Annotated in this window: 93 protein-coding genes, 11 tRNA genes, 2 other RNA genes and 3 pseudogenes (2 of these 109 cut by a window edge); 23 read left to right on the forward strand and 86 right to left on the reverse strand. The window is 63.1% G+C overall.

Features of this window, described 5'->3' with window-relative positions; genetic code table 11:
- Positions 1-1,088: the 3' portion of a serine/threonine protein kinase gene (gene xopAU / locus XpruCFBP8353_RS12535; RefSeq protein ID WP_101363524.1), read on the forward strand. Its footprint begins 505 nt before the window's first position; the window shows 1,088 of its 1,593 coding nt (coding positions 506-1,593); its start codon lies beyond the left edge, outside the window; its stop codon occupies positions 1,086-1,088.
- A gap of 193 nt (positions 1,089-1,281) precedes the next feature.
- Here the strand turns inward: xopAU and XpruCFBP8353_RS12540 are convergent, their stop codons facing one another.
- From XpruCFBP8353_RS12540 to XpruCFBP8353_RS12605, 13 genes are all read right to left on the reverse strand, one after another.
- On the reverse strand, positions 1,282-1,548 hold the full coding sequence (locus XpruCFBP8353_RS12540) for an XAC0095 family protein (protein WP_101363525.1): 267 nt from the start codon (positions 1,546-1,548) through the stop codon (positions 1,282-1,284).
- 368 nt (positions 1,549-1,916) lie between these two features.
- The gene (locus XpruCFBP8353_RS12545; protein WP_014506943.1) at positions 1,917-2,621 is read right to left on the reverse strand and encodes a M48 family metallopeptidase; all 705 of its coding nucleotides are present in this window, start codon (positions 2,619-2,621) and stop codon (positions 1,917-1,919) included.
- Positions 2,621-5,743 carry a type I restriction endonuclease subunit R gene (locus XpruCFBP8353_RS12550; protein ID WP_101363526.1) on the reverse strand — a complete coding sequence of 1,041 codons (3,123 nt, stop codon included), beginning with the start codon at positions 5,741-5,743 and terminating at the stop codon, positions 2,621-2,623. Before XpruCFBP8353_RS12550 ends, XpruCFBP8353_RS12545 begins: the two co-directional genes overlap by 1 nt.
- Positions 5,744-5,747: 4 nt before the next feature.
- The gene (locus tag XpruCFBP8353_RS12555) at positions 5,748-6,803 is read right to left on the reverse strand and encodes a PDDEXK nuclease domain-containing protein (protein WP_101363527.1); all 1,056 of its coding nucleotides are present in this window, start codon (positions 6,801-6,803) and stop codon (positions 5,748-5,750) included.
- 66 nt (positions 6,804-6,869) lie between these two features.
- Complete coding sequence (locus XpruCFBP8353_RS23420) at positions 6,870-8,048, reverse strand: restriction endonuclease subunit S (RefSeq protein ID WP_101378146.1); 1,179 nt, start codon at positions 8,046-8,048, stop codon at positions 6,870-6,872.
- The gene (locus tag XpruCFBP8353_RS12565; RefSeq protein WP_207759633.1) at positions 8,039-10,783 is read right to left on the reverse strand and encodes an N-6 DNA methylase; all 2,745 of its coding nucleotides are present in this window, start codon (positions 10,781-10,783) and stop codon (positions 8,039-8,041) included. Before XpruCFBP8353_RS12565 ends, XpruCFBP8353_RS23420 begins: the two co-directional genes overlap by 10 nt.
- A 140-nt stretch (positions 10,784-10,923) precedes the next feature.
- Positions 10,924-11,814 carry a restriction endonuclease gene (locus XpruCFBP8353_RS12570; protein ID WP_101363528.1) on the reverse strand — a complete coding sequence of 297 codons (891 nt, stop codon included), beginning with the start codon at positions 11,812-11,814 and terminating at the stop codon, positions 10,924-10,926.
- A 40-nt stretch (positions 11,815-11,854) separates the two neighbouring features.
- Positions 11,855-12,163, reverse strand: a complete 309-nt coding sequence (locus tag XpruCFBP8353_RS12575) for a type II toxin-antitoxin system RelE/ParE family toxin (protein ID WP_101363529.1) — start codon at positions 12,161-12,163, stop codon at positions 11,855-11,857.
- 6 nt (positions 12,164-12,169) lie between these two features.
- Positions 12,170-12,433, reverse strand: coding sequence for a YlcI/YnfO family protein (locus XpruCFBP8353_RS12580; protein ID WP_101363530.1), 264 nt, complete (start codon positions 12,431-12,433; stop codon positions 12,170-12,172).
- A 419-nt stretch (positions 12,434-12,852) separates the two neighbouring features.
- Positions 12,853-14,523, reverse strand: coding sequence for an XVIPCD domain-containing protein (locus tag XpruCFBP8353_RS12590; RefSeq protein ID WP_341475814.1), 1,671 nt, complete (start codon positions 14,521-14,523; stop codon positions 12,853-12,855).
- Between the two features lie 20 nt (positions 14,524-14,543).
- Positions 14,544-15,164 carry a hypothetical protein gene (locus XpruCFBP8353_RS12595; RefSeq protein WP_243391103.1) on the reverse strand — a complete coding sequence of 207 codons (621 nt, stop codon included), beginning with the start codon at positions 15,162-15,164 and terminating at the stop codon, positions 14,544-14,546.
- A 465-nt stretch (positions 15,165-15,629) separates the two neighbouring features.
- Entirely contained in the window at positions 15,630-16,547 is a 918-nt protein-coding gene (locus XpruCFBP8353_RS12600) for a hypothetical protein (protein WP_243391104.1), read from the reverse strand.
- 489 nt (positions 16,548-17,036) lie between these two features.
- The gene (locus tag XpruCFBP8353_RS12605) at positions 17,037-17,627 is read right to left on the reverse strand and encodes a TetR/AcrR family transcriptional regulator (protein ID WP_101363534.1); all 591 of its coding nucleotides are present in this window, start codon (positions 17,625-17,627) and stop codon (positions 17,037-17,039) included.
- Positions 17,628-17,697: 70 nt separating this feature from the next.
- On the opposite strand from XpruCFBP8353_RS12605, the gene bdcA reads away from it, so the two are divergent.
- The 3 genes from bdcA to XpruCFBP8353_RS12620 all read left to right on the forward strand — a co-directional run bounded on the left by bdcA (position 17,698) and on the right by XpruCFBP8353_RS12620 (position 20,881).
- A complete protein-coding gene (gene bdcA / locus XpruCFBP8353_RS12610; protein WP_101363535.1) occupies positions 17,698-18,411 on the forward strand; it encodes an SDR family oxidoreductase in 714 nt (237 codons plus the stop codon).
- 255 nt (positions 18,412-18,666) lie between these two features.
- Entirely contained in the window at positions 18,667-19,530 is an 864-nt protein-coding gene (locus XpruCFBP8353_RS12615) for a Smlt3025 familytype IV secretion system inhibitor (RefSeq protein ID WP_101363536.1), read from the forward strand.
- Positions 19,531-19,555: 25 nt separating this feature from the next.
- Positions 19,556-20,881: a Smlt3024 family type IV secretion system effector gene (locus tag XpruCFBP8353_RS12620; protein ID WP_165786162.1), complete on the forward strand. Its 1,326-nt coding sequence runs from the start codon at positions 19,556-19,558 to the stop codon at positions 20,879-20,881.
- A gap of 290 nt (positions 20,882-21,171) precedes the next feature.
- On the opposite strand, the gene XpruCFBP8353_RS24615 is transcribed toward XpruCFBP8353_RS12620, so the two are convergent.
- The 4 genes from XpruCFBP8353_RS24615 to XpruCFBP8353_RS12640 all read right to left on the reverse strand — a co-directional run bounded on the left by XpruCFBP8353_RS24615 (position 21,172) and on the right by XpruCFBP8353_RS12640 (position 26,324).
- Entirely contained in the window at positions 21,172-21,351 is a 180-nt protein-coding gene (locus tag XpruCFBP8353_RS24615; protein WP_407071311.1) for a type II toxin-antitoxin system RelE/ParE family toxin, read from the reverse strand.
- A 226-nt stretch (positions 21,352-21,577) separates the two neighbouring features.
- Positions 21,578-24,241 carry a M1 family metallopeptidase gene (locus tag XpruCFBP8353_RS12630; protein WP_101363537.1) on the reverse strand — a complete coding sequence of 888 codons (2,664 nt, stop codon included), beginning with the start codon at positions 24,239-24,241 and terminating at the stop codon, positions 21,578-21,580.
- A 175-nt stretch (positions 24,242-24,416) separates the two neighbouring features.
- A complete protein-coding gene (locus XpruCFBP8353_RS12635) occupies positions 24,417-25,709 on the reverse strand; it encodes an adenylosuccinate synthase (RefSeq protein ID WP_101363538.1) in 1,293 nt (430 codons plus the stop codon).
- 429 nt (positions 25,710-26,138) lie between these two features.
- Positions 26,139-26,324: a DUF2065 domain-containing protein gene (locus tag XpruCFBP8353_RS12640; protein ID WP_101363539.1), complete on the reverse strand. Its 186-nt coding sequence runs from the start codon at positions 26,322-26,324 to the stop codon at positions 26,139-26,141.
- Between the two features lie 164 nt (positions 26,325-26,488).
- Between XpruCFBP8353_RS12640 and XpruCFBP8353_RS12645 the strand changes: the two genes are divergently transcribed.
- Positions 26,489-27,595, forward strand: coding sequence for an acyltransferase family protein (locus XpruCFBP8353_RS12645; protein ID WP_101363540.1), 1,107 nt, complete (start codon positions 26,489-26,491; stop codon positions 27,593-27,595).
- Positions 27,596-27,720: 125 nt separating this feature from the next.
- On the opposite strand, the gene hflC is transcribed toward XpruCFBP8353_RS12645, so the two are convergent.
- The 5 genes from hflC to XpruCFBP8353_RS12670 form a co-directional block, all read right to left on the reverse strand.
- Positions 27,721-28,584, reverse strand: coding sequence for a protease modulator HflC (gene hflC / locus XpruCFBP8353_RS12650; protein ID WP_101363541.1), 864 nt, complete (start codon positions 28,582-28,584; stop codon positions 27,721-27,723).
- Complete coding sequence (gene hflK, locus XpruCFBP8353_RS12655) at positions 28,584-29,720, reverse strand: FtsH protease activity modulator HflK (protein ID WP_101363542.1); 1,137 nt, start codon at positions 29,718-29,720, stop codon at positions 28,584-28,586. Before hflK ends, hflC begins: the two co-directional genes overlap by 1 nt.
- A 648-nt stretch (positions 29,721-30,368) precedes the next feature.
- Positions 30,369-30,755, reverse strand: coding sequence for a twitching motility response regulator PilH (gene pilH, locus XpruCFBP8353_RS12660; protein ID WP_008578169.1), 387 nt, complete (start codon positions 30,753-30,755; stop codon positions 30,369-30,371).
- A 420-nt stretch (positions 30,756-31,175) separates the two neighbouring features.
- Positions 31,176-32,075: a DnaJ C-terminal domain-containing protein gene (locus XpruCFBP8353_RS12665; protein ID WP_101363543.1), complete on the reverse strand. Its 900-nt coding sequence runs from the start codon at positions 32,073-32,075 to the stop codon at positions 31,176-31,178.
- Positions 32,076-32,475: 400 nt separating this feature from the next.
- A complete protein-coding gene (locus XpruCFBP8353_RS12670; protein WP_101363544.1) occupies positions 32,476-32,952 on the reverse strand; it encodes an Hsp20/alpha crystallin family protein in 477 nt (158 codons plus the stop codon).
- Positions 32,953-33,116: 164 nt separating this feature from the next.
- Between XpruCFBP8353_RS12670 and XpruCFBP8353_RS12675 the strand changes: the two genes are divergently transcribed.
- Positions 33,117-33,599, forward strand: coding sequence for a peroxiredoxin (locus tag XpruCFBP8353_RS12675; RefSeq protein WP_101363545.1), 483 nt, complete (start codon positions 33,117-33,119; stop codon positions 33,597-33,599).
- A gap of 41 nt (positions 33,600-33,640) precedes the next feature.
- Entirely contained in the window at positions 33,641-34,201 is a 561-nt protein-coding gene (locus tag XpruCFBP8353_RS12680; RefSeq protein ID WP_101363546.1) for a ferritin-like domain-containing protein, read from the forward strand.
- A 449-nt stretch (positions 34,202-34,650) separates the two neighbouring features.
- Here the strand turns inward: XpruCFBP8353_RS12680 and pbpC are convergent, their stop codons facing one another.
- The 12 genes from pbpC to prpB all read right to left on the reverse strand — a co-directional run bounded on the left by pbpC (position 34,651) and on the right by prpB (position 58,619).
- Positions 34,651-37,041 carry a penicillin-binding protein 1C gene (gene pbpC, locus XpruCFBP8353_RS12690; protein WP_162301036.1) on the reverse strand — a complete coding sequence of 797 codons (2,391 nt, stop codon included), beginning with the start codon at positions 37,039-37,041 and terminating at the stop codon, positions 34,651-34,653.
- Positions 37,042-37,689: 648 nt separating this feature from the next.
- Complete coding sequence (locus XpruCFBP8353_RS12700; RefSeq protein WP_101363549.1) at positions 37,690-38,637, reverse strand: glycerophosphodiester phosphodiesterase family protein; 948 nt, start codon at positions 38,635-38,637, stop codon at positions 37,690-37,692.
- A gap of 146 nt (positions 38,638-38,783) precedes the next feature.
- Positions 38,784-41,771: a TonB-dependent receptor gene (locus XpruCFBP8353_RS12705; protein WP_101363550.1), complete on the reverse strand. Its 2,988-nt coding sequence runs from the start codon at positions 41,769-41,771 to the stop codon at positions 38,784-38,786.
- Positions 41,772-42,161: 390 nt separating this feature from the next.
- Positions 42,162-47,084 carry an alpha-2-macroglobulin family protein gene (locus XpruCFBP8353_RS12710; protein ID WP_101363551.1) on the reverse strand — a complete coding sequence of 1,641 codons (4,923 nt, stop codon included), beginning with the start codon at positions 47,082-47,084 and terminating at the stop codon, positions 42,162-42,164.
- Between the two features lie 484 nt (positions 47,085-47,568).
- Positions 47,569-48,561: a nucleoside hydrolase gene (locus XpruCFBP8353_RS12715; protein ID WP_101363552.1), complete on the reverse strand. Its 993-nt coding sequence runs from the start codon at positions 48,559-48,561 to the stop codon at positions 47,569-47,571.
- A 77-nt stretch (positions 48,562-48,638) separates the two neighbouring features.
- A complete protein-coding gene (locus XpruCFBP8353_RS12720; protein WP_101363553.1) occupies positions 48,639-50,855 on the reverse strand; it encodes a TonB-dependent receptor in 2,217 nt (738 codons plus the stop codon).
- Positions 50,856-51,359: 504 nt separating this feature from the next.
- Positions 51,360-52,559, reverse strand: a complete 1,200-nt coding sequence (gene prpF / locus XpruCFBP8353_RS12725) for a 2-methylaconitate cis-trans isomerase PrpF (protein ID WP_101363688.1) — start codon at positions 52,557-52,559, stop codon at positions 51,360-51,362.
- Between the two features lie 86 nt (positions 52,560-52,645).
- Positions 52,646-52,942 carry a hypothetical protein gene (locus tag XpruCFBP8353_RS12730; protein WP_101363554.1) on the reverse strand — a complete coding sequence of 99 codons (297 nt, stop codon included), beginning with the start codon at positions 52,940-52,942 and terminating at the stop codon, positions 52,646-52,648.
- Between the two features lie 23 nt (positions 52,943-52,965).
- Complete coding sequence (locus XpruCFBP8353_RS23435; protein WP_133125648.1) at positions 52,966-53,337, reverse strand: hypothetical protein; 372 nt, start codon at positions 53,335-53,337, stop codon at positions 52,966-52,968.
- A gap of 426 nt (positions 53,338-53,763) precedes the next feature.
- On the reverse strand, positions 53,764-56,358 hold the full coding sequence (gene acnD / locus XpruCFBP8353_RS12735) for a Fe/S-dependent 2-methylisocitrate dehydratase AcnD (protein ID WP_101363555.1): 2,595 nt from the start codon (positions 56,356-56,358) through the stop codon (positions 53,764-53,766).
- Positions 56,359-56,495: 137 nt separating this feature from the next.
- Positions 56,496-57,650: a bifunctional 2-methylcitrate synthase/citrate synthase gene (gene prpC, locus XpruCFBP8353_RS12740; protein ID WP_101363556.1), complete on the reverse strand. Its 1,155-nt coding sequence runs from the start codon at positions 57,648-57,650 to the stop codon at positions 56,496-56,498.
- 72 nt (positions 57,651-57,722) lie between these two features.
- The gene (gene prpB / locus XpruCFBP8353_RS12745) at positions 57,723-58,619 is read right to left on the reverse strand and encodes a methylisocitrate lyase (protein ID WP_101363557.1); all 897 of its coding nucleotides are present in this window, start codon (positions 58,617-58,619) and stop codon (positions 57,723-57,725) included.
- A 144-nt stretch (positions 58,620-58,763) separates the two neighbouring features.
- Between prpB and prpR the strand changes: the two genes are divergently transcribed.
- Positions 58,764-60,362 (forward strand): propionate catabolism operon regulatory protein PrpR, encoded by a 1,599-nt coding sequence (gene prpR, locus XpruCFBP8353_RS12750; RefSeq protein ID WP_101363558.1) that lies wholly within the window; start codon positions 58,764-58,766, stop codon positions 60,360-60,362.
- 235 nt (positions 60,363-60,597) lie between these two features.
- On the opposite strand, the gene XpruCFBP8353_RS12755 is transcribed toward prpR, so the two are convergent.
- The 15 genes from XpruCFBP8353_RS12755 to XpruCFBP8353_RS12825 all read right to left on the reverse strand — a co-directional run bounded on the left by XpruCFBP8353_RS12755 (position 60,598) and on the right by XpruCFBP8353_RS12825 (position 71,706).
- Positions 60,598-60,924 (reverse strand): hypothetical protein, encoded by a 327-nt coding sequence (locus XpruCFBP8353_RS12755; RefSeq protein ID WP_101363559.1) that lies wholly within the window; start codon positions 60,922-60,924, stop codon positions 60,598-60,600.
- 216 nt (positions 60,925-61,140) lie between these two features.
- Positions 61,141-61,215: transfer RNA gene (locus tag XpruCFBP8353_RS12760), tRNA-Val, on the reverse strand.
- 160 nt (positions 61,216-61,375) lie between these two features.
- Positions 61,376-61,729 carry a PilZ domain-containing protein gene (locus XpruCFBP8353_RS12765; protein ID WP_003483889.1) on the reverse strand — a complete coding sequence of 118 codons (354 nt, stop codon included), beginning with the start codon at positions 61,727-61,729 and terminating at the stop codon, positions 61,376-61,378.
- Positions 61,726-62,685, reverse strand: coding sequence for a DNA polymerase III subunit delta' (locus tag XpruCFBP8353_RS12770; RefSeq protein WP_101363560.1), 960 nt, complete (start codon positions 62,683-62,685; stop codon positions 61,726-61,728). Before XpruCFBP8353_RS12770 ends, XpruCFBP8353_RS12765 begins: the two co-directional genes overlap by 4 nt.
- A complete protein-coding gene (gene mltG, locus XpruCFBP8353_RS12775; protein WP_207759634.1) occupies positions 62,682-63,743 on the reverse strand; it encodes an endolytic transglycosylase MltG in 1,062 nt (353 codons plus the stop codon). The genes XpruCFBP8353_RS12770 and mltG overlap by 4 nt, the downstream gene beginning before the upstream one ends.
- A gap of 72 nt (positions 63,744-63,815) precedes the next feature.
- Positions 63,816-65,171 (reverse strand): aminodeoxychorismate synthase component I, encoded by a 1,356-nt coding sequence (locus XpruCFBP8353_RS12780; protein WP_101363562.1) that lies wholly within the window; start codon positions 65,169-65,171, stop codon positions 63,816-63,818.
- Between the two features lie 175 nt (positions 65,172-65,346).
- A complete protein-coding gene (gene fabF, locus XpruCFBP8353_RS12785) occupies positions 65,347-66,582 on the reverse strand; it encodes a beta-ketoacyl-ACP synthase II (RefSeq protein WP_101363563.1) in 1,236 nt (411 codons plus the stop codon).
- An 11-nt stretch (positions 66,583-66,593) separates the two neighbouring features.
- Positions 66,594-66,719 (reverse strand): hypothetical protein, encoded by a 126-nt coding sequence (locus XpruCFBP8353_RS24465; protein WP_282956970.1) that lies wholly within the window; start codon positions 66,717-66,719, stop codon positions 66,594-66,596.
- A gap of 4 nt (positions 66,720-66,723) precedes the next feature.
- The gene (gene acpP / locus XpruCFBP8353_RS12790) at positions 66,724-66,963 is read right to left on the reverse strand and encodes an acyl carrier protein (protein ID WP_010368407.1); all 240 of its coding nucleotides are present in this window, start codon (positions 66,961-66,963) and stop codon (positions 66,724-66,726) included.
- Positions 66,964-67,119: 156 nt separating this feature from the next.
- A complete protein-coding gene (gene fabG, locus XpruCFBP8353_RS12795; protein ID WP_101363564.1) occupies positions 67,120-67,863 on the reverse strand; it encodes a 3-oxoacyl-ACP reductase FabG in 744 nt (247 codons plus the stop codon).
- Between the two features lie 82 nt (positions 67,864-67,945).
- A complete protein-coding gene (gene fabD, locus XpruCFBP8353_RS12800; RefSeq protein ID WP_101363565.1) occupies positions 67,946-68,890 on the reverse strand; it encodes an ACP S-malonyltransferase in 945 nt (314 codons plus the stop codon).
- 276 nt (positions 68,891-69,166) lie between these two features.
- Complete coding sequence (locus XpruCFBP8353_RS12810; protein WP_101363567.1) at positions 69,167-69,607, reverse strand: MEKHLA domain-containing protein; 441 nt, start codon at positions 69,605-69,607, stop codon at positions 69,167-69,169.
- A 229-nt stretch (positions 69,608-69,836) separates the two neighbouring features.
- The gene (locus XpruCFBP8353_RS12815; protein ID WP_005995227.1) at positions 69,837-70,814 is read right to left on the reverse strand and encodes a beta-ketoacyl-ACP synthase III; all 978 of its coding nucleotides are present in this window, start codon (positions 70,812-70,814) and stop codon (positions 69,837-69,839) included.
- Between the two features lie 90 nt (positions 70,815-70,904).
- Positions 70,905-71,099, reverse strand: a complete 195-nt coding sequence (rpmF, locus tag XpruCFBP8353_RS12820; protein WP_003483870.1) for a 50S ribosomal protein L32 — start codon at positions 71,097-71,099, stop codon at positions 70,905-70,907.
- A gap of 97 nt (positions 71,100-71,196) precedes the next feature.
- Complete coding sequence (locus XpruCFBP8353_RS12825; protein WP_101363568.1) at positions 71,197-71,706, reverse strand: YceD family protein; 510 nt, start codon at positions 71,704-71,706, stop codon at positions 71,197-71,199.
- A 112-nt stretch (positions 71,707-71,818) separates the two neighbouring features.
- Here XpruCFBP8353_RS12825 and XpruCFBP8353_RS12830 point away from each other — a divergent pair, with 112 nt between their 5' ends.
- Positions 71,819-72,394: a Maf family protein gene (locus tag XpruCFBP8353_RS12830; protein ID WP_101363569.1), complete on the forward strand. Its 576-nt coding sequence runs from the start codon at positions 71,819-71,821 to the stop codon at positions 72,392-72,394.
- Positions 72,395-72,555: 161 nt separating this feature from the next.
- Here the strand turns inward: XpruCFBP8353_RS12830 and XpruCFBP8353_RS12835 are convergent.
- Both XpruCFBP8353_RS12835 and XpruCFBP8353_RS12840 read right to left on the reverse strand, forming a co-directional pair.
- Positions 72,556-72,896, reverse strand: a pseudogene (locus tag XpruCFBP8353_RS12835) (hypothetical protein); the annotation flags it as partial.
- Positions 72,897-73,161: 265 nt separating this feature from the next.
- Positions 73,162-75,012, reverse strand: a complete 1,851-nt coding sequence (locus XpruCFBP8353_RS12840; protein ID WP_101363570.1) for a glycosyltransferase family 39 protein — start codon at positions 75,010-75,012, stop codon at positions 73,162-73,164.
- A 36-nt stretch (positions 75,013-75,048) separates the two neighbouring features.
- Here XpruCFBP8353_RS12840 and XpruCFBP8353_RS12845 point away from each other — a divergent pair, with 36 nt between their 5' ends.
- The 4 genes from XpruCFBP8353_RS12845 to XpruCFBP8353_RS12860 are packed head-to-tail and all read left to right on the forward strand — an operon-like array spanning position 75,049 to position 79,439.
- Complete coding sequence (locus tag XpruCFBP8353_RS12845) at positions 75,049-76,002, forward strand: AAA family ATPase (protein WP_101363571.1); 954 nt, start codon at positions 75,049-75,051, stop codon at positions 76,000-76,002.
- Positions 76,003-76,007: 5 nt separating this feature from the next.
- The gene (locus XpruCFBP8353_RS12850) at positions 76,008-76,964 is read left to right on the forward strand and encodes a DUF58 domain-containing protein (RefSeq protein ID WP_101363572.1); all 957 of its coding nucleotides are present in this window, start codon (positions 76,008-76,010) and stop codon (positions 76,962-76,964) included.
- Positions 76,957-78,909, forward strand: a complete 1,953-nt coding sequence (locus XpruCFBP8353_RS12855; RefSeq protein WP_101363573.1) for a transglutaminase TgpA family protein — start codon at positions 76,957-76,959, stop codon at positions 78,907-78,909. The genes XpruCFBP8353_RS12850 and XpruCFBP8353_RS12855 overlap by 8 nt, the downstream gene beginning before the upstream one ends.
- On the forward strand, positions 78,906-79,439 hold the full coding sequence (locus XpruCFBP8353_RS12860; RefSeq protein ID WP_054320576.1) for a Slp family lipoprotein: 534 nt from the start codon (positions 78,906-78,908) through the stop codon (positions 79,437-79,439). Before XpruCFBP8353_RS12855 ends, XpruCFBP8353_RS12860 begins: the two co-directional genes overlap by 4 nt.
- Positions 79,440-79,563: 124 nt before the next feature.
- Here XpruCFBP8353_RS12860 and XpruCFBP8353_RS12865 read toward each other — a convergent pair whose 3' ends face one another.
- From XpruCFBP8353_RS12865 to dnaX, 4 genes are all read right to left on the reverse strand, one after another.
- The gene (locus tag XpruCFBP8353_RS12865) at positions 79,564-79,914 is read right to left on the reverse strand and encodes a histidine triad nucleotide-binding protein (RefSeq protein ID WP_101363574.1); all 351 of its coding nucleotides are present in this window, start codon (positions 79,912-79,914) and stop codon (positions 79,564-79,566) included.
- Positions 79,915-80,015: 101 nt separating this feature from the next.
- Complete coding sequence (gene recR / locus XpruCFBP8353_RS12870; protein ID WP_101363575.1) at positions 80,016-80,609, reverse strand: recombination mediator RecR; 594 nt, start codon at positions 80,607-80,609, stop codon at positions 80,016-80,018.
- A gap of 97 nt (positions 80,610-80,706) precedes the next feature.
- Positions 80,707-81,027 carry a YbaB/EbfC family nucleoid-associated protein gene (locus XpruCFBP8353_RS12875; RefSeq protein WP_005913896.1) on the reverse strand — a complete coding sequence of 107 codons (321 nt, stop codon included), beginning with the start codon at positions 81,025-81,027 and terminating at the stop codon, positions 80,707-80,709.
- A gap of 6 nt (positions 81,028-81,033) precedes the next feature.
- Positions 81,034-83,106, reverse strand: coding sequence for a DNA polymerase III subunit gamma/tau (gene dnaX / locus XpruCFBP8353_RS12880; RefSeq protein ID WP_101363576.1), 2,073 nt, complete (start codon positions 83,104-83,106; stop codon positions 81,034-81,036).
- A 135-nt stretch (positions 83,107-83,241) separates the two neighbouring features.
- Here dnaX and XpruCFBP8353_RS12885 point away from each other — a divergent pair.
- Both XpruCFBP8353_RS12885 and ffs read left to right on the forward strand, forming a co-directional pair.
- A tRNA-Ser gene (locus XpruCFBP8353_RS12885) sits at positions 83,242-83,334 on the forward strand.
- Positions 83,335-83,409: 75 nt separating this feature from the next.
- Positions 83,410-83,506, forward strand: an RNA gene (gene ffs / locus XpruCFBP8353_RS12890) — signal recognition particle sRNA small type.
- A 272-nt stretch (positions 83,507-83,778) separates the two neighbouring features.
- Here the strand turns inward: ffs and XpruCFBP8353_RS12895 are convergent.
- From XpruCFBP8353_RS12895 to XpruCFBP8353_RS12925, 7 genes and pseudogenes are all read right to left on the reverse strand, one after another.
- Positions 83,779-84,228 (reverse strand): molybdenum cofactor biosynthesis protein MoaE, encoded by a 450-nt coding sequence (locus tag XpruCFBP8353_RS12895; protein WP_101363577.1) that lies wholly within the window; start codon positions 84,226-84,228, stop codon positions 83,779-83,781.
- On the reverse strand, positions 84,225-84,470 hold the full coding sequence (locus XpruCFBP8353_RS12900; protein WP_101363578.1) for a MoaD/ThiS family protein: 246 nt from the start codon (positions 84,468-84,470) through the stop codon (positions 84,225-84,227). Before XpruCFBP8353_RS12900 ends, XpruCFBP8353_RS12895 begins: the two co-directional genes overlap by 4 nt.
- Entirely contained in the window at positions 84,467-84,964 is a 498-nt protein-coding gene (moaC, locus tag XpruCFBP8353_RS12905; RefSeq protein ID WP_101363579.1) for a cyclic pyranopterin monophosphate synthase MoaC, read from the reverse strand. The genes XpruCFBP8353_RS12900 and moaC overlap by 4 nt, the downstream gene beginning before the upstream one ends.
- Before the next feature lie 24 nt (positions 84,965-84,988).
- Positions 84,989-85,287: pseudogene (locus XpruCFBP8353_RS12910) on the reverse strand (nuclear transport factor 2 family protein).
- A 77-nt stretch (positions 85,288-85,364) separates the two neighbouring features.
- A complete protein-coding gene (gene moaA / locus XpruCFBP8353_RS12915; RefSeq protein WP_101363580.1) occupies positions 85,365-86,396 on the reverse strand; it encodes a GTP 3',8-cyclase MoaA in 1,032 nt (343 codons plus the stop codon).
- Positions 86,396-87,145, reverse strand: coding sequence for an MBL fold metallo-hydrolase (locus tag XpruCFBP8353_RS12920; RefSeq protein ID WP_101363581.1), 750 nt, complete (start codon positions 87,143-87,145; stop codon positions 86,396-86,398). Before XpruCFBP8353_RS12920 ends, moaA begins: the two co-directional genes overlap by 1 nt.
- Positions 87,145-87,894 (reverse strand): 3-deoxy-D-manno-octulosonic acid kinase, encoded by a 750-nt coding sequence (locus XpruCFBP8353_RS12925; RefSeq protein ID WP_101363582.1) that lies wholly within the window; start codon positions 87,892-87,894, stop codon positions 87,145-87,147. The genes XpruCFBP8353_RS12920 and XpruCFBP8353_RS12925 overlap by 1 nt, the downstream gene beginning before the upstream one ends.
- 20 nt (positions 87,895-87,914) lie before the next feature.
- On the opposite strand from XpruCFBP8353_RS12925, the pseudogene XpruCFBP8353_RS12930 reads away from it, so the two are divergent.
- Positions 87,915-88,990, forward strand: a pseudogene (locus tag XpruCFBP8353_RS12930) (glycosyltransferase family 9 protein).
- Between the two features lie 179 nt (positions 88,991-89,169).
- On the opposite strand, the gene XpruCFBP8353_RS12935 reads toward XpruCFBP8353_RS12930, so the two are convergent.
- Positions 89,170-89,574 carry a DUF6165 family protein gene (locus tag XpruCFBP8353_RS12935; protein ID WP_101363583.1) on the reverse strand — a complete coding sequence of 135 codons (405 nt, stop codon included), beginning with the start codon at positions 89,572-89,574 and terminating at the stop codon, positions 89,170-89,172.
- Positions 89,575-89,871: 297 nt separating this feature from the next.
- Between XpruCFBP8353_RS12935 and XpruCFBP8353_RS12940 the strand changes: the two genes are divergently transcribed.
- Together XpruCFBP8353_RS12940 and XpruCFBP8353_RS23440 are read left to right on the forward strand one after the other, a co-directional pair.
- Positions 89,872-90,294: a hypothetical protein gene (locus XpruCFBP8353_RS12940; protein ID WP_101363584.1), complete on the forward strand. Its 423-nt coding sequence runs from the start codon at positions 89,872-89,874 to the stop codon at positions 90,292-90,294.
- A gap of 19 nt (positions 90,295-90,313) precedes the next feature.
- Positions 90,314-90,538, forward strand: coding sequence for a hypothetical protein (locus XpruCFBP8353_RS23440; RefSeq protein ID WP_133125649.1), 225 nt, complete (start codon positions 90,314-90,316; stop codon positions 90,536-90,538).
- A 71-nt stretch (positions 90,539-90,609) separates the two neighbouring features.
- Here the strand turns inward: XpruCFBP8353_RS23440 and XpruCFBP8353_RS12945 are convergent, their stop codons facing one another.
- The 4 genes from XpruCFBP8353_RS12945 to XpruCFBP8353_RS12960 form a co-directional block, all read right to left on the reverse strand.
- On the reverse strand, positions 90,610-91,104 hold the full coding sequence (locus tag XpruCFBP8353_RS12945; RefSeq protein ID WP_076738310.1) for a hypothetical protein: 495 nt from the start codon (positions 91,102-91,104) through the stop codon (positions 90,610-90,612).
- Between the two features lie 27 nt (positions 91,105-91,131).
- Positions 91,132-92,331 carry a site-specific integrase gene (locus XpruCFBP8353_RS12950; RefSeq protein ID WP_101363585.1) on the reverse strand — a complete coding sequence of 400 codons (1,200 nt, stop codon included), beginning with the start codon at positions 92,329-92,331 and terminating at the stop codon, positions 91,132-91,134.
- Positions 92,332-93,954: 1,623 nt separating this feature from the next.
- Positions 93,955-95,406: a site-specific integrase gene (locus XpruCFBP8353_RS12955; RefSeq protein WP_101378142.1), complete on the reverse strand. Its 1,452-nt coding sequence runs from the start codon at positions 95,404-95,406 to the stop codon at positions 93,955-93,957.
- 80 nt (positions 95,407-95,486) lie between these two features.
- Positions 95,487-95,577 (reverse strand) — tRNA-Ser (locus tag XpruCFBP8353_RS12960).
- 195 nt (positions 95,578-95,772) lie between these two features.
- Here XpruCFBP8353_RS12960 and XpruCFBP8353_RS12965 point away from each other — a divergent pair.
- Positions 95,773-96,477: a PP2C family protein-serine/threonine phosphatase gene (locus XpruCFBP8353_RS12965; protein ID WP_101363587.1), complete on the forward strand. Its 705-nt coding sequence runs from the start codon at positions 95,773-95,775 to the stop codon at positions 96,475-96,477.
- 301 nt (positions 96,478-96,778) lie between these two features.
- Here the strand turns inward: XpruCFBP8353_RS12965 and XpruCFBP8353_RS12970 are convergent.
- The 4 genes from XpruCFBP8353_RS12970 to XpruCFBP8353_RS12985 all read right to left on the reverse strand — a co-directional run bounded on the left by XpruCFBP8353_RS12970 (position 96,779) and on the right by XpruCFBP8353_RS12985 (position 98,794).
- A non-coding RNA gene (locus tag XpruCFBP8353_RS12970) (sX9 sRNA) lies at positions 96,779-96,854 on the reverse strand.
- A 60-nt stretch (positions 96,855-96,914) separates the two neighbouring features.
- On the reverse strand, positions 96,915-97,649 hold the full coding sequence (dnaQ, locus tag XpruCFBP8353_RS12975) for a DNA polymerase III subunit epsilon (RefSeq protein ID WP_101363588.1): 735 nt from the start codon (positions 97,647-97,649) through the stop codon (positions 96,915-96,917).
- 8 nt (positions 97,650-97,657) lie between these two features.
- Complete coding sequence (rnhA, locus tag XpruCFBP8353_RS12980) at positions 97,658-98,110, reverse strand: ribonuclease HI (protein ID WP_101363589.1); 453 nt, start codon at positions 98,108-98,110, stop codon at positions 97,658-97,660.
- 27 nt (positions 98,111-98,137) lie between these two features.
- Complete coding sequence (locus tag XpruCFBP8353_RS12985) at positions 98,138-98,794, reverse strand: hypothetical protein (protein ID WP_101363590.1); 657 nt, start codon at positions 98,792-98,794, stop codon at positions 98,138-98,140.
- 12 nt (positions 98,795-98,806) lie between these two features.
- Between XpruCFBP8353_RS12985 and gloB the strand changes: the two genes are divergently transcribed.
- Positions 98,807-99,574, forward strand: a complete 768-nt coding sequence (gloB, locus tag XpruCFBP8353_RS12990; protein WP_101363591.1) for a hydroxyacylglutathione hydrolase — start codon at positions 98,807-98,809, stop codon at positions 99,572-99,574.
- Positions 99,571-100,749: a lytic transglycosylase domain-containing protein gene (locus tag XpruCFBP8353_RS12995; protein ID WP_101363592.1), complete on the forward strand. Its 1,179-nt coding sequence runs from the start codon at positions 99,571-99,573 to the stop codon at positions 100,747-100,749. The genes gloB and XpruCFBP8353_RS12995 overlap by 4 nt, the downstream gene beginning before the upstream one ends.
- Before the next feature lie 684 nt (positions 100,750-101,433).
- Here the strand turns inward: XpruCFBP8353_RS12995 and XpruCFBP8353_RS13000 are convergent.
- From XpruCFBP8353_RS13000 to XpruCFBP8353_RS13045, 10 genes are all read right to left on the reverse strand, one after another.
- Complete coding sequence (locus tag XpruCFBP8353_RS13000) at positions 101,434-103,404, reverse strand: peptidyl-prolyl cis-trans isomerase (protein WP_101363689.1); 1,971 nt, start codon at positions 103,402-103,404, stop codon at positions 101,434-101,436.
- 252 nt (positions 103,405-103,656) lie between these two features.
- A tRNA-Asp gene (locus tag XpruCFBP8353_RS13005) sits at positions 103,657-103,733 on the reverse strand.
- A 93-nt stretch (positions 103,734-103,826) separates the two neighbouring features.
- Positions 103,827-103,903, reverse strand: a tRNA-Asp gene (locus XpruCFBP8353_RS13010).
- A gap of 28 nt (positions 103,904-103,931) precedes the next feature.
- Positions 103,932-104,006: transfer RNA gene (locus XpruCFBP8353_RS13015), tRNA-Val, on the reverse strand.
- 11 nt (positions 104,007-104,017) lie between these two features.
- The gene (locus tag XpruCFBP8353_RS13020; RefSeq protein ID WP_002806049.1) at positions 104,018-104,290 is read right to left on the reverse strand and encodes an HU family DNA-binding protein; all 273 of its coding nucleotides are present in this window, start codon (positions 104,288-104,290) and stop codon (positions 104,018-104,020) included.
- A gap of 213 nt (positions 104,291-104,503) precedes the next feature.
- A complete protein-coding gene (gene lon / locus XpruCFBP8353_RS13025) occupies positions 104,504-106,975 on the reverse strand; it encodes an endopeptidase La (RefSeq protein WP_101363593.1) in 2,472 nt (823 codons plus the stop codon).
- A gap of 144 nt (positions 106,976-107,119) precedes the next feature.
- Positions 107,120-108,406, reverse strand: a complete 1,287-nt coding sequence (clpX, locus tag XpruCFBP8353_RS13030) for an ATP-dependent Clp protease ATP-binding subunit ClpX (protein WP_046963201.1) — start codon at positions 108,404-108,406, stop codon at positions 107,120-107,122.
- Between the two features lie 125 nt (positions 108,407-108,531).
- A complete protein-coding gene (clpP, locus tag XpruCFBP8353_RS13035) occupies positions 108,532-109,158 on the reverse strand; it encodes an ATP-dependent Clp endopeptidase proteolytic subunit ClpP (protein ID WP_002806026.1) in 627 nt (208 codons plus the stop codon).
- 92 nt (positions 109,159-109,250) lie between these two features.
- Positions 109,251-110,543, reverse strand: coding sequence for a trigger factor (gene tig / locus XpruCFBP8353_RS13040; protein ID WP_101363690.1), 1,293 nt, complete (start codon positions 110,541-110,543; stop codon positions 109,251-109,253).
- Between the two features lie 200 nt (positions 110,544-110,743).
- Positions 110,744-110,828, reverse strand: a tRNA-Leu gene (locus XpruCFBP8353_RS13045).
- A 249-nt stretch (positions 110,829-111,077) separates the two neighbouring features.
- Here XpruCFBP8353_RS13045 and XpruCFBP8353_RS13050 point away from each other — a divergent pair.
- A complete protein-coding gene (locus XpruCFBP8353_RS13050; protein WP_101363594.1) occupies positions 111,078-112,346 on the forward strand; it encodes a two-component system sensor histidine kinase NtrB in 1,269 nt (422 codons plus the stop codon).
- Positions 112,347-112,773: 427 nt separating this feature from the next.
- Here the strand turns inward: XpruCFBP8353_RS13050 and XpruCFBP8353_RS13055 are convergent.
- The 4 genes from XpruCFBP8353_RS13055 to XpruCFBP8353_RS13070 all read right to left on the reverse strand — a co-directional run bounded on the left by XpruCFBP8353_RS13055 (position 112,774) and on the right by XpruCFBP8353_RS13070 (position 113,247).
- Positions 112,774-112,849: transfer RNA gene (locus tag XpruCFBP8353_RS13055), tRNA-Lys, on the reverse strand.
- Positions 112,850-112,942: 93 nt separating this feature from the next.
- Positions 112,943-113,019 (reverse strand) — tRNA-His (locus XpruCFBP8353_RS13060).
- A 32-nt stretch (positions 113,020-113,051) separates the two neighbouring features.
- Positions 113,052-113,128 (reverse strand) — tRNA-Arg (locus XpruCFBP8353_RS13065).
- A gap of 42 nt (positions 113,129-113,170) precedes the next feature.
- Positions 113,171-113,247: transfer RNA gene (locus XpruCFBP8353_RS13070), tRNA-Pro, on the reverse strand.
- A 151-nt stretch (positions 113,248-113,398) separates the two neighbouring features.
- Between XpruCFBP8353_RS13070 and XpruCFBP8353_RS13075 the strand changes: the two genes are divergently transcribed.
- On the forward strand, positions 113,399-114,160 hold the full coding sequence (locus XpruCFBP8353_RS13075; RefSeq protein WP_101363595.1) for a Bax inhibitor-1/YccA family protein: 762 nt from the start codon (positions 113,399-113,401) through the stop codon (positions 114,158-114,160).
- A gap of 120 nt (positions 114,161-114,280) precedes the next feature.
- Here the strand turns inward: XpruCFBP8353_RS13075 and XpruCFBP8353_RS13080 are convergent, their stop codons facing one another.
- Positions 114,281-114,983 carry the 3' portion of an isocitrate dehydrogenase gene (locus tag XpruCFBP8353_RS13080; RefSeq protein WP_010368534.1) on the reverse strand. 305 nt of this gene lie beyond the right edge of the window, so 703 of the gene's 1,008 nt are visible here — the last part of the coding sequence; the start codon falls outside the window, past its right edge; its stop codon occupies positions 114,281-114,283.

Here is a 114,983-nt window from a genome sequence, read left to right on the forward strand (position 1 = left end):
GATCCGAACGCCCGGACTTGATCCAGAAGCTATCGGCCTTGAGGCCCGGCGCCTTGGATGTAGACAGTGGTTTTCTCAAAGTGGCACTGGACACCGGACACGCAGGCACTGCAGGAGCGCTGGACGCAATGCCAACCGTCGGCACCGGTGCATCCGCCTCGACCTACGCGGTTCGGCTGGCCGAAGATCTCTGGCAGGGCGGGCAAAATTGCGGACGCGACTTCATCTTCAAGGCCTTGTTGTGCACGGACCCGCAACGGCCGATCCCACCGACACTGTGCGACCCCGCCACCGTTGCAGACGCACCGGCGCTACAGGAACGGATCGCTGCGCGCAAAGCCATGATCTTCCACGAGTATCAAATGATCAGGTCGGTCGAGGCGGTGCCGTATGTCGTCCACGCCCATGCCGTGGTGCAGATCGAAAGCACATTCGGAATTCTGCTGGAGAAAATCGACGGCATCAGCGTGCGCAGCGTGATTGCCCGCGCATGCGCAGCGCTGCAGCAAGGCGCCATCACCGCAGTGGAGTATCTCGGCCTGGCTCGGCAGCTGATGGCCGATGTCCTGGTGGGGATCGCCTGCTGCGAAGACGCCGGCATCGTGCATCAGGACATCTCGCACAACAATGTCATGTACGACCAGACCCTGAAGACCTTTCGGCTGATCGACATGGGGCTCGGTTCAGAGGAAGGCGACCCTAACCGCGGCGGCACCCCAGGCTTTTACGACTTGAGCACCCCTGCCAGGCATACGCGCGACGTCTATAGCGTGGCGCAACTGCTCGTGCATGTGCTCAAGCGCCCCGACTACAACATGGGCATGATCGGGATCAATCGCGCCAAGACCGCAGACACGTTCCCCTTCATGGATGCGCTGCAGGCCCTCCCCGCCGATCACAAGTGCAACATCGTCCGCTTCTTCAACAGCATGCTGGACGATGGAACCGGCGAGCGCACCAAGGCCGAGGTCTTGCTGCGCGACCCTTTCTTCACCGAACCGCCGCTCCCGCGACGGGACCGGATTCATCGCACCTACGAACAACTGAAGCGATTGCCGTCTGTTAGCAGCACCCTCGGCGACAGATGAGCGCGAACCGGTAGACCACGTAGTCTGTCGTGGCTGGGTTTAGAAGTGCGGGATTGAACAAGTGAGGCAAAGGCGCGCATGCACGTCCGCAGCCTCACCACTCACTGGGGCATTCGCTGGGTGTCGCTGCTCGCTGCCACACGTAAGCTCATCAATGCGTCCATTCGGCGATGATCCATAGGGCAACAACACCTCATGCCAATGGATGCGTGCCTTCCATGACAGAACACTCCACATCGTCCAGCACCCGGCCCACCTGCTCAGCAAGTAACTCCAGGCAGAACGCCAGCTCGTCCATGCAGATGGCCGGCTGCCGCAACTGTTCTTCGGCCTGCGTGCGCGGCTGCGCCAGACGCGCCAAAAACCGCATATGGTCGCGCAGCTGCTGCAAGCGGTACTGCGCGCCTTCTGGCAAGTAGTACCCCGGCTGTGACTGCACATCGCGTACAACATCCGACATGGCCTGCTCCTCATTCCATGGAATCAGCCCGCCCGCCGCAAGGCGACGGACGGGAAGTCGGGAGGCTCGAAACCGCTAACAGCCGGCGGGCGTATTACCCTTGCGGGTGTTGTATTAGCCGCCCTCCCGACGCAGAGCATCGCGTCGGTTGCACCTACAGAACGTGCAGGCACAAAAAACCCACCGGTTTGTCGGAGGTGGGTACCGCTGTTAGCGGAGTTTCGAGGCTCCGTGGCATGAGCATGCTACTCATCAAATCCAGCGTCAACCCCAAGGCACGCGTTGGAGCGGAGAGCCTGCACCCTTCTAGACTTGAGCTAGCAGCTGCACTCGAATCGTCGCGGTGCGAGCAGGGCGATACCTGTCGGCTATGTCGCCAGGGGCAAGGCGTTGAGCTCAGCTCTTGCGTCTCGCCATCCAGCGTAGTGCTTGTCCAGCAAGGCGATGAAGCGCGCATTGTGCGTTGGCTCAAGCAGATGAATCATCTCATGCACAATCACGTATTCGAGCAAGTCACGCGGCTTCTTGACCAGCTCGGTATTGAGCCGGATGTGGGCGCGCAGGTGATTGCAGCTCCCCCACTTGGTTTTCATGCGCTGGAGAAAATAGCCTTCCACCTTTACCCCGATACGGCCTTCCCAGTGCGCAATCAACGGCTGGATCGCTTCATGCAACAACGACCGCTGCCAACGTTGATAGATGGCCTCGCGCCTGCCTGCATCGGTGCCGGGACGCACACTCAGGGTGATGCGCCGGTGGTCCATCTTGACGGTGGGCCGAGTATCGCGCTCCATCACAGCAAGCAGATAGCGTCGCCCCCAGATGTAATGACTCTCGCGGGTTACAAACTGCCGGGGTGTTTCACGTATCTGCGCCAGCAATTGCATCTGCTGTTGGCGAATCCAACGCAACTTTGAAATCGCATAAGCGCGTGCCACTTCAAGCCGTGTGCCAGTCGGCGCCACCAGCGTCACCTCGCCTTGCGGCGGGTGAACAGACAGATGAACATTCTTCACAGCCTTGAAGGTGACCGCAATGTCCAGCTCGCCCAGGCGGATGTGCGTCTGTTTCATCAATAGCCCGACTGACTTTTCAGCAGCTCGAACAGCTTGAGCGTGGCCTCGCGATTGCGCCCCGTCAGCGGATACAGAACATTCTGCACAATGCGTTCCTTTGCTTCATCTCCTCGCCATCCTGCCGGAGCCTCGTCATGCATCAGGCGATCGATTTTCAGCGCCAGGAAGGCCAGGCGGTTGCCGTAATTCACTTCCGGCTCCTGGACAGCGCCATGTCCAGGTTGAGCGTCATCAGAAATGATGTCCGGCAGATTGCGATAAATCACCAGCGCGCCGGCATTGCCACGCAGCATGGTGGGTTCATCACTATCGTGCTGTCTCTCATGCCAGGTCATCACCAACGCCTCTGCCTTCCTCAGAAATGCTTCGTAGGCTTCAGTGCTCTCGCGGCTTTGTTGGATCAAATCGTCGAGCAGCTTGGACATCTGCTCGTAAAACCGCGGATCAGTCAGGCGGTCGCGGATAATGGTCTTGCGGACATTGTTGATGATGGTTTCCGCAATGGCATTCTTTGAGAGCTTGCCCTTCTCGTTGAGCTTTTTGGCGATGGCATCATGGACGCCGGTTTCGATGATCAGCTCAGTCAGCGACAGCTCGGCCAATTGCCCCAATGCTTGTGCCGGTTCGGCATGGACATAGGTGTTGATGAGATGTCGCATATCAGCCTCAAAGGGTTTGATATCCAGCTCCTCACAACTGCAATGCTTGATGGCAGACCTAACCTCGGCATAGAACTCGGTTTCTCGCCGCAAGGTGTCGGCCTCGCTATTGGAGTAACCCGCCTCGGCCAAGTCCTGGGCAATTGCGGCAAAGGCGCGCAGATAGGTCGCTACCGCTTTGTAGAAGGCAATACGTAGCGCCTCACTCTCCAGTAGCGCCTCCGGATCACCCGCATGGCCGCAAAAGTAGTGGATGAACTGCTCCACTTCGCGAGGGTGCCCGACCGGCTCGCACAGGTAGTGCAACGCCTCGCGTGCTTCGTCCAACTGTTTACGACCTTCGCCCAGCCAATTCTTTAGCTGGATGTTGTTGTCGCCACCGTTACCGGCGTCGATGTCCAACGCGTCGGAGCTATACACCGCAATGGCCTGCTGCACATCATCGAACAGCTTTTTGTAATCGACGATGTAGCCATAGTCCTTGTCCTCGCCGTCGAGACGATTGGTACGACAAATGGCCTGAAACAGGTTGTGGTCATGCAGCTCGTTGTCCAGGTAGATGTAAGTGCAACTGGGCGCATCGAACCCTGTTAACAGCTTGCTGACAACAATCAGCAGTTTCATGCTGGCCGGCTCTTCAATGAAGCGGCGCTTGGTTTCGTCTTCGTACTGCTTGGTTGTTTGGCCGGCGCGCAGCACATGCTGCTTATAGGTGTCGTATTTGTAACGCTCATCGCTGCCCGATGACGCCTTCGAGATCGCCGCCGGATTGGGCTCAAACGATGTGATGACACCCACATGCGGGCTAAAATGTGTGTTCTGGAAAAGCCGAAAATAATGGCATGCGTCGTAGATCGACGCAGCCACCAGAATCGCCGTACCACGATCGTTGTCCAGGCGGGGCTTGAGGCTGAAATCCTCGATAATGTTGGCAACGATGCGGTCCTTGCGCTCTTTACCGCTCATCAACTCTTCCATCGTTGCCCAGCGCTTGCGCAGGATGGATTTCTGAAAGTTGTTCAACCCTCGCGTTTTCTTTTCGAACCAGGCATCGATGGCCGCACGCGAGGTCAACCGCTGCGGCACATCGCGCGCCTCGTACTTCAGGTCCAACACCACCTTGTCTGCCACTGCCTGGTGAAACTTGTAGGTGTGGATGTAGGTCCCGAACACATCGCGGGTGGTTTGCTTGTCCTTGCGCAGTAGCGGCGTGCCAGTAAAGCCAATGAAAATCGCATCGCCCAGCCAGCGCTTCATCTGCTTGTTCATGTTGCCACCCTGAGTACGGTGGCATTCGTCAACAAACACGTAGAAGCGCCCATGGATCTCAGGCGGCTCGCCCTTGAGGTCCGCAGCATCAAACTTGTGGATCAGCGCACACAGCAGGCGCGGCGCCGCCGCACTTAGCTTTCGCGCGAAGTCCGCTCGGGAGGTAATGCGCGGCGAAGCGGAGTCCGCACCGATCACACCGGCATTGCGCATGACACCTTCGATCTGCTTGTCCAGTTCGTCGCGGTCAGTGATCACCAACACGCGCGCCTGTGAGTCATGCTCCAGCAGCCACTTGGCCAGCAGCACCATCAAGATGCTTTTGCCACTGCCTTGGGTGTGCCAGATCACACCACCCTCGCGTTGTGCAATGCGCGCCTGGGCCGCCTTGATGCCCTGGTACTGGTGCTGCCTGGGCACCTTCTTGAAGCCTGCGTCGAAGATCACGAAGTTGCGGATCAAGTCCAGCAACTGCACCTTGCTACACATCTGTGCCAGTGGACGATCCAATAAGGCGCCTGCCGCTACTGCAGCCAATGGTTGTTCGTCTTTCCACTGCACGAAGAACTGTTCCGGGGTGCCGGTGGTGCCATAGCGCAGCCCCTGCGCGTCGCTTCCGGCCAGCAACACCTGCACCGTACTGAAGAAACCTTGGTTGAACGCCTCCTCCTGATTGCTGCGCAGCTGGCGAATGCCGTCGCCCAGATCCACCGAGCTGCGCTTGAGTTCAATCACTGCCACCGCCAGGCCATTGATGTACAGCACGATGTCCGGCCGACGTGTGCTGCCGCCTCTCAGCGTCACTTCTTCGGCAAGGGCAAACTGATTTCGCTGCGGCTGCGCCCAGTCGATCAGCTGTACCGTCTCGTGCGATTTGCCGGCCGCAATCTGCACCGGCACGCCATAGCGCAGCAATTGGTAGGTGCGCAGGTTGGCCTGATAGGGCGTGATGCCGGTGGCATCCACCGCAACTTCCAGCTTTTGCAGTGCGGCGCTGATATGGGCAGGCGCGTAACCACGCGCTGCCAGATTGGCGCGTAACAGATCGGCTTCAATGGCCCGATTGTTCTCGCGCTTGCTCCAGTTGCCAAGGTGCTCGTAACCCAGACCGCCCTTGTCTACGGGGTCAGCGAACAGGCGCGCTACGCGATTTTGTGAGTTGCGCTCGGAGCGCGGCATGTGTTGGGTCATTGCATCATTCCTTGGTGCGTTCTTTGAAAGCGCTGGCCAGCTCCCGCTCGATCTGCTCGATGCTCGGCAGGCTGGTTTGCAGCTCTTGCGGCAGAGATTCCACCAGCTTGTATTCGGCAATGCCCATCGGCTGCGACTTGTCGCCCAGCGCGTATTCGGCCACCACCTTGTTCTTGCTCTTGCAAAGCAGCAGGCCGATGCTCGGGTTGTCTTGCGCGTGCTTCACCTGCCGATCCACCGCGGTCAGATAAAAACCCAGTTGCCCCAGGTGCTCGGGCTTGAACTTGCCGGCCTTGAGTTCGATTACTACATAGCAGCGCAGTTTGAGGTGATAGAACAGCAGGTCGATGAAGAACTCCTCGCCGCCCACGTCCAGCAACACCTGCCGCCCCACAAAGGCAAAGCCCGCGCCCAGTTCCAGCAGGAAATCGGTCACGTGCTGCACCAGCGCGCCTTCGATCTCGCGTTCCTGCGCTTGCTCGCCCAGGCCGAGGAAATCGAAGCGGTACGGATCTTTCAACGACTCCATGGCCAAGTCGGACTGCGGGGCGGGCAAGGTGGCCGGGAAGTTCGTCACCGCCGAACCGCTACGCTCCAGCAGGTGGGATTCGATCTGCATGACCAGCACGTTGCGCGACCAGCCATGCTCGATGGCCTTTGCGGCATACCAGCGGCGAGTTTCAGGGCCGGGCAGCTTGTCCAGCAGGGCCAGCTGGTGATACCAGGGCAATTGTGCAAGCACCGCTTGCACAAATGATTCATCCGGCCAGGCCTCGGCAAAGGCCCGCATGTACTTGAGGTTACGCGGTGAAAAGCCCTTCATGTCCGGGAAGGCGGTGCGCAGGTCATGGGCCAGCCGCTCGATCACCTTCGCGCCCCAGCCCTGTTCGGCCTGCCGCGCCAGAATATCCCGACCGATTTCCCAATACAGCCCTACCAACTCCCGATTGACCGCAAGCGCGGCACGTTGCTGCGCGCCGTGGATGCGTCCTTTCAGCTCGGCCAGCCAGTCGGCGTAGCCTTGCGGCGCGGGGTTGAGGGAAGTGGGTTGGTCAGTCATCGAATTTCCATCTCGCACGTGATCCGTTGTTTTCTTTGTGGGACAGCGTCGGGACATTCAGCATGCTCAAACCAGCCGCGTCCTGCCAGTCAGCAACTCCTGCATCATGGCCTGCTTGAGGGCGCGGGTCTTGGTGCGGCGGGTTTCGAGCGCGGTGATTTCGGCGTCCATGTCACTGAGGATGGTGGCGATGGCGACTTGTTCGGATTTTTCGCGAGGCAGGTGAACTTCAAAACTGCCAAGCGATTTCTTTTGAACGTTGGGCAATCCTGATCCAACGCGCAGACCCTGTATGGCCTGTTGCTGGTTCTTCAATGCGTGAAACAAGAAACGGTTATCTGCACTTTGGGGTACGACAGAGTAGCAGTGGCCACCACACCAGAACGGTAGAGACACAAGTTGAACGTAGCCACATGAATTGCCCCCTTCGCTAATTGCGATGGTGTTAGCTGGCGTGTTGAATTTATTCGCAAAGCCCGATGGCGAAATACCACCATTGAAATGGGGAAATTGACCATCTGTGCCGAATTCATCGATGTGCAGTTGTTCTCCTTTCGAGATTACCGCAAGCGCTCCCAATTTTTTCACCTCCCACTTCCCGCTGAACCCCGGCAGGCTGGTTTGGCCAGTGAGGAGTTGTTGCATGGCAGCCTGTTTGATGGCGCGTTTTTTGGCGATCAGACGATCCAGTTCGTCCAGCAGCACATCCATGTCGCTGAGGGCGATCGCGATGGCGTGCTGCTCTGCGGCTACTGAAGGAATCGGAATCTGTGTTTTCCGGATAGCTGCTAAACCTAAATTGCCGATAGTCGATCCAGTTAAACCATCGAAGAACTGACACCTTACGATACTCGCCTGAAGTGCGTGATAAACAAAATTCTTGCAGACATCAGAATTAACGTTCAGGTAAGCCGTGCTTTTGCCCAGCACGACTTTTTCGCCGCCATACAATGCAAGGTTTCCGATAGTTCCGTTAATAGAAAGCAGGATTGACCGCTCGCTTAATGGTTTTCGGTACTTAAAAAACTCTAAGTGATCGACAGACTTTGTGTCACTCACCGCAACAATCTTGCCGCAATTCAGATTATTCCCGTTGATGAAGAAGTATTCCCCATTGGGCGAATAGATTGGTGTTCCATGCAGCCCATCGCCAATATGAGTTGTAATTTCCTCCATCATTACAGCATTCCAATCTTCCGGGATCACCCCTACTTCCGTATGCTTGTAGCCCGGCTTCACTTCCATCTCGCCCCCATCCGTTTCAGGTGCGCTTCCACCTTGGCGCTGAGGGCCACCACATCGTCTTCCAGTTTCGGCAGTGGGGTGTCGTAGCGTTCGGCCAGTTCGCGGATACGCTGAGCCAGGGTTTGCGAGATGCGCTCCAGCTCCTGCTGCACGTCGGCGTGCAGACGGGCCAGCCACTTGTCTTGCACCACCAGCGTTTTCACCTCTGCTTCGCCGAGGCTGGCGTACTGCTCGTAGGCTTGCTGGTCGAGTTCCCCTTCAAGCGCTTTGACGGTCTTTTTCAGCGCTGCTTCGTGGGCGCTGAGCTGCTGCCACTGCTGGAGCACGGCGCGTTCGTCAGCGCTGTCGGCGTCGTCGCCAATCTCGGCGATACGGTCTTTCACCTGCGCGGCGTTGATCTTGTCGAAGCCCGCGAAGGCACCATCTTCGCCACTGTGTTCCTCCTGCAATTCGGCAAGCTGGCTAGCAACGCTATCAAGCTCGGCTTGTTTGGCCTCCAGCTCGGCCTGCTCGGTGGCGAAGTAGCGGGCAACGATATAGGACTTGGGCAGCAGATCGCAGATCCAGCCCTTGTCCTTGGTCTTGCCCTTCTTGTCGGTTTCAACAATGCGCCGGGGCAGCGCCACCCAGCCGTCTGCGGCGAGCAGGTAGGCATCGTCCTGCATCACTTCCGCCCAGTAGTCCATCAGGAACTGGTAGATATCGTAGGGGTCAAGCAGGGGCGCGGCGTGGAAGGTCGCGAGCAGGGTTTCGGAGACCTGCGCAATCAGCGCCTTAGGCTTGGCGCCGGGCTGAATGCCTGCCAGCAGCGGGGTGACAGCCTGTCGCCATTTTCCGAACAGGGTTTCGACCTTGCTGCGGAATCGCTGGAATTGCGGGTGGGCCAGGATGACGGGGCGCACTTCGGCTACCGGCTGGCGCAGCCGCGCATAACCAGGGCGCTCGGCCTCGAACAGCGCCTGGCGCAAGGCGGGCATTTCCTCCCAATCGGCGGCGAACGCGTCGATGTCGCGCTCGGGGATGCCGCCGTTGAGGTGGGCATCGATATCTTGCAGGTCTTCCGGCTCGCTGCTGTCGATGTAGCGCGGCAGGTTGAGGTTGTAATTGTTCCTGTCGCTGGCGATTTCATCCAGCGGCACCATACGGGCATAGCGCGGCACATCCACGCCACGGCGGAAGGCATCGACGATGCGATGGATATCCTGCTCGCGCAGGCGGTTCTTGGGGCCGTCCTTGATGAAGCCTTTGCTGGCGTCGATCATGAAGATGCCCTTGCGGGCGCTGGCATTTTCCTTGTCCAGCACCAGGATGCAGGCGGGGATGCCGGTGCCGAAGAACAGGTTGGCCGGCAAGCCGATGATGCCCTTGAGCATGCCGGAGCGCACCAGTTGCCTGCGAATGACGCCTTCCGCATTGCCACGAAACAGCACGCCATGCGGCAGGATGATGGCACCCTTGCCGGTAGTTGCCTTCATGCTACGAATGACGTGCAGCAAATAGGCGTAGTCGCCCTGCTTGTCCGGCGGTGCGCCCCAGGCAAAACGTTGATAAGGATCGTTGGCGGGTGTCAGCCCGGTGGACCACTTCTTGTCCGAGAACGGCGGGTTGGCGACCACATAGTCGTAGCTACGCAGCTGCTCGCCATCCTTGAACCTGGGGTTGGACAGCGTATCCCCGCCAAGAATGGTGGCACTGGGGAAGTGGTGCAGGATCATATTCATCCGCGCCAGGCCGGCAGTGGTCACGTCCTTTTCCTGCCCTTCCAGCGTGATCTGCCGGCCTGCCTCGGCTGCCACTTTCAGCAGCAGTGAGCCTGAGCCGCAGGTTGGATCGTAGGCGGTCGTAGATCCGCGGCTATTGGCATGCGAGATGCCGATCACCTGGGCGATGATGCTACTGACTTCAGAGGGAGTGTAAAACTGGCCTTTGCTCTTGCCGGAGTCCTGCGCAAAGTGGCGCATCAGGTACTCGTACGCATCGCCGAGCAGGTCGTCGTTGTCGGCCCGGTTGTTGGCGAAGTTCAGCTCGGGCTTTTCGAAGATGGCGATCAGATTGCCCAACCGCTCGACCATGGCTGGGCCTTCGCCGAGCTTGTTGGGGTCGTTGAAGTCTGGGAAGTCGCTGCGCGCCAGCTTGGTGTTGGCGTCGATCAGCTTTTGAATGACTTGCGTGTTGATCCTGTCGCCGATATCGGCCTTGCCCTTGAGCGCCACCATGTCCTTGAACGAGGCGCCAGGCGGGATGACGACAGGTGGAGCGAAGTCCTTGCTATTGCCGTACTTGTCGCTGATGTACTTGATGAACAGCATGAACAGCACATAGTCCTTGTACTGGCTTGCGTCCATGCCACCGCGCAGCTCATCGCAGGACGCCCAGATGGAGCTGTACAAGTCAGACTTTTTGACTACGCCGCTGCGCCTCACCGACGGCACTGTGTCTGCCTCGGCATGCGTCTTGGATGCCTTTGCTTTAAGAACTTCCACTACTTTTCCTGCCTGTTTTGCACCAGAATTTCGGGCTCTGTTTTGCATCACAGCCGTCTCAGCAAGCGCGACGGAACCGCCGCGCCCTCGGCCAGACACGATGTCGCCTTGCTCGATCAACAGGTGTTTGATGCGTAGATACGTACTTTCCTGCCAGCCAAGTTCCTCTCGCAGCTTGCCGTTGCCAGCAGAGCCGCCGAGAGACTGCAACATGGCGAGAAAACGTTCGGTATTTTGCTCGGTGGATGTCACTGCGTCGTTCCGTACTGCTTGAGGGCGTGCATCACGCCTGCCAGTGGAGCCGCTTCAGCGGCACAAAGTAATTTTTCGGCATCGATAGCCACTTAGCCAGGGGTTGTTTCAAGCATGGCGCGCACGATGCTCGGACCTACTTATTCTTTTCCGGCCAGAAACCAAACCGGCTTGAGCGGCAGACGGGCCCTGGCGGTGTCCTCAAGCTGTGAATAGTGCGTGGTCCATAGCTCCACCAACTTTCGCGCATCAATCAGATTGATGCGACGATGCGACTGCCGCGCCTCAAAATCGGCATCCTTGGTGAAGCCGGACAGCGCAACGTACAGACCGACATCGCCCTCTCCCAGAACCGCCATAAAGCTGCGCAGGCCAGTCACATCGATCCGCGGCGAGTTGGCATTGCGCTTGACCTGCACCTTGATGCGCGGCGGGCGTGTGCCCAGCGGGTCGTTGTAGGCAATGATGTCGGTGCCACCGTCCTTGCCGGGCGGTGCGACCCAGGCAACGTGATACCCCATCGCCCGCAGCAACGAGGCCACGAGCTCTTGGAAGTCGTAGGGCGGCATCGCGGCGAGGTAAGCCTCGATCTCGGCCCATGCCATTTCTTCGGCTTCTTCCAGCGTGATGCTGGCCGATTCCTCGATGAGCTCGCCTTCGGGATCGTCGACCTCGTCGGCGACGGGCTGGGCGCTCTTCCACTTCTTGTACAGCTGGCCGACTGCACGGATGAACTGCTCGGGATCCGGGTAGGCGTCCAGCGCCGCTTCGCCCTCTGGCGTGAGGGTCCAGATGCCTTTGTCCTTGACCAGCCAGCCGGCCTTGACCGGCGCCACGGTGCTGAAGCGCACGATCTTCTCGAAGCGACGGCCGCCGGTTTCGTAGTCGCCGGCTTCGTACTCGGTGAGCACGACCTGCTTTTCCAGTGCGGCCAGCGCGTCTGCGGCGCGCATGCCCTCCGGCTGGGTCTTGAGGATATGGAACAGCGCACGGGTTAATTCCCCCGTGCGGCGCCTGCTGATATTGGCCATCTACTTCCCCTGTGGCACGACGTTGGCGCTAACGCCGTGCTTAATGATAGTCGTCTTCACGCTGATGCCTGACTGCCAAAACGGTGACGACCTGATCGCTTTCCACCTCAAACAGCAGGACGTAGCCGCTGGCACCGAAGCCGATCACCAGCTCCCGCAAGAACGGGTCCGCCACCCCCGCCTTGCGGCAGCTCAAAGGGGCCAGTTCAAGCACGGTGACGCCGTCGCCGATGGCCTGAAGCGCGCGCTCGGCCACGGTGAAGTCGCCTTCGGCACGCTGTAGCAGGCAGTCGTAAAGACGCGCGAGATCCTCACGTGCCTGCTGAGTGAAGCGGACGGAAAATCCCACGTTGGCTTAGCCCTTGCGCGCCTTGTCCAGTTGGGACTGCAGCCCGGCAAGCACATCCCTCGCGTCGATGTACCGGCCGGACGCCTTGGCGCTGTCACGCGAGGCCAGCCCGCGTGCAATGAAGGCTTCCTGCTGCTGGCGCTGCTGCACCTGGGCACGCACGGAGTGCTCAACAAAGCTGGAAAGCGTCTCACCATCCTGCAACACGGCCTCGGCCGCTTCGCGCAGCGCCGGGTCTACCCGGAGCGATGGAAGAGATGCGGATTTCATGGCATGCCCAGTGCGTTGCAATTGCAATGCATCATCGCAAGCGAGCGCCGGTGCTTCAAGGTTTTCTTTGCAGACCTAAGCCGACAATGTCGCAGCTACGCTGACGCGATGGGCCATGAACACTGAAACACAACGCTGGCACGTGCCAGATCCCACCGCGCGCTTGACGTTACGATGCACCTGAGAACCGCTCATACACAGCACTTCTCCAAGGGAGACACAGGTCGAGGCCAAGCCCGCCTGGGCAACCCTGCTTGTGTGGCACCACGAGATCCTTGGGCTTCAATGCCACAGCCGAGTCTGCCGCATTCCATATTCCGGAATATGGAATGCGGCGAACAACGTGTTTGTGCAGGAAGTCTCAGCTACACGCTGCCTGGAGCGGTGGTCTACAGGTCAAAAGCAAAAGCCAAAAGCTCTCACCCAATGCTTCGTGGCTTGACAGCCTCTTCCTGCGCCACAAATCTTTCCTGCGCCTGACTCTGCGCTTGCGCCAACGTACGCGCATCGAGCTCTTGCAGCTTTGCCAGCGACTGCTCAACCGGTGTGCTGACCGCTACGTCCGTCGGCATACTGGCACGCAGATGGGCTGGATTGCCTGGCTCACCCTGCACTACAAACACTGTCGCCCCTGCGGCAGAGCGTGGCGTCTGGTTGCTCAGCAACACATGGTCGATCCGCTCAAGCCCATGTTCCTTTGCCAAGTGCGCAAGACTTGCGCTCATCCGCTCGCTGTGCGCATCGCTGGCGCGGCCCATGCTGGCGTCCAATTGGCCAACCAGGGTCGTGGCTTGTGCGTGCAGGGGATGAGGCGCCTGCGGCGTGGACTCCAGGTTTGTCTGTCCCCGCCTGCCATGCAGCGGCTCTGCCGGCCCACCTTCCTGCCGCGGTAGGTGAGGCGGCTGATTGCCATGCTGATGCTGGTTCGGCCGCGGCCCTTCCTGTTGATGCCCCTGGTCTAGCTGTTGCTCTCGCACCGGACTAGGAGTAGTGGTCGTCAGCACGTATTGCCAGCGCGTCTGCGCGGGATTGCCTTGAACCGCATTCATGAATGCGTCGTAGTCGTCCGCGTGGATCGTCTGGCAACCGGCCGAATCAGTGCTGCCACGTGATCCGCGATGAATTTTGAACGTGTCGTTGAGATCCTGCGTGCCGTTGACATCGGCCTGATCGAACCAGCCATCGGCATTGCTGTCCCGCTGCACCATGCCACGCCCTGCGGCGACCGCAGCCTGGCTCGGTTTCAGCGCAGAGTCCATTGTCCCAGCCAATAAGGGGTTCGGATGCTGAGCCATCTGCATTTCGATCGTGCCGTCATGCAGGCGGCCAAGGTCGCGAACGCCGTCCGCGTTGACATCGTCACCCTCAATCTTGCGGGGCCGCGTAATGCTTTCAAATCCGGGGGAGGGATCGAACCTGCGGTTCTCGCGGCCGCCCTCGCCCAGCGGCCTAGCCCCTGTGTTGCCGGCATGGTGGTCATACTGTGCAGTGGGCTCGGTGTTGGCGCGATTGGACTCAACCACATGCGCTGTGCCGTCTGCGTCCTTCCAAAGAACGACCAAGCGATCGTTGTAGACGCCGCTCCCACCACGAGACTCGTCGCGCGCAGTTGTCGGGTTGTCTGCCCGCCGTTGGGTTGGATGGGCTGAATCCTCCATGGCGTCGAGCGTGGAGTTCTCTTGGCGCAGCCCTAGAATCACCCGTTGCCCTGGCGTTGCCAGCGCTTGATCCGCTGCCGCATTGCCACGGACTTGCGCGATGCTTGCGTAGACGTCGTACTTCTGGCCGTCGGCGAGTGCGGCCATCTCATTTTCGGATGGAAATCGTGGCGGCGTCGTTTGGACGCGTTCCAGGCGCTGTATTCCTGCGGCTGTACCTGGCGTCTGCGTCTGCGCGCGTTCTGCACTGGCGGCGATGCTGCGCTCGGCCTGGGTGCTGACGTAGCGATCCATGCTTTCTTGCACGACCTCTGGCTGCCCCTGTCGATGCCGTTCCAGCAATGCCACCGCATCTGCAGGACGGTTTGCATTGAATAGCGCAACTACCTCGTCTGCGCGCTCTTTAATACTGACCTCTATGACCCGAGACATCTTTGCTCTCCCTGCATCGATTAAGGAGTGACGAAACGATCGCCCCTGTTGTCCAGTGGACCCGAACAAGCAGCCCTTCCCGCGGCCGCAGGTCTGCATGGCCATCGCGCGCGATCAACCTTGTCCATCAATTCAAAGCGTTGTCCGGTCCAGACCAGAAATCCAAAGTGCAGATAAGCCCAGTCGTTGTAATAGCGCGGGTCATCGGCAAGCGGGGCATCCGGATCTGACTCGATGACCCAGCGCAACACGGGAACTTGCCACAGGCGCGATACATCCAGGAAGGGGATCGGCTCCGCATAGGCCTGATAGTGCCGGACCTCGTCTTCGGACAATGCGGGCGCAGGGGGCAGCACCTCTCCACTCACATCCACCAGCTGGCCTTTCTCTTCATACCGAAATGCCCGCACGCCTCTTGAGTTCTTGCAGTCCAATGCCCGTTCGGTGCACCTCACCCCGCCGACCAGGTAGACGGTATGACGTGAATCACGCGACTCGAACGAGCGCACCCAGAATGCATCTGCGGCCAACATGAAATCGGCGCGCGCGCCCAAACCCGGAGACGCAACATACGCGGCATGCTTCAAGGCCTCGCCGCGTGCTTCGGTGGCAACGCCCAGATCAGCGGATGGAAGCGACAAGATGACCTCAGCCAGGGGACGCGGCGCAGGGCCAATGCATTCGTCAGCGGGCAACAGAACGCTGCGGCCAGAGGAGGTTCGTTGCGACCGGGTTGAACAGGCTGCCCCCATGCCTTGCTCCAGCGCGAAGCGCTTCCAAGGCTTTGGAGAGAACGAGGGCACAGCGGGATAGACATTCTCGGCGGCGGGTGAGGTCGCAGGGGAGCGTGTTGCCGAGCGGGCGCTGTCTTGGACACATCCAGCTACGACGCTAAGCACGGCACCCACGACCAGTCCGTTTAAATGGCGATGATGCATGCTCTGCTCCGTCTGGATGGCCTAGCTCACGATCGACCTGATTTTTTTATCAAACTGCATCAGTATTGCTCCGCCCCACGGGCCACTGTTCAGGCCTGCTGCGACCCGTGCGCAAGCCGTTCACCTTAGGCCGCACGTCATCGCTTGGCAATCGGTTGCCATGCTGTATTAACTGGAAACGAAACGGTCCTCACCATCTGGATAATCCGCACATGCCGGTTCGCCTGTGCGCTGCTGGCGACACGGCCAGTGCGCTCTAGCGACTCGTTCTACCAGCTCGAAGCGTTCGCCTGTCCACCGAATAAAACCAAAATGGGCGTAAGACCCGACGCGCTTTGGGTCATCGGTGGCCAGCGGCTGGTCAGTATCGAATTCCATCAACCATCGCATTGTCGGCGCCAAGGGCAGCTTGTCATCGAACAGAAAAAGCTCCGAGCCGCCGTGGTCGTTTTGCCGGGCAACATCTTCTGCAGTCAAGCTAGGCGCTGGTGGAAACACCGCTGCACTGACATCGCGTGCGGTGCCGTCCTTGGTGACGCGATACGCCTTTCGTCCTTTGCCTGACTGGCACGCGAGGCCTGCCTCGCCCGCGCCACATTTCACCGGCCAGACCAAGTACACCGTTTTGTCGGGATCAGCACTTTCAAACGAACGGATCGTCAGTTCACCCGCCATCACGGTGAAGTCCGCGCGCCGTCCCAATCCGGGTGCGGCCACGTACACGGCATCGCGCAGGCGCGCTTCGCGCGCTTGCGGCGAGGCATCGACCGCATCTGCAGGCGGGGCAAGCAATGCAGCCGCCATGTGCGCAGGTGCCGGGCCTTTGCAAAACCCGTCCCTTAGCAAAGGCGCAGGCGAGGAGCCCTGTGATTGCGTACTGTCCACACAGACGGCGCCCATCTGCCGTTCCAGTTTGAAGGACACCCAAGGTGAAGGCGTGGCAGCAGGCGCCTGAGGAAAAGACGATGCTTCTTGTGCACCATTTGAAGGTTTTGCGGCAGCCTGTTCCACCGAAAGCTGTGCACACCCAAGCGTCATGATGGGCACCAGCGCGGTCGCCACAATGCAATGCGTCAGCTTCTTCACGGGCATCCTTGAACGAAGAGGGTGAACGTCCTGGACTGTGGCCGTATGAGCAGGCTCGGTCAAGTGACTGATCGCAGACGAAAACGGTTCAGCGACACTCTCATTGTGGGACCGAAATAGACGCTGGATCCAGCGACTACGCCATCTGGTAGGGACTCAGCGCGACCGTCCGGGTTGGACAGCAATTCGGATGGTTCGAAAGGTTCAACCAACACGCTGCGTGTGGCTCCATGTGATCGCCAGCATTGCCCAAAGAGGCTGAAGTGGCCTGTGTTAAAGCTAGCCTAGAACATGGAATGGCCCGTAGGCGCTGCCCTGCTCCTTCCTGCTTCGCCATTCACCCAACAACGGCTCTGCCTGAGCGACGGCAGATCGCGACCATCTTGTACCACCTGCCGATTGACCGTACTGGTTAGCGGCAGGCGCACCTCGATTAGCGAGCAGCTGCGCTCACACTATAGAAAGCCTTCTGCCCCGCACCGGCCCTGCCTAGCCACGCAGCGCTGCCCGAAGCGCCTCCCCCGCCAAGCGCGCACTCGCCAGCAGACGCTCCAGGCTCTGCCCATGCCTCGCGCTGGCGGACAGCCCGGCCATGGTGGTGCTGACGAAATCGGCCAGCCGGTCTGCGTCGTGCGGGCACTGCTGGGCGATGTGGGAGCGGATCAACTCCTGGGCTGCGACATGAAAACCGCAGGCCGCCTCGCGCGCCTGCGCGTCGTTGCTGCGCGTGCCTTCTAGCACCAGGCAGCCGGTGGCGGCGGGGTCTGCGGCGTAGCAGCGGGCGGCCTGCTCCAGTACGTCGGCCAGGGCGTCGGCCAGCGGGCGGGCGTTGTCCAGGAGTTGTGGCAACGGGATGGCCCCGGTCTGCGCGTAGCGGTCGAGGATGCGCGCATACAGGCCGGCCTTGCTGCCGAAGGCGGCATAGAAACTGGGCGGGTTGATGCCCAGCGCCTGGGTGAGGTCGGCCACGCTCAGTGCGTCGTAGCCGCGCGCATGGAACAGCTGCTGCGCGGTGGCGACCGCTTGATCCGGGTCGAATGCGCGCGGCCGGCCGCGGACCCGGGAGTTTTCTGTAGTCATTGTTACAAAATTCTTGACGGCAGACGAAATCTATTATGTATTACTCGCTACATTAATTGCGAGGTGATGCATGTCAGCGTTCAAAGACAAGTCGGTGTTGGTGCTCGGGGGCAGCCGGGGGATTGGGGCCGCCATCGTGCGGCGCTTCGTGGCCGACGGCGCGCGGGTCACGTTTACCTATGCCGGCTCTGCAGAGGCGGCGCAGCGCCTGGCCGGCGAAACCGGCAGCACCGCGGTGCTGGCCGACAGCGCCGACCGCGATGCTGTCATCGACACGGTGCGCCGCAGCGGGCCGCTGGATGTGCTGGTGGTCAACTCCGGCATCGCGTTGTTCGGCGATGCGCTGGACCAGGATCCGGACGCGGTGGACCGGCTGTTCCGCATCAACGTGCACGCGCCCTACCACGGCGCCGTGGAGGCCGCGCGGCAGATGCCGCCCGGCGGGCGGATCATCGTGATCGGCTCGGTCAACGGCGACCGCATGCCGCTGCCCGGCATGGCGTCCTACGCGCTGAGCAAATCCGCGCTGCAAGGGCTGGCGCGCGGGCTGGCCCGCGACTTCGGGCCGCGCGGCATCACCATCAACGTGGTGCAACCGGGCCCGATCGATACCGACGCCAACCCGGAAAACGGGCCGATGAAAGACCTGATGCACAGCTTCATGGCGATCAAACGCCACGGTCGCGCCGAGGAAGTGGCCGGCATGGTGGCCTGGCTGGCAGGCCCGGAGGCAGGCTTTGTCACCGGCGCGATGCACACGATCGACGGTGCGTTTGGAGCATGACGCGGCGACGTCTGCGTTGACGGCACTGCAGCTCGACACGTGCGACCGATGGCGGCAAACGCCCTCCGTCAACACACATGGCGAGCTGACGTTGCACCGCCAGCGTCTTGATTCACCGGCATCTCCTGCCGGCAGCGCGTGATCGCATTCCCATGCCATGCGGCGCATGGCACGGGTGATCGCAGGCCTGGTCCTTGCTGTCGCGCTGATCCCAAGTTGCCTATAGTTGCGGCGAACCCTGCAATGGATTGACCAATGCACATGATGTCATCCGGCCGGTGCCTGGCTCTTGCACTCGCCGTCGCCGTGACCGGCAGTGCCTGTGCACGGACGCCATCACCCGAACAAAAAAGGACTTCCCCCATGTCAGGCACCGTCACCACAGGCCGCACCATCAACGGGCACACCTATTCGGACGCGCCGGTTGACGTAAAGCTGGGGCCGAACACCTTCCGCATCCCCGCCAACTACCTGGACAGCCAGATCGCACCATGGCCGGGCGAAGGCGTGACGCTTGTCATCGAATGGCCAGACATGACCCCCACCCCGCCCGGGGCACGGGCCAACCCGCGCACGAATGATTTCCGGAAAGAAATTTCCGTGTCTATCGACTATGTCGACCGTGTTCCCATTGAGGTATTGCTTGAGCGTTTCTCGTCAAACGATAGGCGTACAGAGGCAGACTCAGTTGAGCGGGGCAATCCTGTCGCCCGGCTCGATCTCCGCATCGCACAGCCTGAAGCATTCGGATTAACGCCCTATGCCATTGATGAGGAGAAGATGGCGGCATATGTAAAAGCGTATGAAGCCCACCACGGCGAGCCTCCGACGCGCAACCCTGCGTTTGAAGACGACTGGTACGTCGCGCGCGACTCCAGCGGCAATTTGACCACGTTCATTAAGTGCGACAGCAAAAAATTTCGAGCAGATGGCGTTCGGCTGGAGGGATCTGAAGTGGTCCATGAAAAAAGTGCCGTTGCTGCAAGTTGCGTCCACTACTTCTCTGACATCGAAAACAAACTTTCCATCAGTCTCAACTACAAGCGTGCATTCCTGAAGGACTGGAAGCGCATGGAAGATGCGGTGAGGGGCGTATTAACCCGCAATAAAATTCGGTGATTAGCGTATTTACAGGGAGTAGCCGGTGAGCGGACTGAGTGAGCAGGATCTGGAAATTCTTTCCAACTATGCAAATAAAGGCAATCGCGAGCTGTATTGGAACTATCTCTCGCAGCTTGATGGAGCAGACGGCTATGGGACGCTGGCATTAGGCGTCGTGCGCAACGACAGCTTGCCAGGGCAAGTGGCTAACAATTACGCGCAAGACTATGCCAAGACACAGCACGGTACTGGCTCGCGCTTTGCCAATGCTGAATTGAGCGAACGCCAGTGGGAAGAGTTCGGGCAAACGCTGCTCAAGAAGGATTTTGAGCTGCGACAAGCTTGGTTCGACAAAGAGCGTCCGGATATGGCACTGAACCTTCCCGGCAAGGACGTCATGCGAGCACACGACCAAGCCTTCCTGAACCATGAGCTCGACCCCAACTGCTGGACCCCACGTGTTCTCCTGCAAGCGGCGCTGGAAAAAAGTGGCCCCCAGAAGCTGGAACAGATCTGGACCAACATGCTCGACAACGAGTACGGCGGCGCTGCCCGTATCAGGAACACGGGCTACGAGACCTTTGCGCAGATGGGACTGGCGGCCGGCAGCCAGTACCTGGCCAAGCTCGGCACCACCGAGGCGATCCAGATGCTGGAAGGCCGCTCAGCCGTCGACCCCAACGTCATCGGCAGCAACAGCTTCTACGCAATGTACTTTGAAAAAGAGCAGAAATGGATGAACGTCAGCGCAGGCGGCGGGCATCTTTCCATGCGCGAAGAAACAAATCCCGGCCGTATCGCCGAACTCGACGATGCCCGCGCCGTGCGTCTGGAACGGCAGCAGAAAGCCACGCAGTTCCACGAAGACGATTCGCACCGCTCCATTACCCGCAGCCCGCTCACGGTATCGGTCGACGGGCTGCCCGATCGGATGCAGTCGCCCACCAAACTCGCCGATATCGGCCCTGAGCACCGGGACTACGCATTGCTGCAGCAGGTGCGCGCAGGCGTGAACGCGATCGATGCGCAAGCCGGGCGCACACCAGACGAGAACAGCGAGCGCCTCATCGCCAGCGTGATGACCCTCGCCCGCCAGAATAACCTGGACCGGGCCGACCACGTGGTACTGAGCCAACAGACGACCGACAGCCCGGCCGGCCGCAATGTGTTTGTGGTGCAGGGTGAGTTGAACAACCCGGCGCACCTGCGCGCCCATATGCCGACCGATGTGGCCGTGCAGACGCCGGTGGAGCAGTCGCTGCAGCAGCTGGAAGTGGCCAGCACCGATCGCCAGCAGGCGTTGGCGCAGAGCCAGCAGCAGGAGATGGATACCCGGCAGCGTGAGAGTGCGTCGATGCGCATGGGATAACCGCGCTAGGCGGGTGGCGAGGCATTGCGGCGGCTTCTTGGGCTATGGCGTGCAGGCGATGCCGGTTGGCAACGTCGGCGTGGCGCGCGACGATCTCCAGCACCGGCTTGTGCGGGTCGGGTGGCAGTGCATCGAATAACAGGGACACCGGCTACAGCGATCAGGGAACTGCCGACATCACGACCCCGCAAAGCCCGCCTCACGTTGCGAGCGAACGGCCAGCACAAACACCGTGTCGATCTGCGCGACATGGCAGTACAGCGCCAGATAGCCGTGCGCGCCGTGACCGATCACCAGTTCGCACTTGTCGCCGCCGGCCGGCCGATCAGCGGATTGGTTTCCAGCACATCGATTGCCGCAATGATCTCGTGCAGGCGTGCTGCGACATGTGCGGCCTCATGGCGCTGGAGGTGGTCGAAGATCCGCTCAAGATCCTGTGCAACCTCCGGTGCCAGCTCGATACGCGCCATGCTACCGGGCTAGTTCGCGGGCCGTGGGACGCTTTGCCGGCTCGCCGGCCATGCGCTTTTCCAGATGGCCACGCATGTCGTCCCAGGCGATGGTCTCCCCGGACGCCACGATGCCGGCATCACGCTGCTCGGCGGCCTCGCTCCCCACCTCCAGGTGACTGCCGGCGCGGCAAAGAAAAAGCCCGGCAAGACCGGGCTGTTTCCTGTGCTGCGATGACCGCAACGCTCAGCGCTTGCGCGCCTTCAACCATGCCTTGATCTGCGGCAGCGAGGCCGCCCGCAGCTTCACCCGCGTCTGGATCGTGTTGATGGCGTTGTCCGCGGCCTGCCGCGAGGTGGGTGCGATGTACTGCTCGGCATAGGCCTTGATCCGGTCGGCGGTGGCAAGCTCGGCCGAGTCCATGCCCAGGCCGGGGTAGTAGCGGGCACGCGAGGTGGAGTCCACCAGGGTGTCCACCTGCGTGCGATGCGCCACCGCGAAGTCGAAGGCAAGCTCCGGGTGCCGGGAAGCGACCCGGTCGATCATGCTCGCACCGGTGGTGGCGCCCGGCTCGGCTGTCAACGCCAGTTCCAGCGCGCGCCTGGCCAGTGCCTCGTCGTTGGGCATGGAGAGGAAGTCGTAATAGGTGTCGCGCACCATCGACGAGGTTTCCTGCCTGGCCAAGGCATGCAAGGCGTCCCAGGTGGCGGCGTCGGCATTGTGCGCAACCGCGCCCAGCACGCTGTCGCGCAGCTCCGGCGACAGCGAGGCGGGGTTGGCCTGGAAGGCGGCAAAGCGCCTGCGTGCCTCGGCGATCACGGCGGCATCGCCCATGTCGCTGAGGGTGGCGATCAGGCGGGTACGCAACTGCTGGATCTGCGCCGAATCGCCAGCGCGGTTGTCCCAGCCCAGCGTTGCGAATTCGGCCGCCAGGCGCGGCACGGCATAGGCACGCCACGCCGTACGCGCAGCCGGGTCGCGCTCGAAGCTGCCATCCACATCGTCGTAGATGCTGGCCACCATGTCCCAGACATCGGGCGATGCACCTGCCGCCACCTGGGCGGTGAGATCCAGCACGTCGGCCTGCGCCTGCACGCCGGCACCGGCCAGTGCGTTGGTGTCGTTCAACACGCCCACCTGGTCCACCACCGGTAGCGCGGCAAACCTGGTGGTCAGCGCCTTGAACTGCGCGGGCGCATACCAGGTGCGGAAGTAGCCCTTTTGCCCGGCATTGACCACCACCGGTGCGTCGCAGCCGGGCACCTGCACCTGCGCGGTGCCGTCTACCAGCACGCGCACCGGCGCGCCATTGCCGCTGCGCAGGACGACCGGCACATGCCAGCGCAACGGCGGCTTGTCGGGGCGGTCCAGCGTGAACTCGCCCTGCTCCAGCGTCACCGCGGTCTGGCCGCCGACGCAGCGGCTGCTGGCCTTGATCAACGGCACGCCCGGCTGCAGCGTGAAGTCGTGCGCCACCTGAGTGAATTGCTTGCCGGGGGCCACCGCGTCGATCTGCTGCCACAGCTGGTCGGTCACCGCGTTGCCGTACTGGTGCTGCTTGATGTAGCTGCGCACGCCGGTGCGCCAGTGGTCCGAGCCGACGTAGTCTTCCAGCATGGCAATCACCGCCTCGCCCTTCTGGTAGGTGATGGCGTCGAAGGCTTGGCTGGCCTGCTCCACGGTGGCCACGTGCTGCACCACCGGATGTGTGGTCGCATACGCATCGCGCCGCATCGCCGCGCGGCTTTTCAGCGCCGGGCCGGTCTTGTCGATATCCCATTCCGGATGCAGTTTTGCCGTGGTGCGCGCCTCCATCCAGTTGGCGAAGCCTTCGTTGAGCCACAGGTCGTCCCACCACGCCATGGTCACCAGGTTGCCGAACCACTGGTGCGCGATCTCATGCGCGGCCACGGTGAACACGCCTTGCTTGGTGTCGATGTTGGCCACCGCCGGATCCAGCAACAACGAGTATTCGAAGGTAAAGATCGCGCCCCAGTTTTCCATGGCGCTGAAGAACTGGCTGCGCCCGGGCGCGGCGATGTTGTCCAGCTTGGGTAGCGGATACGGGATGCCGAAGTAGGCGTTGTATTCGTGCAGCACGTCGCGGCCGGATTCCAGCGCGAACTGGGCCTGGTCCACCTTGCCCTTCTGCGCGATCACGCCGATCTCGGTGCCGTTGTCGGCGGTGACGGTGGCACGCTCGAAATCGCCCACGCTGACGAACAGCAGGTATGTGGACATCTTGGGCGAGGTCTGGAACGCGATGCGGGTGCGCCCGTTTGCGCCCGGCTTGGACGAGGCCACCGGCATGTTGCTCACTGCCATCTGCCCGGCCGGCGTATCGATCGCCAGGTCGAAGGTGGCCTTGAAGTTGGGCTCGTCCCAGGAGGGAATGAAGCGGCGCGCATCGGAGTTTTCGAACTGGGTGAACAACGCCCGGCGCGCACCTTGCGCGGTGGTGTAATCCAGCGCGAACAAGCCGTTGGCCTGCGTGTTGATCACGCCGCTGTAGTCGATGGACAGCACGTACTCGCCCACTGCCAGCGGCTTGTCGAACGCGAACGTGGCGGTTTGCGCCTCGGCATCGGTGCCGACCTTGGCAGCTTGCGGCTTGCCGCCTTTTTGCGTCAGCGTGCCCCGCGCCAAGCTCAGGTTGGCCGCCTGCAACACGATGCGGTCGGTGGCCTGCAGCACGCTGATGTCGATGGCGACCTTGCCGTCGAACGTCATCTTGTCGGCATGCGGCGTGATCTCCACCGCGTAATGCGTGGGCTTGGCCGTGCGCGGCAACTGGGTGGTGATGGACGAGGCGGCGGCGCTCGTCGGCGCGGGCGCGGCGGCGAGCACGCAGGCAGCCGGACTTGTACCGACCAGGGCCAGTGCGATGGCGGTCACCAGGGGAAGACGCATGGGAAATTCTCGATGTGGGCGAAGTGGGCAGGCAAGCGGCACCAGGCCGCGGATGATCCGCCGGAACAGTGCGCGCAGGCACCGCCGGAAGTCATGGCAAATCTCAGCAATCCTCAAATGCCAACGGCCCGGACAAGCCGGGCCGTTGGACGATGCCGCGTCTGGCGTCAGCCGATCAGGCGAACGGGTCCTGCAGCACCATGGTGTGGTCGCGGTCCGGGCCGGTGGAGACGATGCTGATCGGGCAGCCGGCCAGTTCTTCCAGCGCGCGCAGGTAGGCGCGCGCAGCCACCGGCAGCTTGTCCCACTCGGTGATGCCGTGGGTGTTTTCGGTCCAGCCCGGGAACTCCAGGTACACCGGGGTGCACTCTTCCCACCCCTGCGCGTCCAGCGGGGCGTATTCGGTGCGCTTGCCGCGGTATTCGTAGGCGATGCAGACCTTGAGCTTTTCCATGCCATCGAGCACGTCGAGCTTGGTGATGCACAGGCCGGAAATGCCGTTGATGGCCACCGCACGCTTGAGCGCGACGATGTCCATCCAGCCGCAACGACGCGGCCGGCCGGTGGAAGCGCCGTACTCGGCACCGCGGTCACGGATGCCCTGACCCACTGCGTCGTCCAGCTCGGTCGGGAACGGGCCACCGCCAACGCGCGTGGCGTAGGCCTTGGCGATACCCAGCACGTAGTCGATCGCATCGGCGCCCACGCCGGTGCCGGCGAGTGCGCCGCCCACGGTGGTGTTGGAGCTGGTCACGTACGGATAGGTGCCATGGTCGATGTCCAGCAACGCGCCCTGCGCGCCTTCGAACAGCACGCGCTTACCCTGCTTGCGCAGGTCGTGCAGGATGCCGGCCACGTCCGACTTCATCGGCTGCACGTAGTCGCCGAAGGCCAGCGCTTCGTCGAAGGTCTTCTGGAAGTCCACCGCTTCCACGCCCAGGTACTTGGTCAGCACGAAGTTGTGGTAATCCAGCGCGGTGCGCAGCAGTTCTTCCAGCTGCGGCGGGTAATGCAGGTCGGCGATGCGGATACCGCGACGCGCTACCTTGTCTTCGTACGCCGGGCCGATGCCGCGGCCGGTGGTGCCGATGGCCTTGCCGCCGGCGGCCTTCTCGCGCGCCTGATCCAGGGCGATGTGGTACGGCATGATCAGCGGGGCAGCCGGGGAAATCTTCAGGCGCGAACGCACTTCCACACCGGCGCCTTCGAGCTCGCTGATTTCCTTGATCAGCGCGGCCGGGGAGATCACCACGCCATTGCCGATCAGGCACAGCGCGTCTTCGCGCAGGATGCCGGACGGAATCAGATGCAAGACGGTCTTCTTGCCGTTGATGACCAGCGTATGGCCGGCGTTATGGCCGCCCTGGAAGCGGACGACCGCACCGATCTCTTCGGTGAGCAGATCGACGATCTTGCCTTTGCCTTCATCGCCCCACTGGGCACCGAGCACGACAACTGACTGACCCATGACGGGTGGACTCCTGAGTTTTGCTGCGGCCATCGGGGCCGCGGGATGGGACCGGTTCGGGGCTGGCGGCGCCACCTGGCGCGCGGCTCCATCGGGGAGCGTTGCAGCGGCGACCAGCCCGGACACGGAAAAAGCCGAACGGGGTGCCCTGTGTGAGCATGCCCGTCCGGCTTTTGTGCATTATCCGGGTTTCGGGTGACGTGCACTACCCCTGGCGGGCTGAGGAGCAGGGGCTGGTCAGATTGCAGCGGGCCGGGGTGCGCAGTGCTGCCAGGTGCCGGCCGCTACCCCGGTCGTATCAGCGGCACTACGGCAATCCAACACCCTCCGGGCAGGAGCGCACCCTGGCGCGAATCGCTTTACCTGTCATGCCTGTCGCGCCCTGGTGCGCTCCTAGGCTGCTCGTAGCGGTCGGCATGGACCACTCACTCAGTGACGCACGACCCACAACGCGATCACGCCCAGCAGCAGCGTGACGCCGCCGATGGCACGCAATTGCGCGGTGGGCAGGCTGAACAACTGCTCCACCATGCGCTTCCACGCGGTGGGCACGGCAAACAGCAGTAGCCCTTCGATGACAACGATCAGGCACAAGGCGGACAAGAACTCTTGCATGGGAAAACAGCATGTCCGGGGAGAACATGAAGTGTGCCTGCATTGACATCGCTCGTGCACAGGGTGCGATGCATACGTCTTGGCAGACATCGCCTCCTTTCACGCATTGAGCTGCAGATCGGCACCGTCTATGGTTGCGCCTTTGTCATTTCTGGCAGGGATGCATGACCAAGACGGATCGCCTGGTATTTCTCGATGCGCTGCGTGGGTTGGCAGCACTTTCTGTCGTGCTGTTCCACGTCATGGCGATGCCCACACCAGCGCTGACGCCCAGCCCGTTCTTGGTCCCTGTACTGGAGGCCGGAGCGACGGGGGTCGCGCTGTTCTTTGTCATCAGCGCATTCTCGCTGTGTTACACCATGCCGCGCCATGCGGCGACGGGACAGTCATTACGCAGCTTCTACCTGCATCGGTTCTTTCGCATTGCGCCGTTGTTTTATGTCTGGCTGGCTTTTTCGGCGTACCGCGACGGCCGTGGTGCACATCCCGGCCACCCTTGGGTCGAAATCGCCACAAATCTGACGTTTACGTTCAATCTGGTGCCCGGCTGGGAAGCAGGCATCGTCTGGGCCAGCTGGGCAATCGGCGTGGAAATGCTGTTCTACGCAGTGTTCCCCTTGCTATTCCTGTGGATCAGGAACTTGACCAGCGCGGTAGTCTTCGCGCTATGTACCGTCCTGGCATCGGCGCTGGCGGCCTCAGGATTGCTGGGGGAGGCCGCAATGGCGGCTACGCGTGATTACGGCTTGCTTCGGCACCTCCCGGTGTTCGCCATCGGGCTGTGCACCTTCTTTGCATACACCGAGCTGAAGAAAAGTCCAACCGCAACAGCAACACGCCGGGGGAAGTTGTTGATCGGAACCGGCAGCATCAGCCTGGTCGCATGCATCGCAGCCAGTGCAAACGGCATCATCGGTCCGGTGGCGTTCTGGATCTGCAGCGGCGTGGTCTACGCACTGCTCTTGGTCGGCATGTCGCAAGTCCCGCCAACCATGATCGTCAATCGATTCACCGCCTACCTCGGCAAGATCAGCTACTCGATCTATCTGGGGCATCCGGTCGTCATCGCCTTGATGGGGCCGGTGTTCGGCTTCATTCGCCATAGGAGCCACGACCAGACGCTATCGTACCTGCTGTGTGCCTTGCTCACCTTACTGGTCACCTTGCCGCTGGCGGCGCTGACTTATCGCTTTATCGAGGCGCCCGCAATTGGCTGGGGTAAACGGCTGGGACCAAAAGTCCACCGTTCTCATCCACCGGCCACGTGCTGACTCGGCGCCATCGATGCGGAATGGCCGCAGAGGCGCGTCGCTGCCAGAGACAGAGGTCCTGTTGATCGTCATAAATAAAAACGCCCGCATCTGCGGGCGTTTTCACTTCCAGGTTTTTACCGAAATCAACGATCGCTCTTGAGGTACTGCAGGAACGGGTCGTTCTTGTCGAGCACGATCACGCCGTTGCCGTCGGTCATGGAGCCGCGGTAGGCCTCCAGGCTGCGGTAGAAGGCATAGAACGCGGGATCCTTGGAACCTGCCTGGCCGTAGATGCGGGCGGCTTCTGCATCACCTTCGCCGCGCAGCTTCTGCGCGTCACGCTCGGCATCGGCCACGATCACGGTGGACTCGCGGTCGGCTTGCGCACGGATGGTCAGGGCCTGTTCCTCGCCTTCGGCGCGCAACTTGCTGGCTTCCTGCTTGCGCTGGGCGCGCATGCGCTCGTAGACATCGGTGATCACCTGGCTGTCGGTCGGCAGGTCGATCTGCTTGATGCGCAGGTCGGTGATCTGCATTCCCAGACCCTTGATCGCGCCGTTGATGCCCTTGAGCTGGTTGGCGATCAATTCGCTGCGGTCGCCGGAGACCAGCTGCTGCAGGGTGCGCGAGTTGATCTGGTTGCGCAGCGAGTCGGTGATGATCGGGGCCAGGCGCGAATTGGCGACCGACTCCTCACCACCGGTGGCGCGATAGAACGCCCGCACATCGGAGATGTAGCCGATGGCGAAGAAGTCCACGCTGACGTCTTTCTGCTCGGCGGTGAAGTAGCGCGCCGGAGCGGTGTCCAGCACCTGGAAACGGCGATCGAACACGCGAACCGATTCCACCACCGGAATCTTGAAGTGCAGGCCGGGCTTGAGGTCGGCACGCACCACGCGGCCCAGGTTGAGCACCATGGCGGTCTGATCTTCGCGCACCACGAACACCGAGCCCATCAGGGTCAGCAACACGGCGACGATCAGGCCGATGACTAGCGAATTCTTCATTATTCGGTTCCCTCACGGCCGGTCGGGCGCGGGCCGCGTTCCGGGTTACGGATGGCCTCGCTGCTGGTGCTTTGCGGCGGATTCAACAGCACGTCCTGCGGCACCATCGACGGGATGCCGCCCGTGCCCGGGTTGCCACTGGCGTTGGCAGCCTTGCCGGCATCGGCCGGCAGCGGCACATAGATGACCTGGCGGCCATCGCTGCCGATCACCTTGCGGTTCTCCGACAACACCTTCTGCACCGTCTCCAGCCACAGACGCTTGCGGGTGACCTCCGGCGCACCGGCGTACTGCGCCTGCAACAGCGTGAAGCGATCGGCGTCGCCCTCGGCCTTGGAGATGGTGGCCTGCTTGTAGCCTTCGGCACCGGTGCGGGTGCGTGCACCCTGGCCGCGCGCTTCGGGCACCACCTTGGCGGCGTACGCCTGGGCTTCGTTGATCAGGCGCTCGCGCACCTGCTGGGCACCGTTGACCTCGTCGAAGGCCGGTTTCACTTCTTCCGGCGGGCGCGCATCCGGCAGGGTCACACCGGTGACGGCCAAGCCGGTGTTGTAGGCATCCAGGGCCGCCTGCAGACGGTCCTTGGACGCGATCGCCAGCGGACCGCGATTGTTGAGCACGGTATTGAGGTCCGACCGCCCCACCTGCTCACGGACGGCACTCTGCGCGGCCTGCTCCAGCACCAGATCGGCATTACGCGAGCCGAACAGGTACTTGCGCGGGTCGCTGATCTGGTACTGCACGTTGAGCGAGACGTTGACGATGTTCTCGTCGCGCGTCAGCACCGGCACCTGGTTGCTGAAGGTCTTGATCTCGGTGGCATTGACCTTGCGCACCGATTCGATCGGCCAAGGCAACTTGAAGTTGGGGCCGGGCTGCAGGATGCGCGAGAACTGGCCGAAGCGCAGCACCACGCCACGCTGCTGCTCGCCGATGAGCTGGAAGCTGGAGAACAGCACCATCAGCACCACCGCGACCAGGATCCAGCGCCCCACGCCGCCGTCGAACAGCTCTTTCAACGGGGCGGGCAGATTGCCCCAACCGCCACCATTGCCACCACCGCGCGGGCCCCAGGACCTGCGACGGTTAGGATCCGGGCCGTCTCCGCCCTTGTTGCCGGGTGTGTTCCAGGCCATGCACGCTCCATGATCGAGGGGCTGTGCGGGCCAGTCCCGCAGTGCCGCCATGTTGTTTGATTCGCCGATTCTACTAGATGGGGCAGACCCACCGTTTTGAAAGGCCCGGTGTGATGCATGGTTGGTTTAGCCGGCGGGGCGGATTGGGCGGCGCGGACAACAACGCGGCGGTTCTTGGAGGTAGGACGGCGCGCCGGGAACCGGGGCGTGTGTGCGGACACGCCGAGGGCTGGCACAGGCCATGCCTGCCCGGAAGCTGTGCACGCGTGTCGTTGGTCCCCACCCCGGATGCTGATCGGGTTCTGGCTGTATGGAGCCAGCTCGCCAAGTGCGTGCCTGATTGGCTGGTTCTCACGCGAGGCGTGGTGATGCGCGTGGCAAGCGGGCACGCCGCGAGGCGATTGCTTACTTGGAGCCGGTGTCTTCAACCCGATTGTGGGTTTTAGGCAGAGCGGTGGCTACGCCAGGTACGCTCACCCCAACGCCTACCCCGCGCTTGCGGCGTGGGCGCTCAGAACACGCACGCCACTGGCGCGCAGGCCGTGCCTTCTCGCCACGAAGGAGCGGGGCGTGCCCTTCTCCCACATCGACCGTCGCCCCAATCGACCTGTCCCGAAATCCGACTTCGATCACGTCTGGCCGACGTACTTATGCTTTCGGCGGTTCGTCTTTCTGATTGAACACGCGCTCCATCACTTCCAGCAGCTCATCTTCCGAGAACGGCTTGGTGATGTAGGCGCGGGCGCCTTGGCGCATGCCCCACATGCGATCGGTGTCCTGATCCTTGGTCGTGACCAGGATCACCGGAATGTGCTGGGTGGTGGGCTCGCGCTTGAGCGTGCGCGTGGCCTGGAACCCGTTGAGGTTGGGCATCACCACATCCATCAGCACCAAATCGGGCAGCGACTCCTTGGCCGCTTCCACGCCGGCGGCACCATCGGTGGCGGTGATGGTTTCGTGGCCCAGCTTCTCAACGATGCGCTGAATCCCCAGCAGCTGCGATGGCGAGTCGTCGACGATCAAAATACGTGCCATGTGTTTCCCCTAGTGTGCGCGGCGAGTGTAGTGCGCCGGCCGCGCTTTCGATAGCTGGGCCAGGTTTGGTGCTTGGTGATGGGGTTGCGATCGGCCATTGACCGTCGTTCTTTGGAGACGACTGGAGGAGTACTACGTCGGACAGGGCGCTATTGGATTCAACACAGAAGCCAACGAACAGCGGCGTTGATTCCCTCCTCCCATGGCAGAAGGTGGCGCGCAGCGCCGGATGAGGGTGCCGCTGCGATGCGATGGCGTCGGTCGCCATTGACTGCCGCCGCGTGGCCTACCGAACCCTCACCTCCACTACGCGCCCCGGCCCGCGCTCGCGGCGCGGGCACTCGAAGGCGCGCGCGCCACTGGCGCGCAGGCCGTGCCTGCCTGCCCTGCAGGGAGAGGGGCACTTCTGGCTTGGGCTGATCAGCTCAGCGTCTCGCCAAACGCCTTGGCCAGGTTGCGGTATGCCTTTTTCTGCGCATCGTCGGTCGGGGCCGGCGCCAGGATTTCCAGTTCCACGATCTGGTCGCCCGGGGTAGTCCCGGGCAGGCCGCGACCGCGCAGGCGCAGCTTGCGTCCGGCGTCGGAATCGGCCGGCACCTTCAATTCGACCGAGCCGCCCAGGGTCGGCACGCTGATCGTGGTTCCCAATGCAGCCTGCCAGGGCATGACCTGCAAGGTGTACAGGATGTTGCGCCCGTCGACCTCGAAGTGCGGGTGCGCTGCATATTCGATCTCCAGCAACAGGTTGCCGCCGCCATTGCCCTGCCCGCTCAGACGGATCACCTGGCCAGGCTGCACGCCCTTGGGCACGCGCACGTCCAGTTGTTTGCCGTTGATGGTGATGCGGACGCTGTCGCCCGAATGCACCGCCTCCAGCGGCACCGCAAGCTTGGCGCGGGTGTCGCCGCGTACCTGCGGGCCGGCACCTGCGCCAGGGCCGGCGCCCGGACCGCGCGGACGACCGCCGCGCTGGCCGGCGAACAGGCTCTCGAAGAAATCGCTGAAGCCGCCACCCGCACCGCCGTTGCCGAACACCTCTTCGAAATCGAAGCCCTGCCCGCCGCCGTAATTGGGCGGGGCCTGGAACTCGTCGCCCGGCCGGAAACCCTGCGCCTTCAACTGGTCGTAAGCCTTGCGCTTGGCCGGGTCGCGCAGCGCTTCGTAGGCTTCGTTGATCGCCTTGAACTTCTCTTCGGCGCCAGCTTCCTTGCTGACGTCGGGGTGATATTTGCGCGCGAGCCGGCGGTAGGCGGTCTTGATCTCCGCATCGCCTGCACTGGGCTCCACGCCGAGCGTTGCGTAGTAATCCTTGAATTCCATCTAATCACCTCTGGAAAAAAAACGGCCCGCAGCCTAGGCCACGAGCCAGTTCGAGCAGCCAGCACTCCGGCGGACAGCGCGTGTGCGGCGCGGAAGGCACGCGGCCCTGCAGCGTACGCGCGTACGTGCCAAGTTCGCATACCAGCCGCGCCCGCAAAGCGGTGAAGCAACGGACGGGTTGGCCAATCTATTCGCAGCCGGGCGGGCAACTGCGCCTATTCTACGGCGCGGCTGTCGCCGGGGAGCGAAGCCGATGGCTCCGCTCCAGGTCCAGGCGCTAGTGGCGGCCGGCCCCGACTGGCAGACGTGCCGGCCGCTGGGCAGACCTGTGCGCCCAGCAAAGGCCTGCCCAGCAAAGACCGCGCGTCAGTTAAGCGCGCCGCCGCTACATCCGCTGCGCTTACTGCACCGTGCTGCCGCTGGTGTCCTGACCGTTGCCGACCTGGATACGGCGCGGCGTGGCTGCCGGGCGCTTGGGAATGCGGATTTCCAGCACGCCGTTGTGGCCCGAGGCAGTGATGCCATCGGCATCGGCACTGTCGGGCAGCGCGAAGCGGCGGTGGAAGCTGCCGTAGCGGCGCTCGATCCGTGAGAAACGCTCGGTCTCGGTGCTGGATTCACTCTTGCGCTCGCCCTTGATCGACAGGATGCCCTTGTCCATCTGCACCTCGATCTGGCTGGGGTCGATGCCCGGCAGGTCGGCGTAGAGCACGAAGTCATTGGGCTCTTCCTTGATGTCCACGCGCGGCACCCATTGGGCGGTGACCACGGCCGATTCGTCGGTATCGCCGTTGTGTTCGAAGAAACGATCAAACACGTGCTTGATCTCGTTTTGCAGGGCGTGCGTGGGCCACTGAGGATAACGAACGATGTTCATTGCAAGCCTCCAAAAAGGTTGGGTGAAGGGCCGGCAGCTGCGGCATGCACCATCGCGCCGGCCATGTGCGTCAGATAGGCGTGGCCGTGCGGATTTCAAGCGCGTTGACGCGCTTTTCCCCTGCCTTTTTCTAGAATTCGTTCAGCCACACAGAGTCCAGCCCCATGACCATCGCCGTTGGTGACAGCATTCCCGAAGTGGTGCTCAAGCGCATGCGCGATGGCATCGAAGCAGTCGACACCCACACCTTGTTCGCAGGCCGCAAGGTGCTGTTGTTCGCGGTGCCGGGTGCCTTTACCCCCACCTGCTCGGCCAAGCACCTGCCAGGCTATGTGGAACACTTCGACGAATTCCGCAAGCGCGGGATCGAAGTGCTGTGCACCGCGGTCAACGACCCGTTCGTGATGCAGGCCTGGGGCCGCAGCCAGCTGGTTCCCGATGGCCTGCACCTGTTGCCTGACGGCAACGCCGAACTGGTACGCGCGCTTGGCCTGGACATCGATGCGAGCGGCTCGGGCATGGGCCTGCGTTCGCGTCGTTATGCGCTGTATGCCGACGACGGCGTGGTCAAGGCCTTGTTCGTCGAAGAACCCGGCGAATTCAAGGTGTCCGCGGCCGATTACGTGCTGCAGCATCTGCCCGATTGAAAGAGCAAACCCCCGTCCACTCAGAAGGAAAACGGCCAGCCATGTCTAATCAGCCAGCCAGCAAGACCCCCGCCGGTATCACCGATACCGCCACCTTGCGCGCACGCGCACGCCAGAGCATCGAAGACGGCGCCATCACCGAGAGCTATCATGCCGATCGCGAGAAGGTGATCGAACTGCTCAACACCGCGCTCGCAACCGAGTATGTGTGCACACTGCGCTATTACCGCCACTACTTCATGGCCAAGGGCATGCTTGCCGACGCAGTCAAGGGCGAGTTCCTGGAGCATGCGCAGCAGGAACAGGCACACGCGCACAAGCTGGCCGAGCGCATCGTGCAACTGGGTGGCGAGCCGGACCTCAATCCGGACACACTGACCAAGCGCTCGCACGCCGAATACAAGGAAGGCACCGATCTGCGCGACATGGTCAAGGAAAACCTGATCGCCGAGCGCATCGCCATCGACAGCTATCGCGAGATGATCGATTTCATCGGCGACAAGGACACCACCACCAAGCGCATTCTCGAAAGCATCCTGGCCCAGGAAGAAGAGCATGCCGACGAGTTTGCCGACATGCTGGAAGGCTGGATCGGCGAGTGAGTTGAGGCAGCCTGTGGGTCGTGCGCTGCACCTTGCGCATAGGACATGCTGCACATCCGTGCATGCAGCTTCTTGGTGGCTTCCCTGCCACCAAGAAATTCCGTCACCCGCACGGACACGGGCAAAGCGGCGAGCACGGACGAGTGAGTTGATCGACCGCTGCGGAGTTCATCGACCGCTTCTAAGATTGCCTATTGCTCGGCTGACGTCGCCAAGTCGAGCCTAAAGCACATTCGCTGCATGAAGGGCGCAATGCCCTCACCGCTCGCAGCACACGCCGTGACGCAGTCCCTGGCGCTCGATGGCGACATCCACGTCGCCAACGTCTCCGCAATTGGAAAGGACATCGCGCCAGACGCGATGGTCTCTGTACTTGGCACATGCCGCGACACGGCGATGCCATCCCAGACATCCACACGTACGATCACTGGCGGCTCTTGAGCTCGGTTTCAGCGCAATACCCGAAAGCGCACCTGCGTCCATGCACCATCGCTGGCCATTGCGGTGAGCGTGTGCAACCCGATTTCTTCGAAATCGCGCTGAAATCCTTGTCGACCGTTGGTCTGCGCGATCCAGCGGCCGTCCAGCAACCAATCGATCCGCGCCTCACTGCCCAATGCACGCAACTGCAATCGTACCGGGCGTGCGGTGTCGTTGGCACGCGCAAGCGTGGCGCGGTCGCTGAGGCCGTCGATGCGTAGCACCCCGCCACCGGTCATGCGCCCGTCCGGCACACAATCTGCAGCCAAGGGCGGTAGTTGCGCGGCAGCGCGTTCGGACGTACTGAGCCAGGGCGACACCAATGCTGGCCAGCGCGCGACTGCGCGCGAGACACGCGCATGCGGCTGGCTGCATTCCTGCGACAACCGCTGACCACTGCGGGCATCGATATCGAAGCGCACTTGTCCGCTTTGCCACAGACGCGCATCGCGCTCGGCGAAGGTGGGCGGCACTGCGCCCTCGAGTGCATACGCATCGGCACGGCGTGCGCAGAGAGGCGGCGGCGTTTGATCGGCAGCGCCGCCCAGAGGCCAGCAGATGTTGATTGCCTGCACCGTGGGCGGCATCGGCAACGGCGCGCTGTCGCCGGCGCTGCGTGGCAACGCATCGATGACTTCGAACATCAACGGCAATGCGGTGACCGCACCGTATTGGCCCGGCAACGGCGTGCCATCCGGCCGCCCTACCCAGACGCCCACGGTATAACGCCGCGTCCCGCCAATTGCCCACGCATCGCGGTAGCCGTAACTGGTGCCGGTCTTCCACGCCACGCCCGGGCGCGCGGTGGTGTCGAAGGTACTGCTGCCATACCCGGGGCGCGGATTGCTTTGCAAAATCTCGCGCACGATCCAGGCCGCACCCGGCGACATCAAGCGGCGATCGATACGCGCGTCATTGGGCGTATAGCGCACACGTCCGGCAATGCCGCCACGATTGAGCGCGGCGAACGCACCCACCAATTCCTGCAACTGTGCGCCGGTTCCGCCCAGTATCAAAGCCAGCGATGGCGTGCTGCCTGAAGGAAAATGCAGCGCGATGCCGGCATTGGACAGCCGCGCGGCGAACCGCGCCGGACCGATGCGATCGAGTAGATCCACCGCTGGCACGTTCAACGACAGACGCAACGCTGTGGCCGCGCTCACCGGGCCGTTGAATGCCGCATCGAAATTACCTGGACGGTAATCGCCGAAACTCTGCGGCGCATCCACCAGCAGGCTTTCGGAATGGATCAACCCATCGTCCAACGCCATGCCATACAGGAACGGCTTGAGGGTGGAGCCGGGCGAACGCCATGCCTGCACCATGTCGACATGGCCCAGGCGCTTGCGGTCGCCGAAACTGGCCGAGCCCACATAGGCGCGCGCTTCCAGCGTGGCGTTGTCCACCACCAACAACGCCGCCGACGTGCGCTCTGGCAGTTGCGAAAAATACGTGGACACGCGCTCTTCCAGCGTGCGCTGCAATTCCACATCCAGCGTGGTGATCAGACGCGCCGCACGCGGCTGCGCGCTGTGCAGACGCTGCGCCAGCAAGGCCGCAAGCAACGGCGGTTTGAGCGAGCGTGTCACCACCGGCTCGATGCGCGCATCGTCCACCTGCGCACGCGACCACACGCCCAGCTCCACCATGCGATCGAGCACCTTGTCGCGTGCACGCTGCGCGGCTTCGGGATGACGATCCGGACGCAGCCGGCTGGGCGATTGCGGCAGCACCGCCAGCAACGCGGCCTCGGCCTGCGACAGGTCCTTGGCCGGCTTACCCAGATACGCCCAACTGGCCGCCTCCACCCCTTCGATGGTGCCGCCGTAGGGCGCGCGCTCCAGATACAGCATGAGAATCTCGCGCTTGCTCAGGTGCGCTTCCAGCTGCAGCGCGCGCAACAGTTGCTTGGCCTTGCCCCACGGCGTGCGCGTATGCGGGTCCAGAATGCGCGCCACCTGCATGGTCAACGTGGAGCCGCCGGACACGATGCGGCCCTGCCTGATCCATTGCCCGCCTGCACGCAGCAGCCCCCACGGATTAACGCCGGGGTGGCGCCAGAACCAGCGGTCTTCATAGTTCAACAGCGCCTGCAGATACAGCGGCGACACGCTCTGCGGTGTGGCGGGATAGCGCCACACACCAGTGTGGTCGGCGAACGCGCGCAACGGCGTGCCGTCGCGCGCAACCACCAAGGTGGAGGTGTCGCGCGATTTGGGCAGCGGCAAGGGGAAGGCCAGATCCAGCAGCAGGATGACGGTCAGCAACGCGGCTGCGCTCCAGCGCAGCCATCGCGTCCAGCGGCGTCCATTTCGGGCGTTGTGCTCCGGCGTCTGCGGGCGCGGCTGCGTCCGGTTCATCCTTGTTTGCGCCTGCGGTTGTTCGTCCATCGTGCAAAGCATGCAGGGCAAAATGTATTTCGGCCACTGCGATGCGACTTACGCCTCGTAACAGCGACTTCTGGGGTATTGGCCAGCAGCTGCTATTTGATGTTGCCACGGGACGGAGACGACAGAGCTACGCCCAGGACAGGCAGGCCTGACGAATAGACGCAGCAGCCCCATCGCCAGAAAGACGGCCGACATCGGCAACGCCATCCCAAGCCAACCGCTGGCCGCCGAATCGGACACCGCAATACCATCCAGGCTGCATCGAGCGAGGCATGCAACACCCAGCCACTCCAGATGGCGTAGCCGTCCTGCGCATCGACAATGGCAAACAGCGGCGCCCGATCCCGGTGATGGCAAAGATCAGTCGTGCCTCCCCGCCACCACCGCCTGCCCCGAGCCAATGCACGCCACCGAAGACCAGCGCCTGCACCAGTGAGGCCAGTGCCGGACGCCAGGCGACGCCCGACACGCGAATACGCAACCGAATTGGCGGAACGCGATGTCTTCGGCCAGCGGAAACAACAACTACAGAGCGGTCAGGCGTTGCGCCTCGTCCGTTGAACTGGTTGTTGCGCAGCGCGTCGTGCAACGTCCTGTTGCTGCCGCGTGAGGCTGCGCTCAGTGCTTTTCCAGCGTCGCGCGATAACGCAACAAGGCTTCCGGCGCATCGGTCTGGATGATCGACACACCGTCGCGGTACATCCGGCCCCACACTTTGTCCGGGTCACGCTCGGCATCGGCGTCGCCACCGTAGCCGGCAATGAAGCCTTCCCACAACGAATTGACCATCAGTCGCACGTTGTGCGCCTTGCTCACCGCGGCCAGCGCCGGTAATTGCGCGGCCGCCATCTTGGGCAACTCGAATGCCATCGGGCGCGCGTTGCGGGTCTGCGCAGTGGCGATTGCGGCAAGATCGGCATTGCCATGCGCGTTGATCAGGATCGGGAAGAAGTACACCGTATCGAACGGCGTCATCGCCGCCAACGGCGGCGTGGCGATGCCGGCCTCGGCCTTGACGATCACCTGGTGCTGCATGCCGGCGCGTGCGACCGCGTCGATCACCTGCACGTAGATCGCATCCTTGACGTCCAGGTTCAGCAGGATGTGCCCTTTGGCCTTGGCGAGCATCTGCTCGAGCGTGACGACGCGCTGGTCGGTCAGTGATGCCTGTGCACCACCTTCGTCGCTGCGCAGGCGCAGTTTCTGCAGGTCGGCCAGCGTGAGCTCGGACAGCTTGCCGGTGCCATCGGTGGTGCGGTCGACGGTGGCGTCGTGCAGCATCACCAAGGTGCCATCGGCTGCACGGCGCACATCGGTTTCCATCACGTCGGCGCCGATGGCGATGCAACGCTCCAGCGCTGCCAGCGAATTTTCCGGCGCGGTGTCGGTGAAACCGTGCTGTGGTGCGGCCGCATGACAGCCGCGATGCGCAACCACCACAATGCCGCCCTGCGGATTGGTCAGGCGCGCCTGGATCGCGGCCACGCCGGCAGGCGCTGCACCCGCGGTAGTGGACACCGCAGCACACAGCAACGCAGCGAGGATGGCAGTAAGACGTGAGGTCATCGAACAACTCCGATCAAGTGGCTTGCAAAGCGAGAGCGAGGTAAGCGTACGTTGCCGCGCCTGGTGCGCGTTACTGAAGTGAAACGGGTGAGCGGCAGTGATAGGTTTCCAGATGCAAGGCTTCGCCACCCCGCGCCCGGCGGCGCTTACAACGTCGGCGTAAACCGCAGACCCACCCAATAGGTGGTGGGTACCGAATAACTGTCCTTGAGCAGATTCTGCCCCGGGCCAGTGACGCTGGTGATACGGCTATGGGTGATGTTGCTGACCTGGCCGATCAGGCTCAACTGCTTGCTGACCGCATAGGTTGCAGTGAAATCCAGCTGCGAGCGCGGCGACCAGTACAAGTCCTGCCAATCGATATTGCTGACGATGGACCGCAGCGCCTTGCCCTGCCGGTTGTAAGCAGCACGCAGTTCCAACCCACCGGTGTTGTAGAACAGCGTGGCATTGGCGGTGTAATCCGGCTGGCCGACCAGATTGTCGAGTTTGCGCTCGCGTTGGGTCACGCTGCTGCCGCTGCCGACGCTGTAAGGCACGTCCAGGCTGCCGTCGAGCAACGCGACATTGGCGCTGAAACCGACGCCGCTCAGCCACGGCGCGATGGGTGCCAGCGTGTTGACGATGCCGTTGAATTCCACACCGCGGATGCGTGCCTTGGCGGCATTGGCCGGTGTACTGATCAATGCATTGGCATAGGTGGTGCCGTCGAAGGTAAAGCTGTCGGTGCGCGAGAGCGTAAAGATCTCGTCCTGGATGCGCTTGTCGAACACGGCAGCGGACGCGAATGCATCGAACTCGCCGGGAAGGCGCCATTCCAGCGACAGATCCAGGTTATTGGACACGCGCGGTTTGATATCCGGGTTGCCAATGGTGACGGTCACGCCCTGCGCATTCGGGTTGCCGGCGTCCGTCGTGTTGACGAAACCGATCGAGGTACGTGCGGCATATGCATCGTACGGCGGGCGACCCAAGGTGCGGCTTGCACCGGCACGCAGGTCCAGTGCATCGGTCAGGTGATAGGTCATGACCGCCGACGGCAATAAATAGTGGTAGTCCGCAGTGGTCGGGTTATCGACATACACGTAGTGATTGGTTGTCGTATCCAGCTGCCGCTCGCGGCCTACTGTGTCGAGCTTGGTACTGTCCCAATGCACACCGGCTTGCACATTCAAACGATCGCTGCGATAGCTGACCAAGCCATAGCTGCCAAACGTTTTTTCGGTATGCGTGAAGTTGTCCTGATTACTGAAAGCCTGCTGGTCGGTGCTGTTGAAGGCGCTCAATGGCGTGGCAGCCAGCACGCGGTTGGCCTTGTTCGGGTCGATGCTCAGCAGATTCAAACCGAGATAGCGCATCGGCGCCCTACCGGTTCCCACCACATCGCCCAGGCCGAATGCTGGCGCCGTTGTATTGGGCTGATATTCGACACGGTAGATGCTATAGGACGGCTTGTCGGTGGTATACGACACGCCTGCCGCAAAGCCGATGCCCTGATCGCTTTCGCCTTGATTGAAACCGTAGTCGAGCCGGCCAGTGAGGATACGATCGGCAGCAGTGCGTTTGTAGTCCGGGCGCCAGTACGACAGGCTGTAATTGTCGAGATTGTTGTAGGCCTGCGGCGATACGCCGAACCGTTGATCCAACCCGGAAGTGTCGTAATTGAATGCGTAGTTCGGCGTGGCATTGAGGGTCACGCCGCTGCCGGTCTGGCCCACCGGCACCGGTGCCGGGCGCGTGATGCCGGTGGCGTACTTGATCATGCGGATCGGCTCGTCGTAGGTCGCATCCGACCACGCCCCACGCGCGGAAAACTGCTGCCGATCGGTCGGCCGCCAGAGCGTGCCCAGCTGCGCAACCTTGGTACGCGTGGTGACGATCTGGTTCGAGTACCCCACCTCGATATCGCCCCCCGGATAGCTGCCAGAGGTGGCGGTTTGATTGAAGACCTGACCACGGTTGCGCGGGTCGATGATGACCTCGTTGCGCTCCATGTTGTCTTTGAAATAGTAGTAGCCGGCCATGGCATACGCTTCGAGCGCTGCACTCGGCCGCATCTCGAATTTTCCGGTGACGCCATAGCGCTCGCGCTGATCTTGCACGTACCAATATTTATCCTGCTGCGGCACCGCCCAGCCGTTGCCAAGATTGGCGCCGGTCTGCAACACACCGCTGTTGTCGTAGAACCCGTAATGCACCGTGTCGGTCGTCATATGGGTTTCGGTGTAGCTGCTCAGCGTTTGATAGTTGGCCGACACGGTGACGCCGTATTGCTGGTCGCTGCCGAAGGTGCGGCTGCCGGTGGCATTGACGCGGTAGCCGGGATCATCCTGATCGCGCGGCTTGCCCACATCGTTGGCGTGGCCGAGTGCCGCATCGGCGCTGAAGAACGGCTTGCCGCCGTTCTCGAACGCGCTGCGGGTCTTCAGGTTGATCGCACCGCCAGTCGCGTTGGGATCCAGATCGGGCGTAAACGTCTTGACGACCTGCAACTCGCTGACCATCGATGCCGGCAGCAAGTCCAGACGCACACCGCGGGTGATCGAGCCGAGTGTCCCGTTCGGTGTGCCGGGCGAGGCGATGGTGAGCCCGTCGATGGTCACGTTGTTGTACGACGGCCCCAGGCCACGCAACACCGGCGTGGCTGCTTCATCGCGCGGATGCTCGTTGTCGGTCGCCGGCAACACCGACAAACCCGGCACGCGGCGCAATGCCTCCACGATGGTACTGTCGGGCAAGGCGCGCACATCGGTGGCGCTGATCACATCGGTGATGTTGGTCGCAGCGCGTTTGCTTTCCACTGCGGCGGCGTTGGCGCGGCGCACGCCGGTGACCTGCATGGCGTCGAGCGTTTGTACGCCGCCTTTCGCCGCGTCTGTGGCAGGCGCATCGCTGCCGGCTGCATCGTTGAGCGCGGTTGTCGGTTCGGCGCTGGACAGATGCCCTGCCGCCGACGCTGTCTCGGTGGGACGCTGGCTCTCGTTGGATGACGCACTGTCTGGATAGGTTGGTGGCACAAAGCGCGCGGAGTCGGCTGACGCACCGACGCTTTGAGCCTGCAGTGCAGGCGAGCATGCGGCAATGGCCACGGCGAGAACGGACAAGTGCATACGGTACGGATCGAAGCGCTGCATGGAATCCCGTAAGTTGCGCAGCAATGACGCCGCGCCGATGAGAAAGCACGCAACCGTAGAACCTAGAAATGACCCTCTGGTGTCGCCTGCATTGCACCGAAAAGACAAAGCGCAGCGATGTCGCGGTGTGCGAAGCAGGCACTCAGCGACTCGCTAAAACATCGCACATGTCAGCGACGGCCGCTCTCCCGCAGGGAGAGGGGTTGGAGCAAGGGGACGGGGCGGAACCACTCGTGCTGCTCCAACCCACTCAGGCTTCGCTCGCACCCTCAACCGCCCCTCGCGGGGCACCATCTCCCTCCCCCCACGAAGGGGGCAATGTCTCAATGGGAGAAGGAATCCGGCCATCGGCCTTCTCCCGACGGGAAAAAGGCCAACCAACCCATCACCTTACGGCTGCACCACCGTCATCGTGGCTGGCGTGCTGCGACCCACACCGCGTAGCTCGGGGCGGTACATGTCTTCCACCAGCGACGGCGGCACCGTGTACGTGCCTGGCGTGACCGCACGCACCAGGTAATACACCTGCGCCTTACTGCCGGAAGACAGCGCCAGCGCGGCCACATAGCGGTCGTCGCGGAACTCTTCGTGCTTGACGTCGGCGGCGCTGGAACGCTCGCTGATGCCGATACCGTCCACCACGACGTCGGCCCACTGCTTGGCATCGCCGAGATTGAAATTCTCGATCTCCAGGCCGGCTGGCAGCAGGTCGGTGAGCAAGGCATCGGGCATGCTGCTGTTGGCGGTGATGGTGACGCGCACGATCAACGCCTCGCCTTCCTTGAGCGGACGGGGCGTCCACGGTTTGCCGTCGGTGGTGTACCAGCTACGCTCCACACTGAGATTGCGCGTGTCCGGTTCCGGTGCGCTGCGCGGAATGCCGGCCACTTCCAGGCTGGCGTACATCGGCGCCTCGCCTTGCGGTGCGAACTGCACGCCGCGCGCCAGGGCGGCACTGTCGAAACTGCGCCCGAACACACGTGCCGGCGCAATCTCCTGCGTCTCGCCGCCAACAGTCAAGGTGCCGGACACCTGCTTGCCCTGCCCAACCATCAAGGCCTTGCCCAAACGCGCCAACGCCACTTGCTCCTGCGTGCTCAACCACAGCCAACCGGTGGTGCGACGCCCGTCCAGCGCGCGGCCCAGGGCCACCGCGCGGGTGTCGTACTCGGGCTTGGACAAACCGCGCTCGTGCAGCAATGCCATCATCAAGGCATCGTCGCGGATCGCGCTGCCGTAATCGCCGAAGTACGGCGGACGCTCGCTACTGTCCTTGGCAAACCCGGCCTTGATCGCCGCATCGCCACGCTTGGTGTCGCCCTGCAGCGACAAAGCGATGCCTAAATGCACCAGCGACAGACCGGTCAGCGCCTTGTCGCGCTGGTTGTCGTACAGCGCGCGCAGCGTGCCCAGCGGCGCGCGGTTGACGCGTGCCAGCACATAGCCGGACCAGGCCTGATTGGCGAATTTCAGATTGTCGCGACGGTCCTGCCCGTAGAACTCGTTGCCGCCGGACAGCAGATCTTCGCTCAGGCGATTGAGCGCCTTCTGCAGCACGTTGTCCGGCACCGCGAAACCGGCGCCCTTGGCGTCGAGCAGGAACTCGGCGATGTAGGGCGTCAGGCCCGGATTGCTGTAGCCATCGTCGCCCCACATCGAAAAATGCCCGCTGGCGATCTGCATCGACGCCAAGCGCCCGAACGCACCTTCCATGCGTTCGCGCCGCTTTGACGCCTCCAGGCCCTGGGTGCCGAGCGCCTTGGCGGTGGCATCGTCGAGCAGCAGTGCTGCATAGCCTTTGCTGGTGGTCTGCTCGGCGCAGCCGTACGGGTACTCCAACGCGCCCTGCAGCGCGCTGGCGAACGGGATCGGCGGCAGTGCGCTGACCACCATGCGCGCGGTCACCGAGCCGGCCATCAGGCCATCGGCAAAACCGCTGTCCAGGGTGATCGGCGCCAGCGGGTCGAGCACGCGCGTCTGCGCACGCAGCACCTGCGGCCAGCCGGCGCGCACCGGCAGCTCGTAGCTGCGATCGGCCTTGAACCCATTGCCGTCCACGCGCACGCGCACCTTGGCCACGCGATAGCCTTCGGTCGCGCTCAGCGGGAAGCTCAGCGTCTGCTTGGCATCCACACCGAGCTTGATGCTGCGCGACGCCTCGCCAATGGCGAGCGGGCCAATGCCCTCGACACGCACATTGAACTCGCCCGGCTTACCGGTGAAGTTCTGCACGTCCAGCGTCACCGTGCTGCGGTCGCCCGGTGCCATCACGCGCGGCATGCTGGCTTCGGCCAGGATCGGCGCGCGCACGATGGTTTCCATGTCGCGGTTGCCGTAACGCGTGTCCGAATACACCAGCGCCGACACCCGCAAGGTGCCGTTGAAATCCGGCACCGGCAGTTGCACGCGTGCATTGCCACGGGCGTCGAGTTTTACCGATCCGGAGAACAGGTCAACGGTCTGCACGCGCGCGGTCGGGCGCTTGGCCTGCGGCAAGGCTTCCAGCGCCATGTCGCCACCGAACTTGAGCTTGCCGCTGGCGCCCTCGAAACTTTCGATGACCCGGCCATAGATGTCATAGGAATCGGTTCCCAGACGACGCTGCGCGAAGAACTGCGCGTTGGCATCGGGCACCGGGAAGCGGGTGATGTTGAGGATGCCCACATCCACCGCCGAGATGGTGACGTGCGCCGCCTTGCCCGCCAGCTCCGGCACGCTCACCGTCACCGGCAGCGATTGCTCGGGGCGCATCTGCTTGGGCGCGGACAGGCCCACTGCCACGCGGCGCGCCTTGCGATCCATCGGCACATACGCCACACCCACCGCACGCGCGGGAGTGATCTTGCTCGGCGCGGTGCCGCCGCGAAACACCAGCGCGGTGACGTAGACGTCGTGTCGCTCCCAGCTCTCCGTCACCGGAATTTCGAAGGTGCTACCCGGCTTGACGTCGATGTCCTGCACGTACAGCAGCTTGTCGCTTTCCACCAGCAGCACGCCCTTGCCCGCATGCGGCGGGGTCAGCGTGACCTTGAGCGTGTCACCGGCGCGGTAGCCGGTCTTGTCCAGCGCCAGCTTGACCTTGTCCGGGCGCGCGTCCAGGCCGCGGTTTTCGTCGTTCCAGCTCCAGCCCGCACGGAAGGGGTAACGCGTGGTCAGCCCGCTTGCCGGGTCGAACACATCCAGGCGGTACTCGCCCCACTCCACCGGGAACTCGATCGTGGCGTTGACGCTGCCCACATCGAGCGTGCGCGTGTCCTTGTTTTCGAAGCGGCGGGTGAAGTCGTAATCCCAATGGTTGTCGGTGTAATTCCAGTGGTAATCGCGCAGCTCGCGCACCAGCGTGACCTTCAGGCCCTTGGCCGGCTGCGACTTGCCATCGGCATCCACGCGGGTGACTTCGAAGCGCGCCGTACCGTTCGCATCGGCGCCGTCCTTGTCGTCGAACAACGGACGCACGCCGACCAGTGCCTTCGCCGGCCACAGCACGCGCTTGAGGGTGCGGGTGACGGTGCGACCGCCGGTTTCATACACGCTGCCGGAGACGACCGCAGCAATCGTGCTGACCGGCTTGGCTTCGGCCGGCAACGCGATGTCTTCGCGCAGAATGCCGTCACTGCCGAACGTGGTGTCGATCACGTCCTTGGCTTCGCGCGGCAGTTCCAAGGTGGGGTCGCCGAAGAACCAGCCCGGCAACGATTCGAGCGGATGCTGTTCGACGCTGACCGCCAGCTTGGCGGTAAAGCGGTTGCCATCGGCCGGCGCGCCGTACAGATACGCGGCGTTGGCGACCAGCGTGAACGGCTGGCCGGCACGCAAGGTCTTTTGCGTGCTGTCCAGGTCCAGCTTCATGCGTTCGGGCAGGAACTCTTCCACGCGCACGGTCATGCCCTGCACGGCGTCCTTGCTGGCCGGATCGGTGCGGAATTCCACCTGCCAGCGGCCAGTCGGCGCATCGGCCGGGATCTGCTGGGTGAATTCGAAATAGCCCTGCTCGCCCGGCAGCAGTTTGGTCTCGCGAAAGGTCTTGCCGTCAGGTTGTTTCAGGCGCAGGAACACCGGCTGCGGCTTGGTGGGCTTGCCATCGTTGTCGCGCAGGATTGCCGACACCCGCATGGTCTCGCCGGGGCGGTACAGATCGCGACCTGCCCAAGCGAACACGTCGAACCAGGCGCCCTGGCGCCCGGCCACGGCGAACTCGCTCAGATCCAATGCCGGCTGATTGAACGGCAGCAGCGAGATATCGGTCTTGCTGCGCGCGGTCAGCACATGGCCGGCATCGAGCGTGTAGTTGAGCAGCGCGTTGCCGTTGCCGTCAGTCGCACCTTTCAGGAACAACTCGCCCTTGGCATCGAGGATGCGCAGTTCCACGTTCTTGAGCGCCTCGCCACTCTGCAACGAGGCGGTGTGCACGAACAGCTTGTCCTTGTAGGCGCGCGTGTGCAGGCCGATGTCGCTGACGGTGAAGAACGCGGTGTCAAATTCATTTTCGAAACTGCCCGCGCGCTTCATCACCGCAAAGTACAGGCCCGGCTCCTGCAGTTCCTTGATGTCCTGCGTCGGCAGGTAGGTCAGCACGCGCTCGTTCTGCTTGCCGCCAAGAATGAAGCGATTGACATACACCGGGTCGGCCAGCTTGGACAGCGGCTCCTTGCCGCTGTACTCGCTCTCCAGTTCCCAGCTGCCACGGCGCCCGCCGCGCTGGAAATGCTGGAAAAATGCAGGCAGCGACTTCTCGCGCACGCGCAGGAACTCGACGTCCACTTCCGGCACGTTCACCGACACCACCGGCAGACCACGGCTCTCACGCGCCGGCAGCACGCTGCCCTGCGAAGCGAATCCGGCCACTGGCTTGAGTTCCCCGGTGTAGACCCTCTGCTTGAGCGGCTTACCCAGGCGACTGCCGTCGGCGGCCAACAGGTTGGCGTCGACCAGCACGGTGTAGTCCTTGGCCGCTTCCACGTAGGGGTAGCGCAGGGTCTTGCCGTCTTCGGACAGGGTCCAGCTACTGTCACCCGTACCGACCTTTTCTTCGAAGCGCACCAGCGCATCGAAATCCTGCGTACCGACCAGCGGCCGCGAGAATTCCAGTGCCAGCGACAGCCCGTCGCTGGTCTGGTCGGGATAGGCACGCGCCAGCGCGAAGCCGGTGATGGCCTGCTTGTCGGCCTTGATCGCCTCGCCGCTGGCGGCAGGCAGCTGGCCGCTTTCGTTGCGCTTGCACGCCACTGCGCCGACCGCCACGGCCAGCAACACCACCCACAGCAGCATGCGCCGCGCACCAAACCACCTCATCCCTGATTGCTGCCTGTCCATTCGCGCTGTCCCATGCCTGAGACGGCCAGTATAGCGGCGCGCATCCTGCGGAGGCCGCGTACGGCAGCCCCGCCCTCATCCGGCGCTGCGCGCCACCTTCTCCCGCCTGCGGGAGAAGGCAAGGGCGATGCTGCCCACCTCCACGCTACCAATGCTGTCTTTCCCGCCTGCCAATGCTGTCTTCCCCGCTTTCGAGAGAAAGCAAGGGCGATGCTGCTCACCTCCACGCTACCAATGCTGTCTTCCCCGCCTGCCAACGCTGCCTTCCCCGCTTTCGAGAGAAGGCAAGGGCGATGCTGCTCACCTCCACGCTGCCAGTGCTGTCTTCCCCGCCTGCAAATATGCATTCCCCCGCTTGCGGGGGAAGGTGCCCGAAGGGCGGATGGGGGCGCTTTCAAACCACCCCACCGTCATCCCGCGCTGCGCACCACTGTCTCCCGCGAGCGGGAGAAGGATTTCCAGGAAAGGCCTTCGGCACGCTTGCTCAGCGCAGCAGTTGCTGCATGTACAACGCCGTCCATGCCGGCTTGTCCACGCGCAGGCAGGCCTGCACGTTCGGCGTGCCTGGCCCCTCGCGCGTATAGCCCTGCGCATCGACGTCCAGATGCAGTGGCGTGGTCGGGCACAATGCGGGACGCAGCAGCCAGGCTACCGGCACGGCATCGAACAAGGTCGGTGTTGCACTGGCCCAGGGCTGGTCGGTATTGCGCCACTGGTAGTAGAGCTGGGTGAGCGCGTCGGTCAGGCCGTCGCCGTGCGCAAACAGTGCAATGCGCTCGGGCTCTTCCAGCGTGATCTGCGTGGCATCCAGTGGCAACAACACGATCGGCACCCCGGCCGCGAACACGCGCTGCGCTGCCGGCACATCGGCCAGAATGTTGTACTCCGGCGCGGGCGCACTGGCCGGACGATACGCAGACTTGCCGTAGCCCACCCGCACCGATCCGCCCATCGCCACCACACGCTTGAGCTTGGCAAAGCCGGCCGGATCGCGTTGTTGCGCCAGCGCGGCATCGGTCATTGGCCCCAGCACCAGCAAGCTGACCTCACCCGGATGCTGGCGCGCCTGCTGCAGGATCATCGCAGCCGCATCCGGCAGCGCAGCCGGCACCTGCCCCTTGGCCGCCCAACGTGCCTGGCTGAAAGCAATGCTGCTGGTGGTGCGCGCACCCACCGCGAGCGGAATCTCGCTGCGCCCGGCCTGCTGCAACAACCGCTGCAGCAACTGCACACGCAACGTGGTGTCGCCCCACGCCGATGCGATGCCCAGCACCTGCAACTGCGGGCTGCGTAACAGCAGCCCCAACGCAAACGCGTCGTCGATGTCGTCGCCGATGTCGGTGGAAACCACCACTTTCTCGGTCTGCACCGATGCAGGCGTGGATTGCACCGCCGCCACAGGCTGCTGCGCCCATACGGCTGTCGACATGCACCACATCGCCATCAGTAGCCACGCGCGTTGCCAGGTCCGCTGCATCTGCCCACTCCTGCTGCCATAAAAAAAACCGCCGGCATGATCGCCGGCGGTTCGATACTGCTACACCACGGCACCGATCAGAAGTTGGCGCGGAACTGCGCACCCACGATGCGCGGGTCGTTGATGAAGCCGGTGAGGTTGTTGAAGTCGATCGCACCGGTCACGCGGATCTGATTGGTGCAGTTACGGCAGAACACCGACAACTCGTACGCGCCGGCGCCCCAGTTGTAGCCGATCTTGGCGCCACCTTCGACCAGCGGCTGGCCGGTGAATTCCTTGGAGTCGTACAGGAAGAAGTTCACTTCGCTGCGGTACGACCAGTCGGTATAGAAGAACAGTTCGCCGTCGTTGCCCATCGGGATGCCGTAACGCAGGGTTGCGTTGGCCATCCACTTGGCGGCCTGCGGCAGATCGTTGCCGTCGATCACGGCGTTGCCGGCCGCATTGAGCGGATCGGTCACGGTGCAGGTGCGGCACACGCCCACCGACAGGGTCGGGTCGTCGATGCGGGTCCAGTTGTAGGCGCCACCGGCGGTGACGCGCAGGTTCTGGGTGAGCAGGGCTTCGAAATCGAATTCGGCGCCGCGCGCCTTGGTCTTGTCGGCATTGAGCAGACGCACGTCATTGGACGCGCCACCCACCGCGGTGAGCTGCTGGTTCTTCACCCGGAAATCGTAGACGTCGAAGCTCAGACGCGCGCGGTTGTCGAACAGGTCCGACTTGATGCCGACCTCGAACGAATCCACCGTCTCCGGCTCGGCCACGGTCAGCGGCGCGGTACCCGAGGGCACGCCGAAGCTGGCGCCGCGGAAACCGCGTGCGGCACGCGCATACACGTTGACGTCGTCGTTGATGGCGAAGGTGGCCGCCAGATCGCCGGTGACCTTGGAGTTGTCGGTCTCGCCACTGGACGGCTCGACCAGGGTGACGCGGTCCAGCGCCAGCACGTCGAAGGTCTTCTTGTCGTAGGTGTAGCGGATGCCGGCGCGCAGGTTCAAACGGTCGGTCGCCGCGTAGTTCAATGAACCGAACGCCGCCCACGAAGTATTGCGCTGGCGGGTCAGCTGATAGCTGGCCAGGTCGCCGCCGCTGAAGGTGTTGTAGGTGTAGTTTTCGCCTTCCACATCGTCGTGGAAGTAGTACAGGCCGGCCTGCCAGTTGAGCGGGCCTTCGTACTGGGATTCGGCCCGCACTTCCTGGCTGTACTGGTCCAGGCTCTTGATGCCGCCGGCGGTTTCCACCGGGAACGGAATCACGCCCGGGCCCGACGGCGGTGCGAACACTGCGCCGAAGCCGCCATCGATATCGCCGCGGCTGTAGTACTTGCCGATGCCTTCATAGGCGGTGATCGAGTGCAGCGCGATGTCGCCCAGATCCCAGGTCAGGTTGGCGCTGCCGCCGTAGGTCTGCAGTTCCTGGCGATTGGCACCGTCGATGAAGGATTTTTCAGGATCGAAACCATCCACCAGTTGGTTGGTACCCGGCTGGATGATGTTGGCGCGGAACAGGCGTGCGGTGCCGTCAAGATGGCGCGCATGCGCGTTGAACAGCGCGCTGAAATCGTCGCTGGCCTGGTACAGCAGCTGCAGGCGCACGGCCGAATCGGTATAGCCTTCCAGATCGCGGCCATCGCGGTTTTCCACCCAATCGTCGCGGCGCTGGCCCAAGGTGGACAGACGCGCTGCCCAATGGTCGCCCATCGCGATGCTCAGGCCGCTTTCCAGGGTCATGGTGCCGTAGGTGCCGTAGGACAGGCTGGCGTAGCCGTCATTGGCGCCGATGGTCGGCTTGACCGAGTTGAACTTGACCACGCCGGCCGGAGTATTGCGGCCGAACAGCGTGCCCTGCGGCCCGCGCAGCACTTCCAGGCCTTCCAGATCGAAGATCGGGAAACCCTTCAGGAACGCGTTTTCCTGCACCACGTCGTCATAGATCAACGACACCGGCTGCGAAGCATAGGTATTGAAGTCGGTGTTGCCGTAGCCGCGGATATACACGCGCGGGAACACACGGCCGTTGGAGGATTCGATGTTGAGGCTGGGCGCCTTGCCGGCCAGCACGCGGATGTCCGAGCCGCTGGTGGAGATGGCATCCAGGAATTCCGGGCGCAGCACCGATGCAGAAACCGGCACGTCCTTGGAGTCTTCCGAACGACGCTCGACCGTGACCTTGACCGCATCCAGACGCACGACACCGTCGTCGCTGGGCGCCTGCTGGGCGGCGGCATAAAGCGGAAGAAGGGAAACGACGGCGACGGCGAGCGCGCTGATCTTGAGCGACCGGCTGGCGGACATGGGGAGAACTCCGGATTCTGGTGGCGGGGCGGCCCGGTCTGCGTGCCGCGGTGCAACAGAATTAACACGATTTACACAAATAGGGCAGAGCCCGTACGAAAAAGTTTCCATAATTCGAAAAGGCGTTCTAATTAATGCAACACACCCTGCCAATTTGTGCGATGGCGCATGGAGAGTCTCAGTTAGGCGTGCTTGTCACGCCCCGCTCCTGCGCCGGGCTTGCGCCATGCGCTGAGCAAGAGAATGTCCATCCACAGCATCGGCGACCATCCAGCGCCTGGACATATGCCAAACCGCAAGGCGAACGACCCGGCTCTACCGCTTACATCTGGAACGCCGGTGCGCGGCGGCTCCGGCTAACGCGCGCGCGTGCCACCACTGCCACACCGTGCAACCGACTGGCGCCCGACCGAAGCGATGCAACCATCGCACGCAACATCGCTAGCGCCCCTCTAACCGCCGCGTGCGGGGTGTGCATCCAAGCCATCCCACATCCTGTGCCGGTCACTCAACCTCGGCAACAGGACCCGGCACCCGCACCCAGCCTTCCATCAGCACCCGCGCGCTGCGGCTCATCAGTGCCTTGGTCACCTGCCACTGGCCATCGACCAGTGTCGCCTCCGCACCGACGCGCAAGCTGCCGGACGGATGACCGAAGCGCACCGCCGTCCGCGTCGTGCCACCGGCGGCCAGATTGACCAGGGTGCCGGGAACGGCAGCAGCGGTTCCGATGGCGACGGCGGCAGTGCCCATCATCGCGTGGTGCAACTTGCCCATCGACATCGCGCGCACCAGCAGATCGATCTCGTCCGCATGCACCGGCTTGCCGCTGGACGCGGTGTAGTCGGCCGGCGGCGCGACAAAGGCGACTTTGGGCGTGTGCTGACGCGTAACGGCGTCCTCGACGCTGGCAATCAGCCCCATCCGCACTGCGCCATGCGCGCGCAATGTTTCGAACATGCGCAGCGCGCGCGCATCGCCGTTGATCGCCTCCTGCAATTCGGTGCCGGTGTAACCCAGCTCGTGCGCATTGACGAAGATGGTCGGGATACCGGCATTGATCAGCGTGGCGGCGATCGTACCCAGACCGGGAATCTCCAACTGGTCGATCAGATTGCCGGTAGGAAACATCGCCCCGCCCTCGCCCTCGGTCGCATCGGCGGGGTCGAGAAATTCCAGCTGCACTTCGGCGGCGGGAAAGGTCACCCCATCCAGCTCGAAGTCGCCGGTTTCCTGCACCACCCCATCGGTCATCGGTACGTGCGCCACGATGGTCTTGCCGATATTGGCCTGCCAGATCCGCACGGCCGACACGCCATCACGCGGCACGCGCGCGGGATCGATCAAGCCGCTGGAAATTGCAAACGGACCGACCGCCGCCGACAGATTGCCGCAGTTGCCGCTCCAATCCACAAACGCACGATCGATGGACACCTGCCCGAACAGATAGTCCACATCGTGCCCGTCGCGCGTACTGGCAGACACGATCACGCTCTTGCTGGTGCTGGAGGTCGCCCCGCCCATGCCATCGATCTGCTTGGCATACGGATCGGGGCTGCCGATCACCCGCAGCAACAAGGCATCGCGCGCCGGCCCCGGCTGTTGTGCGGCAAGCGGCAGATCCTGCAAGCGGAAGAACACGCCCTTGCTGGTGCCGCCACGCATGTAGGTGGCGGGGATGCGGAGTTGGGGGAGATGGGTCATTTTTTTGATCATGTGCATGAGGCGCCAGACTAGGAGATTGGTTGCACGCGCAGCGTAGGGCGCCTGTTAGGAACGCCAAGAGGGTTCTATTTGATTGAAGTATCAGGCATCTGCACGAGCAACATGAGTTGTTGCTCAAGCCATGCCCTGAAGTCCTGCTCTGACAGCGGATTAGGCGAGTGGCCCCACTCGTTCCAGCGTCGGTCAATCATCGCGCCCCAGTCCACAAGTACTTGAGCAATTGCACCGTGCCCACGCCAGAATTTCATAGCGTCCGCACAATAACTCACATGACCATTGAGCTCCTGGATAGCGCACGTACCACTTAGGTAGCGTTGACCTGCCTCAAGCATTCGTCGAAATTCAACGATTTCAATTGTCATTGCGCTGGTATCCAACGCCTGAATCAAGCAGACCCGTCAAGCGGGTTAGGCTTTAATGAATTGTTAGGCGCCAACTCGGCAGCGCCCCATTTTTCCAGCAGTGAGTTAGCCTCTGCAGTGGGAAGTAGGTCGAGGCTATGAAGGTGCCATACGAGATGAATGCCTAGCATTTGTAACTCACCGTGCTCCAGGCCGTCTCGGGCCTGAGTCGCCGCAGAAATTGTCTGCTCCCGGGGATTACTTTCTGAAACGTCGTAGAGCCATGGCTCAACCGTCGCGTTTGCAGCCTCAGCACATGTTTTGACCGCTGAGATGGCATAGCGTTCAGAAGCAAAAAAGCGAATGCGTGCCCCTGTATCAACTATCTCGCTGCCAAGCATGGTGACGCCGGGCATCAGGCTGACCAGTGAACACACCGTTTGTAAAGTCTCCAAGCTTCCCGCCATGGTGGTATTTGCGCCTACGCCTGCTCAAGGCGATTTTTCGAAGCGGATATGGATCTGATCTTCATCACTCATCAAGAAAATAAACGGTGTGGCTCGAAAAAGTGTGTCAGCTCTCAACCGATTGCCAACCGCGCACAAGAACCGGAAGCACTGGCCAACCAAGCGCTTCTGCCTTGGATAGACAGTGCTGAACTTGCGCCGCAACCTGATCCAAATCGACGACCGACTCTCCGATCTCCAAAGGCGAAGTATCGACAACTGCCTGGAGCTCGTCATTGTGGCCACTCTCGCTTTGCAATGGCATAGATTGGCCAAAATGTGCCTGCTGGCCAGGCGGCCCGCAAGCGGCCGCCAAATCCGATAAGCCGCAAATCCTCAAGCCACCTTGCTCGCTTCCAGAAAATCCTGCGCAAACCGTTGCAGCACGCCGCCCGCCTCGTAGATCGACACTTCTTCGGCAGTATCCAGACGGCAGGTCACTGGCACCTGCACCTGCTCGCCGTTGCGCCGATGGATCGAGAGCGTCAGCGTCGCGCCAGGCGTGCGCTCCCCCATGACATCGAATGTTTCGCTGCCGTCGATGCCCAGGGTCTTGCGATCGATACCCGGCTTGAACTCCAGCGGCAGCACGCCCATGCCGATCAGGTTGGTGCGGTGAATCCGCTCGAAACCTTCGGCCACGATCGCTTCCACGCCTGCCAGCCGCACGCCCTTTGCCGCCCAGTCGCGCGAGGAGCCCTGCCCGTAATCGGCGCCGGCAATGATGATCAATGGCTGTTTGCGCGTCATGTAGGTTTCGATCGCCTCCCACATCCGCACGACCTGTCCTTCAGGCTCCAGACGCGCCAGTGAGCCTGCGGTGACCTGGCCATCGACCACCGCCATTTCGTTGACCAGCTTGGGGTTGGCGAAGGTCGCGCGTTGTGCGGTGAGATGATCGCCGCGATGGGTGGCATAGGAATTGAAGTCTTCCTCCGGCACACCCATCTGCGCCAGATATTCGCCCGCCGCACTGCTGGCCAGGATGGCATTGGAGGGCGACAGGTGGTCGGTGGTGATGTTGTCGCCCAGCACCGCCAGCGCACGCATGCCCTGCAATGTGCGTGCACCCGCCAGTGCGCCCTCCCAATACGGCGGACGGCGAATATACGTACTGGTCGGGCGCCAGTCGTACAGCGGACTCACGCGCGCGCCCTGCCCGACGCTGCGCCTGAACATCGGGTCATAGACGCGGCGGAAATGCTCCGGCTTGACGCTGCGCGCCACCACCGCATCGATCTCCGCATCGCTCGGCCACAGGTCCTTGAGCGTCACCGCCACGCCATCGGCATCGACGCCCAGCACGTCTTTTTCGATATCGAACCGCACCGTCCCGGCGATGGCATAGGCGATCACCAATGGCGGCGAAGCGAGAAACGCCTGCTTGGCATACGGATGGATGCGCCCGTCGAAATTGCGGTTGCCCGACAACACCGCTGTCGCATACAGGTCGCGATCGATGATCTCCTGCTGGATCACCGGGTCCAGCGCGCCGCTCATGCCATTGCAGGTAGTGCAGGCGAAGGCCACGATGCCGAAGCCCAGCTGCTCCAGCTCGCCCAGCAGGCCGGCCTCTTCCAGATACAGCTGCACCGCCTTGGAACCGGGCGCCAGCGAACTTTTCACCCAGGGTCTGCGCGTCAATCCGCGCGCATTGGCATTGCGCGCCAGCAAGCCTGCGGCAATGACATTGCGTGGGTTGGAGGTATTGGTGCACGAGGTAATCGCGGCAATGATCACCGCGCCATCCGGCATCTGGCCCGGCACCGCGTCCCAGACGCCGGCAATGCCGCGCTCGGCCAGCTCGCTCGTTGCCACGCGCTTGTGCGGGTTGGACGGGCCGGCCATGTTGCGTACCACGCTCGACAGATCGAACTGCAGCACGCGTTCGTACTGCGCGGTGACCAGATCGTCGGCCCACAAACCGGTGTGCCGCGCATAGGTTTCCACCAGCGCAATCTGCGCGTCTTCGCGACCGGTCAGCCGCAGGTAGTCGATGGTCTGCTGGTCGATATAGAACATCGCCGCCGTCGCACCGAATTCCGGCGTCATATTGGAGATGGTGGCGCGGTCGCCGATGGTCAGCGCGCTGGCGCCGGCGCCGTAAAACTCAAGATACGCCCCCACCACGCGCTGTTGCCGCAGAAATTCGGTCAAGGCCAGCACGATGTCGGTGGCAGTGATGCCCGGTGCCGGCCGGCCGGTCAATTCCACGCCAATGATGTCCGGCAAGCGCATCCACGAGGCGCGCCCCAGCATCACGTTCTCCGCTTCCAATCCGCCCACGCCCACCGCGATCACACCCAGTGCATCCACATGCGGCGTATGGCTGTCGGTGCCCACGCAGGTATCCGGAAACGCCACGCCGTCCAGGGTGTAGATCACCGGCGACATCTTCTCCAGATTGATCTGATGCATGATCCCGTTGCCTGGCGGAATCACTTCCATGTTCTCGAACGCACGCTTGGTCCATTCGATGAAATGAAAGCGATCGGCATTGCGGCGGTCTTCCACGCTGCGATTTTTTTCAAAGGCCTGCTTGTCGAACCCGGCGTACTCCACCGCCAGCGAGTGATCGACGATCAGCTGCACCGGCACCACCGGATTGACCTGCGCCGGATCCCCACCCTGCTCGGCGATGGCGTCGCGCAGGCCGGCCAGATCCACCAACGCGGTCTGGCCCAGGATGTCGTGGCAGACCACGCGCGCGGGAAACCACGGAAAGTCCAGATCGCGCTTGCGCTCGATCAACTGACGCAGGTAGGCCTCCAGCAGTTGCGGCTCGGCGCGCCGCACCAGGTTTTCGGCATGCACGCGTGCGGTGTACGGCAGCGTTGCATAGGCGCCGGGCTGCAGCGCATCCACTGCGGCGCGTGCATCGAAGTAATCCAATGAGGTGCCCGGCAAGGGCTTGCGGTACTGGCTGTTCATGGCTGGCGATATCGAAGCGGGCGAGGTTTTTTGCGGTTGCGGCGCTGCAGTAGCACCGCTGCGACTGCAGGGCCCTTCTCCCGCAAGCGGGAGAAGGTGCCCGAAGGGCGGATGAGGGCTCACGCCCCCACACACTCTCAGGGACGCTGATCCAACGGCACGAATACCTGATCTTCCGGACCGGTGTAGTTGGCAGACGGGCGAATGATCTTGCCATCCACGCGCTGCTCGATGATGTGCGCGCTCCAGCCGGCGGTGCGCGCGAGTACGAACAACGGCGTAAACATCGCCGTCGGCACGCCCATCATGTGGTAGCTCACCGCACTGAACCAGTCCAGGTTCGGGAACATCTTCTTGATGTCCCACATCACCGTCTCCAGACGTTCGGCGATGTCGTACATCTTGCGGCTGCCCTGGGCATCGGACAGCTCACGCGCCACGTCCTTGATCACCTTGTTGCGCGGGTCGGACACCGTATACACCGGGTGACCGAAGCCGATCACCACTTCCTTGCGTTCCACCCGCGCCTTGATGTCGGCCTCGGCCTCGTCCGGCGTGTCGTAGCGCTTCTGCACCTCGAAGGCCACTTCGTTGGCCCCGCCATGCTTGGGCCCACGCAACGCGCCGATACCGCCGGCAATGGCGCTGTACATATCGCTGCCGGTGCCGGCGATGACACGGCATGCAAACGTGGAGGCGTTGAACTCGTGCTCGGCATACAGGATCAGGCTGGTGTGCATTGCGCGCACCCACGCGTCTTTCGGCGCAAAGCCGTGCAGCAGGTGCAGGAAGTGCCCACCGATCGAATCATCGTCGGTTTCCACGTCGATGCGTTTGCCGTTGTGGCTGTAGTGATACCAGTACAGCAGCATCGAGCCCAGCGAGGCCATCAACTTGTCGGCGATGTCACGCGCGCCAGGATGGTTGTGGTCGTCCTTTTCCGGCTGCAGGCAGCCCAGCACCGAGACACCGGTGCGCATCACATCCATCGGATGTGCCGACGGCGGCAATTGTTCCAGCGCAGTTTTCACTGCAGCCGGCACACCGCGCAGCGAACGCAGCTTGGCCTTGTAACCGCGCAGTTCGCCGCTGTTGGGCAGCTTGCCGTGCACCAGCAGGTAGGCGATCTCCTCGAACTCGCTGGTGGTTGCCAGATCCAGGATGTCGTAACCGCGATAGTGCAGATCGTTGCCGCTGCGCCCTACGGTGCACAGCGCGGTGTTGCCTGCGGCAGTGCCGGACAGGGCAACGGATTTTTTCGGCTTGAAACCGGGAATGGTGGTGTCGTTCATGCGATGAGCTCCCAAGCGGTGGCGTGTTGCGGTGTCACTGAGGATTGACCAGGTGGACGCAGCAAGCGGCGATCATGCGCCTTTGCGCGCAAACAGTGCATCCAGGCGTTGTTCGTAATCGTGGTAACCGATGCGCTCGTACAGCTCTTCGCGCGTCTGCATCGTTTCCAGCACCGCTTGTTGATGGCCGTCGCGCCGGATGGCGGTATAGACGTCCTCGGCGGCCTTGTTCGCCGCGCGAAATGCCGACAGCGGAAACAACTGGATCGCCACACCGGCAGCGGCAAGTTGGTCGCGCGTAAACAGCGGCGTCTTGCCGAACTCGGTGATGTTGGCCAGCACCGGTACGCCCACCGCATCGACAAAACGCTTGTACGTCTCAAGATCGTAGGCAGCCTCGGCGAAGATGCCATCCGCCCCGGCCTCCACGCAGGCGATGGCGCGCTCGATCGCCGCGTCCACGCCTTCCATCTGGATGGCATCGGTCCGCGCGATCAAAAAGAACGCCGGATCGATCTTGGCATCGGCCGCCGCCTTGACCCGGTCCACCATCTCGCCCTGACTGACGATTTCCTTGCCAGGCCGATGCCCGCAGCGCTTGGCGCCGACCTGGTCTTCGATATGGCAGCCGGCCGCGCCCGCCTTGATCAGCGATTTGATGGTGCGCTCGATGTTGAACGCGCTCGGCCCGAAGCCGGTGTCCACGTCCACCAACAACGGCAACGCGCACACATCGGTGATGCGGCGCACATCGATCAGCACGTCTTCCAACGTGTTGATGCCCAGGTCCGGCAGCCCCAGCGAACCGGCCGCCACGCCGCCGCCAGACAGGTAGATCGCCTGGTAGCCGGCGCGCTGGGCCAGCAGTGCATGGTTGGCGTTGATCGCGCCGATCACTTGCAGCGGCGATTCGGCAGCCAGCGCGGCCCGGAAACGCGTGCCGGCAGAAGAGGGGGACGAAGGCGTCATGGCGGTTCCTTGGATGGGATATGGGTTAGGCGCAAACAGCGTGCCAAGTACAAGCTATTGATTCTGATGCACTCCATCGGCGCAATTGTTGCAACTTTGCAACAATCGATTCACCATGAAACACCACTGAAACGCGACCATGCAATGCGCAGCCCCGCCCTTCCGACGACCGCAGACGCCTCCCTACCCATCATCTGGACCGTCAGCGTGTCGCGCCTGACCGGACTGCTGGCCGATGTCATTCCCGAGTTCGACACGCGCGCGCGTATCGAGCAGATCAACCTCGGCTTTGCCGAAGCAGTAGAGGTCATCGGCCAGCGCCTGCGCCGCGAACGCTGCGACGTCTTGGTCGCTGGCGGCTCCAATGCCGCCTACCTGCGCAGCCGGCTCGCGCTGCCGCTGGCACCGATCCAGGCCACCGGCTTCGATCTAATGGAAGCGCTGGCGCGTGCGCGCCGCATCGCGCCACGCATCGGCGTGGTCACCCATGCCAGCGATGTGCCCTCGTTTCGCGCCTTCCAGCACAGCTTCGATCTGGAGATCGAACACCGCCGTTTTGTCACCGCCGAAGACGCACGCGACTGCATTGCCGACCTGCGCGCCAGCGGCATCCAGGTCATCGTCGGCACCGGTATGGCGATCGATTTCGCCGAGCAGGCCGGGCTACCCGGCGTGCTGCTGTATTCGGCCGATTCGGTGCGCCAAGCATTGGAACACGCCATCGCGCTGGGTACCGCTCCGAGCACGGATCGCCCCGCTGGCCGCACCGTCACGCGCCGAGCACGACGAGCCGATGCCCTGCTGGGCGAAGACAGCGCGATGCTGCAGGTGCGCGAGTTGGTCCAACTCTACGCACCGCATGCCGGCACCGTGTTGATCAGCGGCGAGACCGGCACCGGGAAGGAACTGGTTGCACGGCAACTGCATGCTGGCAGTCGACGCCGCGGCCGTTTCGTGGCGATTAACTGCGGCGCCATCAGTGAGTCGCTGCTGGAAGCGGAATTGTTCGGCTACAGCGATGGCGCCTTCACTGGCGCGCGCCGCGGCGGGCATACCGGCCTGATCGAAGCCGCACAGGACGGCACGCTATTTCTCGACGAAATCGGCGAGTTGCCCATGCCGCTGCAAACGCGGTTGTTACGCGTATTGGAAGAACGCGAAGTGCTGCGCGTTGGCGCAACGATGCCCATTGCGGTCGACGTGCGCGTAGTCGCCGCCAGCCTGCAGGAACTGCAGCACCTGGTCGATCAAGGCCGCTTCCGCCGCGACCTGTTCTATCGCCTCGCCGCACTTCGCATCGCCCTGCCGCCGTTGCGCAACCGCCGCAACGACATCGCGCTGTTGCTTGCACATTATTTCCAGCTACTTGGCAGCATTGCATCGCCGTTGTCGCCAGCCGCATTGCAACGTCTGCAACACCACAGCTGGCCCGGCAATGTGCGCGAGCTGCGCAACCTGGTCGAACGCTTGTGCATTCACTGGAAAGCCCAACCGCACAACAGCCTCGACCCGGAGCAACTCGAACGCTGGGCGCCGGAATTATTCGATACGCAGCTCGGCAACCGCCACGCACCGCGTGAGCACGCCGACCTGGCAACCTCTCGCCTGCAACTCACCGCCGCCGCAGTCCGCGCGGCACTGGACCGCGCCAACGGCAACCGCGCCCTCGCCGCGCAAGCACTCGGCGTCTCGCGCACCACGTTGTGGCGCTGGATGCAGGCACAGGCCTTGGCGCGTACGTAAGACACAGACGTGCGCTGACAGGATTCAGTCGCACCACGCACGCACTTCGTCTTTTCCGCTCTGGCGGGCATCGAAGGCGTGACATTGCGCGCTTCGCGCATGGATGCGCCATCCACGCGCACAGCGGCATGCGCCGCAGCCCGCACGACATGCAGCGACCGACCGATCAAGCGAACAACGCGCCGACCGCGACGCCACTCAATCCAGTCCACGCCCGCTGACGAGCGCTTCGCGCTCACTTCACCCGCGTGTACTCGGTATCGCCTGTGCTCAGCTTGCCGGTCGCTTCATCGATCGCGTAGTTGACCGTGCCAACCCCGTTGGACACCTGCAGCACGCCCTTGGTCAGTAGCGCAGGATGATTGCGGGTCTTGACGCCGTTGCCGAACAGTTCCGGCCGGGTGTCACGAATGATGAAACTCTCGCCGTTGTGCTCGATGCTCAGCACGTTCTTTTCCGACTTTACGTTGACCCACTTGCCCACGTACTGCTCGCCCGCATCGCGGGCACAGCCGGCCAACAGCAGCGTCGCAATCAGCGCATTTCCCAGCAGCGTCTTCATCGCCACTCCATCTCGAAACGGGGGGGCCTTGCAGGATGGCAAGTCCTTGTCGAGCTCGCAATCACCAGATGTTGGCTACCCCTGACGCCTGCCATCGAACAGCTCGGGAGCGCCCCAACGCGATGCGTGAGCAATCCAGAAACGCAGACACAAAAAAACCGGCGCATGGCCGGCTTTTTTCTTCGCGTCGAAATCCGTAGATCGACTGGATTTCGATGGTGGGCGGTACAGGGTTCGAACCTGTGACCCTTGCCGTGTGAAGGCAATGCTCTACCGCTGAGCTAACCGCCCGGTGACGCGAGCCGCACATTATAGGGCAGCGGCAGCGGTCGTCAACAATTGTTTACTCGCCCCGCCATTCCTGGGAAACCGCAGGTTCATCGCATCGATCTGACGCAATAATGCGATGACTCGGCAGTGCGCCTCACATGCCGGCCGTGCCACCGCAGCCTTACATCGTATGCGTCGGTTTATCCGAGGTGGTCAAACCGGCCAGCAGCGTCTCGATCTTGTTGCGCACCGCCTCGCCTTCCGGGCCATCCGGGAACTGCACGCCGATGCCGGCAGCGCGGTTGCCCTGCGCGCCCGCAGGCGTGGTCCAGATGACCTTGCCGGCGACCGGCAGGCGTTCGCTGGAATCGGGCAGGGTCAGCAGCAGGAAAACTTCGTCGCCCAGCATGTAGCGCTTGGGTGTGGGCACGAAGATGCCGCCGCCTTTGACGAACGGCATGTAAGCGCTGTAGAGCGCCGGCTTGTCTTTCAACGCCAGCGACAAAATGCCTTGGCGTGCATTCATTGCACTCATCGAGTTCCCCTAGAACGTGGCTGGCGCTCTCCTTCGCGCCAGGCCAGCAACAATTCCGTCACTGCCAGGTCGGCGCGGACGGTGGTGCGCAGCAGATCGCGGGTGCGGTTGGCGGCGTCGAACCATGTCGCCAGCTTGTGCAACCGCGATGGATCGGTCAAGCCGGCCGATGCTTGCGCCAATGCCAGATCGGCGGCGTGGCGCAGGCGTTGATCGGCCTGGCCATCGTTGGTCCAGCGCTGCGCGACATCCACCGCGCCGGCACGGCCGCTGGCGATCTGCTCCAGATCCTGCGCAACCGCACGCCGCACAGCCAGGCCGTCTTCGCGCAGCCACTGCGCGGCCAGGCCGGGATGGCCGCGGGCGGCCTCCAGCGCTTCCTGCGCGGCGCGCGCATCCACCCCTTGCGACAGCAACCAGGCCAGCGCTTCGTGCGCCGGCGGCAGTTTGAATTCCAGCCGTTGGCAGCGGCTGCGAATGGTCGCCGGCAGGCGCGCCGGTTGCGCGCTGATCAACCACAGGTAACGCCCCGGCGAGGGTTCTTCCAGGGTCTTGAGCAAGGCGTTGCAGGCGGCGCGATTGATCGCGTCAGCCGGATCGACGATCACCACCTGGGCGATGCCGTACTGCGGTGTGAGCGAGAGCTTCTGCGAAATCTCGCGTACCTGTTCGATGACGATTTCCGTGCGCAGCTTGTCGCCGGTGCGGTTGGGAATGAACGAGATCAGTTGCAGGTCCGGATGGGTGCCGGCGGCGATCAATTGCCGGGTGCGCTGCGCCAGCGCGGGGTCCGGCGAGCTGGCCAGCACGTGCTCGGCAAGGGCCAGGGCCACAGCGCGTTTGCCCAGACCCTCCGGCCCGCAGATCAGCAACCCGTGCCCGAGCCGGCCGGCATCCAGCGCCGCCACGGTCTGGTCGAAGGCGCGTTGCTGCCAGGGCGAAAACGCGGCGGTCATGGCGTGGGCTCCGGTTGCGGCATGTTCGGCTGGCGGCGGCGCTGCAGATAACGCGCCACCGCAGCGTTATGTTCGGCCAACGTGGCCGAGAACGCGTGCGCGCCGGTGCCATCGCCCACCGCCACGAAATACAGCGCCTCACCGGGCGCCGGGCGCACCGCCGCCAGCAGCGCCTCGCGGCCCGGCATGGCGATCGGCGTGGGGGTCAGGCCGGTGCGGGTGTAGGTGTTGTACGGGGTGTCGGTGGTCAGGTCGCGCCGGCGGATGTTGCCGTCGTAGCTGCTGCCGATGCCGTAGATCACGGTCGGGTCGGTCTGCAGCTTCATGCCCATCTGCAGACGGCGCAGGAACACCCCGGCGATCAGCGGCCGCTCGGAGGCCAGGGCAGTTTCTTTTTCGATGATCGAGGCCAGGATCAACGCCTGTTCCGGCGAAGCGAGCGGCAGATTCGGGGTGCGCTGTTCCCATGCCTGCGCCAATGCCTTGTCCATGGCCGCATGCGCGCGCTTGAGCACATCGATATCGCTGTCGCCACGCTGGTACACATAGGTTTCCGGCAGGAAGCGCCCTTCCGGATGCTGCTTGGCGAACCCCAGACGCGCCATCAGTGCCGCATCGTCCAGCGCATCGATGGCGTGCTGCAGCGGCGTCGCGGTTGCAAGCGCAGCGCGAAGCTGCCGGAAATTCCAGCCTTCCACGATCGTGAAACGGTACTGGATCACCCGCCCCTGGCGCATGCGCGCCAGCAGTTCGCGCGGCGACAGCGCCGGTGCCAGCGCATACTCGCCCACCTTGAGCTTGCCGGCCGCATCGACCTGGCGCGCCAGCAGCTGCCATTCCAGCTCGGTACCCTGCTCCAGGCCGGCCGCACGCAGCTTGCGCAGCGTGGCTTTGAGCGAATCGCCGGGCGCAATCACCACGCTGGGCGCGCTCGCGGGCATGGGGGTATCGGCAAAGTGCACGTAATGCCGCCACGCCACCACGGCGACAATCGCCAGCAGCGCTGCGAGCAGCAACACCGTGCTCAGCACGGCCAGACATCCGCGTTTGCCAGTCACCGCCACACCCTCCTCGTCATTGCCCCAGCGCCGCGCAGGATACCGTGCGCCGGTGATGTCCCGTTGAAGCGCTCATGTTGGCTCGATCGCGCGCAGCACGCCACGCGCCTTGGCACGGGTTTCGTCCAGCTCCCGCTGCGGATCCGAATCCACCACGATCCCCGCTCCGGTGCGGAACCGCACCTGATTGCCGGCCACCTCAGCGGTGCGGATCAGAATGTTCAGATCCATGTCGCCATCGCGATTGAGCCAGCCGAATGCGCCTGTGTAGGCGCCACGCGCGGTCTGTTCGAGTTCGGCGATGATCTGCATGCAGCGCACCTTCGGGCAACCGGTAATGGTGCCGCCGGGAAACACCGCCGCAATCACCTCGCCCGGCGTCACCCCGGCGCGCAGGCGCCCGCGCACATTGCTGACGATGTGATGCACGTGTGCGTAGCTCTCCACGCACATCAACTCGTCCACCTCGACCGTGCCCGGCGCGCAGATGCGACCCAGGTCGTTGCGTTCCAGGTCGATCAGCATGACGTGCTCGGCACGCTCCTTCGGATGTCCGACCAGCTCGCGGATGCGCGCGGCATCGTCGTCGCCGGCGAAGCGCGCGCGGGTGCCGGCGATCGGGCGCGTCTGCACCACATCGCCCTGCACCGACACCAGGCGCTCGGGGGAGGAACTGGCCACTGCACGCCCGCCCGCAACGAACAGTCCGGCGAATGGCGCTGGATTGGCCGAACGCAGGCGCGCATGCAGCGCGGCCGGGTCGACCGCCGCGGCAAATGCCGCATGCCAGGCACGCGAGATATTGGCCTGGAAGACATCGCCGGCATGCAGGTAATCGAGCACCCGGCGTACCGCATCGGTAAAGCGCTCGGGTGCGTCCTCCTCCACTGCCACCGGCCCGACCCAGGCCGGCAACGGCGGCAACGCGGCGCAAGCGGCGATGTCCTCGACGATACGGGCCAGCAGATCGTCGCGCCCCGGTTCGGCCAGCGCGATGCAACGTCCTTCCACGCGGTCACGCAACACCGCTGCCGGCGCACGCAGGGCCAGCGCGCTCGGCAGGCGGTCGGTGCGCACAGGCAGCTGCAGGATTGGTTCGACCTGCGCGGCCAGTTCGTAATCCAGCAACACCGCCCAGCCGCCCCGAAACGGCCATGCGCTGCGCGCATCGCGCGGCACCCGTTCGGCGCGCCAGACGGCGTCCAGCGCATCCAAGAAATTGCTGTCGATCACCCGCCCATCGCCATCGCGCGTGCGCCCGTCCGGATCCAGCCGCAGGCTGGCGCCGTCTGCAAGCAACAGCACGTCCCAGCGCCCGTGTTCGGTGCCGGAAGCGGTGGATTCCAGCAGCGCCGGATAGCGCTGCGGCGCCAGCCGGTGCAGCGCCAGCAAGTCGATGTCCGCGTGCAGTGATCGGGTGAGCGTCATCGGTCCGGGCTGGCGTGAGATACGAAAGCGCGCCGCCCTTGAGAAAGGCAGCGCGCGCAATGACTGGATCAGGAATCTGTGGAACCGACACCGTCCGCTGGCCGCACGCACGCAATGCATGCGGCGGCCCGGGACCGTTGCAGGATGCGCCGTGCGACGGCGCAGACACGCCGACTCAGACGCGCTTGAACACCAGCGTGCCGTTGGTGCCGCCAAAGCCGAAGCCGTTGGACATCACCGCCTCCACCTGTACTTCGCGCGCCACGTTCGGCACGTAATCCAGGTCGCAGCCCTCGCTGGGCTCTTCCAGGTTGATGGTCGGCGGAATGATGCCGGTATGCAGCGCCATCACCGAGAAGATTGCTTCCACACCGCCGGCCGCGCCGAGCAGATGCCCGGTCATCGACTTGGTCGAACTCACCATGGTTTTGTAGGCGTGATCGCCCAGCGCGCGCTTCATGGCCATGGTTTCGGCCAGATCGCCCAGCGGCGTGGAGGTGCCGTGCGCGTTGAGATAACCGATCTGCTCGGGGTTGAGCTTGGCATCGCGCATGGCCGCAGCCATGCTGCGCGCCGCGCCTTCGCCATCTTCGCTCGGGGCGGTCATGTGGAACGCATCGGAACTGGCGCCGAAGCCGACCAGCTCGGCATAGATGCGTGCGCCACGCGCCTTGGCGTGTTCGTACTCTTCCAGCACCAGCACGCCGGCGCCGTCGCCCAGTACGAAGCCATCACGCTGCTTGTCCCACGGCCGCGAGGCGCCGGTCGGGTCGTCGTTGCGGGTGGACATCGCCTTCATCGCACAGAAACCGCCCACCGAACTCGGCGACGAACCACGCTCGGCGCCGCCAGCCAGCATCACATCGGCATCGCCGTGCTGGATCATGCGCATCGCCGTGCCGATCGAATGGTTGGATGTGGCGCAGGCCGAGACGGCCGAGAACGTCGGGCCCTTCAGGCCTTTGATCAGGCTCACCTGGCCAGGCAGCATATTGATGATGGTGCTGGGCACATAGAACGGCGAAATCTTGCGCGCGCCGCCCTCGTGAAATTTGATGGTCTGCTCTTCGATACCGAGCAGCCCGCCGATGCCGGAGCCGAGAATGGCGCCCACGCGTTCGGCATTGCTGTCGTCGATCACCAGCCCGGAATCGTCCAGCGCCATGAACGAGGCGCCGACACCGTAGTGGATGAACGAGTCCATCTTCTTGACGTCCTTGGCGGACACAAAGAGCGTGGGGTCGAAATTCTTGATTTCACCAGCGATCTTGGTGGTGAACTGCGAGGCATCGATCTGCGTGATCGGGCCAATGCCTGAGCGGCCGTGGACGATTCCATCCCAGCTGGTGGCCAGATCATTGCCCAGTGGCGACACCATGCCCATGCCGGTAACGACAACACGACGACTCATTGCAGATCTCCTCACCACGGAACGGACGGTGCTTGCGGTTTGCGGGTGACATTTGAAAAACACAGGGCCGCATCAGCGGCCCCATGGAATGTCTGACGCGGCAGCGGCTTGATGCGCGCCGCCACGATCAGGAACAACGCATCAGCTCTTGACGTGAGACTTGACGTAGTCGATCGCCTGCTGCACCGAGGTGATCTTCTCGGCCTCTTCGTCCGGGATCTCGCACTCGAACTCTTCTTCCAGCGCCATCACCAGCTCGACGGTGTCCAGCGAGTCGGCACCCAGGTCATCGACGAACGATGCACTGGTGGTGACTTCCTCTTCCTTGACGCCGAGTTGTTCGACGACGATTTTCTTGACGCGTTCTTCGATGGTGCTCATTGGGGATATCGCTCCAGATGGAGTAGTGGTGGTACGAAAAAAACGCCATCGCCGCTGCGATGGCCGCGTTGGATAGTGTAGTGGAAGCGACCGGGCCTTGCATTGCATCACAACTCCCGGCCGATCAGCCACTTAGCGCCTCCCGGCGCCGCACGCTTACGGCATGTACATGCCACCGTTGACGTGCAGGGTCTCGCCGGTGATGTAGCGGGCAGTCGGGCCGGCCAGGAACGCCACCGCATTGGCGATGTCTTCCGGCTGGCCCAGATGACCTAGCGCGATCTGCTGCAGCAAGGCGGCCCTGGCCTCGTCCGGCAGCGCCTTGGTCATGTCGGTATCGATGAAACCGGGCGCCACCACATTCACGGTGACCCCGCGCGAGCCGATCTCCTTGGCCAGCGACTTGGAGAACGCAATGATGCCGGCCTTGGCCGCAGCATAGTTGGTCTGACCCGGGTTACCGGTCACGCCAACGACCGAAGCGATATTGATGATGCGGCCCTTGCGCGCCTTCATCATGCCGCGCATCACCGCCTTGGAGGTACGGAACACGCTGGTCAGGTTGGTGTCGATGATCGCCTGCCAGTCGTCGTCCTTCATCCGCATCAATAGGTTGTCGCGGGTGATGCCGGCATTGTTGACCAGGATCGAGATGGCGCCGAATTCCTTGCCGATCGCATCGATCAGGCCATCGACCGCAGCTGCGTCGGTGACGTTCAGCTCCCGGCCGTGCCCGCCGTGGGCGGCCAGACGCGCGCCGATCGCCGCAGCGCCGGAGGCCGAGGTGGCGGTCCCGATGACCGTGGCGCCCTGGGCGGCCAGGGTATCGGCAATGGCTGCACCGATGCCGCGGCTGGCGCCAGTGACGAGGGCGATTTCACCCTGCAGGGGCTTGCTCATGAATGCTGTTCCTCGAAGGGGGACGTCGCAACCGCGGCCGCGAACGTCGAGGGATGCCGGCACAACCGGCAGCGGCGTTGGATCAGTGGGACCACGCGTCGAGCGCGCCGGCGTAATCGGCAGGCGTGGCCAGCGGGCGCGCGTCCAGGCTCTTGTCGATGCGCTTGATCAGCCCGCTCAGCACCTTGCCCGGGCCGCATTCGGCGATCCGGGTGATGCCCTGGCTGGCGAGCGCCTGCACGCAACCGGTCCACTGCACCGGCAGGTAAAGCTGTTCAACGAGCGCCTGGCGGATGGCCGCGCTGCCGTCATGTACGCGCGCGTCCACGTTCTGCACCACCGGAATCTGCGGCGCGTGCCAGCTCAGCCCGGCCATCGCCTCGCCGAGCTGGTTGGCGGCATCGCGCATCAGCGGGGTGTGCGACGGCACGCTCACCGCCAGCTTGACCGCCTTGCGCACGCCGCGCTCGGCCAGCAGCGCCAGCGCGCGATCTACCGCTGCGGCATCGCCACCGATCACGATCTGGCCCGGCGAATTGAAATTGGCCGGCACCACTACCTGGCTGCCTGCGGCTTCGGCGCAGACCTCCAGCACCACGGCGTCTTCGGCGCCCAGCACTGCAGCCATCGCGCCAACGCCTGCCGGCGCAGCGGCCTGCATGAACTGGCCGCGCAGCCGCACCAGGTGCGCGCCGTCGTGCAGCGACAAGGCGCCGGCGGCGACCAGCGCGGTGTATTCGCCCAGGCTATGCCCGGCCAGCAGCGCCGGGCGCTGCCCGCGCTGGGCAGTCCACAGCCGCCACACCGCCACGCCTGCGGCCAGCAAGGCGGGCTGGGTGTATTCGGTGCGGTTGAGCATCTCTTCCGGGCCGCCCTGGGAGAGCGCCCACAGGTCGACGCCAGCGCCTTCGGAGGCTTCGGCGAACGTTTCGCGAATCTGCGGATGCAGCTCGGACAGTTCGGCCAGCATGCCCAGGGACTGCGAGCCCTGGCCGGGAAACACGAAGGCGAGAGTGGATTCGGTCACGCGTTGCTGCCTACAAAAATCGAGCCGGGATCATACGTGCGAAATCGCTCTGGCGTCTGTACTGCCGCGTATGCAGGAGCCACCAGAACGCGTCACGACGTCGCAAAACCGCACACCGGTCTCGATCGAAGACGCAACCGCAACGGCCGCGCAGATGCGCGGCAATCCGGAATCGATGTTGAACGCCTTGCCGGCGAACGCGGCGCGACCACCGCCTGCAAGGCCAATGAGGAAACTGAAGCGATCGGGCACCCCAGGTGTTGCCGCCTGCATCGTTTACCCGGGCAACGGGAATGCCGCCGCCTGTCCACGCAGCACCCCGTCCTCGTAGACGAGCTGCCAGACCACACCCTCGGCGATCCGGAAGCGGGACCCATCCTTCGCGATCCGCACGCCCGCGTAGTCCCTTACGACGCCATCGCGGGCGACCGCATCGAGCAAACGCTGACGTTCCGCTCGCTCCGGCAATTCTGCCGACAGACGCGAGGGCATCCCAACGAACTCGCTCCAGTCGTAGCCGAAAACGCGCTGCGCCGCCTGGTTCGCATAGACAAACCGCGGGTCCGGGGCGGTGTCGTGCGCAAGCAGCGCGAACGGCGCTTCGTGATACAGCCAATCGGGCTCGATCTGCCGATCTGCGACCAGCGGGCGGCCTGCGAACCGCTGGTAACTGCCGGCAAGCAAGGCAACGAAGATGGGGTCGTGAGCGGGATGCATGCCACGAATCTACCGGACGGGCGGCCTACTCGACGTACTGGCCCGCAGACCGGTCGCGTTGAGCGAATCAAGCGATACGCAGGGAGCTCAGATTGGCGGAGTTCAAGGACGCAACGCGGCCGCGAGAAGAACAGAGTTGCCGCCATCCCAACCAGCCAGGCGCATTGTCCGCCCTGCATGAACTCGCCCGGGCAGACGCCAGCGCCCGCCCAAACGCGGAGGCAAAGCCTCAGTAGCGCAGCAGCGCCGAGCCCCAGGTAAACCCGCCGCCGAACGCTTCCAGCAGCAGCAGCTGGCCACGCTGCACACGACCGGAGCGCACCGCTTCGTCCAGCGCCAGCGGCACCGAGGCCGAGGAGGTATTGCCGTGGCGATCCACAGTGACCACCACTTGCTCCATCGGCAGGTCCAGCCGCTTGGCGGTGGCCTCGATGATGCGCAGATTGGCCTGGTGCGGGATCAGCCAATCCAGATCGTGCTTGTCGTAGCCGTTGGCGGCCAGGGTCTCATCGACCACCGAGTCCAGCGCCTTGACCGCGTACTTGAAGACGTCATTGCCCTTCATCAGCAACGCGCCGCCACCGTTCTTGCCTTCGCCGAAGCCCACCGACACGCCCACCGGATCCCACAGCAGCTCTTTCTTGCTGCCATCGGCATGCAGGTGAGTGCTGAGAATGCCGGTCTCTTCGTCGGCTTTGAGGATCACCGCACCGGCACCATCGCCGAACAGCACGCAGGTGGTGCGATCGGTCCAGTCGACGATGCGGGTCAGGGTTTCCGCACCCACCACCAGCACGGTCTTGGCGTCGCCACTGCGCACGAACTTGTCGGCCACGCTGAGCGCGTAGACAAAGCCCGAACAGGCAGCGTTGACGTCCATCGCACCACAACCGACATTGCCCAGCCGCGCTTGCAACAAACAGGCCGTCGACGGAAAGATCAGGTCCGGGGTGGTCGTGCCGATGACGATCAGATCGATCTCGTCGGCAGTCACACCCGCCGCTTCCATCGCCTTCAGCGAAGCGAAGTACGCCAAGTCGCTGGTGGTCTGGTCGTCGGCAACGATGTGACGTTCACGGATACCAGTGCGCGAGAAGATCCATTCATCGCTGGTGTCGACGATCTTCGACATGTCGTCGTTGGTCAACACCTTTTCGGGCAAATAGCTACCCGTGCCCGCGATTCTGGAATAGATCCGCTTGCTCATACTGTTCCCTGTTGCAAGAGCCGCGGCGACCGGCGGCTCCGGAAGAAGCGAGAGTCACCCGGCCGCGTCGAACGCGGCGGGCGCCACGGATCAATCTTCTTGGACGGCCGACGACTTGGTCGCGATCACCTTCTTGCCGCGGTAGTAACCGTCAGCGGTGATGTGGTGGCGCAGATGGATCTCGCCGCTGGTCGGGTCGGTCGACAGCTGCTTGGCGGTCAGGGCATCGTGCGAACGACGCTGGCCGCGACGGGACGGGGTGACACGGGATTTCTGCACAGCCATGGGATTGCTCCAACTTTAGTTCGATAACTTGTCTGTTGAGTCGAACAGCACGCTCTACGCCCGCGTCGACCTGTCTTACCGCCCTTAACAGCGGCGGTTACTGTTTCTTCAACGCTGCCAGCGCCGCGAACGGACTGGCCTTGTCTTGCTCTTCCTGGGTCGGAACCCATTCGGCGTCGATCGCTTCGCTGCCCGGTGCCATCGGTACCACGGGCACTGACAGCACCAGCTCGTCTTCGACCATGTCGACGGCCCGCAGCATGCCATCTTCCGGCACCAGCAACGCTTCGTACTCGGCCGGCAATGCAGCTTCGTCGGCTTCGTCACGGATCAAACCAAGACGCTGTCTGATTTGCACCGGATACAGGAAACGTTGCAGGCTGCGCTGGCAGGCCAGCGGAAGCTCGACATCGATACTGAGTTCGACATAAGCGACCTTGAGCAGTTCGTCCTGGTCAAACTGAAGCGAATAGACACATTCGCCGTCGGTATCGACAAGACTTCCCTGCAGACGGGTCATCGCAGATAGCGGGATGCGGCCATCGAAGCGCCTGCGCGCTGCGACCATCCGCCAAGCATCCAGCATTTCGGGTACGTTCGCGGACATAAGCCGCAGAATGTTAAAGACCCGCAGCGGCCATGTCAATCAGCCCCATTCATGCGATTGCCGCGCCACCCGCAGAACGGCAGACTCCCCTGCCCGACCCGTGTAGTGCGCCATGATGCCACGCCTGATCCTTGCCTCCACATCTGCCTACCGGCGCGAGCTTCTGAGCCGCCTGCAGCTCGAATTCGACACTGCCCGACCCGAGGTCGATGAGCAGGCGCAGCCGGGCGAAACCCCGGGCGCATTGGCCAGTCGCCTGGCCGCCGAAAAAGCCACTGCAGTGGCAGCTCGCTGCCCCGAGGCCTGGGTGATCGGCTCGGACCAGGTCGCCGACCTGGGCGGCCAGGCCCTGGGCAAACCAGGCACGCGCGAGCAGGCGCGGACGCAACTGACGGCCATGTCCGGCCAGACCATGCGCTTCCATACCGCCGTCAGCCTGATCGGCCCGGAGCGCCAGCTGCACGCGCTGGACCTGACCGAGGTACAGCTACGCGCGCTGACGGCCACCGAGATCGAGCGCTACCTGGACGCCGAACCGGCCCTGGATTGCGCCGGCAGCTTCAAATGCGAAGGTCTGGGCATCAGCCTGTTCGACGCCATCCACTCGGACGACCCCACTGCTCTGGTGGGACTGCCGCTGATCACGCTGGCGCGCTTACTGCGGCAGGCGGGATTTCAACTGCCTTGAGGGGCCGGCAACGATGGCTGAGGTGGCAACAACCCACCCCCTTTGCATGCAGCCACAGCGCCAAAACGGATCCAGTCACGTGAGAACCAGTCGCGAAGGCGAATCTAAAACAAGGCGCCGCCCTTCACTTTGAGAGCCCGAAGGCAGGATGGAGCGACAGTTCATGCCGACCAATCACCCCATTGCGCGCGCGCCCAACAGGCGTCGCCACTCCGATCGGATTTTTATCGCATAGCAGCAGCAGACGTGACGCCGACGTCTCTGTCTTGAAATCAAATCGAATCGCTGATTGACCAGTTAAAAGATGACGGACAGGTGTCGCAGCAACATCGCTGATCACCACTGGATCGGTAGCGACCTGCATGCCGCCCGGATCACGTGTTTCCGGCCAAGCAAAGATGGACGTATTTTCTGCTTTCAGTATAGGCAGCGCATCGGCAACTCCCGCAAGAACGGTCTCTGCGTGGGCGGCATCAACATCAATCACTCCTGCCGCCGCTGCCAAGACCTCACGATGTCCGTTATCGACCTTGCGTACGTTTCATGGCCAAGGCTGGCTCAGGAGGTCTTTTACAAATCGCCACGATCGGCATAGAGCACCTTTGGCGACAGCGCAACCATCGCCAACACACCGATTGCGAAATAGAACCATTTGGCATCAACCAGCAGTACCTCCGGCAGCGTGCTCCAAGCCCTGCCTGCTCCACGGCACTTAGGGGAATCGCTTGGTAAATGCGTATACGACCGTTTTACTCGGCGTTCGAACGTTACAAGCCACCATCATTCTCGACAGTAAGCGACTGCTCCCACCAATCTTCCACGCTGCCGTCATGGCCGTGCAGGCGCAGTCCCAGCCAGTGCATGCCGGGTGGCAATGCGTTGGTGTCGAGCGTGGCGGTGAAGCCGACGTTCGGGTGCTGTGGGTCGGTGGAGATTTTCCAGTAAGGGCGCACATCGAGCGGCTTGCCGTAGGTCGCTTGCGCAAGCGGGCGACCATCGAGCAGCAGCTCGACATTCGATAGCCCGACGCCGTCCTTGAAGGCCCAGCCACGCACCTCAAACTTGCCGGACACCGAGACGTTCGGCAGCGGCGTGTCGATCCACGACATCGCCGGGGTGACGCACGGCCCGGGCTGGCGTTGTGCAGGCAGTGCGAACAGCAGGAAGCGCTGATAGCCGTGATCGGTGGACACCACGGTCGGCGGCGGCAGCGGACCGACCATGTCGCAGATGGCGTGATAACGCTTCAACAGCTCGCGGTAGCGCTGATCGCTGGGCGAGAGCACCAGCAGGCGCGGTCCGGTACGCGTGCCGTCACTGAGCAATCCCCACTGCAACAACTGCGCGCTGCGCCCGTGCTTGTCGTTCAACTCGGCAGGCAGCACGTCGATGTTGGCATCGTGCAGCTGGAAGCCGAGCTCGGCGCCCACCTTGAAATTTTCTGCCAGCACGCGCGTGCCCGGCGGCATCTGCGCCAGCTGCGCTTTGACCGCGCGCCCCAGAGCGTTCCAGCCTGCGAAGTTGCGCGGGTAGTATTTTTCGCCAGCAGCATGCGCGCGAATCGACGGTACCGACACCGCCAGGTAGTAGCCGTACGCGCCGAGCATGCCGAGCAGTGCGATCAGCCACGCTGCGCGGCGCAGTGGATGCGGCCAGCGCATCAGGATCACCGGCACCGCCACCAGCAGCGCCAGGTAGCCGGGCAGCGGCCAGTGGAAGCTGATCCTCTCGGCATCGCTGAAGAAGCCGAGCACGAAGATTGCCACGGTCGAAATGCCGCCAAGCAAACCGAAATAGCGCCATTGCGCACGCGAGCCGCCGCCGCTGCGGGTACCAGCCAGACCGACCTTGACCATCGCCCACGCCAGCAGCGGCGTCACCGCCACCGTCTGGATCAGCAGGAACCACAGCCCGCCGATCTGAAAACGCCATGGATGCCGGTCGACCAACTGGAAACGTAGCCCGGCTTCGTCATGGTCGGTATTCCAGAACAGCAGCGGCAACCAGCTCACCGCGCCCACGGTCAGCGCCATCCAGATGCGTGGATCGCGCATCACCGCGCGCCCTTGGGGGATGCACAGCAACGCGATGCAGCCGACCCCGATCACGCCAACGAAGCGATAGTGACTGAGCGCACCGATGACCAACCCGATGGCAAGCTCCAGCGCACTGGTGGCATCGACCTCGCGCAGCAAGCGAGCGCCAGCATCCATGCACAGCACCGCCGCCAATGCCATCGGCACATCTGGCACGGCCAGAATGCCCAGCGTGGCCGATAGCGGCATCAACAGGGTCAGGCTGCCGGCCTGCCAGCCCAGCGTGGAGCCGAACCAGCGCGTGGCGATATGCGCGACCAACCAGGGAATCAGCGCGGAAATGGCCAGAAACGGCAGCCGCAAGGCCAGCAGGTGATGCCCGCCCACCTCCACACCCAGCCGGGCCAGCCAGGCGGTCATGCCCGGCAGATCCGAATAGGCCGCGGCCAGATGTTGGCCTTCCTGCCAGTAAAACGCTTCGTCCACGAACAGCGGCAAGCGCGCGGCGATCAATAACTTGACGGCCGTGGCCAGTGTCCACAGGATCACGAAGGTGCGATGTGCGCGTTGGTCCCCTTGCATTGCCCTGTGCACTCTTCTCTCACCTACGGAATTGTGATGTCGACACCGCTGCGTTCCACGGAAATGCTAACCGATGCGCTGCGCCAATCGCTGCGGCGCGCACAAGACCAGGTCAATTCGCTGCTGTTGGGCAAGGCGCAGGAAGTGCGGCTGGCATTCGTGGCGCTGCTGTCCGGTGGACATTTATTGATCGAGGACCTGCCTGGCCTGGGCAAAACCACCCTCGCCCATGCGATGGCCTCCAGCTTGGGCCTAGGCTTTCAGCGCGTGCAGTTCACCTCCGACCTGCTGCCGGCCGATGTGCTGGGCGTGTCGGTGTACGACGCCGCCTCGCGGCAGTTCCAATTCCATCCCGGCCCGGTGTTCACCAACGTGCTGCTGGCCGACGAAATCAATCGCGCCCCGCCGCGCACGCAGAGCTCGTTGCTGGAAGCGATGGCCGAGCAGCAGGTGACGCTGGATGGCGTGACGCATGCGTTGCCGGAACCGTTCTTCGTGATCGCCACGCAGAACCCGGTCGATCTATCCGGCACCTTCCCATTACCGGATTCGCAGCTGGACCGCTTCCTGCTGCGGCTGAGCCTGGGCTACCCCAGCGCCGATGCCGAGCGTGCCCTGCTTTCCGGGGTAGATCGGCGTGAATTGATCGCCCAGGCCGCACCGCAACTCAGCGATACCGACGTGGTTGCGCTGCGCGCCGTGGTCAACCAGATCCATACCAGCGATGCGCTGATCGGCTATGTGCAGGCGCTGCTGCTGCGCAGCCGCCAGCACGCCGGGGTACGCGTCGGCCTGTCGCCGCGCGCAGGCATTGCGTTGTTGCGCGCCGCCAAGGCCTACGCACTGCTGCTCGGGCGCGAGCACGTGCTGCCGGAAGACGTGCAGGCGCTGTTCGTGGCCGTGGCCGGGCATCGGCTGGTGCCGGAAGCAGAATCGTCTTCCGGGCCGGCGCTGGCCAAGGCGCTGCTGCACAGCGTGCCGGTGGACTGACCCAGGTGCGTGCGCGCCTGCGCGGCATCGGCCGCCGGCTCAGCCTGCTGGCCCGTCCGCGGGGAGCGGAAGCGTTGCCGATCGTGCTGGATCGGCGGCGCATCTATGTGTTGCCGACCCGCTTCGGGTTGTTCGTCGCCGCCCTGCTGCTGGCGATGCTGCTGGGCGCACTGAACTACAACAACAATCCGGCGCTACTGCTCGCGCTGCTGCTCGCGACAGCCGGGATCGCCAGCAGCATCATGGCGCACCTGCAGTTGTCGGCGCTGCGTATCGAAGCGGTATCGGCCGAACCGGTGATCGCCGGCGAACCGCTGCGCATGCGAGTGTCGTTGGCGCGTCGCGATACCCGCACACGGCGCGGGCTGCGCCTGGATCATCTGGAGAGCAGCGGCTTCTGTTCGCTGATTGAGCACGACATGGTCGAGGTCGACCTGCTGCTGCCGACCGAACGCCGCGGCTGGCAGGACATCGAGCGCATCCGCCTGTCCAGCACCCAGCCGCTGGGCCTGGTACGCGCCTGGTCGTGGGTGTGGCCGGAGACGCCGTTGCTGGCCTACCCCAGGCCAGAAGAACAGGGCCCTGCACTGCCCGACGGTGCAGGTTCGCCCAACCAGACCCGCTTGCACGCGCAGGGCGAAGAACTGCATCAGTTACGCCCGTATCGCGCCGGCGATGCGCCGCGCACGATTTCCTGGAAGCATTCGGCGCGTCGCGACACCTTGCTGGTGCGCGAATACGAACAGCCACTGGGCATCGAAGTCACGCTTGATTGGCGCGCGCTGCACGCACTGCCGTACGAACGCCGCATCGCGCGGCTTGCCCGCTGGGTGAATCTTGCCGAACGCGACGGACGCCGCTATCGCCTGCTGCTGCCGGGCCAGCCGCCGCTAGGTCCCGCGCAAGGGCCGTCGCATCACCACCTGTGTCAGCGCGCCCTGGCCCTGCTTCCTCATGACTGAGCCCTCCCTCCCGATCAGCCAGGCAAGCCGCGCCTGGGTGCTGGCCACCAGTTGGCTGGCATTGACGCCACTGCTGTTGCAACTGCCCGGCCTGCTTGCCGCCACTGTCGCCGTGGCCGCGGTGCTGGTCGGCGTACTGAGCTGGCGCGGCACCTTGATGGCGCCGGTGCGGTTGTTGCTGGTGATCGCGATGCTGGCGGCGGTGTACTGGCAGATCGGCATGCGCTTCGGCCGCGACACCGGCTGTGCGGTGCTGGCATCGATGCTGGCGATCAAGGCTTCCGAACTGCGTACCCTGCGCGATGCGCGCAGCCTGCTCGGCTTTGCCTTGTTCGCCCCGTTTGCAGCATTCCTGCTCGACCAGGGGCCGGCAACGATGGGGCTGGCGTTGCTGGCGGTGGTCAGCGCCTTGCTCAGCATGCAGCGGCTGGCTGACGAAGAACATCGCACCGCCACGCCCGCCCTGCGCCTGCAATTGCGCGGTATCGGCAAGCTGGTCGCTATCGGTGTGCCATTGGCGCTGGCCACCTTCTGGTTGCTGCCGCGCCTAAGTGCACCGCTGTGGGGTGTTCCCGAACGCGCGCTGTCGCGCCCGGGCCTGTCGGACAACATGTCGCCGGGCGAGTGGATCGACCTGATGGCCGACGACAGCCCGGCCTTGCGCGTGCAGTTCACCGGCAAGGCACCACCGCCGCAACAGCGCTACTGGCGCGGGCCGGTGATGTGGGACTTCGACGGTCGCACCTGGCAGCGCGCGCGCTGGACCGGTCGCGCCCAACGCGCTTCGGTCACCGCAGGCCCGCAAACCTATCGTTATCGCCTGGATTACGAGCCTACCGATCGCCGCCAACTGGTGTCGCTGGATCTGCCCACCCAAGCGGTAGCCAACGCCGAGTTATCGCCCGACTACGAATTGTTCGCGCAACGCCCGTTGAGCGCACTGACCCGCTGGGACCTGCAATCAGCACCGCCGGCGCGCTTCGATACCGACCTACCCGATCAATTGCGCAAACGCGCGCTTGCCCTGCCGCCCGGCTTCAATCCGCGCACGCTCGCGCTGGCACGGCAATGGCGTAGCGAGGCCGGCAACAACGACGATGCGGTGGTGCAGCGCGCGCTGCAGTGGATCACCGGCGAATTCGCCTACACGCTGGACACGCCGCTGCTTGGCCGCAACAGCGTGGATGAATTCCTGTTCCAGCAGAAGGCTGGTTTCTGCGAACACTTCAGCTCCTCGTTCGTGGTGCTGATGCGCGCGGCCGGCATCCCGGCGCGCGTGGTCACCGGGTACGCCGGTGGCACCTACAACCGACTGGGCAACTACTGGGTGGTCCGGCGCATGGATGCACATGCCTGGGCCGAAGTCTGGCTGTCCGGGCGTGGCTGGGTCCGCGTGGACCCCACCGCCGCGGTGGCGCCGGAACGCATTTACGACACGCTCGAAGACCGCCTGCAAAGCGGCGGCGGCAACAACTTCGCCGACCTCGGCGCATGGGCCAGCATTGGCCAAGTCAGCGACTGGCTACGCCGCGGCTGGAACGAGCTGGTGTTGTCCTTCGATGCCGACCGCCAGCAACGGCTACTGCAACCCTTCGGCATCGATCGCCTGGACACCTCACAACTGGCCGCCATCTTCGGCGTGTTCGCGGCGAGCGCGCTGGCATGGATGGGCTGGCTGCTGGCACGCGGCGAACGTGAGCGCGACCCGTTGCTGCGAGCCTGGCACCGACTGAGCCGGCGCTATCGCAAGCTCGGCCTTGCCCGCGAGCCGCACGAACCGGCCGGCGCCTGGGCACAACGTGTCGCCCGTTCCCACCCGAATACGGCATTGTTGGCACTCAGCCAACGTTTCGCTGCCGCGCGATACGCTGGCGCTGATTCGGACAGCGCCACTCTCTTGAAAGACTTGCTGCAGCATCGCCCGCGAACCGGAGCTTCCTCATGAGTACCCGTTTTCTTGTTCCTCTTATCGCTGTGCTCGGGCTCGCAGCCTGCGCCACCGCGCCCAAGCCGCTGCAGGGCCAGTTCCCTACGGTCAGTCCCAGCGATTCCACCGCCAGCGCCCAGGTCGGCACGTCAGTGCGCTGGGGCGGCAAGATCATCAAGACCACGCCTGGCCAGGGCCAGACCTGCTTTGAACTGATCTCGCGCCCGCTCAATGCCAGCGGTCGCCCGGACCGTAATGCCGTCGATGCCAGCGACGGCCGCTTCCTGGCCTGTCGCTCGGGCTTCTACGATCCGGCCGTGTTCGAGCCTGGTCGCGAAGTGACCTTCATCGGCAAGATCGAAGGCTACGAAACCACCAAGATCGGCGAGTACGACTACAAGCTGCCCAAGGTCAATGCCGACGTGGTCTACCTGTGGCCGGTCGTGCGCGACGTGGAAGTCGTACCGGCTTACCCGTACGGCCCGTGGGGCGACCCGTGGGGTCCGCGTTGGGGCGGTGGTTGGGGCTGGGGCCGCGGCTGGTGGTAATACTGCGCCGCTGACCTTTAAGTGTTATTCGCAAAAACGCCGCTCGCAGGGAGCGGCGTTTTTGTATGTGCGCGACGATCGCAGCGCTACGCGGACTGCGCGCTACGCGTGATCGAACCACGCATCACGGCGTGCCGAAGCGGCCCAGTGGCGCACCCGCCAGCAAATGCAGATGGATATGGAAGACCGTCTGGCCGGCATGCTCGCGGCAATTCATCACGATGCGGTAGCCGTCCTGCGCCAGCCCCTGCGCGCGCGCGTATGCCGCTGCCGCAATGGCCAATTTACCGACCAGCAGCGCCTGCTCCGGTGGCACATCGTCCAGGGTCGCGATGGCGTGCTGCTTGGGAATGAAGAGCACATGCACCGGCGCCTGCGGTGCGATGTCTTCGAAGCCCAGCACCTCATCGTCTTCATAAACGATGGTGGCCGGGATTTCGCGACGAATGATCTTGCCGAAGATGGTGTCAGACATGGGAAGGGATTGGAGATGGGTCATTTGGGGTTGGCAAGAGCTTACCGCGCGCGCCAGTCTGCTTTAGCGAATCCACAACACCGACTCCCCAATCCCCGCCTTCAAGGCACCTCACTGCGGGTGCCGAAGGCGTGCGACAAGGTGCCGCGGTCGACGTATTCCAGCTCGCCGCCCAGCGGCATGCCCTGGGCAAGCCGGCTCGGCCGCACCGTGTGCTGGCGCGCCAGTTGCGCGAGGTAATGGGCAGTCGCCTCGCCTTCCACGGTAGCGTTGGTGGCGATGATCATTTCGGTCACTTCGCCAGCGGCCAGACGCTCGCCGAGCCGATCCAGCCCCAGTTCGCGCGGGCCGATGCCATCCAGCGGCGACAAGCGCCCTTGCAGAATGAAATACAACCCGCGGTAGCCGGTGGCGTGCTCGATCGCCAGGCGATCAGCCGGCGATTCGACCACGCACAGTTGCTGCCGGTCGCGACTGCTGCTGGCGCAGATGGTGCAGATTTCCGATTCGGTGAAATCGCGGCACTGCACGCAATGCCCCACCTTTTCCACCGCATTGGCCAACGTCGTCGCAAGACGCCGCCCACCCTCGCGCTCGCGCTCAAGCACGTGATACGCCATGCGCTGCGCCGACTTCTGGCCCACACCGGGCAATACCCGGAAGGCCTCGATCAGTTGTTCAAGCAGAGTGGACATTGGGTGGCAGGGAGTGGAGATTCGGGATTTGGGATTCGCAACGGCACAGGCTTTTGCACTTAGCCAACCCCAAATCCCCACTCCCGAATCTCGTCGCTCAGAACGGCAACTTCATGCCGGGCGGCAACTGCATTCCAGCTGTCGCCGAGCCCATGCGGTCCTTGGACTCGGCGTCGATCTTATTGGACGCGTCGTTGAAGGCAGCGGCGATCAGATCCTCGGCCATCTCCTGGTCGGAGAGGATGCTCGGGTCGATCCGCACCTTGCGGCATTCCTTGGCGCCGGTCAGCGTCACGCTGACCATGCCGCCGCCGGCGGTGCCGGTGACTTCCAGCTTGGCCAGTTCTTCCTGGGCGCGCTGCAGGTTTTCCTGCATCTTTTGCGCCTGCTGCATCAGTTGGGCAATGTTTCCACGCATGGGGCGTCACTCGTCGTAAGGGCGGATGGAATCGGGGACGATCCGCGCGCCTTGCTGCTGGATCAGCAGCTGCACCGTCGGGTCGTTCATGAAGGCGGTTTCGGCCGCGCTCTGGCGCTCGCCTTTCTGGCGGTTGGCGCGCTCATGCAGGGTCTCGACATCGGCGCTACCGGTTTCGATGACGATGCGCGGCGTGTTTCCCAACACCGGTGCCAGCGCTTGCGCGAGGTTGGCGATGGAGCGCTCGGAATTAAGATATTCAAAGCCTGGCGCCAGCGCCAGCCGCAGCACGCCATCGCGATGGCCGATAAACGCGGCGTTGGCGGCCAGCTGCCGCGACGGGCCGTTCAAGCCGCTGCGCGTGACCAGCTCCAGCCATTGCTCGGCATCGGCGATGCGGCCGTCCTCGAGCAGGGCCGATGCATCGGTTGCCGAACGTGATGCTGGCGATGCCGTTGCCGATGGCGTAGCCACCACGGGTTCTACAGGCGATGAGGGCTCGACAAGCGGTGTGGGCGAAAACGTTGCGACCGAAGCCGGAGCTTCCACCGCAGCGTCTGACGCAATCGCAACGGGGTGCGCGAGCTCGGCGGGTGCAGACGGCGGAGCCATCGCCGCTTCAGGCGCAAGTACGGCCATCGTGTCGGATGCAGGCGTGGCCTGCGTACGCACCGGCGCATCGTCCACTGCCCAGGGCGGTGCGTCCTGATTGCGCGCACTGGCTGCAGACGCACGATTGGCCGAAGAAGACTCTTGGGGGGGAAGCGCGACAACGGGAGCCGCGGCCGGAGTCGACTGGATCGCTGTGGCCGGCAAGGCCGCCTCCGCAACAGCAACAGGCATCATGTCTGTCAGCGCAGCAGGCGCGGCCACCACGGCGGACGCCGCCGTCACCGGCGCTGCCCCTGCCGGCGCAGCCTGACCGCCGCCGGCGGCAGAACGCGCGCCACCGCTTGCAGTGGCACCGCGCCCGTCATCCGAGCCGCCAGCCGGCACAGCCGCAGCGGGGCGGAAGGCCAGCATGCGCAGTACTGCCATTTCGAAACCGGCGCGCGGGCTGGGCGCCAGGTACAGATCGCGGCGCCCGTTGAGCGCCATCTGGTACCACAGCTGCACGACCTCCGGCCGCAACTGCGCCGCAAACGGGGTCGGGTCGATCCCGTCGCCAACGAAGGCCACCGACGGCACCAGCTGCTGCACCTGCACGCGATGCAACGCCTCGGCCAGTGCTTCCAGCACACCGCTCCAATCGGGTGAGAATTCGGCCAGCGCGGCGACCACCTGCAACAGGCGTGCGCCATCGCCATCGGCCAGCGATTGCAGCATCGCGCCGACTTGGGTGCGATCGACCGTGCCCAGCATGGTGCGCACCACATCCTCGCGCAGCGCGCCACCGGCGTAGGCGATCGCCTGATCCAGCAGCGACAGACCATCGCGCAACGAGCCGTCAGCGGCCTTGGACAACTGCACGATCGCTGACGGATCCGATTCGATCTGCTCGGCGGCCAGGATGCGGGTCATCTGGCCCTGGATCTGATCCTCATCCAGCCGCTTGAGGTTGAATTGCAGGCAGCGCGACAGCACTGTCACCGGCAATTTCTGCGGATCGGTGGTGGCCAGCAGGAACTTCACGTGCTCCGGCGGCTCCTCCAGCGTCTTTAGCAGCGCATTGAAGGCCGCCTTGGAGAGCATGTGCACTTCGTCGATCAGGTAGACCTTGAACTTGCCGCGCGAGGGCATGTACTGCGCGTTCTCGATCACCTCGCGCACATCGTCTACACCGGTGTTGGAGGCGGCGTCGATCTCTAGCAAGTCGATGTAACGGCCAGCGTCGATGTCCAGGCAGGCCGGGCACTGGCCGCACGGGTCTGCACTGGTGCCGGTCTCGCAATTAAGCGATTTGGCGAAAATGCGCGCAATGGTGGTCTTGCCAACGCCGCGGGTGCCGGTAAACAGGAACGCGTGATGCACGCGCCCACTGTCGAGCGCGTTACTGAGCGCGCGGACCACGTGTTCCTGGCCTACGAGTTCGGCAAAACGCTTCGGGCGCCACTTGCGGGCAAGAACGAGATAAGACATCGGGCAACCGGCTTTGTTTGAGCCGATATTGTGCCACGCCCGGTCTCAACGGCTGCGGCTGGAAGATTCAGCTTGTGGTACGGGCCGGCGACCGCTAGAATTTGCGGCCCTGTTCGACCACGGTCGTGCAGGCACGGAGAGGTGTCCGAGTGGTTGAAGGAGCACGCCTGGAAAGTGTGTAAGCGTCTAAACCGCGCTTCGGGGGTTCGAATCCCCCTCTCTCCGCCAGTTTCATGATTTGCGCACTGACACCAATGCCGCAAATCGCAGGGCCATGCCAATGGCCCACGTCTTATGGTGGCCCCGTCGGTCCCTCGCGACGCTAGATCGAAAATCCCGCCAGGGCCGGAAGGCAGCAACGGTATCGATTGATGCGGGCGCCGAGGTCAACCGGCGGGGACACCACCCTAACTTTCGACAGACGCCTGGCGGATTCGCCGGAACACTGGCTTGTGCGCGATTGATCGAGCAACACGCAGCAGTCATCTTTGCTGCGCTAGGCGCCCATGCCTAAAGCCGACCCGTCATTCGTATCCGCCGTGGCGACGGCGCATGCATTACCGCAGTGTTAGCGTCTCCCACGGCGCGATGCGGGCGCCGAGGTCATCCGGCGGCACACCACCCCAACCTCTTGGATTTCCCCTGCACCCATTGATTTGCAGGGGGGGGGCATTACTGTGGCTGCGACTCTGGATGCAACCAGCCCGCATCGCCTTCCAGGTAGTGCTCGTGCTTCCAGATCGGCACGCGTGCCTTGACCTCATCGATGATGTAGCGGCAGGCATCGAAGGCGGCGCCACGATGTGCCGCAGTGACGCCAACCCACACCGCCATGTCGCCGATGCGCAGTTCGCCCACGCGGTGCACGCAATGCGCGTGCACGATGGCGAACCGCTGCATTGCTTCGTCAAGAACGCGCTGCCCTTCGGCCTGTGCGAGCGCGGCGTAGGCTTCGTAGCGCAATCCGGCCACGCCGCGGCCTTCGTTGTGATTGCGCACCCAGCCTTCGAAACTGGCAAACGCTCCGGCATACGGGTGCTCGACGCCGGCACGCAACTGATCGACCGGCAATGGCACGTCGGAAAGCGCAAAGATCGCTGCAACCTGCTCGTTCACCGTCAACCTCCCGACACCGGCGGAATAAACACCACTTCGCTGCCATTGCGCACCGCATCCTCCCAACGCGCGAATGCGCCATCGACGGCCACACGCAACTGCGCAGGCGTCCAGCGTAGGCCATGCCGTGCATCGAGTTCTGCATACAGGCCGCGCAGATCCTGCGCGCCGGTCTGCACACGCTCATCGGCAATGCCTGCGGCCTCGCGCAAGCTGGCGAAATACAACACCGTCACCGTGGCCGTCACTGGGCCGCTCCGATATCGCGCTTGCCGCCGCGCTTGGACACCAGCTTGGTCGGGCCGATGCTCATGCTGTGTGATAACGCCTTGCACATGTCATAGACCGTCAGCGCGGCCACGCTGGCGCCGGTGAGCGCTTCCATTTCCACACCGGTGCGATGCACGCAGCGCACCGTGCAGCGAATATCCAGCACCTGCTCGCCCGCCCAGTCGATCTCGAAACGGCACGCATCGATCGGTAGCGGATGACAGAACGGAATCAATTCGTGCGTACGCTTGACCGCCATGGTGCCGGCGATTACCGCCGTCTCCACGATGCCGCCCTTGGCACTGCGCAAGCCGTTGGCATGCAGCTGTGCGGCCACGGCAGCCGGAAAGCGCACACGGCTTTGTGCAGTAGCGCTACGGGCGGTGACCGCCTTGTCCGAGACGTCCACCATGGTGGGAAGCCCGGCATCGTCGAGGTGGGTCAGGCGTGCGGAACGGGAGTTTGCAGGCATGGGAAGCGACGCGAAGACAAGCACTCAGGATGCGACATTCTCGGTGAACAGGGTGCCTTGATGAAACAGCAACTGCAGCCAGCAGCGTTGTTGCGCCACAAGGAGCTGCGCAAAGCCTGCCGCTCAACGCCCTGACGCCGGTCTATCGACCGATAGCGCAACTGCGCCAGATCCCGCGCCAGCTGCACGCATTCGAAGCCATCGGCTTGGTGGTCGGCAGCAGCGCCGGGTGCGCGCAAGGCCGAGATCACTTCGCTGCGCGTGTACCGATGGCCTGACGTACCGACCTCGACAAACGCCGGATCGAGCAGCGCTTCCAACATCTGCACATCGGCACGCTACTGCGGATCGAGCAGACGCAGTTCCAGCGTGCGCAGCTGCGCCAGCAGCGCGCCTTCGCTCATCCGCCGATCAAGAACATCTCGACCGGCTTGCCGCGCCGTGGCACCGAGGCGCGCACTTCGCTGTAGCGGTCGCCGCGCACGCTCCAGCGCTGCCGCAGATGCGTTGCCAGCGCAGGCTCGCCATTGGCCAGGGCCGGTTTGAGGTCATCGCCCTGGCTGGCGAACAGGCAGGTGTACAGATGCCCGTCGGCCGACACGCGTGCGCGCTGGCAATCGCCGCAGAACGGCACGCTGACCGAACTGACAAAGCCGACTTCGCCGGCGCCATCCGCAAACGCGTGGCGCTGCGCCACTTCACCCGTGTAATTGGCGTCCAGCGCCACCAACGGCCAGCGCGCGTGGATGCGTTCGTGCAGTTGCGCAGAGGTGACCACCGCATCGGGCGTCCAACCATTGCAGCTGCCCACATCCATGAATTCGATGAAGCGCAGCACGTGCCCAGTGCCGCGGAAGTGCTCTACCAGCGGTAGCACCTGATCTTCGTTGACGCCACGCTGCACCACGCAATTGATCTTCAATCGCTGAAAACCGGCCTGCTCGGCGGCGGCAATGCCGGCCAGCACCTGCGCAATCTCGCCGCGATCGCCACTCATGCGCCGGAACAACGCCGGCTCCAGCGCATCCATGCTGACGGTGATGCGGCGCAGCCCCGCCTGCCGCAGCGCAACGGCCTGGCGGGCAAGCAAGGTACCGTTGGTGGTCAGCGCCAGATCTCCGATGCCCTCGATCGCGGTCAGCCGCGCAATCAGGCTCGGCAGGTCGCGCCGCAGCAGCGGCTCGCCGCCGGTCAGGCGCACCTTGGTCACACCGACCGAGACGAACGCACGCACCAGCGTTTCCAGCTGATCGAAACTCAACCGCTGCTGTGAGTCGAAGCCGTAATCGTCCGGCACGCGATCGGCCGGCATGCAATAACCGCAGCGAAAATTGCAGGCTTCGATCACAGACAGGCGCAGATCGTGCAGCGGGCGGCCATGGCGGTCCTGCATCGGCGCGGTGACAAGATCCGGCAGCAGCAAGGCGCCCATCAGGGCACCGTCGCGGCGGTCGGATTCGCCAGCGCGAGGTATTGACCGGGCACGGCAACGCGGTGGCCACGTGCACGCAGCACATCGCCGTCGGCGTCGCTGGCGTAGTGGTACAGCAGCATGCGGCTCAACAGGTCCTGCGGGTATTCCCGCTCCAAATCGTCCACCCCAGTATGCGACGGGTTGCCGTGAACGCCGCAGTCATGCGCGATGAGCTCGCTGTCGTCGGCATAACGCTTCAGCATTTCCGGAATCGGCCGGGTATCGCCGGTCCAGACCAGCGCGCCCTTCAACCGCAGGCCGTAGGCCGTCTCCGGCCAGTGGTGGCGTACCGGGAACACTTCCAGCCGCACCCCGTCGTGCCAGAACGCATCGCCGACCGGCACCAGCTGAAACGCATCCCAGAAGTTGGCCCCGCCCTCGGCCAGCACATTGGGGTAATCGGCGATGCGCCGCTGCAGCAGCGGCACGACCGGCGCCGGCACGTACAGGCGCGTGCGTCCGCAGCGCTCGGAGAAATAGCTGTCGACGAACACCCGTTCCAGCCCACCGACATGATCCAGATGCACATGGGTGATGAAGATCGCCTGCGGCAGCTGGCCGTAATGGGCCTGATAGGCAGTCAGCCCCTCGCTGCCGCAATCGATGGTCAGCCATGGCGCGCCGGCGCGTTCGAGCGTGGCCATCGGCGAGCCAAGCGCCACCGCCGACGCATTGCCGACTCCCTGCACCCGCAAGGCCCAGTCCATCAGTAGCCCCGGCCCCAGGCCAGTTCGTAGGCGCGGTGCAGACGCTCATAGTCCTTGTCGACGTCCTCACGACTGCGGTTGCCGCGCAGCTTCAGCAGCGAGCGATGCAGGCGCTCGAGATTGCGCTCGCGCCAGCGTGTGGCCGGAATGCGCAGCACGCCGCGATCGAAATCGATCAGCCAGCCATGCCCGCCGGCATCGAACAGGATGTTGTGCGCGTTGAGATCGGCATGATCCAGGCCGGCGCGATGGAAGCGCGCGATCAATTGACCAGCGGCCTCCCACGGCGCACCGCGGCCGGCCACCTGGGCATGGTCGGCCAGCGCGCGCACGTCTTCCAAGCGCTCCATCAACAGCGCCGCACGATAGCCCATCCCTTCGCGTAGGTAGCAGGCGGCCAACGGACGCGGCACCGGCAACTTGCGTTTGATCAGTTCGCGCATCAGCCGGAACTCGGCAAAACTGCGCGTGCGCCCTGCCCCTTTCCACAGGTAGCGGTCGCGGCTCACACGTGCGGCCATGCCACCACGCAGGTACTGCCGCAACACGCTGTGGCCGAACGGCGCATCCACGAACCACGCGCCACCACGCCCGCCTTCGTCCACCGGCCGTGCCCTGTCGCCCCACGATTGCGGCGAAAACAGGCTGGCATCGGCTTGCCGCAGCCGTTCGCGGTCGAACAGAATGGCGCCATAACCGCGACCTTCGCGGTACGGCGCCAGCGCTTCGGTGGCATCGAAAGAAACCATCTATCGAGTCTAACAACACCATGGCTGTAACGCCCGCATCGCTGTGTTTGCTGCGCTTGTCCGCCCTGGGCGATGTCACGCATGTGGTGCCGCTGGTACGCACGTTGCAGGCAGGGTTTCCGGCAAGCGCGTTGCATTGGATCATCGACAAGGCCGGGCTGAAATTGCTTGAGGGGCTGCCCGGTGTGCACTTCCATGCCTACGACAAGCGCAGCGGCGTGGCCGGCATGCGCGCGCTACGCCGGTCGCTGGCACCGCTGGGCCAGTTCGATGCCTTGCTGCAAATGCAGGTAGCCTTTCGCGCCAATGTGCTGTCGGCCTTCGTGCCGGCGCGGCGACGCATCGGCTACGACCGCAGCCGCTCCAAGGACCTGCACGGCCTGTTCGTCAACGAGCGCATCGCCGATCGCCCCGGCATCCATGTGCTCGACGCCATCGGCAGCTTTGCCGAGCCGCTGGGCCTGCGCCAGACCCAGGTGCGCTGGGATCTGCCGGTCCCCGATGAGGCGCATGCCTGGGCACGCGCGCAATGGGACGACGATGGCCGCCCGGTGCTGATGATTTCGCCGTGCTCCAGCCACGCGCGTCGCAACTGGTATCCCGATCGCCACGCCGCGCTGGCCGATCACGCGGCTGCGCAGGGCTGGCCGATCACGCGGCTGCGCAGGGCTGGCGGATCGTGCTGTGCGGCGGCCGCAGCGACCTGGAGCGCAGCACTGCCGACGCCATCGTCGCGGCAGCACGCACGCCGGTACTGGATCTGGTTGGCAAAGACACCCTCAAGCAACTGCCTGCCCTGCTCGCGCGTGCGGACCTGGTGGTCACGCCGGATTCCGGGCCAATGCACATCGCCAACGCGATGGGCACCAAGGTGCTCGGGCTGCACGCGGCCAGCAATCCGCTGCGCAGTGGCCCATATTCGGACGTGCGCTATTGCGTGGACCGCTACGATGCAGCCGCGCGCACGTTCCTGCACAAGCCGGCCGACCAACTGAGCTGGGGAACCAAGATCGAATTCGACGACGTCATGTCGCTGATCACCGTGGACGATGCGATCGCCGCCTTCGAGCGTTATCGCACCGATCACTCGCGCTAGGGATTGAGCACAGACCGTCGGCGCATCGCAACGAAAGAATGCTGATCGCCGCAGTGCAGAAGTCGCCGATCCACTACGACATCACAACCACAGGCACCGCGCCAGTTGCGTAATGCCAGCTACCATTCTTCAGCGATCACGCCGACCAAGCGGCCAGCGCGATCGGTCGATCGGCGCGCTCAGGCCCCGGTAGGGCGATAGTCCTGATAGGACTTTTCTTCCACGTACGAAGAACCCAGCGCTAGGTTGATCGCTTTCTTGATGCGCGCACGCTCGTCGTTTTCGATATACACGCTGCGTGCCAGCTGCACGAAGGTATCGTCGAAGGTCTGCGCCTGTTCCTTGAGGCGGATGTCGTCCTCGATCACCCACAGCCGCTCATTGACGGCCTTCAGCTCGGCGCGCAGGCGCACGATGTCGTGGCCGGCGGCTGGATGCGCCATCCAGGTGGTTTCCAGCGCAGACAGCTCGTTGCGCACATTGGCCAACTTGGCCGCATCGCGCATGCGCTCGGATTTGATCTGCAGAATCGCGATCTTGTCGAGCAGCTCACCAAAGGACACAGGTACCAGGATCTCGGACATGACAGGTCTCCAACGGGGATCGGGCGGATTGTAGTCATCGCCGCGGCGGGCGACTGCCACAGATAAACAAAAGCCCCCTTGCGGGGGCTGATGCGAATCTGGCGGAGAGGGGGGGAGTCTAAGCCACATCACTCCCAAAACCCTTGCAGCGCAAGACTTAGCGCCCGAGGCACCCACGCAAGGTGTCCAAGGAAGTGCCCACGATATCACCGCCATCCAGACGCCACAACGCAAGATCCGCGCATTCAGCCTGTACAATTGCATCGCGCCAAGGTAGGCGCGCCCACAGGGGGATCAATGAAGAAAATTACAGGGCTCGCCTGCGTTCTTCTGGCAGGATGTGCGACAAGTGCCGCGCCGAATTTCTTTAACGGCAACTATTACATGGCTGGGGACGCGACCTGCAAGCAGGTCCGGGCCCTCTCGCCCACCCGAGTCATGTGCATCGACAAGAAGGGCAATGACACAGGCTACCGCGACGCATTGACTGCTGAACAATTGCAGATGTACCACATGCAAATGCAGTACCAGCAGGCTCAAGCGCAACTGTATAGCCAAGAACTCCAACGCTCCAATCAAGCCCTTCAGAACAGCACCCAGCAGTTGCTACAGCAGAGTCAGCAGTACACTGCGCCTCAAGTGACCCCCATAACTCCACCCGGCGGATATCAAACGCGCTGCCTTGTAAATGGGATTTACGTTAGTTGCAGGTCCAACTAAGACGAATTCGGAGAGCGTAATGGGCGACTTTGAGCGCACCTTCGGGGCGGGGGCAAATCTCGATTCTATTATCGATGGATTTAATCGAGATCACTTCCGTGAGCAGCGATCCTCGCGCAGCAGTTCAACGCCTAGAAAAAAAACGTTCAAGACGTTTCGGGAAGCCAGTGACTGGGCGAAAAATAATCCGGGACGTTCTTTTGGGCGCGTCCCTGGTACGGATGAATTTGAGCCCAAGGGATGATCAAATTTAGTTTGAGTCCGCCCCTGTTAGGCCGACGGCTGGCGTACTAGCCAGCCGTCAAACGGTTCGCCTTATGCTTGCTCTTCCTGTTCCTCTACCCAATCTAAGACCGCGCGCATCTCTCTCTGGTCGTAGTAGGAAGGCGCAGAACGTGGCTCAAACACTCCGTTAGCAATCGCGGCATCAAAATGATGGCGCGCGGCTTCATAGTTCGGTACATGCAAGCGCTTGATCAGTTCCAGAACCTCGCTCTCTTCCGAGAAGCGCTTATCTGCTAGGAACGACAGTAGCGTAATCAGACCATCGGGACCCACGAAACTGGAAAGCGGCAGGTCAGCAACGGTGTATCTCTTGGCGGCAAACCACTGGTCCTCATCGTGGTAGCACGCGCTTTTCCGATCCGCATTTGGGGATGCGTGTCGGTGGTGGACAAGGCGAAGATGGTGGGCACTTCGCTGAATGTCATCGGGTCCGTTTCGTCCGTTGAGCCACTCTACCCAGCCATCATCAACGCTGAGGATCGGATTGCCACACTGATCGCAAGTCCACGGTGCATCGACTTCCATATTTGCCCCCTGTTGGTCGTTGAGCCTCTATTTGTAGCGTGGCCGAAGACCGGCGGCAAGTGGCGTTTGTGGTGCCCGCGCAGATGCAGGCACCTGGACGGGCGAAGCCCCCACCAAAGCCGCTTCTGCCTTTAATTTCTTCGCCTTTTTATGCTTTCTTGCTTTGGTACGTGCGGCCTTGGTTACCGCCACGTTTCTTATCGGTCCGGACACACTCGCGCGAGGCCGCTGACCACCCCGGCCGCGCCGCTTTGTACCGTAGGACATGAGGGACGCGGTTGATCGGTGGCCCATAATTTTCGCAGCCGTCTCCGGCGTAGCCTTGCCTTCTGAAATATCTGCTTTCAGATCGCTGCCGACGGCATGGCGGAAGGTGTAACAACTCATGCCTTGCACCTGAAGCGCTCGGTTGAGACTTCTATAGTCGGCGTCTGTCGTCGCAAGCGTGTAGTGCCCGCCACGCTCGGCGCACAACAGAGTAAGTCCTTGAACAGCCTTGCCGCCCCCCGACAGAGGGAAGGCCAAGCGGCGCTTTTCGTGGCCCCGTAGTGCGTCCACCTTCGCTCCAATTATTTCTATGCCGATGCCGCTGGGCTCTCCATGCTTGTCCCTCAACAATTTCACACTAACCCCGGCCATCAACTCTGCCGGGCGGCATCCCGTCAGCGCCAACAGCGCCAGACGCTCGCTGTGCCGCTCTAGGAGCCTCGTTCCACGGTGCCTGCTGTCCAGCAGCGCACAAGCAGCGGTGTCGGCTGTCGGCGCACCGCTGAGGCGCTTGGACTTGTCCACCGGCTTGCGGCCCTCCGTTTCTATTTTGAGGGCCTTCGCCGCCCAGGCTTCTCGACCGGCCGCCAAGAATTGGGCATCAAGTGCAACCGCCAATTTCCATGCTTCTGCGGTGCATTGTTGGGCATGAGCCAAGTCGCCGGATTTGCGCGCCTGTTCGGACAGTGCGCGCCATGCCCGCACATCCTCGGCCATTGCCCAGCGGCACGCCGTGCGCAACTTGTTCCAATGCTGCGCACTGTTCGCCTTCTCCCATGCCGTCACTCCCTCGCGTACCAATCTCGTGTATACGCGCCGGTACTCGTCTGACGTTTCCGCCATTAGCGCGCGCTCCGGACACTCGGCCAGAACTTTCCGCGTGTACTTGTCGGCCTCCAATGTCCACGGCTTACCGGTGGCAATGGCCTGCCTGCGGTGCCACTGTTCATCGCGTTCCAATTTTTCTTTGTGCTTACTCGTCCACCCGTCACACAGGGGTGACGGGCGAACATCGTGCGCACGTTCGCCCGTTTCATAATCTGAAACGAGCGCGGGGGCTGTGCCCCCGTGTGGCCTTATGGGGTTACGCTCTCGCTTCACCCCGTCCACACTCCCCCCATTCTCGGACGGTATAACCGTCCGAAAATGGTTTGAAGCATGTAGGGCTGAGGGTGATTTCTGTTTCATATTTTAATTGAAACAGAAAAACGAAAGCGCGCAATGGGTGCAGGCCACCAAACTCCTGCGCGCTGGTGAAGCATCAAACGGCTCGCTAGCGCTGACTAAGCGCGAGCGTCGCCAGAGGTGCGGACGCTTGGTGCCGTGTGCAAAGGAAAGCGCAGCGATGGGGCGTGTGGGCGTTGCGACCGGAAGCGTGTCGGCGCGCGGGGTCAGATAAAAAAAGCCGCAGGGGCCGATAGATGTTGGGTGTGTGTTAGTGACTGTCCTGAACGTATGCACATGTCGCACCTCCGGTGTTGTAACGCCGTGTGTCAGTTTTTCTGAAAAATCACCCCAAGACCATTGCCCCGCAAGGATTTCGGCGTGTACACGCGCGTGTGACGATCTGAGACGAAAAAATGGCTGATAGCCGAGCGCCGCAACGGTTTCATCGTGTGCCCTTCAAACACGGGAAATCACCCATTGAAAAAGGGGCCGTTTCCGGCCCCTTCTTCATACGCATCAATCATCAAGAAATTGAGTTTAATACTTTATCGGCCATTGACTCTTCTATTTCAAGCCCCACGTGTGGGGCAAATTGAGCCGACAAGGTCAAACTAGCATCACTGCGAAATATGTCAATAGCGATTGATTGACAATTAAACAATAAACCCCGCTTGACAATCAAGCGAGGTTTATTATGTTGAATACATGGCCACACGGTTGACAGACCATGTGGCGAGTAAGGCAAAAAGAGACTTTGCGCTACCCAAGCAGTTGCTCCTACCCCTTCAAGGTAGCAACGAACGCAAAAAAATCAAGCCCCTTTCTCGCCCACTTCTCTGCTCAACCGATAGGCCATCGGATATTGAAGAAACGGGGCAAGTAACCACGCCGCAAATATTCGGGACTGTCGCGCAAGGCGGGGATTATTGAACACGGCGCACTGCATAACTAGGTACGAAGGGCTGGACGATTTCCCCCCGACGCACTGGCCCTGACCAGGTTCAAGGCGGAGTTTATTCCGCGTACAGGGCTGGCAACACCGATAAACCGTGTGTTGCTTGTGGGCTACGGCAGGGTGGGTTTGAAATCACATTCCGGGTGTTCACAGACAAGTTCGTTGCCCTTGGGGGAGTTTTCCCTGCGGGAAAACGAATAACATCTGTGAACACCCTCAAGCCAAAGCTAAAAGCAACATTGTGGATAAATCCACCCCTAAGTCTAACGACCTAATACTTTAGAAAAGCTAGGTTTTTCTAGTGGTAAAGCTTTACTGCGCCATGGAAAGCCAATAAATAAAATACAAGCCCGGAGGGGCGTAATGAAATGAAGCCGGTGCGCGCGCACTCAAATGGGATTGTCGGGCTGGTATGGAATTATAAAAACAGGCGGGGACAGAGCCCCGCACGCATCCGCGCTTTAGGCAGGAGCAAACAGAGGCGTCAGCGCCGCCACTTTTACCACACCCAAATTTGCCCAGTCCAGTGCTGGAAAACACTGCGCAGCCAAGACGGTCGGGGACACCTTCTTCCCATAGACCGCCGAATGATCGTCATCAAGGTCACGGCCTCCTTCGTGTCCGACGTAGGCGACACGAAACTCCTTGCCCACCAAGCCATCTTGCATCCGCTGAATGACTGTCTTGCGGAAACTGTGCAGTCCAATACGCCCATCGCCACGAGCGGAGATTTTCAGCGTATCGCTCAGCAGATGACTGAACGCCTTTTGAGGGCCATTGGCCGGGCCGTTCTTGGCGTCGAACGTCAGATTGGGAAACAACTTGCTCTCACCATCATCTTGCAACCTTTCGACCAACTTCCACAGCCCCAGCGCGAGCAAGTCCGGGTGGATTGGGATCGTCCTTTCACTGGCCTCCGTTTTGAGACTCTTATCCGCGCCTTCGGTCGTAATATGGATGCACTTGACCCCATCCACAACCTTGAAGTCGGCCAATTCCAATTGCGCGATTTCATTGGAACGAGCGCCCGTGTACAGCGCGATCATGGCAACCCAACGGGATGACTGTCGGCGCATAGCCTTCAGTGCTGGGAAAGCGAAAATCATTTTTAGTTGGGCGACTTCAAAAGGCTGCCAACCGGTCTTTTTGGACTGGAGTCGCTTTGCTTTCTTGCTGACCTTGATATGGCCTCGGGCAATGTTGTCACCCTTGGGGTAGTAGCCTGCCGCCATGGCCCAGTCAAAGAACAGCGACAGCCAACGCGTCTTTGTTTCAATATAACTATCCGTCAACGGCTTGCCGGTCCGCGCTGCGGGAGTTTGCTTCAGACTGATGACCCATTCCGCGCAATCAGTCTTGGACAGATCGCCCATTGCCACCCGCGCCGGTGAGCGCTTACGCGTGGAGTTCTTCCACGCTACAAAAGCTTTCACGGCCTCCAACTTCTGACCTGGAGTCTTACGGGCCCCACTGGTCAAGGTCTTGGACCATTTTTCGACAGCCATCTCCAATGCGATGCGAGTGGACGCGGACAGCGGCGCACCGCCAACACAGGCCACCCCTTGCGCGTTCAGCAACCGGACGGTTTCCAAAGCCGCAGCGTTGTCCTGCGCCGAACCGTCCGTTTTGACTGTGTAGCCGTGAGGACCGGCTACTACTTCAAAGTCAGCCTGCCCCTTCTGCGCGCTGCGGAGCAGTTCATCCACGCTCTTTGCCATATCCCCTCCTTGAAGGGCCACAGCATAGCGGGAGGCGAGCACAAGGGCTTGCAGATGCGCCACACGGGCATCACGCGTACCGAGCGAGCGCTTGACCACCTTGAGGCCCAATGGGCCTTGGAAGCGCTTAGGAACCTTCCAGCGGAAGTGATAGACCCCAGTGGGGGATAGAACAAGGTAGTTCGGCAATCGCATGAGAGTGTCCAAGCGAGTGCCCAAGAGCCTAAAAATGAAAACGCCCGCAAGTCATTGACTGGCGGGCGCTTCATCTAATCTGGCGGAGAGGGGGGGATTCGAACCCCCGAGGCGCTATAAACGCCTGCCTGATTTCGAGTCAGGTACATTCAACCGCTCTGCCACCTCTCCAGATGGTCCCCAGTGTCCTGGGGCCGTGCATCATACGGGCACACGGCCCCCGCCACAAGCGGCCCGGGCCGGCGTTGATAGGACGGCCCTCGCCCAGGCGTGAACCGGCACTGCGACGCCCGTGTCCGGTATGTTGCCGCTAACCGGCCGGGCCGCGATGATGGTGGCGCATCTCCTCCTTGGCGACCCGGCCCCATGCTCGAATTCGGACACCTCACCCACGTCGGCCTGCGCCGTGACCTCAACGAGGACACCTATTACGGCGACAGCGAGCTGGGATTGTGGCTGGTGGCCGACGGCATGGGCGGGCATGCCTGCGGCGAAGTGGCCAGCGCACTGGCGCGCGAAACCATCGTGCGGGAAATCCGCGCAGGCACCCCGCTGGCCCAGGCGGTGCGCATCGCCGACGAAGAGATCATCAAGACCTCGCGCCGCTGCAACGACACCTTGCCGATGGGCACCACGGTGGTCGCCGCACGCGTGCTGGGCCAGCGTTTCGAAGTGGCCTGGGTTGGCGACAGCCGCGCCTACCTGTGGCGCGATGGCCGGCTGGCCCAGCTGAGCCAGGACCACAGCTATGTGCAGGAACTCATCGCCCAAGGCACGCTCACCAGCGAGCAGGCGCGCGCGCATCCGCATCGCAACGTGGTGACCCAGGCACTGGGCGTGACCGACCCGGCGCATCTGAATGTCGCCACCATGCAAGGCGAACTCAAATCCGGCATGCAGCTCCTGCTGTGCAGCGACGGCCTGACCGAAGAAGTCGACGATGCCGCAATTGCGGCGACCTTGGCGCAGGCCGATTGCAGCGCGCAGGAATGCGTGGAATGCCTGGTCGCCGCGGCACTGGATGGCGGCGGCTCGGACAACATCACCGCGATCCTGGTGCGTAGTTACTGACGGTGCGACCGGCTGGACTGCGTGCACTGACGGGCGCACAGCGGATACGCGGGATCGCCAGGGACTGTTTCGGCACGTGCGACCGCCCGGCGTCTGCAGTCAAAAAGATCGCCATCGCTCACCACGCTTTGCCAACCAATCTGCCAACCGGCGAAGTCACACCTTGCGTGACCATTCGCAAGCAGCGGCGTGCTGAGGCGGCATACGCACACAGCCATCACTGCAGCTGAAAGCCCAGGTGCAAAACAGAGGCGGCCGTTCTTCTCCAACGGCGGCACATCTGCGCGAAATGCCCTGGATCGGCTGACGACATGTAGCGACCAACCGTCAGGTGGGCCTAGACGGTGCGCAAGACCTGCAGCGTACAAGTGGCACATGCAGCACCGAGCATCGGCCGTGCCGCCTGGCGGTCAGCGCAGCCGTTTCGTTAGCCGCTCTCACCCGGCAACGGCGAGTTCTTCGACCGGCGGATCCCACAACGCACGCCCGGCCTTCTTGCGTAGTTGCGCCAGGCGCGCCTCGTGCGCCTGCGATTCGGAGGCGGTCACCGCAACGCGCGGACGCGGCAACAGCAGCGCCGGGTCGAACGCGATCACGCCGCTCGCGGTGTCGGCCTGCTGGCCAGCGTCGGCGCTGGCAAACCCGATTTCCTCCTGACCGGAGGTCAGCGCGATATACACATCGGCCAGGATCTGGGCATCGAGCAAAGCGCCGTGCAACTGGCGATGCGAATTGTCCACGCCCAGACGCTTGCATAAAGCATCCAACGAATTGCGCTGCCCCGGATAACGCTCGCGCGCCATCATCAAGGTATCGACCACCGTGGCGCGCTCGACGATGCGGCCGTAGTTATCGCCCAGCAGCGCCAGTTCGTTGTCCAGAAAACCCAGATCGAACGCAGCGTTGTGGATGATCAGTTCCGCGCCCTCGATGTAGGCGAGAAACTCGTCCACCACCTCGCCGAACAGCGGTTTATCGGCAAGGAATTCCAGAGTCAGCCCAGTCACTTCCTGCGCGCCTGGCTCGAAGTCGCAATCGGGCTTCAGATAGCGATGGAAGTTATTGCCGCTCGGGCGCCGCTCCAGCAACTCCACCGCACCGATTTCGACGACGCGGTTGCCCTTGCGCCATTCCAGGCCGGTGGTTTCGGTATCGAGAATGATCTGACGCATGTGTCCTCTTACGATGTTGCACGGCCATCGCGCTGGGCGGTGGCCTGATTGCGGGCGAGCACGTCGACGCGCTCGTTGTCGGGGTCGCCATTGTGGCCTTTCACCCAGCGCCAATCGATGCTGTGGCGTTGCGTGGCCGCGTGCAGCCGCTCCCACAACTCGCGATTCTTTACAGGATCGCCGCCGGCGGTTTTCCAGTTGCGCCGCACCCAGCCTGGCAGCCACTCGGTGATGCCCTGGCGCACGTATTGCGAGTCGGTATGCAACACGATCTGGCACGGCTCGGTCAGCGTCTCCAGCGCCATGATCGCCGCTATCAACTCCATGCGGTTGTTGGTGGACACGGCCTCACCGCCGGCCAGTTCCTTTTCGCGCCCGTTGTAACGCAACAGGGCCGCCCAACCGCCCGGCCCGGGGTTGCCGAGGCAGGAGCCATCGGTATGCACTTCAATTGATTTCATCAGGTTCCAGAGTTGAACGTAAACAGGTCAGATCGTGGCCACCGGTTGCGGCCAACGGGCTGGCAGCGCAATCGGTGTCGGGCCGATCGCCGCGGCAGCGCGCTTTTCCACTTGCAGCAAATACACTGCACGCCAGGGTGCGCGGCCGGGGTCGGTGGACGCGCCGCCGGTGCGCCAGATCGGCCCAAGGTAGCGTTCCGCTTGCACGCGATGCAGACCGGCACGTTGCGCCAGCAGGCGCCAGCGATCCGGGCGCAACGCGACCGGTCCACGCCGCGCCCAGCGGAACCGGTAGGGGCTCATCGGATTGAGCGTGAACAACCACAGCCGGCCGCCTGGCATCAGCAGCCGCTCACATTCGGCCAGAAAGTCCGCTGCCCCGCCAACCACTGCATGCTGCACCACGATCGCCTGCAGGCTTTCGGTCGGCAACGGAAACGGCATCCCACAGCGCGCATCGCCGGCGAAGCGCCCGGCGCTGCGGTGCAGCCGCAGACCGCGCCCTTGCAGCGATTCGCGTGGGGGCAATTCGGTCGTCGGGGTCAGCCATAACCAGGGTTGCGACGGACGCGTCTGCAGCGCCTCCAGCGCCGATCGACGCTCCAGCTGAAGCAGGCTGCGCCCCGCACCGGTTTCAAACCAGGATGAGACGCCAGCTTGACGGGAGAATGGCGGGGCAGGCATGGTCCCAATTCTATGCGACTGATCGCCCTGCCCGCATTCGACGACAACTATATCTGGGCGCTAGTCGCTGCAGATGGCCGCGCCATCATCGTCGACCCCGGGCAGGCAGCGCCGGTTATAGCCGCCGCCAAGCGCGAAGGTTTGGTTCCCAGCGCCGTCCTGCTGACCCACCACCATGGCGACCACATCGACGGCGTGGCCGAACTCCAGCAGCATTGGCCGGGCTTGACGCTGTTCGGCCCGGCCGACGAGCGCATCCCGGCAACGGCGCACCCAGTGGGTCATGGCGAGCGCTTGAGTCTGCTTGATGTCGAGTTTCAGGTGTTCGAAGTCCCTGGCCACACCCGCAGTCACATCGCCTTCGTCACCGACGGTCACCTGTTCAGCGGTGATACCCTGTTCAGCCTAGGCTGTGGGCGGATGTTCGAAGGTACCGCTCCTCAGATGTTCGACTCGTTGCAGCGCCTGGCCTGCCTGCCTGGCGAAACGCTTGTGTGTTGCGGCCACGAATACACCTTGGCCAACGCAGCTTTCGCGCTGCACGTCGATCCCACCAACGCTGCCTTGCAGCGCCGTCAACAGGAAGCCCAGGCCATGCGTCATGCAGCCCGTCCTACCCTGCCGATTTCGCTCAAGAGTGAACTGGCCACCAATCCGTTCTTACGCACCAACCGCCCCGAGATTCGCGCCGCAGTGGCACCGCGCGCAACCGGCGCACTTTCCTCTGAAGTTGATGTTTTCGCCGAACTTCGGCGCTGGAAAGACGAATTTCGCGCATGAGGCGCCTGGTTTTGGCAGTGCTGGCCGCCTGTTCGGCCATTGCACCGGCAGCCGCTTCGCCCAACGACGCAAGCGCTACGACCGCGAGCAACGCCGCCGCGCAGACCAGCGCACCCGGCATACGCAACGGGCGTGAGATTTTTTCGTCGTTCCTCGAGGGCCGCGCCGACCCAGGCTGCGACAGCGCACATAGCGACAGCCGGTGGGAACAGCATTTTTCGCGTGCCCCGGCGCGCTTGGCCGACGATGGACAGGATGTCTTGCCGCTGTTCGGTTATGTGGTCGATGAGCTGCGCAAAGCCGACATGCCGACCGAATTTGCGCTGATTCCGTTCGTCGAAAGCGGCTACCGCCCCGGCGCACGCAACGGCAGCGGCCCTGCTGGCCTGTGGCAATTCATCGCCACCACGGCGCGCAATCACCAAGTGCCGGTTGGCGCGCAGTACGACGGACGCCTGTCGGCGGTGGACTCCACCACTGCGGCGGTGCGCTACCTCAAGACCCTCTACGGCATGTTTGGCGGCGACTGGCGCCTGGCGCTGATGGCCTATAACGCCGGCGAGTACCGCGTGCTGCAGGCAATGCGCGGCGCCGGGATGAACGCGCAGAACGCGCGCCCGTCCGAATTGCCGGGCATGTCCAAGGTCACCTACGAATACGTGGAAAAACTGCACGCGCTCGCCTGCGTGCTCGATCATGCGCAGCAGCAGGGCAACCTGCTGACCTCGCTGGATCGCCCCGTGCCCGTCCTTACCGAACATGCGCTGCCGGCGGGCACCAGCCTCAACGCCTGGGCCGGGCAGCGCGCAATCGAGCCGCAATTGCTCGCCCGCCTAAATCCCGCCCTTGCCGGCGCACGCGCCGCACCGCGTGGCGTGCATGTCCTGGCTCCGATCGCGCTGGCGCAACCCGGTTCTAGCAGCGCCGTGGTCGCATCCGCCGATATGGGACGCGACGTCATGAGTCACGATGCCGCGCCGACCGTCGTTGCCACGGCAGCCAGCAAAGCCTCGACCTCGCCAACCCGCACCCACACCGTGCGCAATGGCGAATCGGCCTGGGCAATCGCCCGCCGCTATGGCGTCACTGTGACGACCCTGCTCGCCAGCAATGGCCTGGACAAGAGCGCCATCCTGAAGCCGGGCATGGTGCTGTCGTTCGACGATTCGCCGTGAGTTGTATGGACTGAGTCGCAGCGCGCATTCGCGCGCTGCAGTGCGGTGCAAGCAGGCCACCGGCCGCGCGATCGCGACGATAGCGAACTCTGCGTACCAAACCCGATGTATCCAGACCGCTTCGTTTCCGGGTGATAGGTTCCAAGAGCTAGCGGCGTCGAGAGGGACACGGTTAGCCCTTGTCTCACGCCTGGCGCCCGTCACTCCAAAGAGCCGACTTGGTCACCTCAGGTGCGAGTGAAGCTTCGGCAAAAAATCAAAGTCTGCAAATTTCTCTGCGGTGCACGTCATGGTATTCACGACGCGCACTGCTGAATCAGCCATGCATCGCCGCCTGGCTGATCTAGCCGCTGCATATCACCCGCACGACACCTCAGGTGTATTTGCACCACCACTGCCACCCGTGCAGTTATCGCAGAGTCGATCGTCAGCAACCAGTCACTGCCAACGTCATGCGACCCAGCTGACAACCCGGCGATTGGCGATTGGCGATTGGCGATTGGCGAGCCTAAATCGCAACTGCCATCAGCCAGCGGAAGCACGCAAACGCCGACGGCAAATCGATACGCAGTGCGTGTCAGCTCAACATCCCTTGCGCATCCGCCGACCCGCCTTCTGCCACCAAAAACTCAAAGAAAAAGCCCGGTTACCCGGGCTTTTTTGTCATCCATCGATCACTCAGCCTTACAGCTGCGCTTCTTCGATCTGGATCTTGTAGCGCTTGCGCATTTCCTTGACGTAAGCCTGCGCAGCGTTGTTGCCGTCGATCTGGCTCAGCTGCTCACGCAGCATCGCCTGCTGTTCGGCCGGCATCTGCTTCAGATCGCCCGGAGTGGCCTTACTGATGACGAAGACAGCGAAGCGCCCGCCATCCAGCTCTACCTTGCCAACCGACGGCTTGCCTTCGGTCGGTCGCGGCGCGCTGAAAATCGCGCGGTTCGCGGCCGGGGTCGGGATCGGCGCCGTCCGCGGCAGCCCCGGGATCGGCTGCACCTGCAGTTTCTCGCTGGCGGCCAGCGCCTGCAGCGTCTCACCCTTCTGCACACGTGCCAGCAAGGCATCGGCCGCAGCCGCGGCGGCCTTCTCGGCACGGTCAGCACGGATCGCCGCCGTCACCTTGTCGCGCACCTTGTCCAAGGGCAACGCCTGTTCGGCGGTGTGATTGGTCACACGCAACACCACGCTATGGTTCGGCGCGATGGTGATCGGATCGCTCACCGTGCCGTCCTGCACCAGCGTTTCAGAAAACGCCGCGCGGAGCACGGCTGGATTGGCGGCAACACCGCTGGCATCAGTGCGCGAGAACGGCCCCAGCGTCTGCACCGGCAAGCCGACCTGCTTGGCCGCCGGCTCCAGCGCGGTGGGATTCTTGTAGACCTGGTCCACCAACTTGCCGCTGATATCAGCAAATGCCTTGTCGGCATCGGCCTTCAGCTGCTCGGCAGCCAGCTGGTCACGCACCTGCTCGAACGACTTGCCCTGGCCGCCCTTGACCTCACGCAGCTGGATCACGTGGTAGCCGAATTCGCTCTTGATCGGGCCCACCACCTCGCCAGCCTTCATCGAGAACAGTGCGTCCTCGAACGGTTTGACCATGGTCCCCTTCTCAACCCAACCCAGGTCGCCACCGGCATCCTTGGAGCCGGGATCCTGCGAATTTGCCTTGGCAAGCGCAGCGAAATCGGCGCCCGGCTGCTTGGCTTCGGCGGCGAGTTTGGCGGCCTTTGCTTCGGCAGCCTTCTGTGCTGCCGCATCACTGCCGGCACTGATCAAGATGTGCGATGCAAGGCGCTGGTCCGGCTCGACGAAGCGCGCCTTTTCTTCTTCATAGCGCTTGCGCAGCGTTGCGTCATCGGCGGCAGTCGCCGGCGGCATCGTGGCGGCGTTGAGCTCCACATATTCGATCGTGACGGTTTCCGGCTGACGGAAGTCCTGGGTGTGCCCGTCGTACCACTGTTTGATCTGCGCATCGCTCACCGGCGCGGTATCGACGGCCGGCGGCAGCAGCATTGCCAACTCCACATCGCGCGTTTCACCCATCAGCTTGAGCAGACGCTCGAACTCGGACTTGGTGGCAAAGCCGGATTCCGCCACGGCCTGCGGGATGACCGACTGCTGCAGGCTATCGCGCACCAGGGCGTCGAACTGTGCAGGCGTGCGCGGCGGCGTGCCTTGCGCGAGGGCGGCGCGGTACTGGTCGGGACTGAACTTGCCATCGACCTGGAACGCCTGAATGTTGGCGATGTAATCGCGCACGGTGGCATCACCGATGACGATTCCCGCATCTTCCGCGCCCAGTCGCACCACCTGTTCGTCGACCAGTTGGTCGAGTACCTGCAGCTTGTTTTCGCGGGATTCGAACGTGCGCGGATCGAATTTCTCGCCCTGGCGCTGGCGTTCCTGCATGCGCGCCTGCTCGAAACGCGCGCGGAAATCCTGCGTGCTGATTTCGTGGTGCTGCCATAGCAGCGAGACCGGCCACCATGATGGTGCCGATTTCCACCAATTCGGCGGCGCCTGCACCTTGGCCACGTTATTGGCGCCAATGCCGCCCAGGTAGCTGTTGTCGATGACGAACAGGAACGGAATCATCAGCAACCCCAGGATGGCGGTAGCGATCCAGCCTGACGTCTTGTCGCGAAGTTTCTGCAGCATTGGCAAATCACGGCCTGTGGGCGAGCCGCGCAGTGTAACGCGCTTGACGCCAAGCACCCAGCCCATTGCCCGTTAGCACAGTGCCGTGGCGCATCGATCGGCGCCAGGGGTTCACTTCGGTAACGAAAGGCGGACACGAAAGCGTCGAACGCATGACCCGACGCCGCATTGCCGATGCACGACTCAATCCGCACCATTGACGCAAACCCAAAAAAAAAGCCCCCGGCGCAAGGCCGAGGGCTTTCGTATAACTGGCGGAGCGGACGGGACTCGAACCCGCGACCTCCGGCGTGACAGGCCAGCATTCTAACCAGCTGAACTACCGCTCCGCTTTAAACTTGGACATCGTTCTCAACCCCATCCGCAGCGCGAATGTCGTAGAGAAAACGAAGCCCCCAATTGCTCAGGGGCTTCGGTGTAACTGGCGGAGCGGACGGGACTCGAACCCGCGACCTCCGGCGTGACAGGCCAGCATTCTAACCAGCTGAACTACCGCTCCGCGCTTGAAACGTTTGCCTGGTGCTTAATGGTGGGTGCTGAGGGTTTCGAACCCCCGACCCTCTCCGTGTAAGGGAGACGCTCTACCGCTGAGCTAAGCACCCTAGCGAGTCGATTAGTTTACTGCATCCTTCAGGGCTTTACCAGCCTTGAATGCAGGATTCTTCGAAGCCGCGATCTTGATGCTGTCGCCGGTCTTCGGATTGCGGCCGGTGCGCTCAGCGCGCTCGCGGACCTGGAAGGTACCGAAGCCAACGAGGGTGACGGCGTCGCCCTTCTTCAGTGCCTTGGTGATTTCGCTCACAACCGCGTCGACAGCACGGCCAGCTTCAGCCTTGGAGATGTCAGCGGCAGCGGCAACGCCATCGATCAATTCGGTTTTATTCATTCTTGAAACTCCCTTTGCGGCAGATGCCGCGGAATCGACAATCGGCGCTCTTGCCGTTAGCGAAGAACCCGACACAAGTGGTATCGCGTGACGCATCGCATTTGCCGCGCCCACGAGTCGTGCATTTATACCAGCGCCCCCAACTGCACGCAAGCCAAAACCCAATAACGACGCGGGTTTTGGCTTGTTTTGCGGGAGCCTAGACAGCCCCCGTTAGTGCTTGACGCGGGTGCCGGGTGTGCTACGCGACTTGCCGCGCACGGCGACGCGCGAGGCTGTCTTGCGGGCTTTTTCCTTACTGGCCTTCTTCGGCGTCAGCGGACGCTCCAGTGCCAGATCGAGCACCTCGTCAATCCACTTCACCGGCACGATCTTCAGATCGCGGGTGACGTTGGCTGGGATGTCGGCAAGATCCTTGCGGTTCTCGTCGGGAATCAACACGGTGCGGATACCGCCGCGCAGGGCCGCCAGCAACTTCTCCTTCAAGCCGCCAATCGCCGAGACGCGACCACGCAAGGTGATCTCGCCGGTCATCGCCACGTCCGCGCGGATCGGCACCCGGGTCAACACCGACACCAGCGAGGTCACCATCGCGATACCGGCGCTTGGGCCGTCCTTCGGTGTTGCGCCATCGGGCACGTGCACGTGCACGTCCTGCTTCTGCAGGAAATCCACATCGATGCCGAGCCGCTCGGCGCGCGAACGCACCACCGACAACGCTGCCGATGCCGATTCCTTCATGACGTTGCCGAGCTGACCGGTGAGGATCAGATTGCCCTTGCCCGGCACCAGCGTCGACTCGACCTGCAGCAGCTCGCCGCCGACCTCGGTCCATGCCAGACCCGTGACCAGGCCGATTTCGTTTTCTTCTTCGGCACGGCCGAAATCGAAGCGACGCACGCCCAGGTACTTGTCGAGATTCTTCGCGTTGACGGTGACCAGCGCCTTTGGCTTGCCCTTCTTGGCGACCACCTTCTTGGCCGCGGGCTGGGGACCTGCCAGCGCGATTTCCTTGACCACCTTGCGGCAGATCTTGGCGACTTCGCGTTCGAGATTACGCACACCCGATTCGCGCGTGTAATACCGCACGATGTCCTGGATGGCGTCGCTGCCGATCTCGATCTCTTCCGGCTTCAAGCCGTTGGCCTTGATTTGCTTGGGCACCAGGTAGCGCATCGCGATGTTGAGCTTCTCATCCTCGGTGTAGCCGGGGATGCGGATGACTTCCATGCGGTCCAGCAGCGGGCCTGGAATATTGAGCGAGTTGGAGGTGGCAACGAACATCACCTCCGACAGGTCCAGATCGACCTCCAGATAGTGGTCGTTGAAGGAGTTGTTCTGCTCCGGATCGAGCACCTCCAGCAACGCCGACGACGGGTCGCCACGGAAGTCCATCGACATCTTGTCGATCTCGTCCAGCAGGAACAGCGGGTTCTTGCTGCCGACCTTGTTGAGGTTCTGCACCAGGCGCCCGGGCATCGAGCCGACATAGGTCCGGCGATGGCCACGAATCTCGGCCTCGTCACGGATGCCGCCCAGGCTCATGCGCACGAACTTGCGGTTGGTCGCCTTGGCGATCGACTGCCCGAGCGAGGTCTTGCCCACGCCCGGCGGCCCGACCAGGCACAGGATCGGCCCCTTCATCTGCTTCACGCGCGACTGCACCGCCAGATACTCGAGGATGCGCTCCTTGACCTTGTCCAGACCGTAGTGATCGGCGTCCAGCGTGTCTTCGGCAACCTTCAGATCCTTGCGGACCTTGGTGCGCTTTTTCCACGGAACGCCCAGCAGCCAATCCAGATAGTTGCGCACCACCGCCGCTTCGGCGGACATCGGCGACATCTGCTTGAGTTTGTTGAGCTCGGCCTTGGCCTTGGTCTCGACCGGCTTGGGCATGCCCGCTTCGGCGATCTTGCGTGCGAGTTCTTCCAGCTCACCGGGCGCATCGTCCAGGTCGCCCAGCTCCTTCTGGATCGCTTTCATCTGCTCGTTGAGGTAGTACTCGCGCTGGCTCTTTTCCATCTGCGACTTCACACGGCCGCGGATGCGCTTTTCCAGCTGTTGCACGTCGATTTCGCCGTCGACCAGCCCGACCAGCAATTCCAGCCGCTCTCCGATGTCGGTAATTTCCAGCAGGCGCTGCTTGTCGGCCAGGCGCACCCCGATGTGCGCGGCGATGGTGTCGGCCAGGCGGCCAGGCTCGTCGATGCCGGCCAGGGTCTGCAGCAGTTCCGGCGGCAGCTTGCGGTTGGTCTTGACGTACTGTTCGAACAACGACATCAGCGAACGCGCGATGGCTTCCACTTCACGCGGCTCGCGGCCATCGCTGGCCTCAACTTCGGTGCCCTGCCCCTGCAAAGCGCCGTCCTGCTCGACAACCTTGTCGACGGTGACCCGCGACAGGCCTTCGACCAGCACCTTGATGGTGCCGTCGGGGAGCTTGAGCAGCTGCAGCACCTGCGCCAGGGTGCCGACGGTATACAGATCGCCGGCCGCCGGGTCATCGGTTTCGGCCGACTTCTGCGCCACCAGCAGGATGCGCTTGTCCGCCTCCATGGCTTTTTCCAGCGCACGCATCGACTTGTCGCGGCCCACGAACAGCGGAATCACCATGTGCGGAAACACCACCACGTCGCGCAGCGGCAACACTGGCAGATCGAGAACTTCTGGTTGGGACTGGGCCATGGGGCGCTCCGCAGGAATGGGGATTTTGGGGCAATAAAAATGCCGATGGCCCCGTTATGGGGCCATCGGCGAGGTGTTGCAAGTAGCACTCGGAAAGCCTTTAGCCGCGAGCGAGGCCAGGGCCTGGCGAGGCGGTGACGAGGCTCAGTCGCCGGACGCAGCCTTGGCCGGGGCCGGTTGCGCCTGGTAGATCAAATACGGCTCGGATTTGTGCTCGATCACCGACTCGTCCACGACCACCTTGCTGACATTTTCCTGCGAGGGCAACTCGTACATCGTGTCCAGCAGCACCGATTCGACGATGGTGCGCAGGCCACGCGCGCCGGTCTTGCGCTTGAGCGCCTTCTTGGCGATCGCAGACAGGGCGTCGGGGCGGAACTCCAGCTCCACGCCTTCCATATCGAACAGCTTCTTGAACTGCTTGGTGATGGCGTTCTTGGGCTCGGTCAGGATCTTGATCAGCGCCGGCTCGTCCAACTCCTCGAGCGTGGCGACCACCGGCAGGCGGCCCACGAACTCGGGAATCAGGCCGAACTTGATCAGATCTTCCGGCTCGACCTCGGCCAGGATCTTGCCCACTTCCTGCTTGCGCTCGCTGCTCTTGACCTTGGCACCGAAGCCAATGCCGCCAGCATCGTTGGAACGCGCCTGGATCACCTTGTCCAACCCGGCGAACGCACCGCCGCAGATGAACAGGATGTTCTTGGTGTCCACCTGCAGGAATTCCTGCTGCGGATGCTTGCGCCCGCCCTGCGGCGGCACCGAAGCGACCGTACCTTCGATCAGCTTCAACAGCGCTTGCTGCACGCCTTCGCCGGACACGTCGCGGGTGATCGACGGGTTCTCGCTCTTGCGCGAGATCTTGTCGATTTCATCGATATAGACGATGCCCTGCTGCGCCTTCTCGACGTCGTAATCGCACTTCTGCAGCAGCTTCTGGATGATGTTTTCCACGTCCTCGCCCACATAGCCGGCTTCGGTCAGCGTGGTGGCATCGGCGATCGTGAACGGCACATTGAGCAGGCGCGCCAGCGTTTCGGCCAGCAGCGTCTTGCCCGAACCGGTCGGACCGACCAGCAGAATGTTGGATTTCGCCAGCTCGACATCATCGTTCTTGCTGCGGCTCTCGATACGCTTGTAGTGGTTGTACACCGCCACCGCGAGCGTGCGCTTGGCGCGCAATTGCCCGATCACGTATTGATCCAGCACCTCAAGAATCTCGCGCGGCTTGGGCAGGCTGGAACGTGCCGACTGCGCCTTCTCTTCGAGCTCTTCACGGATGATGTCGTTGCACAGCTCAACGCACTCATCGCAGATGAATACGCTGGGACCGGCAATCAGCTTACGGACTTCATGCTGACTCTTACCGCAGAACGAGCAGTAGAGAATCTTGTTGCTGTCGCCGGAACGACCTTGGCGGTCTTCGCTCATGCTTCTGTTACCCAGTTACCCCACCCGATGCACGGGGGTTCGATTTCGAGAATAGCACAGGGTCGGGAGGACATTCGCCCCGCCCGACCCTGCCGGTTTTTCCTGCAATTTCAAAGATCTAGCGATCAAGACGGCTGAATCGACTCTTCCGGACGACGCTCGAGCACCTGATCCACCAAGCCATAAGCCTGGGCATCGACCGCGCTCTTGAAGTTGTCACGCTCGGTGTCGCGCGCGATGGTCTCCAGGGACTGGCCGGTGTGCTTGGCCAGGATCTCGTTCAAGCGCGAACGCAGGGTCAGGATCTCGCGGGCATGGATGTCGATATCGGTCGCCTGACCCTGGAAGCCGCCCAGCGGCTGATGGATCATCACGCGCGAATTCGGCAGCGCATAGCGCTTGCCGGCGGCCCCTGAGGCCAGCAGCAGCGCGCCCATCGAGGCGGCCTGGCCGACGCAGATCGTGCTGACGTCCGGCTTGATGTACTGCATGGTGTCGTAGATCGCCATGCCGGCGGTGACCACGCCACCGGGCGAGTTGATGTAGATGCTGATGTCCTTTTCCGGGTTATCCGCTTCCAGGAACAGCAACTGAGCCACGATCACGTTGGCCATATGGTCGTCGATCGGACCGACCAGGAAGATCAGACGCTCCTTCAGCAGACGCGAGTAGATGTCGTACGCACGTTCGCCACGGCTGGTCTGCTCGACCACCATGGGCACCAGGTTCAGGGCTTTGGTCACAATGCTCATCAGTCTTCCTGTTGTGGCAGCGGTTTGTGCCGCTGCCCGTGTTCGACATCCGCGCCCCTGACCGCAGGCGCGGTTCTTCTCTTACTGCCGAATCAGACGCGGATGGCGTCCTGGAACGACAGCGACTGCTCGGTGTGCTGGGCGCGCTCGGCGATCCAGTCGATCACCTGCTCTTCCATCACACGGCTCTGCAATCCATTCATCAGTTGGGGGTCGTTGCGGTACATCTCAATGACCTGTTCCGGCTCTTCGTAGGTCGAGGCGATCAGACGCAGCGTTTCGCTGACGCGTTTGGATTCCAGGCGCAGTTCGTTACGACGCGCCACTTCACCCACCAACAGCCCGACCAGCACGCGCTTGGCGGCCGCGTCCATGAACCCCTGGTGCGCGTCGGCCGGCACCTGACCCGGATCGCGGCCGCTGCGGCGGACCTGCTCAACCTGCTGGGCCAGCATCGAACGGGCTTCGTTCTCGACCAGACGCGGCGGCATTTCGACGTGCGCATAGGCGGCAATCAGCTGCTCGCCCACTTCGCGGCGCAGACGATTCATCAGCGCCCCCTTGAGCTCGCGCTCCAGGTTGGTGCGGATGTCGGCGCGGAATTGCTCGGCATCGCCACTCTTCACGCCAAAGCTCTTGATGAACTCCTTGTCCACTGCCGGCAGCACCGGCTCGGACACCTCGACCGCCTTGACGTGCACCTGCACGGTCTTGCCGGCCAGCTGCGGCACGCGCCACTCGGCCGGGAAATCGACGGTCAGGGTCTTGTCTTCGCCCTTGGTCAGGCCTTCCAGGCCCTTTTCGATCTGGTCAAACATGACGCCCGAGCCCAGCACGCTGCTGCCGGTTTCCACGCCTTCGGCGGGCAAACGCTCGTCGCCAGCCTGCGACCAGGTCTCCAGCGCCACCAGGTCACCGACCTGCGCACCGCGCTCGACCGGATTCCAGGTGCGGCGCTGCAGGCGCAGGTTTTCGATCATCTGATCGATATCGGCATCGGTCACTTCAGCGGTGGCACGCACCACCGACAGCTTGGTCACGTCGATGTCACCGAAATCCGGCACCACTTCGAAGGTGGCGACGAAGTCGAAATCGGTTTCGCCCTGGTCGATGCGCGGGTTGCCGGCCAACCGCAGCGAGTGCTCGCGCACTGCCGAATCGAAGGTTTCACGCAGCAGGCCTTCCATCGCCTCGGCACGCACCTGCTGACCAAAGCGCTGCTCGATGACCTTGGTCGGCACCTTGCCCGGGCGGAAACCCTTGATGCGCGTGGTCCGCGCAAGTTCGCGCAGGCGGCCACCGACATGCGTCTCCAGGCGCTCCTGCGGCAGGGTGAAGGTCAGGCGGCGTTCCAGATTGCCGGTGGATTCGATCGATGCTTGCATGTTGACTCCTGCCACCGACTGCACAAGCGTCGGCACGAGATGGAAGATGCGGGTTGACGGATGGCGAGAAAGCCGCCGAGCCTTGTAGTTTCGCCGATAACGGCGGCGGCTACCAGCGGCATGCGCGTCGCGGCGTCACGGACAGGACTCAGTGGTTTGCGGGAGATGCAGCGGCCGGAACCCACACGGCCGCACGACACTGGTGCGAAAGGGGGGACTCGAACCCCCACGCCTTACGGCGTCAGAACCTAAATCTGGTGCGTCTACCAATTCCGCCACTTTCGCAATGCCGCAGGTGCCCGGGTATTGTTGCAGGGATGCCCGCAAAGAAAAAGCGTTGCGAGGGGCTGTTGAGCGCGATGCGGCAGTGGAAGGCACGGCGGGGCTGCGTCATACGCAGATGTGAGACTCCACGCCGCCCCCACAGGCGTGAACAGCCTGAATCCAGACCAAGCTCGTCCGTTCTGCACCCACTCCGCAGCAGCAGGATTTGCGAAAATTCCGTTAATTTCAGCCTAGAGGCAGCCAGTCGCGATGAGAGACCGATACCGCCAGATCGTGGCACTGTCGCGCGATTGCATCAAAGAGATCGATCTGGACGGGCAAATCACCTCGGTCAACGTCAACGGGCTGGCCGAACTCGGCGCCACGTCTGCGGACCAACTGATCGCTCGGCCGTGGCGCGAGCTATGGCCGAGCGAAGCCGCCCACCTGGTGGATGCGGCCATGGCCGAGTCGGCAAAAGGCGCGATCCAGGAATTCGAAGCCAGCTGCGTGAACCTGGCCGGCGTGCGCCAGACCTGGCACGTCGTCACCAGCCCGTTGTTCGACGAGCAGGGCAAGGTCGAGGCGATCTTGGCGGTGAGCAAGAATGTCTCCGATCGCCGCGCGCTGGAAGCAGCCTTTCATACCCTGGACAGCACCCTGGCGGCAGAGCGCGCGTTTTCCACCAGCGCCCTGATGCTGGCGCGCGCCCGAGAAACCTCACTGTCGACCGAGCTGCACAGCTTGCGCGACCTGCGCGAGCGCATCGAAGGCGACCTAGACATTGCGCGCGCCGCGCAGAATGCAGCCGAGAAGATCTCCGAGCAGGCGCAGAAAGGCGAAGCGGTAGGACAACTGCTGGCCGGCGTGGTGCACGATTTGAACAACGTGCTGCAGGCGGCCACATCGGCGATCGATTTGGTGGTGCAGCGCGCGCAGATCGACGCACACGACGCCAAGCTGCTCAGCGTGGCCGACGCGGCGCTCCAACACGGCTCAGTGATGGCGCAGCGCCTGGTGGGTTTCTCGCGCCAATACCCCTACAGCCCCGAAGCGGTGGATCTTGCCGAACTGGCACGACAGCTCAGCCCGCTACTGGAACAGGTCGTCGGCGCAGAGCTGCGGTTGCAGCTGCGCACCGCCGCCGGCGGATGTTGCGCCATGGTCGACCGCCACACCGTGGAGCGCGCCATCCTGAATCTGGTGATCAATGCGCGCGACGCCTGCGCCAGCGGCGACAGCATCAGCGTGGAAACCGGCGACACCTTCGTCAGCGAAGACCAGGCGCAATTGACCAAACCGGCAGGGCATTACATGACCATTGCCGTCGCCGACACGGGGCACGGCATGGACAGCACGGTGCAGGCGCATCTGTTCGAGGCCTACTTCACCACCAAGCACGCTGAAAAGGGCGCCGGCCTGGGATTGGCGCAGGTCTATAGCGCGGTACGGCAGGCGGGCGGATTTGTGGACGTCACCTCGGCCCCAGGCCAGGGCGCGCGCTTTGTGCTGGCGTTTCCGCGCGTGCAGCGAGGCTAGGCGCTTGCACTAATAGCCTTGCGCGGGGTGGATGCGTGGCATGACTGCCCTGCATTGCTTGCAGATTGCGTAACGCACACTGCGGGACGGCCTCACAGCACACGCAATGACGTGGCGCCGAAGTGGCGCACGGCGATATTTCTGAAATCACTGACAATCTGACCAGAAATTGATCCGTGCCAATGGCGATGGGAATCGCCCGTCGAACCCGCATCCCGGTCTAGCTACGTATTCGAAAAAATGCGTGAGAAAGCGATCTGTGCGATGCCAAGGCCAGGCATCTGCGCTCCAGGCAATAGCGCCACGTTGCAACAACATCGCCATACAGAGCGCTGAGTGTCTCGTTTATGGCAAGCGCAACGCGCGCCTTTCTGTTTTTGCCCTGGAAAAAGAAAAGCACCTAGGCAGCTGCCTAAGTGCTTTTATTTGGTGGGCCGTCAAGGATTCGAACCTTGGACCTATTGATTAAGAGTCAACTGCTCTACCAACTGAGCTAACGGCCCTGAAACTGGTCGCACATTGTATGTGCATTTTTTCTTCGTTGCAACACCCGGTGACACATCGGGTCAAACATTCCTGCAATTGCCTGTCATCAGTGGGGTGGCTGAGGGGACTCGAACCCCCGACATCTGGAATCACAATCCAGTACTCTAACCAGCTGAGCTACAGCCACCACTGAAAACTTGCTTCCTACCGTACCGCCGATGGCGCGCCCGACAGGACTCGAACCTGTAACCGCCGGCTTAGAAGGCCGGTGCTCTATCCGGTTGAGCTACGGGCGCCCGGACCGAACTTCGCATTCCCACGCCGTCAGGAGCTCGGAATGGTCGGGGTAGAGGGATTCGAACCCCCGACATCCTGCTCCCAAAGCAGGCGCGCTACCAGACTGCGCTATACCCCGGCGGGACCTTTCAATCCCGAAGGCTCGAAAGGTCGGCTATTTTGGGAACGATTGGCCTCGCTGTCAATCACTCTGTGTAAATCGAACGATCAGCTATCCTCGCAACAACGCTCGTCAGTACGGTGAGCACTACATTTCATGGAGAACACGCATGCGTAGCGGTAACCCTGCCCTTCGGGAATCCACATTCCTCGATTCGGGCTCCGGCTCGGTCATCACCCGCGATGGTCAGGCGATGACCCTCAACGGCACGGTCAACAAGACCGGTGCGCTGTTGCTGATGGCCGTGGTCACGGCCGCCTTCGCCTGGTCGCAATCGATCGGTGCCGATGGCATGCCGCTGCCTGCCGCACGCATCTACATGATCGCTGGCGCGATCGGCGGCCTGGTGTTCGCGCTGGCCACCAGCTTCAAGCCGACCTGGGCACCGATCACGGCGCCGCTGTACGCGCTGATCGAAGGCTTTTTCCTCGGCTCGATCTCGGCGGTGTACGAAGCGCGCTTCAACGGCATCGTGTTTCAGGCGGTGCTGCTGACCTTCGGCACGATGTTCGCGCTGCTGTTTGCGTATCGCAGCGGCATGATCAAGGCCACCGAGAACTTCAAGCTGGGTGTCGTCGCAGCCACCGGCGGTATCGCGCTGGTGTATCTGGCGACCATCGTGCTGGGCTTTTTCGGCGTGCGCATCCCTTTCATCCACGACTCGGGCCTGATCGGAATTGGATTTAGCCTGTTCGTGGTGGTGGTGGCGGCGCTGAACCTGGTGCTGGACTTCGACTTCATCGAGAGCGGCGTCGAACACGGTGCACCCAAGCACATGGAGTGGTACGGCGCGTTCGGCCTGATGGTCACGCTGGTGTGGCTGTACATCGAGTTTTTGCGCTTGCTGTCGAAGCTGCAGTCGCGCAATTGAGCAGGGCGCTGGGAATCGGGATCGGGGAATCGCAAGAGCGGTTCGTTTCGAACATCCGGATTTCGAGCAAAAAGAAAGGGCGCCTGGGCGCCCTTTCTTTTTTTGCTGTCGGCGTGTCGCTCAGAGACGGCTGGCGATGGCCTTGGCGAAGCCCATGGTGTTGCCGGTGCCGCCCAGGTCGGGGGTCAGCGAGTCCTTGGCTTCCAGCGTGGCGACGATCGCTTCGCGCAGGCGCTCGGCGTTCTGGGGCTGACCGATGTGGTCCAGCATCTGCGCCGCGCCCAGCAGCAGCGCGCACGGGTTGGCCTTGCCCTGCCCTGCGATATCCGGCGCCGAGCCGTGCACGGCTTCGAAGATCGCCGCGTCCAGACCGATATTGGCACCCGGGGCCAGGCCCAGGCCGCCGACCAGACCGGCGCACAGGTCGGAGATGATGTCGCCGAACAGGTTGGTGGTCACGATGATGTCGAACTGCTCCGGACGCATCACCAACTGCATGCAGGTGTTGTCGACGATCATTTCCTGGAATTCGATTTCCGGGTACTGCGCGGCCACATCGCGCGCCACCTTCAGGAACAGGCCCGAGGTCGACTTGATGATGTTGGCCTTATGCACCGCAGTGACCTTCTTGCGGCCGGTGGCGCGTGCCAGGTCGAAGGCGTAGCGCACGATGCGCTCGGAGCCCTTGCGGGTGATCCGGGTGCCGGAGAACGCGGTCTCGCCATCCTCGGACACGGTCTGGCCTTCACTCAGGTACGCGCCTTCGGTATTTTCGCGCACCGTGATCAGGTCCACGCCATCGGCGAAACGCGACTTGGTGTTT

Source organism: Xanthomonas prunicola (genome assembly GCF_002846205.1).
Taxonomy (GTDB): Bacteria; Pseudomonadota; Gammaproteobacteria; order Xanthomonadales; family Xanthomonadaceae; genus Xanthomonas; species Xanthomonas prunicola.

What these genes read in the sequence shown, in the direction of transcription:
- XpruCFBP8353_RS12540 (WP_101363525.1), bottom strand. Translation starts at nt 1,548, where the DNA reads ATGTCGGATGTTGTACGCGATGTGCAGTCACAGCCGGGGTACTACTTG.
- XpruCFBP8353_RS12545 (WP_014506943.1), bottom strand. Translation starts at nt 2,621, where the DNA reads ATGAAACAGACGCACATCCGCCTGGGCGAGCTGGACATTGCGGTCACC.
- XpruCFBP8353_RS12550 (WP_101363526.1), bottom strand. Translation starts at nt 5,743, where the DNA reads ATGACCCAACACATGCCGCGCTCCGAGCGCAACTCACAAAATCGCGTA.
- XpruCFBP8353_RS12555 (WP_101363527.1), bottom strand. Translation starts at nt 6,803, where the DNA reads ATGACTGACCAACCCACTTCCCTCAACCCCGCGCCGCAAGGCTACGCC.
- XpruCFBP8353_RS23420 (WP_101378146.1), bottom strand. Translation starts at nt 8,048, where the DNA reads ATGGAAGTGAAGCCGGGCTACAAGCATACGGAAGTAGGGGTGATCCCG.
- XpruCFBP8353_RS12570 (WP_101363528.1), bottom strand. Translation starts at nt 11,814, where the DNA reads ATGGCCAATATCAGCAGGCGCCGCACGGGGGAATTAACCCGTGCGCTG.
- XpruCFBP8353_RS12580 (WP_101363530.1), bottom strand. Translation starts at nt 12,433, where the DNA reads ATGAAATCCGCATCTCTTCCATCGCTCCGGGTAGACCCGGCGCTGCGC.
- XpruCFBP8353_RS12590 (WP_341475814.1), bottom strand. Translation starts at nt 14,523, where the DNA reads ATGTCTCGGGTCATAGAGGTCAGTATTAAAGAGCGCGCAGACGAGGTA.
- XpruCFBP8353_RS12605 (WP_101363534.1), bottom strand. Translation starts at nt 17,627, where the DNA reads ATGACTACAGAAAACTCCCGGGTCCGCGGCCGGCCGCGCGCATTCGAC.
- bdcA (WP_101363535.1), top strand. Translation starts at nt 17,698, where the DNA reads ATGTCAGCGTTCAAAGACAAGTCGGTGTTGGTGCTCGGGGGCAGCCGG.
- XpruCFBP8353_RS12615 (WP_101363536.1), top strand. Translation starts at nt 18,667, where the DNA reads ATGCACATGATGTCATCCGGCCGGTGCCTGGCTCTTGCACTCGCCGTC.
- XpruCFBP8353_RS24615 (WP_407071311.1), bottom strand. Translation starts at nt 21,351, where the DNA reads ATGGCGCGTATCGAGCTGGCACCGGAGGTTGCACAGGATCTTGAGCGG.
- XpruCFBP8353_RS12630 (WP_101363537.1), bottom strand. Translation starts at nt 24,241, where the DNA reads ATGCGTCTTCCCCTGGTGACCGCCATCGCACTGGCCCTGGTCGGTACA.
- XpruCFBP8353_RS12635 (WP_101363538.1), bottom strand. Translation starts at nt 25,709, where the DNA reads ATGGGTCAGTCAGTTGTCGTGCTCGGTGCCCAGTGGGGCGATGAAGGC.
- XpruCFBP8353_RS12640 (WP_101363539.1), bottom strand. Translation starts at nt 26,324, where the DNA reads ATGCAAGAGTTCTTGTCCGCCTTGTGCCTGATCGTTGTCATCGAAGGG.
- XpruCFBP8353_RS12645 (WP_101363540.1), top strand. Translation starts at nt 26,489, where the DNA reads ATGACCAAGACGGATCGCCTGGTATTTCTCGATGCGCTGCGTGGGTTG.
- hflC (WP_101363541.1), bottom strand. Translation starts at nt 28,584, where the DNA reads ATGAAGAATTCGCTAGTCATCGGCCTGATCGTCGCCGTGTTGCTGACC.
- hflK (WP_101363542.1), bottom strand. Translation starts at nt 29,720, where the DNA reads ATGGCCTGGAACACACCCGGCAACAAGGGCGGAGACGGCCCGGATCCT.
- pilH (WP_008578169.1), bottom strand. Translation starts at nt 30,755, where the DNA reads ATGGCACGTATTTTGATCGTCGACGACTCGCCATCGCAGCTGCTGGGG.
- XpruCFBP8353_RS12665 (WP_101363543.1), bottom strand. Translation starts at nt 32,075, where the DNA reads ATGGAATTCAAGGATTACTACGCAACGCTCGGCGTGGAGCCCAGTGCA.
- XpruCFBP8353_RS12670 (WP_101363544.1), bottom strand. Translation starts at nt 32,952, where the DNA reads ATGAACATCGTTCGTTATCCTCAGTGGCCCACGCACGCCCTGCAAAAC.
- XpruCFBP8353_RS12675 (WP_101363545.1), top strand. Translation starts at nt 33,117, where the DNA reads ATGACCATCGCCGTTGGTGACAGCATTCCCGAAGTGGTGCTCAAGCGC.
- XpruCFBP8353_RS12680 (WP_101363546.1), top strand. Translation starts at nt 33,641, where the DNA reads ATGTCTAATCAGCCAGCCAGCAAGACCCCCGCCGGTATCACCGATACC.
- pbpC (WP_162301036.1), bottom strand. Translation starts at nt 37,041, where the DNA reads ATGAACCGGACGCAGCCGCGCCCGCAGACGCCGGAGCACAACGCCCGA.
- XpruCFBP8353_RS12700 (WP_101363549.1), bottom strand. Translation starts at nt 38,637, where the DNA reads ATGACCTCACGTCTTACTGCCATCCTCGCTGCGTTGCTGTGTGCTGCG.
- XpruCFBP8353_RS12705 (WP_101363550.1), bottom strand. Translation starts at nt 41,771, where the DNA reads ATGCAGCGCTTCGATCCGTACCGTATGCACTTGTCCGTTCTCGCCGTG.
- XpruCFBP8353_RS12710 (WP_101363551.1), bottom strand. Translation starts at nt 47,084, where the DNA reads ATGGACAGGCAGCAATCAGGGATGAGGTGGTTTGGTGCGCGGCGCATG.
- XpruCFBP8353_RS12715 (WP_101363552.1), bottom strand. Translation starts at nt 48,561, where the DNA reads ATGCAGCGGACCTGGCAACGCGCGTGGCTACTGATGGCGATGTGGTGC.
- XpruCFBP8353_RS12720 (WP_101363553.1), bottom strand. Translation starts at nt 50,855, where the DNA reads ATGTCCGCCAGCCGGTCGCTCAAGATCAGCGCGCTCGCCGTCGCCGTC.
- prpF (WP_101363688.1), bottom strand. Translation starts at nt 52,559, where the DNA reads ATGACCCATCTCCCCCAACTCCGCATCCCCGCCACCTACATGCGTGGC.
- XpruCFBP8353_RS12730 (WP_101363554.1), bottom strand. Translation starts at nt 52,942, where the DNA reads ATGACAATTGAAATCGTTGAATTTCGACGAATGCTTGAGGCAGGTCAA.
- XpruCFBP8353_RS23435 (WP_133125648.1), bottom strand. Translation starts at nt 53,337, where the DNA reads ATGCCCGGCGTCACCATGCTTGGCAGCGAGATAGTTGATACAGGGGCA.
- acnD (WP_101363555.1), bottom strand. Translation starts at nt 56,358, where the DNA reads ATGAACAGCCAGTACCGCAAGCCCTTGCCGGGCACCTCATTGGATTAC.
- prpC (WP_101363556.1), bottom strand. Translation starts at nt 57,650, where the DNA reads ATGAACGACACCACCATTCCCGGTTTCAAGCCGAAAAAATCCGTTGCC.
- prpB (WP_101363557.1), bottom strand. Translation starts at nt 58,619, where the DNA reads ATGACGCCTTCGTCCCCCTCTTCTGCCGGCACGCGTTTCCGGGCCGCG.
- prpR (WP_101363558.1), top strand. Translation starts at nt 58,764, where the DNA reads ATGCGCAGCCCCGCCCTTCCGACGACCGCAGACGCCTCCCTACCCATC.
- XpruCFBP8353_RS12755 (WP_101363559.1), bottom strand. Translation starts at nt 60,924, where the DNA reads ATGAAGACGCTGCTGGGAAATGCGCTGATTGCGACGCTGCTGTTGGCC.
- XpruCFBP8353_RS12765 (WP_003483889.1), bottom strand. Translation starts at nt 61,729, where the DNA reads ATGAGTGCAATGAATGCACGCCAAGGCATTTTGTCGCTGGCGTTGAAA.
- XpruCFBP8353_RS12770 (WP_101363560.1), bottom strand. Translation starts at nt 62,685, where the DNA reads ATGACCGCCGCGTTTTCGCCCTGGCAGCAACGCGCCTTCGACCAGACC.
- XpruCFBP8353_RS12780 (WP_101363562.1), bottom strand. Translation starts at nt 65,171, where the DNA reads ATGACGCTCACCCGATCACTGCACGCGGACATCGACTTGCTGGCGCTG.
- fabF (WP_101363563.1), bottom strand. Translation starts at nt 66,582, where the DNA reads ATGAGTCGTCGTGTTGTCGTTACCGGCATGGGCATGGTGTCGCCACTG.
- acpP (WP_010368407.1), bottom strand. Translation starts at nt 66,963, where the DNA reads ATGAGCACCATCGAAGAACGCGTCAAGAAAATCGTCGTCGAACAACTC.
- fabG (WP_101363564.1), bottom strand. Translation starts at nt 67,863, where the DNA reads ATGAGCAAGCCCCTGCAGGGTGAAATCGCCCTCGTCACTGGCGCCAGC.
- XpruCFBP8353_RS12810 (WP_101363567.1), bottom strand. Translation starts at nt 69,607, where the DNA reads ATGCATCCCGCTCACGACCCCATCTTCGTTGCCTTGCTTGCCGGCAGT.
- XpruCFBP8353_RS12815 (WP_005995227.1), bottom strand. Translation starts at nt 70,814, where the DNA reads ATGAGCAAGCGGATCTATTCCAGAATCGCGGGCACGGGTAGCTATTTG.
- rpmF (WP_003483870.1), bottom strand. Translation starts at nt 71,099, where the DNA reads ATGGCTGTGCAGAAATCCCGTGTCACCCCGTCCCGTCGCGGCCAGCGT.
- XpruCFBP8353_RS12825 (WP_101363568.1), bottom strand. Translation starts at nt 71,706, where the DNA reads ATGTCCGCGAACGTACCCGAAATGCTGGATGCTTGGCGGATGGTCGCA.
- XpruCFBP8353_RS12830 (WP_101363569.1), top strand. Translation starts at nt 71,819, where the DNA reads ATGATGCCACGCCTGATCCTTGCCTCCACATCTGCCTACCGGCGCGAG.
- XpruCFBP8353_RS12840 (WP_101363570.1), bottom strand. Translation starts at nt 75,012, where the DNA reads ATGCAAGGGGACCAACGCGCACATCGCACCTTCGTGATCCTGTGGACA.
- XpruCFBP8353_RS12845 (WP_101363571.1), top strand. Translation starts at nt 75,049, where the DNA reads ATGTCGACACCGCTGCGTTCCACGGAAATGCTAACCGATGCGCTGCGC.
- XpruCFBP8353_RS12855 (WP_101363573.1), top strand. Translation starts at nt 76,957, where the DNA reads ATGACTGAGCCCTCCCTCCCGATCAGCCAGGCAAGCCGCGCCTGGGTG.
- XpruCFBP8353_RS12860 (WP_054320576.1), top strand. Translation starts at nt 78,906, where the DNA reads ATGAGTACCCGTTTTCTTGTTCCTCTTATCGCTGTGCTCGGGCTCGCA.
- XpruCFBP8353_RS12865 (WP_101363574.1), bottom strand. Translation starts at nt 79,914, where the DNA reads ATGTCTGACACCATCTTCGGCAAGATCATTCGTCGCGAAATCCCGGCC.
- recR (WP_101363575.1), bottom strand. Translation starts at nt 80,609, where the DNA reads ATGTCCACTCTGCTTGAACAACTGATCGAGGCCTTCCGGGTATTGCCC.
- XpruCFBP8353_RS12875 (WP_005913896.1), bottom strand. Translation starts at nt 81,027, where the DNA reads ATGCGTGGAAACATTGCCCAACTGATGCAGCAGGCGCAAAAGATGCAG.
- dnaX (WP_101363576.1), bottom strand. Translation starts at nt 83,106, where the DNA reads ATGTCTTATCTCGTTCTTGCCCGCAAGTGGCGCCCGAAGCGTTTTGCC.
- moaC (WP_101363579.1), bottom strand. Translation starts at nt 84,964, where the DNA reads ATGCCTGCAAACTCCCGTTCCGCACGCCTGACCCACCTCGACGATGCC.
- moaA (WP_101363580.1), bottom strand. Translation starts at nt 86,396, where the DNA reads ATGGGCGCCTTGCTGCTGCCGGATCTTGTCACCGCGCCGATGCAGGAC.
- XpruCFBP8353_RS12920 (WP_101363581.1), bottom strand. Translation starts at nt 87,145, where the DNA reads ATGGACTGGGCCTTGCGGGTGCAGGGAGTCGGCAATGCGTCGGCGGTG.
- XpruCFBP8353_RS12925 (WP_101363582.1), bottom strand. Translation starts at nt 87,894, where the DNA reads ATGGTTTCTTTCGATGCCACCGAAGCGCTGGCGCCGTACCGCGAAGGT.
- XpruCFBP8353_RS12935 (WP_101363583.1), bottom strand. Translation starts at nt 89,574, where the DNA reads ATGTCCGAGATCCTGGTACCTGTGTCCTTTGGTGAGCTGCTCGACAAG.
- XpruCFBP8353_RS12940 (WP_101363584.1), top strand. Translation starts at nt 89,872, where the DNA reads ATGAAGAAAATTACAGGGCTCGCCTGCGTTCTTCTGGCAGGATGTGCG.
- XpruCFBP8353_RS23440 (WP_133125649.1), top strand. Translation starts at nt 90,314, where the DNA reads ATGGGCGACTTTGAGCGCACCTTCGGGGCGGGGGCAAATCTCGATTCT.
- XpruCFBP8353_RS12945 (WP_076738310.1), bottom strand. Translation starts at nt 91,104, where the DNA reads ATGGAAGTCGATGCACCGTGGACTTGCGATCAGTGTGGCAATCCGATC.
- XpruCFBP8353_RS12955 (WP_101378142.1), bottom strand. Translation starts at nt 95,406, where the DNA reads ATGCGATTGCCGAACTACCTTGTTCTATCCCCCACTGGGGTCTATCAC.
- XpruCFBP8353_RS12965 (WP_101363587.1), top strand. Translation starts at nt 95,773, where the DNA reads ATGCTCGAATTCGGACACCTCACCCACGTCGGCCTGCGCCGTGACCTC.
- dnaQ (WP_101363588.1), bottom strand. Translation starts at nt 97,649, where the DNA reads ATGCGTCAGATCATTCTCGATACCGAAACCACCGGCCTGGAATGGCGC.
- rnhA (WP_101363589.1), bottom strand. Translation starts at nt 98,110, where the DNA reads ATGAAATCAATTGAAGTGCATACCGATGGCTCCTGCCTCGGCAACCCC.
- XpruCFBP8353_RS12985 (WP_101363590.1), bottom strand. Translation starts at nt 98,794, where the DNA reads ATGCCTGCCCCGCCATTCTCCCGTCAAGCTGGCGTCTCATCCTGGTTT.
- gloB (WP_101363591.1), top strand. Translation starts at nt 98,807, where the DNA reads ATGCGACTGATCGCCCTGCCCGCATTCGACGACAACTATATCTGGGCG.
- XpruCFBP8353_RS12995 (WP_101363592.1), top strand. Translation starts at nt 99,571, where the DNA reads ATGAGGCGCCTGGTTTTGGCAGTGCTGGCCGCCTGTTCGGCCATTGCA.
- XpruCFBP8353_RS13000 (WP_101363689.1), bottom strand. Translation starts at nt 103,404, where the DNA reads ATGCTGCAGAAACTTCGCGACAAGACGTCAGGCTGGATCGCTACCGCC.
- XpruCFBP8353_RS13020 (WP_002806049.1), bottom strand. Translation starts at nt 104,290, where the DNA reads ATGAATAAAACCGAATTGATCGATGGCGTTGCCGCTGCCGCTGACATC.
- lon (WP_101363593.1), bottom strand. Translation starts at nt 106,975, where the DNA reads ATGGCCCAGTCCCAACCAGAAGTTCTCGATCTGCCAGTGTTGCCGCTG.
- clpX (WP_046963201.1), bottom strand. Translation starts at nt 108,406, where the DNA reads ATGAGCGAAGACCGCCAAGGTCGTTCCGGCGACAGCAACAAGATTCTC.
- clpP (WP_002806026.1), bottom strand. Translation starts at nt 109,158, where the DNA reads ATGAGCATTGTGACCAAAGCCCTGAACCTGGTGCCCATGGTGGTCGAG.
- tig (WP_101363690.1), bottom strand. Translation starts at nt 110,543, where the DNA reads ATGCAAGCATCGATCGAATCCACCGGCAATCTGGAACGCCGCCTGACC.
- XpruCFBP8353_RS13050 (WP_101363594.1), top strand. Translation starts at nt 111,078, where the DNA reads ATGAGAGACCGATACCGCCAGATCGTGGCACTGTCGCGCGATTGCATC.
- XpruCFBP8353_RS13075 (WP_101363595.1), top strand. Translation starts at nt 113,399, where the DNA reads ATGCGTAGCGGTAACCCTGCCCTTCGGGAATCCACATTCCTCGATTCG.